Origin of the sequence: Pararobbsia silviterrae, assembly GCF_003628125.1 — a bacterium.
GTDB classification, from domain to species: Bacteria; Pseudomonadota; Gammaproteobacteria; order Burkholderiales; family Burkholderiaceae; genus Pararobbsia; species Pararobbsia silviterrae.
This window is the reverse complement of sequence record NZ_RBZU01000001.1, coordinates 458366-573708: the sequence shown is the minus strand read 5'-3', so window position 1 is coordinate 573708 and position 115343 is coordinate 458366. Positions and strand designations below refer to the sequence as shown.

General features: G+C 65.5%; 111 protein-coding genes, 1 tRNA gene and 2 pseudogenes (2 of these 114 running past the window's edge). 60 read left to right on the top strand and 54 right to left on the bottom strand.

Annotated elements, in window-relative coordinates:
• The 10 genes from D7S86_RS02635 to D7S86_RS02590 form a co-directional block, all read left to right on the top strand.
• A protein-coding gene (locus D7S86_RS02635; protein WP_121083087.1) for a KdsC family phosphatase crosses the window boundary here: on the top strand, positions 1-480 show its 3' portion. It extends 102 nt beyond the left edge of the window; the window shows 480 of its 582 coding nt (coding positions 103-582); its start codon lies beyond the left edge, outside the window; the stop codon is at positions 478-480.
• On the top strand, positions 480-1082 hold the full coding sequence (gene lptC, locus D7S86_RS02630; RefSeq protein WP_121083085.1) for an LPS export ABC transporter periplasmic protein LptC: 603 nt from the start codon (positions 480-482) through the stop codon (positions 1080-1082). Before D7S86_RS02635 ends, lptC begins: the two co-directional genes overlap by 1 nt.
• Positions 1083-1145: 63 nt before the next feature.
• Positions 1146-1814: a lipopolysaccharide transport periplasmic protein LptA gene (gene lptA, locus D7S86_RS02625; RefSeq protein WP_121083082.1), complete on the top strand. Its 669-nt coding sequence runs from the start codon at positions 1146-1148 to the stop codon at positions 1812-1814.
• Between the two features lie 2 nt (positions 1815-1816).
• Entirely contained in the window at positions 1817-2593 is a 777-nt protein-coding gene (gene lptB / locus D7S86_RS02620) for an LPS export ABC transporter ATP-binding protein (RefSeq protein ID WP_121084230.1), read from the top strand.
• Between the two features lie 334 nt (positions 2594-2927).
• Positions 2928-4436, top strand: a complete 1509-nt coding sequence (locus tag D7S86_RS02615; RefSeq protein ID WP_121083079.1) for an RNA polymerase factor sigma-54 — start codon at positions 2928-2930, stop codon at positions 4434-4436.
• Between the two features lie 222 nt (positions 4437-4658).
• Positions 4659-5027: a ribosome hibernation-promoting factor, HPF/YfiA family gene (hpf, locus tag D7S86_RS02610; RefSeq protein WP_121083077.1), complete on the top strand. Its 369-nt coding sequence runs from the start codon at positions 4659-4661 to the stop codon at positions 5025-5027.
• Positions 5028-5476: 449 nt separating this feature from the next.
• Positions 5477-5932, top strand: a complete 456-nt coding sequence (gene ptsN / locus D7S86_RS02605; protein WP_121083074.1) for a PTS IIA-like nitrogen regulatory protein PtsN — start codon at positions 5477-5479, stop codon at positions 5930-5932.
• 107 nt (positions 5933-6039) lie between these two features.
• The gene (hprK, locus tag D7S86_RS02600; RefSeq protein ID WP_121083071.1) at positions 6040-7008 is read left to right on the top strand and encodes an HPr(Ser) kinase/phosphatase; all 969 of its coding nucleotides are present in this window, start codon (positions 6040-6042) and stop codon (positions 7006-7008) included.
• A gap of 90 nt (positions 7009-7098) precedes the next feature.
• Positions 7099-7974 (top strand): RNase adapter RapZ, encoded by an 876-nt coding sequence (gene rapZ / locus D7S86_RS02595; protein WP_121083068.1) that lies wholly within the window; start codon positions 7099-7101, stop codon positions 7972-7974.
• 27 nt (positions 7975-8001) lie between these two features.
• Positions 8002-8628, top strand: coding sequence for an LON peptidase substrate-binding domain-containing protein (locus D7S86_RS02590; protein ID WP_121083065.1), 627 nt, complete (start codon positions 8002-8004; stop codon positions 8626-8628).
• Positions 8629-8755: 127 nt separating this feature from the next.
• Here D7S86_RS02590 and mutY read toward each other — a convergent pair whose 3' ends face one another.
• The gene (mutY, locus tag D7S86_RS02585; protein ID WP_166444087.1) at positions 8756-9862 is read right to left on the bottom strand and encodes an A/G-specific adenine glycosylase; all 1107 of its coding nucleotides are present in this window, start codon (positions 9860-9862) and stop codon (positions 8756-8758) included.
• Between the two features lie 124 nt (positions 9863-9986).
• Positions 9987-10817 carry a bifunctional DNA-formamidopyrimidine glycosylase/DNA-(apurinic or apyrimidinic site) lyase gene (gene mutM / locus D7S86_RS02580; protein ID WP_158601840.1) on the bottom strand — a complete coding sequence of 277 codons (831 nt, stop codon included), beginning with the start codon at positions 10815-10817 and terminating at the stop codon, positions 9987-9989.
• Between the two features lie 94 nt (positions 10818-10911).
• On the opposite strand from mutM, the gene D7S86_RS02575 reads away from it, so the two are divergent.
• The 8 genes from D7S86_RS02575 to hisC all read left to right on the top strand — a co-directional run bounded on the left by D7S86_RS02575 (position 10912) and on the right by hisC (position 18140).
• Complete coding sequence (locus D7S86_RS02575; protein ID WP_121083056.1) at positions 10912-12741, top strand: tetratricopeptide repeat protein; 1830 nt, start codon at positions 10912-10914, stop codon at positions 12739-12741.
• A complete protein-coding gene (gene lolB, locus D7S86_RS02570; RefSeq protein ID WP_121083053.1) occupies positions 12741-13331 on the top strand; it encodes a lipoprotein insertase outer membrane protein LolB in 591 nt (196 codons plus the stop codon). The genes D7S86_RS02575 and lolB overlap by 1 nt, the downstream gene beginning before the upstream one ends.
• A gap of 48 nt (positions 13332-13379) precedes the next feature.
• Positions 13380-14252, top strand: a complete 873-nt coding sequence (gene ispE / locus D7S86_RS02565) for a 4-(cytidine 5'-diphospho)-2-C-methyl-D-erythritol kinase (protein ID WP_121083050.1) — start codon at positions 13380-13382, stop codon at positions 14250-14252.
• A gap of 50 nt (positions 14253-14302) precedes the next feature.
• Positions 14303-14379: transfer RNA gene (locus tag D7S86_RS02560), tRNA-Gln, on the top strand.
• Positions 14380-14448: 69 nt separating this feature from the next.
• On the top strand, positions 14449-15408 hold the full coding sequence (locus D7S86_RS02555) for a ribose-phosphate pyrophosphokinase (RefSeq protein ID WP_121083047.1): 960 nt from the start codon (positions 14449-14451) through the stop codon (positions 15406-15408).
• Positions 15409-15579: 171 nt separating this feature from the next.
• Entirely contained in the window at positions 15580-16191 is a 612-nt protein-coding gene (locus D7S86_RS02550) for a 50S ribosomal protein L25/general stress protein Ctc (RefSeq protein WP_121083044.1), read from the top strand.
• A gap of 149 nt (positions 16192-16340) precedes the next feature.
• A complete protein-coding gene (gene pth, locus D7S86_RS02545; RefSeq protein ID WP_121083041.1) occupies positions 16341-16931 on the top strand; it encodes an aminoacyl-tRNA hydrolase in 591 nt (196 codons plus the stop codon).
• A gap of 132 nt (positions 16932-17063) precedes the next feature.
• The gene (gene hisC / locus D7S86_RS02540; protein WP_121083038.1) at positions 17064-18140 is read left to right on the top strand and encodes a histidinol-phosphate transaminase; all 1077 of its coding nucleotides are present in this window, start codon (positions 17064-17066) and stop codon (positions 18138-18140) included.
• A 214-nt stretch (positions 18141-18354) separates the two neighbouring features.
• On the opposite strand, the gene D7S86_RS02535 is transcribed toward hisC, so the two are convergent.
• From D7S86_RS02535 to rsmD, 3 genes are read right to left on the bottom strand one after another with little or no spacing between them, the layout of a single operon-like run.
• Positions 18355-18615 carry a YfhL family 4Fe-4S dicluster ferredoxin gene (locus tag D7S86_RS02535; protein ID WP_121083035.1) on the bottom strand — a complete coding sequence of 87 codons (261 nt, stop codon included), beginning with the start codon at positions 18613-18615 and terminating at the stop codon, positions 18355-18357.
• A 22-nt stretch (positions 18616-18637) separates the two neighbouring features.
• Entirely contained in the window at positions 18638-19129 is a 492-nt protein-coding gene (coaD, locus tag D7S86_RS02530) for a pantetheine-phosphate adenylyltransferase (RefSeq protein ID WP_121083032.1), read from the bottom strand.
• 57 nt (positions 19130-19186) lie between these two features.
• The gene (gene rsmD, locus D7S86_RS02525; RefSeq protein ID WP_121083029.1) at positions 19187-19804 is read right to left on the bottom strand and encodes a 16S rRNA (guanine(966)-N(2))-methyltransferase RsmD; all 618 of its coding nucleotides are present in this window, start codon (positions 19802-19804) and stop codon (positions 19187-19189) included.
• A 168-nt stretch (positions 19805-19972) separates the two neighbouring features.
• On the opposite strand from rsmD, the gene ftsY reads away from it, so the two are divergent.
• Positions 19973-21394, top strand: coding sequence for a signal recognition particle-docking protein FtsY (gene ftsY / locus D7S86_RS02520; protein WP_121083026.1), 1422 nt, complete (start codon positions 19973-19975; stop codon positions 21392-21394).
• A gap of 379 nt (positions 21395-21773) precedes the next feature.
• On the opposite strand, the gene D7S86_RS02510 is transcribed toward ftsY, so the two are convergent.
• Positions 21774-22472, bottom strand: a complete 699-nt coding sequence (locus D7S86_RS02510; RefSeq protein WP_121083023.1) for a fumarylacetoacetate hydrolase family protein — start codon at positions 22470-22472, stop codon at positions 21774-21776.
• A 152-nt stretch (positions 22473-22624) separates the two neighbouring features.
• On the opposite strand from D7S86_RS02510, the gene D7S86_RS02505 reads away from it, so the two are divergent.
• From D7S86_RS02505 to leuA, 4 genes are all read left to right on the top strand, one after another.
• The gene (locus D7S86_RS02505) at positions 22625-23278 is read left to right on the top strand and encodes an ANTAR domain-containing response regulator (protein WP_121084228.1); all 654 of its coding nucleotides are present in this window, start codon (positions 22625-22627) and stop codon (positions 23276-23278) included.
• A 176-nt stretch (positions 23279-23454) separates the two neighbouring features.
• Positions 23455-24585, top strand: coding sequence for a CmpA/NrtA family ABC transporter substrate-binding protein (locus tag D7S86_RS02500; RefSeq protein WP_121083020.1), 1131 nt, complete (start codon positions 23455-23457; stop codon positions 24583-24585).
• Between the two features lie 273 nt (positions 24586-24858).
• Positions 24859-25809 (top strand): DNA-binding protein YbiB, encoded by a 951-nt coding sequence (gene ybiB / locus D7S86_RS02495; protein WP_205962729.1) that lies wholly within the window; start codon positions 24859-24861, stop codon positions 25807-25809.
• Positions 25810-26426: 617 nt separating this feature from the next.
• Complete coding sequence (gene leuA, locus D7S86_RS02490) at positions 26427-28112, top strand: 2-isopropylmalate synthase (RefSeq protein WP_121083014.1); 1686 nt, start codon at positions 26427-26429, stop codon at positions 28110-28112.
• A gap of 88 nt (positions 28113-28200) precedes the next feature.
• Here leuA and D7S86_RS02485 read toward each other — a convergent pair whose 3' ends face one another.
• The gene (locus tag D7S86_RS02485; protein ID WP_121083011.1) at positions 28201-28599 is read right to left on the bottom strand and encodes a nuclear transport factor 2 family protein; all 399 of its coding nucleotides are present in this window, start codon (positions 28597-28599) and stop codon (positions 28201-28203) included.
• Between the two features lie 262 nt (positions 28600-28861).
• Here D7S86_RS02485 and rpoH point away from each other — a divergent pair, with 262 nt between their 5' ends.
• The 5 genes from rpoH to cydX all read left to right on the top strand — a co-directional run bounded on the left by rpoH (position 28862) and on the right by cydX (position 33679).
• Positions 28862-29785 (top strand): RNA polymerase sigma factor RpoH, encoded by a 924-nt coding sequence (rpoH, locus tag D7S86_RS02480; protein ID WP_121083009.1) that lies wholly within the window; start codon positions 28862-28864, stop codon positions 29783-29785.
• Positions 29786-30368: 583 nt separating this feature from the next.
• Positions 30369-30590 carry a cytochrome oxidase putative small subunit CydP gene (cydP, locus tag D7S86_RS02475; protein WP_121083007.1) on the top strand — a complete coding sequence of 74 codons (222 nt, stop codon included), beginning with the start codon at positions 30369-30371 and terminating at the stop codon, positions 30588-30590.
• Positions 30580-32190 (top strand): cytochrome ubiquinol oxidase subunit I, encoded by a 1611-nt coding sequence (locus D7S86_RS02470; protein ID WP_121083004.1) that lies wholly within the window; start codon positions 30580-30582, stop codon positions 32188-32190. Before cydP ends, D7S86_RS02470 begins: the two co-directional genes overlap by 11 nt.
• A gap of 181 nt (positions 32191-32371) precedes the next feature.
• Positions 32372-33511, top strand: coding sequence for a cytochrome d ubiquinol oxidase subunit II (gene cydB / locus D7S86_RS02465; RefSeq protein ID WP_121083001.1), 1140 nt, complete (start codon positions 32372-32374; stop codon positions 33509-33511).
• A 12-nt stretch (positions 33512-33523) separates the two neighbouring features.
• Positions 33524-33679: a cytochrome bd-I oxidase subunit CydX gene (gene cydX / locus D7S86_RS30595; protein WP_121082998.1), complete on the top strand. Its 156-nt coding sequence runs from the start codon at positions 33524-33526 to the stop codon at positions 33677-33679.
• A 234-nt stretch (positions 33680-33913) separates the two neighbouring features.
• Here cydX and nagE read toward each other — a convergent pair whose 3' ends face one another.
• From nagE to D7S86_RS02405, 10 genes are all read right to left on the bottom strand, one after another.
• Entirely contained in the window at positions 33914-35653 is a 1740-nt protein-coding gene (gene nagE, locus D7S86_RS02455; protein WP_121082995.1) for an N-acetylglucosamine-specific PTS transporter subunit IIBC, read from the bottom strand.
• A gap of 225 nt (positions 35654-35878) precedes the next feature.
• Positions 35879-38521, bottom strand: a complete 2643-nt coding sequence (gene ptsP / locus D7S86_RS02450; RefSeq protein ID WP_121082992.1) for a phosphoenolpyruvate--protein phosphotransferase — start codon at positions 38519-38521, stop codon at positions 35879-35881.
• A gap of 42 nt (positions 38522-38563) precedes the next feature.
• Positions 38564-39571, bottom strand: coding sequence for an SIS domain-containing protein (locus D7S86_RS02445; RefSeq protein ID WP_121082989.1), 1008 nt, complete (start codon positions 39569-39571; stop codon positions 38564-38566).
• Positions 39564-40670, bottom strand: a complete 1107-nt coding sequence (gene nagA / locus D7S86_RS02440; RefSeq protein WP_121082986.1) for an N-acetylglucosamine-6-phosphate deacetylase — start codon at positions 40668-40670, stop codon at positions 39564-39566. Before nagA ends, D7S86_RS02445 begins: the two co-directional genes overlap by 8 nt.
• 160 nt (positions 40671-40830) lie before the next feature.
• Entirely contained in the window at positions 40831-41565 is a 735-nt protein-coding gene (locus D7S86_RS02435; protein ID WP_121084226.1) for a GntR family transcriptional regulator, read from the bottom strand.
• 587 nt (positions 41566-42152) lie between these two features.
• Positions 42153-42779: an SCO family protein gene (locus D7S86_RS02425; protein ID WP_121084224.1), complete on the bottom strand. Its 627-nt coding sequence runs from the start codon at positions 42777-42779 to the stop codon at positions 42153-42155.
• A gap of 12 nt (positions 42780-42791) precedes the next feature.
• A complete protein-coding gene (cyoE, locus tag D7S86_RS02420) occupies positions 42792-43697 on the bottom strand; it encodes a heme o synthase (protein WP_121084222.1) in 906 nt (301 codons plus the stop codon).
• Positions 43698-43704: 7 nt separating this feature from the next.
• Positions 43705-44838 carry a COX15/CtaA family protein gene (locus D7S86_RS02415; RefSeq protein WP_121082979.1) on the bottom strand — a complete coding sequence of 378 codons (1134 nt, stop codon included), beginning with the start codon at positions 44836-44838 and terminating at the stop codon, positions 43705-43707.
• 69 nt (positions 44839-44907) lie between these two features.
• Entirely contained in the window at positions 44908-45600 is a 693-nt protein-coding gene (locus D7S86_RS02410) for an SCO family protein (protein ID WP_121082976.1), read from the bottom strand.
• Between the two features lie 8 nt (positions 45601-45608).
• Positions 45609-46382, bottom strand: coding sequence for an SURF1 family protein (locus D7S86_RS02405; protein WP_240647996.1), 774 nt, complete (start codon positions 46380-46382; stop codon positions 45609-45611).
• 171 nt (positions 46383-46553) lie between these two features.
• Here D7S86_RS02405 and D7S86_RS02400 point away from each other — a divergent pair, with 171 nt between their 5' ends.
• Positions 46554-46763, top strand: a complete 210-nt coding sequence (locus tag D7S86_RS02400) for a twin transmembrane helix small protein (RefSeq protein WP_121082972.1) — start codon at positions 46554-46556, stop codon at positions 46761-46763.
• A gap of 268 nt (positions 46764-47031) precedes the next feature.
• On the opposite strand, the gene D7S86_RS02395 is transcribed toward D7S86_RS02400, so the two are convergent.
• The 7 genes and pseudogenes from D7S86_RS02395 to D7S86_RS02365 form a co-directional block, all read right to left on the bottom strand.
• Positions 47032-47889 carry a cytochrome c oxidase subunit 3 gene (locus tag D7S86_RS02395; protein ID WP_121082969.1) on the bottom strand — a complete coding sequence of 286 codons (858 nt, stop codon included), beginning with the start codon at positions 47887-47889 and terminating at the stop codon, positions 47032-47034.
• 88 nt (positions 47890-47977) lie between these two features.
• Complete coding sequence (locus D7S86_RS02390) at positions 47978-48241, bottom strand: DUF2970 domain-containing protein (RefSeq protein WP_121082966.1); 264 nt, start codon at positions 48239-48241, stop codon at positions 47978-47980.
• A 14-nt stretch (positions 48242-48255) separates the two neighbouring features.
• Positions 48256-48408 (bottom strand): cytochrome oxidase small assembly protein, encoded by a 153-nt coding sequence (locus tag D7S86_RS29755; protein WP_166444086.1) that lies wholly within the window; start codon positions 48406-48408, stop codon positions 48256-48258.
• A 138-nt stretch (positions 48409-48546) separates the two neighbouring features.
• Positions 48547-50178, bottom strand: coding sequence for a cytochrome c oxidase subunit I (gene ctaD / locus D7S86_RS02380; protein ID WP_121082961.1), 1632 nt, complete (start codon positions 50176-50178; stop codon positions 48547-48549).
• A gap of 22 nt (positions 50179-50200) precedes the next feature.
• Positions 50201-51367 (bottom strand): annotated as a pseudogene (gene coxB, locus D7S86_RS02375) (cytochrome c oxidase subunit II); the annotation flags it as partial.
• A gap of 44 nt (positions 51368-51411) precedes the next feature.
• The gene (locus tag D7S86_RS02370) at positions 51412-51888 is read right to left on the bottom strand and encodes a DUF2244 domain-containing protein (RefSeq protein ID WP_121082954.1); all 477 of its coding nucleotides are present in this window, start codon (positions 51886-51888) and stop codon (positions 51412-51414) included.
• A 223-nt stretch (positions 51889-52111) separates the two neighbouring features.
• Complete coding sequence (locus D7S86_RS02365; protein ID WP_121082950.1) at positions 52112-53092, bottom strand: methyltransferase domain-containing protein; 981 nt, start codon at positions 53090-53092, stop codon at positions 52112-52114.
• 73 nt (positions 53093-53165) lie between these two features.
• On the opposite strand from D7S86_RS02365, the gene D7S86_RS02360 reads away from it, so the two are divergent.
• Complete coding sequence (locus D7S86_RS02360; protein WP_121082947.1) at positions 53166-54005, top strand: ComF family protein; 840 nt, start codon at positions 53166-53168, stop codon at positions 54003-54005.
• 2 nt (positions 54006-54007) lie between these two features.
• Entirely contained in the window at positions 54008-54478 is a 471-nt protein-coding gene (gene trmL, locus D7S86_RS02355) for a tRNA (uridine(34)/cytosine(34)/5-carboxymethylaminomethyluridine(34)-2'-O)-methyltransferase TrmL (protein WP_121082944.1), read from the top strand.
• A gap of 151 nt (positions 54479-54629) precedes the next feature.
• On the opposite strand, the gene D7S86_RS02350 is transcribed toward trmL, so the two are convergent.
• The 4 genes from D7S86_RS02350 to D7S86_RS02335 all read right to left on the bottom strand — a co-directional run bounded on the left by D7S86_RS02350 (position 54630) and on the right by D7S86_RS02335 (position 57025).
• On the bottom strand, positions 54630-55643 hold the full coding sequence (locus D7S86_RS02350; RefSeq protein WP_121082941.1) for an NAD(P)H-dependent glycerol-3-phosphate dehydrogenase: 1014 nt from the start codon (positions 55641-55643) through the stop codon (positions 54630-54632).
• An 11-nt stretch (positions 55644-55654) separates the two neighbouring features.
• Positions 55655-56158 (bottom strand): protein-export chaperone SecB, encoded by a 504-nt coding sequence (gene secB / locus D7S86_RS02345; protein WP_121082939.1) that lies wholly within the window; start codon positions 56156-56158, stop codon positions 55655-55657.
• Positions 56159-56314: 156 nt separating this feature from the next.
• The gene (gene grxC, locus D7S86_RS02340) at positions 56315-56605 is read right to left on the bottom strand and encodes a glutaredoxin 3 (RefSeq protein WP_121082936.1); all 291 of its coding nucleotides are present in this window, start codon (positions 56603-56605) and stop codon (positions 56315-56317) included.
• 12 nt (positions 56606-56617) lie between these two features.
• Positions 56618-57025 carry a rhodanese-like domain-containing protein gene (locus D7S86_RS02335; RefSeq protein ID WP_121082933.1) on the bottom strand — a complete coding sequence of 136 codons (408 nt, stop codon included), beginning with the start codon at positions 57023-57025 and terminating at the stop codon, positions 56618-56620.
• A 239-nt stretch (positions 57026-57264) separates the two neighbouring features.
• Between D7S86_RS02335 and gpmA the strand changes: the two genes are divergently transcribed.
• From gpmA to D7S86_RS02320, 3 genes are all read left to right on the top strand, one after another.
• The gene (gene gpmA, locus D7S86_RS02330; protein WP_121082930.1) at positions 57265-58011 is read left to right on the top strand and encodes a 2,3-diphosphoglycerate-dependent phosphoglycerate mutase; all 747 of its coding nucleotides are present in this window, start codon (positions 57265-57267) and stop codon (positions 58009-58011) included.
• Between the two features lie 533 nt (positions 58012-58544).
• The gene (locus tag D7S86_RS02325; protein WP_121082927.1) at positions 58545-60137 is read left to right on the top strand and encodes a S41 family peptidase; all 1593 of its coding nucleotides are present in this window, start codon (positions 58545-58547) and stop codon (positions 60135-60137) included.
• Between the two features lie 198 nt (positions 60138-60335).
• Positions 60336-61085 carry a HesA/MoeB/ThiF family protein gene (locus D7S86_RS02320; protein ID WP_121084220.1) on the top strand — a complete coding sequence of 250 codons (750 nt, stop codon included), beginning with the start codon at positions 60336-60338 and terminating at the stop codon, positions 61083-61085.
• Between the two features lie 63 nt (positions 61086-61148).
• Here D7S86_RS02320 and ptsP (D7S86_RS02315) read toward each other — a convergent pair whose 3' ends face one another.
• The 7 genes from ptsP (D7S86_RS02315) to D7S86_RS02285 all read right to left on the bottom strand — a co-directional run bounded on the left by ptsP (D7S86_RS02315) (position 61149) and on the right by D7S86_RS02285 (position 68700).
• On the bottom strand, positions 61149-62903 hold the full coding sequence (gene ptsP / locus D7S86_RS02315) for a phosphoenolpyruvate--protein phosphotransferase (RefSeq protein WP_121084218.1): 1755 nt from the start codon (positions 62901-62903) through the stop codon (positions 61149-61151).
• A 385-nt stretch (positions 62904-63288) separates the two neighbouring features.
• Complete coding sequence (locus tag D7S86_RS02310) at positions 63289-63558, bottom strand: HPr family phosphocarrier protein (RefSeq protein ID WP_121082924.1); 270 nt, start codon at positions 63556-63558, stop codon at positions 63289-63291.
• Complete coding sequence (locus D7S86_RS02305; protein WP_121082921.1) at positions 63530-64009, bottom strand: PTS sugar transporter subunit IIA; 480 nt, start codon at positions 64007-64009, stop codon at positions 63530-63532. Before D7S86_RS02305 ends, D7S86_RS02310 begins: the two co-directional genes overlap by 29 nt.
• Positions 64010-64086: 77 nt before the next feature.
• Positions 64087-65064: a glutathione synthase gene (gene gshB, locus D7S86_RS02300; protein ID WP_121082918.1), complete on the bottom strand. Its 978-nt coding sequence runs from the start codon at positions 65062-65064 to the stop codon at positions 64087-64089.
• A 50-nt stretch (positions 65065-65114) separates the two neighbouring features.
• A complete protein-coding gene (gene gshA, locus D7S86_RS02295) occupies positions 65115-66413 on the bottom strand; it encodes a glutamate--cysteine ligase (protein ID WP_121082915.1) in 1299 nt (432 codons plus the stop codon).
• Between the two features lie 444 nt (positions 66414-66857).
• Positions 66858-68342, bottom strand: coding sequence for an ammonium transporter (locus D7S86_RS02290; RefSeq protein ID WP_121082912.1), 1485 nt, complete (start codon positions 68340-68342; stop codon positions 66858-66860).
• A 19-nt stretch (positions 68343-68361) separates the two neighbouring features.
• Positions 68362-68700 (bottom strand): P-II family nitrogen regulator, encoded by a 339-nt coding sequence (locus D7S86_RS02285; RefSeq protein ID WP_121082910.1) that lies wholly within the window; start codon positions 68698-68700, stop codon positions 68362-68364.
• A 521-nt stretch (positions 68701-69221) separates the two neighbouring features.
• Between D7S86_RS02285 and D7S86_RS02280 the strand changes: the two genes are divergently transcribed.
• Together D7S86_RS02280 and D7S86_RS02275 are read left to right on the top strand one after the other, a co-directional pair.
• On the top strand, positions 69222-69473 hold the full coding sequence (locus tag D7S86_RS02280; protein ID WP_121082907.1) for an accessory factor UbiK family protein: 252 nt from the start codon (positions 69222-69224) through the stop codon (positions 69471-69473).
• Positions 69474-69732: 259 nt separating this feature from the next.
• A complete protein-coding gene (locus D7S86_RS02275) occupies positions 69733-71310 on the top strand; it encodes a YifB family Mg chelatase-like AAA ATPase (protein WP_121082904.1) in 1578 nt (525 codons plus the stop codon).
• A gap of 368 nt (positions 71311-71678) precedes the next feature.
• On the opposite strand, the gene D7S86_RS02270 is transcribed toward D7S86_RS02275, so the two are convergent.
• Complete coding sequence (locus D7S86_RS02270) at positions 71679-72245, bottom strand: hypothetical protein (RefSeq protein ID WP_121082901.1); 567 nt, start codon at positions 72243-72245, stop codon at positions 71679-71681.
• A gap of 308 nt (positions 72246-72553) precedes the next feature.
• On the opposite strand from D7S86_RS02270, the gene D7S86_RS02265 reads away from it, so the two are divergent.
• Positions 72554-73075, top strand: coding sequence for a TlpA disulfide reductase family protein (locus D7S86_RS02265; protein WP_121082899.1), 522 nt, complete (start codon positions 72554-72556; stop codon positions 73073-73075).
• A 261-nt stretch (positions 73076-73336) separates the two neighbouring features.
• Here the strand turns inward: D7S86_RS02265 and lipA are convergent, their stop codons facing one another.
• The 3 genes from lipA to D7S86_RS02250 all read right to left on the bottom strand — a co-directional run bounded on the left by lipA (position 73337) and on the right by D7S86_RS02250 (position 75776).
• Positions 73337-74335, bottom strand: a complete 999-nt coding sequence (lipA, locus tag D7S86_RS02260) for a lipoyl synthase (protein WP_121082897.1) — start codon at positions 74333-74335, stop codon at positions 73337-73339.
• An 83-nt stretch (positions 74336-74418) separates the two neighbouring features.
• Positions 74419-75102, bottom strand: coding sequence for a lipoyl(octanoyl) transferase LipB (gene lipB / locus D7S86_RS02255; RefSeq protein ID WP_166444085.1), 684 nt, complete (start codon positions 75100-75102; stop codon positions 74419-74421).
• 338 nt (positions 75103-75440) lie between these two features.
• Positions 75441-75776 (bottom strand): DUF2917 domain-containing protein, encoded by a 336-nt coding sequence (locus D7S86_RS02250; RefSeq protein ID WP_158601839.1) that lies wholly within the window; start codon positions 75774-75776, stop codon positions 75441-75443.
• Between the two features lie 367 nt (positions 75777-76143).
• On the opposite strand from D7S86_RS02250, the pseudogene gcvA reads away from it, so the two are divergent.
• Positions 76144-77070 (top strand): annotated as a pseudogene (gcvA, locus tag D7S86_RS02240) (transcriptional regulator GcvA); the annotation flags it as partial.
• Positions 77071-77644: 574 nt separating this feature from the next.
• Here gcvA and D7S86_RS02235 read toward each other — a convergent pair.
• The 8 genes from D7S86_RS02235 to D7S86_RS02200 all read right to left on the bottom strand — a co-directional run bounded on the left by D7S86_RS02235 (position 77645) and on the right by D7S86_RS02200 (position 84698).
• Positions 77645-77920, bottom strand: a complete 276-nt coding sequence (locus D7S86_RS02235) for a DUF493 family protein (RefSeq protein WP_121082876.1) — start codon at positions 77918-77920, stop codon at positions 77645-77647.
• A 630-nt stretch (positions 77921-78550) separates the two neighbouring features.
• Positions 78551-79765, bottom strand: coding sequence for a D-alanyl-D-alanine carboxypeptidase family protein (locus tag D7S86_RS02230; RefSeq protein ID WP_121082873.1), 1215 nt, complete (start codon positions 79763-79765; stop codon positions 78551-78553).
• Positions 79766-80055: 290 nt separating this feature from the next.
• Positions 80056-80703, bottom strand: a complete 648-nt coding sequence (locus tag D7S86_RS02225; protein WP_121082871.1) for an alpha/beta hydrolase — start codon at positions 80701-80703, stop codon at positions 80056-80058.
• 7 nt (positions 80704-80710) lie between these two features.
• Positions 80711-81052 (bottom strand): (2Fe-2S) ferredoxin domain-containing protein, encoded by a 342-nt coding sequence (locus D7S86_RS02220; protein ID WP_121082866.1) that lies wholly within the window; start codon positions 81050-81052, stop codon positions 80711-80713.
• A 17-nt stretch (positions 81053-81069) separates the two neighbouring features.
• Positions 81070-81702 (bottom strand): ABC-type transport auxiliary lipoprotein family protein, encoded by a 633-nt coding sequence (locus tag D7S86_RS02215; protein ID WP_121082863.1) that lies wholly within the window; start codon positions 81700-81702, stop codon positions 81070-81072.
• A 21-nt stretch (positions 81703-81723) separates the two neighbouring features.
• The gene (locus D7S86_RS02210) at positions 81724-82695 is read right to left on the bottom strand and encodes an MlaD family protein (protein ID WP_121082861.1); all 972 of its coding nucleotides are present in this window, start codon (positions 82693-82695) and stop codon (positions 81724-81726) included.
• Positions 82696-82710: 15 nt separating this feature from the next.
• A complete protein-coding gene (locus D7S86_RS02205) occupies positions 82711-83571 on the bottom strand; it encodes an ABC transporter ATP-binding protein (protein WP_121082858.1) in 861 nt (286 codons plus the stop codon).
• The gene (locus tag D7S86_RS02200; RefSeq protein ID WP_121082855.1) at positions 83568-84698 is read right to left on the bottom strand and encodes an MlaE family ABC transporter permease; all 1131 of its coding nucleotides are present in this window, start codon (positions 84696-84698) and stop codon (positions 83568-83570) included. The genes D7S86_RS02205 and D7S86_RS02200 overlap by 4 nt, the downstream gene beginning before the upstream one ends.
• Positions 84699-84759: 61 nt before the next feature.
• Here D7S86_RS02200 and D7S86_RS02195 point away from each other — a divergent pair, with 61 nt between their 5' ends.
• From D7S86_RS02195 to D7S86_RS29885, 4 genes are all read left to right on the top strand, one after another.
• Entirely contained in the window at positions 84760-85161 is a 402-nt protein-coding gene (locus D7S86_RS02195) for a hypothetical protein (RefSeq protein ID WP_147432200.1), read from the top strand.
• Positions 85162-86289, top strand: a complete 1128-nt coding sequence (locus D7S86_RS02190) for a biotin--[acetyl-CoA-carboxylase] ligase (protein WP_121082849.1) — start codon at positions 85162-85164, stop codon at positions 86287-86289. It abuts the gene before it with no gap.
• Complete coding sequence (locus tag D7S86_RS02185; RefSeq protein WP_121082846.1) at positions 86286-87152, top strand: type III pantothenate kinase; 867 nt, start codon at positions 86286-86288, stop codon at positions 87150-87152. The genes D7S86_RS02190 and D7S86_RS02185 overlap by 4 nt, the downstream gene beginning before the upstream one ends.
• Before the next feature lie 176 nt (positions 87153-87328).
• Positions 87329-87736, top strand: coding sequence for a hypothetical protein (locus D7S86_RS29885; RefSeq protein ID WP_121082843.1), 408 nt, complete (start codon positions 87329-87331; stop codon positions 87734-87736).
• 78 nt (positions 87737-87814) lie between these two features.
• Here the strand turns inward: D7S86_RS29885 and rfaE2 are convergent, their stop codons facing one another.
• The 4 genes from rfaE2 to D7S86_RS02160 form a co-directional block, all read right to left on the bottom strand.
• Entirely contained in the window at positions 87815-88297 is a 483-nt protein-coding gene (rfaE2, locus tag D7S86_RS02175) for a D-glycero-beta-D-manno-heptose 1-phosphate adenylyltransferase (protein WP_121082841.1), read from the bottom strand.
• A 79-nt stretch (positions 88298-88376) separates the two neighbouring features.
• The gene (locus D7S86_RS02170) at positions 88377-89258 is read right to left on the bottom strand and encodes a ferritin family protein (protein ID WP_121082838.1); all 882 of its coding nucleotides are present in this window, start codon (positions 89256-89258) and stop codon (positions 88377-88379) included.
• A 726-nt stretch (positions 89259-89984) separates the two neighbouring features.
• Positions 89985-90878 (bottom strand): PhaM family polyhydroxyalkanoate granule multifunctional regulatory protein, encoded by an 894-nt coding sequence (locus D7S86_RS02165; RefSeq protein WP_121082836.1) that lies wholly within the window; start codon positions 90876-90878, stop codon positions 89985-89987.
• A 55-nt stretch (positions 90879-90933) separates the two neighbouring features.
• Positions 90934-91926 (bottom strand): fumarylacetoacetate hydrolase family protein, encoded by a 993-nt coding sequence (locus D7S86_RS02160; protein ID WP_121082834.1) that lies wholly within the window; start codon positions 91924-91926, stop codon positions 90934-90936.
• 110 nt (positions 91927-92036) lie between these two features.
• Between D7S86_RS02160 and D7S86_RS02155 the strand changes: the two genes are divergently transcribed.
• From D7S86_RS02155 to metH, 4 genes are all read left to right on the top strand, one after another.
• Positions 92037-93578: a DUF3108 domain-containing protein gene (locus D7S86_RS02155; RefSeq protein WP_240647959.1), complete on the top strand. Its 1542-nt coding sequence runs from the start codon at positions 92037-92039 to the stop codon at positions 93576-93578.
• A 757-nt stretch (positions 93579-94335) separates the two neighbouring features.
• The gene (locus tag D7S86_RS02150; protein WP_121082832.1) at positions 94336-94593 is read left to right on the top strand and encodes a BTH_I0359 family protein; all 258 of its coding nucleotides are present in this window, start codon (positions 94336-94338) and stop codon (positions 94591-94593) included.
• Positions 94594-95071: 478 nt separating this feature from the next.
• Positions 95072-96139 carry a homocysteine S-methyltransferase family protein gene (locus D7S86_RS02145; protein WP_121082829.1) on the top strand — a complete coding sequence of 356 codons (1068 nt, stop codon included), beginning with the start codon at positions 95072-95074 and terminating at the stop codon, positions 96137-96139.
• Entirely contained in the window at positions 96136-98868 is a 2733-nt protein-coding gene (gene metH / locus D7S86_RS02140; RefSeq protein ID WP_121082826.1) for a methionine synthase, read from the top strand. Before D7S86_RS02145 ends, metH begins: the two co-directional genes overlap by 4 nt.
• A gap of 67 nt (positions 98869-98935) precedes the next feature.
• Here metH and D7S86_RS02135 read toward each other — a convergent pair whose 3' ends face one another.
• Both D7S86_RS02135 and D7S86_RS02130 read right to left on the bottom strand, forming a co-directional pair.
• Entirely contained in the window at positions 98936-99226 is a 291-nt protein-coding gene (locus tag D7S86_RS02135; protein ID WP_121082823.1) for a PsiF family protein, read from the bottom strand.
• Between the two features lie 81 nt (positions 99227-99307).
• Positions 99308-99628 (bottom strand): DUF1840 domain-containing protein, encoded by a 321-nt coding sequence (locus D7S86_RS02130; protein WP_121084214.1) that lies wholly within the window; start codon positions 99626-99628, stop codon positions 99308-99310.
• A gap of 224 nt (positions 99629-99852) precedes the next feature.
• Here D7S86_RS02130 and argS point away from each other — a divergent pair, with 224 nt between their 5' ends.
• From argS to D7S86_RS02105, 5 genes are all read left to right on the top strand, one after another.
• Entirely contained in the window at positions 99853-101658 is a 1806-nt protein-coding gene (gene argS, locus D7S86_RS02125; protein ID WP_121082821.1) for an arginine--tRNA ligase, read from the top strand.
• Between the two features lie 34 nt (positions 101659-101692).
• Positions 101693-102481 (top strand): SPOR domain-containing protein, encoded by a 789-nt coding sequence (locus D7S86_RS02120; RefSeq protein WP_205962745.1) that lies wholly within the window; start codon positions 101693-101695, stop codon positions 102479-102481.
• Positions 102482-102571: 90 nt separating this feature from the next.
• Entirely contained in the window at positions 102572-103219 is a 648-nt protein-coding gene (locus tag D7S86_RS02115; RefSeq protein ID WP_121082816.1) for a thiol:disulfide interchange protein DsbA/DsbL, read from the top strand.
• A gap of 222 nt (positions 103220-103441) precedes the next feature.
• Positions 103442-104218, top strand: a complete 777-nt coding sequence (locus tag D7S86_RS02110) for an SDR family oxidoreductase (RefSeq protein ID WP_121082812.1) — start codon at positions 103442-103444, stop codon at positions 104216-104218.
• 59 nt (positions 104219-104277) lie between these two features.
• Positions 104278-105924 carry an ABC transporter substrate-binding protein gene (locus D7S86_RS02105; protein WP_121084212.1) on the top strand — a complete coding sequence of 549 codons (1647 nt, stop codon included), beginning with the start codon at positions 104278-104280 and terminating at the stop codon, positions 105922-105924.
• Positions 105925-105937: 13 nt separating this feature from the next.
• Here the strand turns inward: D7S86_RS02105 and D7S86_RS02100 are convergent, their stop codons facing one another.
• Positions 105938-107014, bottom strand: coding sequence for an MBL fold metallo-hydrolase (locus tag D7S86_RS02100; RefSeq protein ID WP_121082810.1), 1077 nt, complete (start codon positions 107012-107014; stop codon positions 105938-105940).
• A gap of 233 nt (positions 107015-107247) precedes the next feature.
• On the opposite strand from D7S86_RS02100, the gene D7S86_RS02095 reads away from it, so the two are divergent.
• From D7S86_RS02095 to bioD, 9 genes are all read left to right on the top strand, one after another.
• On the top strand, positions 107248-107658 hold the full coding sequence (locus D7S86_RS02095) for a MerR family transcriptional regulator (RefSeq protein ID WP_121082807.1): 411 nt from the start codon (positions 107248-107250) through the stop codon (positions 107656-107658).
• 132 nt (positions 107659-107790) lie between these two features.
• The gene (gene can / locus D7S86_RS02090) at positions 107791-108522 is read left to right on the top strand and encodes a carbonate dehydratase (protein ID WP_121082804.1); all 732 of its coding nucleotides are present in this window, start codon (positions 107791-107793) and stop codon (positions 108520-108522) included.
• Between the two features lie 132 nt (positions 108523-108654).
• Positions 108655-109836 carry an acetyl-CoA C-acetyltransferase gene (locus D7S86_RS02085; protein ID WP_121082801.1) on the top strand — a complete coding sequence of 394 codons (1182 nt, stop codon included), beginning with the start codon at positions 108655-108657 and terminating at the stop codon, positions 109834-109836.
• Positions 109833-110291, top strand: coding sequence for a YchJ family metal-binding protein (locus D7S86_RS02080; protein WP_121082798.1), 459 nt, complete (start codon positions 109833-109835; stop codon positions 110289-110291). The genes D7S86_RS02085 and D7S86_RS02080 overlap by 4 nt, the downstream gene beginning before the upstream one ends.
• Positions 110288-111490 carry a dienelactone hydrolase family protein gene (locus tag D7S86_RS02075; protein WP_121082796.1) on the top strand — a complete coding sequence of 401 codons (1203 nt, stop codon included), beginning with the start codon at positions 110288-110290 and terminating at the stop codon, positions 111488-111490. The genes D7S86_RS02080 and D7S86_RS02075 overlap by 4 nt, the downstream gene beginning before the upstream one ends.
• A gap of 111 nt (positions 111491-111601) precedes the next feature.
• A complete protein-coding gene (locus D7S86_RS02070; RefSeq protein ID WP_121084210.1) occupies positions 111602-112405 on the top strand; it encodes an enoyl-CoA hydratase/isomerase family protein in 804 nt (267 codons plus the stop codon).
• Positions 112406-112460: 55 nt separating this feature from the next.
• On the top strand, positions 112461-113759 hold the full coding sequence (bioA, locus tag D7S86_RS02065) for an adenosylmethionine--8-amino-7-oxononanoate transaminase (RefSeq protein ID WP_420813186.1): 1299 nt from the start codon (positions 112461-112463) through the stop codon (positions 113757-113759).
• 6 nt (positions 113760-113765) lie between these two features.
• Positions 113766-115013, top strand: a complete 1248-nt coding sequence (gene bioF / locus D7S86_RS02060) for an 8-amino-7-oxononanoate synthase (protein ID WP_121082790.1) — start codon at positions 113766-113768, stop codon at positions 115011-115013.
• Positions 115014-115045: 32 nt separating this feature from the next.
• Positions 115046-115343 carry the beginning of a dethiobiotin synthase gene (bioD, locus tag D7S86_RS02055; protein ID WP_121082788.1) on the top strand. Its footprint extends 500 nt past the window's final position, so only the first 298 of its 798 coding nucleotides appear in the window; it begins with the start codon at positions 115046-115048; its stop codon lies beyond the right edge, outside the window.

Genomic DNA, 115343 nt, shown 5'->3' with positions numbered 1-115343 from the left:
GTCGACGGCGTGCTGACCGACGGCCGGCTCCATTACGGACCCGACGGCGAAGAGATCAAGACCTTCGACACGCTCGACGGCCATGGCGTCAAGCTGCTGCGCAGCGCCGGCGTGCAGACCGCGATCATCACGGGACGCAGTTCGAAGATCGTCGCATCGCGCGCGAAGGAACTCGGGTTCGACCACGTTTTCCAGGGCGTGCACGACAAGACCGTCGTGTTTGCCGAGCTGCTGTCGAAGACCGGCATCGCGGCGGCCGACACGGGCTATATGGGCGACGACTGGCCCGATCTCGCCGTCATGCTCAAGGCCGGCTTCGCGGCCGCGCCGGCCAACGCGCATATCGAACTCGCGCGACGCGCCCACTATGTGGCGCAGGCACGCGGCGGACGCGGCGCGGTCCGCGAGGTCTGCGACCTGATCCTGCGCGCGCGCGGCTACTACGACGCGCTGCTCGAACACGCCTGCGGAGTGTCGTGATGCTGCGGCGCATGGGTTTGCTGCAATGGTTGCCCGTACTCGCGATGGCCGCGATCGCGGGCGGCACCTACTGGCTGTTGCAGTTGAATCTGCCGTCGCTCGTCCATCAGGCCGTGCGCCCCAAAACGCACCGGCCCGATTATTTCGCCGACCATTTCTCGATCACGACGCTCGACGAAACCGGCCAGACGCAATACCGGATCAATGCGACGAAGATGGTCCACTACGAGGACGACGACAATATCGACGCGACGCTGCCGTCGATCCGGAGCTTCACGCCGGGCAAGCCCGACGTGACGTCGTACGGCGACTGGGGCGTGATCAAGGGCGACGGCTCGATCATCGATCTCTACCAGAATGCGAAGGTGCTGCGCGACCCGGGCGCCGGCGATCCCGCGATGGCGGCGTATTCCGAGCATTTTCACGTGCTCGTCAATGACGACATCGTCCAAACCGAAAAGCCGGTTAAACTTGTGCGCGGTCAATCCGTCGTCACCGCGAACGGCATGGTTTACAACAATGTCACGCGAACGATGCACCTGCTCGGCAATGTCCGCGGCCAGATTGCCGCGTCCGAGACCATGCCGGGCAGTTCGAAATGACCCGCGCGCGCCGCGCGTTCGTCGCCTCCGACTCTCACCGAACAGAATAATTTGACGCGTTCCATGACCCTTCCGCCCGACCGCCGCCCGGCTTTGCCGGCACGCCTGCTTGCCGCGATCGCGCTGTTGATTGCCTCGTTGCTGCCGGCGACGGCCGCGCACGCCGAGCGCGCTGACCGCGACAAGCCCGTGTTCATCGACGCCGACAACATGACGTACGACGACCTCAAGCAGGTCAACGTCTATATCGGCCATGTCGTGCTGACCAAGGGCACGATCCTGATCAAGGCCGATCGCGCGGTCGTCACGCAGGATCCGCAGGGCTACCAGTACGCGGTCGCAACGATGGATTCGGGCGGCCTCGCCTATTTCCGCGAAAAGCGCGACGGACTCGACGAATACATCGAAGGCAATGCCGACAAGCTCGAATACGACGGCAAACGCGACTTCACGACGCTCACGGGCCGCGCAATCGTGCGCCGCCTGCAGGGCCTGTCGAAAGTCATCGACACGGTCAGCGGCGACGTGATCACGTACGACGGCCAGAAGGACTTCTATACGGCCAGTTCGACGAGCGGATCGAGCACGGGCAACCCGCGCGTGCATGCGATGCTCTCGCCCGCGTACAACAACGGCGCGTCGGCGCCCGTCGCCGCGAGCGCGTCGCGGCCGGCGGACGGCGGCAATGCGGCCTCGCCCGCCGCCAAGACGCCCGGGACGGACAAGCAGTGAGCATCCCCGAGATCAGCCAACCGCGCCTCGCCGGCAAGACGAGCACGCTTAACGTCCGCAATCTTCAGAAGCGGTATGGCGCGCGGACCGTCGTCAAGGACGTCTCGATCGACGTGAAGAGCGGCGAAGTCGTCGGTTTGCTCGGCCCGAACGGCGCGGGCAAGACGACGTCGTTCTACATGATCGTCGGGCTCGTGCCGCTCGATCGCGGCGATATCGAACTCGACGGCCATTCGATCAGCCGTATGCCGATCCATCAGCGCGCACGCCTCGGATTGTCGTATCTGCCGCAGGAAGCCTCGGTCTTCCGCAAGCTGACGGCCGAGCAGAACATCCGCGCGGTGCTTGAATTGCAGGTCGACGCGAACGACAAGCCGCTCACGCCGAACGTCGTGTCCGCGCGCGCCGAGGCGCTGATGGACGAGCTCCAGATCACGCATCTGCGCGACAACCCTGCTCTTTCGCTGTCGGGCGGCGAACGCCGGCGCGTCGAAATCGCGCGCGCGCTCGCGACGAACCCGAGTTTCATTCTGCTGGACGAGCCGTTTGCGGGCGTCGATCCGATCGCCGTGCTCGAGATCCAGAAAATCGTGCGCTTTCTCAAGGAGCGCAATATCGGCGTGCTGATCACGGACCACAACGTGCGCGAGACGCTCGGCATCTGCGATCACGCCTACATCATCAGCGACGGCAGCGTGCTCGCGTCGGGCGCGCCGAAGGACATCATCGAAAACGAACGCGTGCGCCGCGTCTATCTCGGCGAGCACTTCCGCATGTAAGCGCGGGGGCGCGGCCCAGCCGATCCGGGTTCGCCGCGGGCGGGCCGTCGCGGGCCGTCCGAATCGCGCATGCCGACCGATCCGACGCGCGCGTTCGCCTGTCGCACGAGGGGTACGCGGAGGCGTCTTGCGCGACGCGCGCCCGCGCCGAACGTGCGCGGCGCGAACGGTGAAACCGGCCTTAGTGCCTCCGAATTCATGCGTCAAGCGCTGAAACCCCGCCGCGCTGCCGTGGTTCCCGCTGCGCGGCAAACTCTCTACAATGAATACGACCGTCATCGTCGGTGCCTGCCTGACCGAATGCCGACCAGCACACTGACGGACCACACCCGACATGAAAGCGAGCCTCCAACTTCGTCTCTCGCAGCATCTGGCGTTGACCCCGCAATTGCAACAGTCGATCCGGCTGCTGCAATTGTCGACGCTCGAACTGCAGCAGGAGGTCGCCACCGCCGTCCAGCAGAACCCGCTGCTCGAAAACGACGAGGACTGGCTCAGCAGCCCCTTGCGCGTCGCGGCTGACGGTTCGCTGCTCGCATCGCAGCAAAGCGCGCCGCCGACGGCCCCCGAGGCGCCCGTGACGACGTCCTCCTCCTCGTCGAGCAACGGCGACGGCGAAGACACGCGCGAGCGCAACGGACTCGACGATTTCAGCAACGGCAACAACGACGGCGATTCGCCGTGGAGCCTCGACGATTATTCGCGTCCGGGCACCGCGACCGACGACGACGATCTGCCGCCGATGCAGCTCCAGGAGTCGAGCACAAGCCTGCGCGATCATCTGAGCGCCCAGTTGCGGCTGACGAATGCGAGCCCGCGCGATCGCGCGCTCGTGACGTTCCTGATCGAATCGCTCGACGACGACGGCTACCTGTCGATCTCGCTCGACGAAGTCGTCGCCGATTTGCCCGAAGAACTCGAGATCGACACCGACGAGGCCGCCGCGGCGCTCGCCTTGCTGCAGAGCTTCGATCCGCCGGGCGTCGGCGCGCGTTCGGCGTCGGAGTGCCTGAAGCTTCAGTTGCTGCGCATGGACGACTCGCCGAATCGCGCCCTCGCGATCGAGATCGCGTCGCAGCATCTCGAACTGCTCGCGGCGCGGGATTTCACGCGGCTTCGCAAGCAACTCAAGGTCGGCGACGACGAACTTCGCGATGCGCACACGCTGATCCGTTCGCTCGAACCGTTCCCGGGCGCGGCCTACGGCAAGGCCGAGGCCGACTATGTCGTGCCCGACGTCATCGTTCGCAAGACGAAGGACGGCTGGTTCGCCGACCTCAATTCGGACATCGTGCCGCGCCTTCGGATCAATCATCTCTATGCGAACATCCTGCGCAACAATCGCGGCGATCCGGGCAGCGGGTCGCTGCGTCAGCAGCTTCAGGAAGCGCGCTGGCTGATAAAAAATATCCAGCAACGCTTCGAAACGATATTGAGAGTTGCGCAGGCGATCGTCGATCGGCAGAAGAATTTTTTTGTTCACGGCGAAATCGCCATGCGGCCCTTGGTCTTGCGTGAGATTGCTGATACGCTGGGGCTTCACGAGTCGACGGTTTCCCGTGTGACGACCGGCAAATACATGCTGACGCCGTTCGGGACGCTCGAATTCAAGTACTTCTTTGGTTCACACGTTTCGACCGACACCGGCGGGGCAGCATCCTCGACGGCGATTCGGGCGCTCATCAAGCAACTGATAGGAGCCGAAGAACCGAAGACACCTCTTTCAGACAGCCGCATCGCTGAACTGCTGGCTGAACAGGGTTTCGTGGTGGCCCGCCGCACGGTGGCCAAGTACCGCGAAGCCTTGAAGATTCCAGCCGTCAACCTGCGCAAGTCCTTATAAGCCCGCGACATACCGTTGCAGGCATTTTCCGGCCGCGAACGCATCGCGCGATCCAGGCCGGCCGACGAAGAGCGCGCCTCGACGGGGTTCCACTGCATGTTTGCACGGCATCTCGGCCCGGACGTGTCGCGCGCATCCTTACCGATGCGCGGCAGGCTCAAGCCGACCGACACTGTGGTCGTACGAAAGTACGCGTGAGCGGCTTTCTGTACGGAGAGCACTATGAACTTGAAGATCAGTGGACACCATCTCGACGTTACGCCCGCACTGCGCGATTACGTGACATCCAAGCTGGACCGCGTGCTACGCCACTTCGACCAAGTGATCGAGACCGCGGTACTACTGACCGTCGACAATCATAGAGAAAAGGAAAAGCGCCAAAAGGCGGAAATCAACCTCCACCTCAAGGGCAAGGACATCTTCGTCGAAACATGTGACGAGGATATGTACGCAGCGATCGACCTGCTGATCGACAAACTCGATCGTCAGGTCCTGCGCTACAAGGACAAGCTGCAAGGCTATGCGCATCACGCGATCAAGCATCAGGGCGACGCGATGTCGCCGACGCTGAACGAGCAACCTGCGGTCTGAACGCACGCGCCCACGCGTGCCCCCGAATCCGCGCGCTGGCGAAGCGCTGGTACGCGGACAACGGTGCGCGGTTCGCGAATGGCCGGTGACGAATGGCCGATCAGGAATGGCCGGTCTCGGACGGCCGGCGCTCTGCGAACCCGTTGAGGGACCGATAGCGAATCTGATCTCGAACGTAATCTCAATCGAATGCCCCGCTTGCGCGGGGCATCCTCGTTTACGGGGGCATGAGCGGGAAGCGTTCACGCGGTAGCGCGCCCCCCCCGGCGCGGCAAGGGTGCCGCGTCGCACCATCGCCCGATTGGCTGATCTATAATGTTCCGACTCTTAACGGGGACCCACAGAGCCGGAAAACGCGACACGACCCGACACACTGTTGAACCCTTGCCGGGCTCGCAGTTCGAAATGTCGTGCCGGACGCGCCACGAGGGCGCGATCCGCCTGACAATATGAATCGTCTAGCCAAACTTTTACCGCTCGAAAACGTCGTTCTCGGGCTCGCCGTCACCAGCAAAAAGCGCGTGTTCGAACAAGCCGGTCTCATTTTCGAGAACCAGCACGGCATCGCGCGCAGCATCGTCACCGACAACCTGTTCGCGCGCGAGCGGCTCGGTTCGACGGGACTCGGTGAAGGCGTCGCCATTCCGCACGGCCGGATCAAGGGGCTCAAGCAGCCGCTCGCGGCATTTGTGCGCCTGTCGGAGCCGATCGCGTTCGAGTCGCCCGACGGTCAGCCCGTGGGCCTGCTCATTTTTCTGCTCGTCCCCGAGCAAGCGACGCAGCAACATCTGGAAATCCTGTCGGAGATCGCGCAATTGCTGTCGGACCGTGACGTCCGTGTGCGCTTGACGACCGAGCCGGACCGAAACGTCGTTCATCAACTGATTACCGAGTGGCAACCCTGATGCACGGGCGGGCCCATTTGTCCGAACATCCGATGTCCGGATGCCCGACGTCCGACGACGAGCGCTGCCGATAGCCGGGCGCCCTTTCCACGATTGCGTACACCCCCATGGATACGTCCAGCATCAACGCTCAAAGCATCTTCGACGACAACGCCGCGTCGTTGAAACTCAGCTGGCTCACGGGGCATGAGGGTTGGGAACGCGGTTTTCTCCCGGAAACCGTCGCGACCGCGACATCGAGCGCCGATCTCGTCGGCCACTTGAACCTGATCCACCCGAACCGGATCCAGGTGCTCGGCGAAGCCGAAATCCAGTACTACCAGCGTCAGACCGACGAAGATCGCCGCCGCAACATGGCCGAGCTCATCGCGCTCGAACCGCCGTTTCTCGTCGTCGCCGGCGGCATCGAAGCGCCGCCCGATCTCGTGCTGCGCGCGACGCGCTCGTCGACGCCGCTGTTCACGACGCCGATGTCGGCCGCGGCCGTCATCGACAGCCTGCGGCTGTACATGTCCCGGATCCTCGCGCCGCGCGCGACGATGCATGGCGTGTTCCTCGATATCCTCGGTGTCGGCGTGCTGCTGACCGGCGACTCCGGCCTCGGCAAGAGCGAGCTCGGCCTCGAACTCATCAGCCGCGGGCACGGCCTCGTGGCCGACGATGCGGTCGACTTCGTGCGTCTCGGGCCCGAATTCGTCGAGGGGCGCTGCCCGCCGCTGCTGCAGAACCTGCTCGAAGTGCGCGGCCTCGGCCTGCTCGACATCAAGACGATCTTCGGCGAAACCGCCGTACGCCGGAAGATGAAGCTCAAGCTCATCGTCCAGCTCGTGCGCCGCCCCGACGGCGAGTTCCAGCGGCTGCCGCTCGAATCGCAAACGATCGACGTGCTCGGGCTGCCGATCAGCAAGGTCACGATTCAGGTCGCCGCGGGCCGCAACCTCGCGGTGCTCGTCGAAGCCGCGGTCCGCAACACGATTCTCCAGCTGCGCGGGATCGACACGCTGCGCGACTTCATGGATCGCCAGCGTCTCGCGATGCAGGATCCCGACAGCCAATTCCCGGGCAAGCTGATCTGACCGCCCGCGCGTAGCCGGGCGGCGCGGGTGCCGTCCGGGCCTGTCCGCGACCCGAATCTGACGGTATCATGGCTGAAACTCTTCAGACCCATGCGCATCGTCCTTATCACCGGCATATCCGGCTCCGGCAAATCTGTTGCGCTCAACGCGCTCGAGGACGCGGGGTACTACTGCGTCGACAATCTGCCGGCGGGCTTTCTGCCCGAGCTTGCGCGGTATCTCGCGAACGAGGGGCAATCGCGCCTGGCTGTCGCGATCGACGCGCGCTCGGGCACATCGATCGCGGGCCTGCCCGACATCATTCGCGAATTGCGCACCGCGCATCAGGTCAGCATTCTGTTTCTCAACGCGAGCACGACCGCGCTGATCCAGCGCTTTTCGGAAACGCGCCGCCGGCATCCGCTGTCGGGCGGCAATCCCGACGTCGGCATCGACTCGCTCGGCGATGCGATCGAGCGCGAACGCGAACTCGTCGCGGGACTCGCCGAACTCGGGCACCAGATCGATACCAGCAACCTGCGCGCGAACGCCCTGCGCGCGTGGGTCAAGAAATTCGTCGAACACGAGCATACGGGCCTGCTGTTGATGTTCGAGTCGTTCGGATTCAAGCGCGGCATTCCGCTCGATGCCGATCTCGTCTTCGATGTACGGACCTTGCCGAACCCGTATTACGACCATCGGCTCCGCCCGCTGACCGGGCTCGATCGTCCCGTGATCGAATTCCTCGAAGCCGAACCCGACGTGCTTGAGATGATCGGCGATATATCGTCGTATCTTCACAAATGGCTGCCGCGTTTTCGCGACGACAACCGGAGTTACCTGACCGTCGGCATCGGCTGCACGGGTGGGCAGCACCGGTCGGTGTTCATCTCGGAGACGCTCGGGAAGCGCTTTGCGGGCGAAGCGCAAGTGCTCGTCAGGCACCGCGAGATTGCGCCACCCGACGAACTCAGGAAGATCGCCTGACCCCTTTGCATCACGTTGCGGAGCGCCATGTCATCCATCCTCGCCGACCTGCCGCTGTTCCCCTTGCATACGGTGCTTTTTCCGGACGGCCTGCTGCCGTTGAAGATCTTCGAGGCGCGCTATCTCGACATGATGCGCGACTGTCTGCGCGACCAGAGCCCGTTCGGCGTCTGCATGATCCGCAGCGGCAATGAAGTCGCGCGGCCCGACGAGCCGACGGTGCCCGAGTCCGTCGGCTGCCTCGCGCATCTGCTCGATTGCGATGTGCAGGAATACGGGCTCATGCAGATCAAGGTCAAGGGCGGCCATCGATTCCGACTGCTCTCGACGCGCGTCGAACCGAGCGGTCTGCTGCGCGGCATGGCCGAACCGATCGGCGAGGACCCGCCCCCCGACGGCCGCGCCTATCTCGCGCCGCACGCGGCGTGTGCCGAAGTCCTCGAACGCATCATCAAGGGCGTGGCCGACCGCGATCCGAACAATGTGCCGTTCCTCAAGCCTTATCGATTCGAAGACCCGATCTGGCTGTCCAACCGGCTGGCGGAAATCCTGCCCATCCCGCTGCGCGCGCGACAAAAGCTCATGGAAATCGAGGATGCGGAAGCGCGGCTCGAGATCGTCCATCACTTCATGCAACAACATCAGATGCTCTGAACGAGCCATGGCGTGCGACGCCGATCGCATCGGCGCCGCAACGCGATCGGCGTCGAAGCGTCGCGACGTCGCGCACGGTTCCCAAGCTTCGCCGCCGCACGATCGGCGGATCGCGTGGCCCCTGAGATCAGATCAGCGTTCCCGTCAAACCGGCGAGCAGTTTCTTGACCGGCGCGGGCAGGCCGAATTCATCGAGCTCCGACAGCGCGACCCAGCGGCCCGCGGCATCGTCGCGCGCCGATGGCGTTTTCGCGGCGACCATGTCGAGCAGCATCGGCTCGATGTCGAGCTTGAAATGCGTGAACGTATGCGAAAGCGGCGCAAGCGGCTCGAACGCACTCGCGCTGTCGTGATACCCGTGCAGCTCGGCGACGCGCGCGAGCGCGGTCGTGTCGCTGCCCTCGGGCAAGCTCCAGAGGCCGCCCCAGATCCCGGTCGGCGGCCGGCGTTCGAGCCAGATCGATTTGCCGCGACGCATGACGAGCATCAGCGTGTGGCGGACCGGCACCGCCTTGCGCGGACGCGCAACGGGAAGTTCGCGTTGACGTCCCGTCGCGTACGCGACGCAATGCGGCGTGAACGCGCAGCGCGCGCAATCCGGACGGCCCCGCGTGCACAGCGTCGCGCCGAGGTCCATGAGGCCCTGCGTGTATGCGTCGATATCCGCGTCGCCGTGCGCGGGCAGCAAGGTCTGCGCGAGCGTCCACATCGCGTTTTCAACGCGTTTCTCGCCGGGAAAGCCGTCGATGCCGAATACGCGCGCGAGCACGCGTTTGACATTGCCGTCGAGAATCGCCTCGCGCGCGCCGAATGAAAACGCGGCGATCGCGGCGGCCGTCGAACGCCCGATGCCCGGCAGACTCGACAACGCCTCGACCGTCCGCGGAAAGTGCCCGCCGTACGCTTCGACGACGACCTGCGCACAGCGATGCAGATTGCGCGCGCGCGAGTAGTAGCCGAGCCCGGCCCACAGACTCATGACCTCGTCGGACGGCGCGCCCGCAAGCGCCTCGATCGTCGGAAACCGCTCGAGAAACCGCGTGTAGTACGGAATCACGGTCGAGACCTGGGTCTGCTGCAGCATGATCTCGGACAGCCAGACGCGATAAGCATCACGGCTCTGCTGCCAAGGCAAATCGTGACGTCCGTGCTCGCGTTGCCACGCGATCAGCGTCGGCGCGAACGACTCGATGAGCGCGCGGCGTCCGGATGCCGGCCCGAGTGTGTCGATCATCGAGGTACTCGCATCGGTCTTCGACGAACGATGGGAAGCACGCGGAGTAAGCAAGGTATCGTTCTGCGAGGTCATGGTCGGCGCGGCGGGCGCGCGAGAAAGGCGATGCGTGAGTGCGGCACGATCAATGCTGACAGTGCGGACAGTAAAACGTCGAACGTTGGCCCTGCACGATCTGGCGGATCGCGTTGCCGCAGACTTTGCAGGGTTCGCCGGCGCGGTCGTAGACGAAGTAATCGAGCTGAAAGTAGCCGCGCGATCCGTCACTGGAGACGAAATCGCGCAACGTGCTGCCGCCCTTGGCGATCGCTTCGGCCAAGGTATCGCGAATCGCCTCGGCGAGCGCCACATACCGGGATAGCGCGATGCGCCCCGCCGCGCGCGCCGGATGGATCCGCGCGCGGAACAGACTCTCGGATGCGTAGATATTCCCGACGCCGACGACGATATCGCCCGCGAGCAGGGCCTGCTTGATCGCCACCGAGCGTCCGCGCGTGCGGTCGAACATGAGTTGCGCCGTGAAATCGGGCGAAAACGGCTCGACGCCGAGCGCGCGCAACAGCGGATGATCGGCGACGTCGCCCGCGTCCCGCGCGTGCCAGAGAATCGCGCCGAAACGGCGCGGATCGCGAAACCGCAAGACGGTCTGCCCGAACACGATGTCGACGTGCTCGTGCTTGTCGGGAAGACGTTCGAGCGCGGCGCGCGGCAACACGCGCAACGTGCCCGTCATGCCGAGGTGGACGATGAGCCAGCCCGCGCCGACTTCGATCAGCAGATATTTGCCGCGCCGTTCGACGCGCGTCACGCGTTGGCCGCCGACCAGCGCGCTCAAGCCCGACGGGATCGGCCAGCGCAGCATCGGCGTGCGCACGTCGACGCGCTCGATGACCTGTTCTGTAATGTGCGGTGATATGCCGCGGCGCGTAACTTCAACTTCCGGCAACTCTGGCATGGGGAATCGGTCTGCTGTCTTGAACAGGGTGGGCACGTTGCGCGTTATTTTATCCACCCGCGTTACAATCATCGGAAACCTGGCCCGGATTTTTATGGAATTCCTTTTCGCGGACCTTCTCTCGAAGCGGTCGATGCCTCTTACTTCCCCCAAGCGTACGCTCGCGCGATTGAGCGCCGCGGCACTCGCAGTCTTTGCACTCACGGTTTCGGGTGCGCACGCGCAGCCCTCGGATGACGATGCCGACGATCCCGGCGCGAGCGTCGCAAGCGCGCCGATCCCGGACGACGCGAAGGATCTGCCCAACGTCGAACTGTCGAGCGAAATCCTCTATACGGTGCTGGCCGCTGAAATCGCGCTTCAACGCGGCGAACCCGGGCCTGCCTTCAATGCCTACGTCGAGCTTGCGCGCGACACGAAGGATCCGCGCATGGCCAAGCGCGCGGCCGAAATCGCGCTGCGCGCGCAGAGTCCCGCCGATGCGTTGACCGCCGTGCGGCTCTGGCACGAGTACGCGCCCGACGATCAATCGGCGGCCCAGCTCGATGCATCGCTGCTGATCCTCAACGGCAAACTCGACGAAGCCCAGCCGCTGCTCGCGACGCAGCTCGCCGCGGTACCCGAAGATCAGCGCATTCCGACGATCGTGCAGTTGCAGGTGCTGATCGCGCGCGGCCCCGATCGCAGCGGCGGTCTCAAGTTGCTGCAGAACCTGCTCAAGAACGACATGCAGCGGCCGGTGTCGTCGCTCGTGATCGCGCGCCAGCAACTGATCGTCGGCGATCAGCAAGGCGCGCGCGCGTCGCTCGAACAAGCGCTCAAGCTCAAACCCGACTTCGAGCCGGCGGCATTGCTGCTCGCGCAGATCGGACCGGACGAGCGCAAGGAAGCGATCGCGGCCATGGAAAAGGCCGTGCAGGCCAGTCCGACGCGCGACCTGCGCACGACGCTCGCGCAGCTCTATCTGAGCGACGATCAGATCGACAATGCGCGCAAGCAGTTCGAGGCCATGCACGGGAACGATCCGAAGGATCTCGCACCGTTGCTCGCGCTCGCCTTGATCGACCTTCAGCAAAAGCAATTCGACGAAGCGAGCGCGTATCTGCAGCAGTACGCCGAAGGCGCGGAGAAGCAATCGAATTCGCTGCGCGTCGATGCCGGGCAGGCGTATATCTATCTCGCCGAGATCGAGGTCAATCGCAAGGACTATCCGGCGGCGCTCAAGTGGCTCGACAAGATCACGTCGGGCAGTCCGCAATACATCGGCTCGCGGATCACGCGCGCGCAGATTCAAGCGCAGCAAGGCGACGTCGAAGGCGCGCGCCGTACGCTCGCGGCGCTTCAATCGGCCGACCCGCACGATCAGGCCGAGATCATGCGCGCCGACGCGGGCATTCTGTTCGATGCGAAGCGCTATGCGGATGCGCGCGCGCGGCTCAACGAAGCGATCGCGAAGTTCCCCGACGATCCCGATCTGCTGTACGACCGCGCCATGGCGTCGGAAAAGCTCGCCGACTACGGTCCGATGGAGACCGATCTGCGCAAGCTCATGACGCTTCAGCCGAACAATCCGAACGCCTTCAACGCGCTCGGCTACTCGCTCGCCGATCGTAACGAGCGTCTGCCTGAAGCGCAGAAGCTCGTCGAACGCGCGACCGCGCTCTCGCCGCGCGACGCGTTCATCATGGATAGCCTCGGCTGGGTCAAGTATCGCCAGGGCGACAAGGACCAGGCGATCACGCTGCTTCGTCATGCTTACCAAATCCAGCCCAATGCCGAAATCGGCGCGCACCTCGGCGAAGTCCTCTGGGTCTCGGGTCATCAGGACGAAGCGAAGCAGGCTTGGCACGATGCGTTGAAGCTCGAACCCGACAACGAGACCGTGCTCAACACGCTCAAGCATTTCGACGTGACCAACCCCTGATGCGAGTTTTCCGGCTTGATTCGGCCGCCTGCCTGGCGGCCCTGACCCTGCTGCTCGGTGCGTGCGCGCAAGCGCCCGTGAAGCCGGCGTCGCCCGCGCAAGCGGCGGCGACCGCGCGCACGCAGATCGATTACGAAGGCCGTTTTGCGATCAAGTACAACGATCAGAACGGCGCCGAACGCAACGCGTACGGCAATTTCACATGGCATCAGGAAGGCGAGACGGTCAGCGTCGAACTCAAGAGTCCGCTCGGCCAGACGCTTGCGGTCATCGAGTCCGCACCCGCGAGCGCGACGCTTGAAATGCCGAACCGCGCGCCGCAAACCGCGCCGAAGGTCGACGACCTCATGCACGACGCGCTGGGTTTCGCGTTGCCCGTGTCGAATCTTCGCTATTGGCTCGAACCCGCGCCCGCGCCCGGTTCGAAAGCCACGACGGACACCGATCCGAGCAACGGCCGCATCAAGGAACTCAAGCAGGACGGCTGGACCGTCGACTACTACGAGTACGCCGCGGACAACTCGGTCAAGCGTATGAATCTCGTGCGCACCGAGCCGCCGATCGCGATCCGCATCGTGCTCGATCACTGAAGGCCGTTCGAACGCGGACGCCCTCTTTACGTTGCCTGTTTGACCCGAATGACGACTTCCCTTCGAGATTGCGCCGCGCCGGCGAAACTCAATCTGTTCCTGCACATCACGGGTCGGCGCCCCGACGGATATCACGCGCTGCAGACGGTGTTCCAGTTGATCGACTGGGGCGACGTGCTGCACTTCGCGCGCCGCGACGACGGCGCGATCCGGCGCGTCAACGAGATCGCGAATGTCCCCGAAGACACGGACCTGACCGTGCGCGCCGCGCGGCTGCTGCAAGCGCATACGGGGACCGCGTTCGGCGCCGACATCGAGATCGACAAACGTCTGCCGATGGGCGGCGGCATCGGCGGCGGAAGCTCCGATGCGGCCACGACCCTGCTCGCGCTCAATCGCTTGTGGGACACGCGCGTGTCGCGCAAGGATTTGCAGCGCATCGCCCTCAAGTTGGGCGCCGATGTGCCGTTCTTCATCTTTGGAGAAAATGCATTCGCGGGGGGTGTCGGCGAAGAGCTCGACACTGTAGAATTGCCGGCTCGGCATTTCCTCGTGATTGTGCCGAACGCGCATGTTCCGACTGTCGAAATTTTTTCAGATCCGGAATTGACACGCGACAGTGAAGCCGTCACAATAACGGACTTTCTTGCACAGCACGGCAGCACGATCGGTTGGCCAGACAGCTTCGGCCGAAACGATATGCAGGCGGTGGTGGCAAAAAAGTACGCGGAAGTTGCGAAAGTGCTCGATTGGTTGGATATAATCGCGGCCTCGCGTATGACGGGTTCCGGAGCGTGCGTGTTTGCCGCGTTCCCCAGCAAGGAAGCCGCACTTGAAGCGCAAGCGAAAGTGCCTCCGAGTTGGAGAAGCGTCGTAACAGCAAGCTTGCAGCGTCATCCGTTGTATAGCTTCGCGTCATAAGTTTTTGCTTTGCCGGGTATCCTACGACCCGACAAGCTATCGGTTAGTGTAGGGGAGTCGCCAAGTTGGTTAAGGCACCGGATTTTGATTCCGGCATTCGAGGGTTCGAGTCCTTCCTCCCCTGCCAAATATCTCGCTTTTGCCAAAGTTTGCGTCCAGTCGCTCCTTCGCGTAGGGCGTCATTTGCAGGTACACGATGAGCAGCGACGGCCTGATGGTTTTCACTGGCAACGCCAACCCTGGCCTTGCTCTGGAAGTGACCCAAACTCTCGGCATCCCGCTTGGCAAAGCGATGGTCAGCCGTTTTTCGGACGGCGAGATCCAAGTCGAAATCCAGGAAAATGTTCGCGGCAAGGACGTCTTCGTCCTGCAGTCGACCTGCGCGCCGACGAATGACACGCTGATGGAATTGATGATCATGGTCGATGCGCTCAAGCGCGCGTCGGCGGGTCGGATCACCGCGGCGATTCCGTACTTCGGCTATGCGCGTCAGGACCGTCGTCCGCGCTCGGCGCGCGTCGCGATTTCGGCGAAGGTCGTCGCGAACATGCTCCAGATCGCCGGCGTCGATCGCGTGATCACGATGGACCTGCACGCGGACCAGATTCAAGGTTTCTTCGACATTCCGGTCGACAACATCTACGCGACCCCGATTCTGCTGCAGGATCTGCGCAAGCAGAATCACGACAATCTGCTCGTCGTGTCGCCCGATATCGGCGGCGTCGTCCGTGCTCGAGCGCTCGCGAAGCAGCTGAACACGGATCTCGCGATCATCGACAAGCGCCGGCCGAAGGCGAATGTCGCCGAAGTCATGAACATCATCGGCGATGTCGCCGGTCGTCAATGCGTGATCATGGACGACATGGTCGATACCGCAGGCACGCTCTGCAAGGCGGCTCAGGTCCTCAAGGATCGCGGCGCGCTGAGCGTGTTCGCCTACGCGACGCACCCGGTGCTCTCGGGCGGCGCCGCAGCGCGTCTCGCGTCGTCGGTGCTCGACGAACTCGTTGTGACCGATACGATTCCGCTCAGCGAGGAATCGCGCCAGTGCTCGAAGATTCGACTGCTGTCGAGCGCCCCGCTGCTCGCCGAGACGTTCAAGCGGATCCGCAGCGGCGAGTCCGTGATGTCGTTGTTCGCCGAACACGCCGCCTGAGCGAAGTGCATGAATTGGGATCGCCGTTCTCGCGGCGGTCCGCCGAATTTTCCGGTACGCGTCCGTATCGGGAATCGAAGCGACGCATACGGCGTCGCTTTCGTTATTTAGAAACCGGACTCGTCGAGTCCTAATCCACTGTCTGGTCGCGGACAGTTTTTGGAGAACACCATGAAAGTCGTCGCTTTCGAGCGCAGTCTGCAGGGAACGGGTGCGAGCCGCCGCCTGCGTAACGCCGGCAAGACCCCGGCCATCGTCTACGGTGCAACGGCCGAGCCGCAACTGATCGAACTCGATCACAACGCGCTCTTCCACGCACTGAAGAAGGAAGCCTTCCACTCGTCGATCCTCGACCTCGAAATCGCGGGCAAGTCGCAACAAGTGCTGCTGCGCGACGTTCAGTACCACCCGTGGAAGCAGATCATCCTGCACGTGGACTTCCAACGTGTCGATCCGTCGAAGAAGATCCACACGAAGGTGCCGCTTCACTTCCTGAACCAGGAAACGTCGAAGGCCGTCAAGCAAGGCGGCGCGGTCCTCACGCACGTGATGAACGAAGTTGACCTCGTGTGCCTGCCGGCGAACCTGCCGGAATTCATCGAAGTCGATCTGACGAACGTCGAAGTGGGCAAGTCGCTGCACGTCAAGGATCTGAACCTGCCGAAGGGCGTCGAGCTCGCACCGCACGTCGAGCAAGAAAACCCCGTGTTCCTGTCGGTCACCGTGCCGGCAGCCGTGGTTTCGGAGGAAGGCGCAGCTGCAGAAGGCGGCGACGCGGCCTAAGTTCGGCTCGAAGGACGCTTTCGGGCGTCCTCATACGCATTACGCGATCCTCTCGAACCGTCTCGCGACGGTCGAACTATCCGCCGCGGCACACGCCCCGGCGGATTTTTTTTGTACGCGCACAGGCAGGTCCACACGAGCACGCATTCATGATCAAGCTGATCGTCGGTCTCGGTAATCCGGGCGCGGAATACGCGGCCACCCGCCATAACGCGGGCTTCTGGTTCGTCGACACGCTCGCGCGCGAAGCGGGCGCCGTGTTGCGCAACGAGTCGCGCTTCCACGGCTTCGCGGCAAAGGCGCGCCTGCATGGCGAAGATGTGTTTCTACTGCAGCCACAGACTTTTATGAACCGGTCCGGGCTGTCGGTCGTCTCGCTCGCGCGTTTTCACAAGATCCTCCCCGACGAGATCGTCGTCGTGCACGATGAAATGGACCTCGCGCCGGGTGTCGCGAAGCTCAAGCTCGGCGGCGGCAGCGGCGGCCATAACGGGCTCAAGGACATCAGCGCGCATCTGACGACGCCGCAGTACTACCGGCTGCGCGTGGGGATCGGGCATCCGCGCGATCTGATCCCGGGCGGCGGCAAGGCCGACGTCGTCAACTTCGTGCTCAAGCCGCCGCGCCGCGAAGAACAGGAAGCGATCGACGTGGCGCTCGAACGTGCGAGCGCCGTCATGCCGATGGTCATCCAGGGCGAGATCGAGCGCGCCATGATGCAATTGCATCGTCAGCCCTAGCGCCCCCATGTCCTCGAACGTCGTCGGGCGACCGACGAAATGGACCCGCCTATTGCGCGCGACGCGTCGAACACGCGACACTGGACGCCTCGCGCATCTCTCGCATGCAAGTGACTGACAGAAGCTGAAAACATGAGCCGATTCTGGAGCGACATCGTCCACCGTCTGAGCCCGTACACGCCCGGCGAACAGCCGGCGGTCGCGCACCCCGTCAAGCTGAACACGAACGAAAACCCGTACGGGCCGTCGCCGCGCGTGCTGGCCGCGCTCAGCGCCGAACTCGGCGGTCAGGCCGACACGCTGCGCCGCTATCCGGATCCGACGTCGCGCGCGCTGCATGAGGCGATCGCGCAACGCATGGGCGTGCACACGGAACAGGTGTTCGTCGGCAACGGATCGGACGAGGTACTCGCACACATATTCCAGGGTCTACTGCGCCACGCGGAGCCGATTCTGTTCCCCGACGTGACCTACAGCTTCTATCCGACGTATGCGCGTCTGTTCGAGGTCCAATTCACGACGATCGCGCTCGAGTCCGATTTCTCGATCGACGTCGACGCGTATCGCCGCCCGAACGGCGGCATCCTGATTGCGAACCCGAATGCGCCGACGGGCCGCGCGCTGACGCTTGCGCAGATCGAGCGTTTGCTCGTCGCGAATCCGGATTCGGTCGTCGTGATCGATGAGGCGTATGTCGATTTCGGCGCGGAGTCGGCGATCGCGCTCATCGATCGCTTCCCTCAACTGCTCGTCGTCCAGACGCTGTCGAAATCGCGCTCGCTGGCCGGCTTGCGCGTCGGCTTCGCGATCGGCCATCGCGATCTCATCGAGGCGCTCACGCGCGTGAAGGACAGCTTCAATTCCTACCCGATCGATCGGCTCGCGCAGGTCGGCGCCGTTGCGGCGCTCGACGACGTCGAATGGTTCGACAAGACGCGCCACGCCGTCATCGCCACACGTGAAACGCTGACCGCCGACTTGCAGGCGCTCGGATTCGAGGTGCTCCCGTCCGCGGCGAATTTCGTCTTCGCGCGCCATCCCGACGAAGACGCCGCGGCGCTCGCTCAGGCCCTGCGCGAACGCGAGATTTTCGTGCGGCACTTCCGTTTGCCGCGCATCGAGCAGTTTCTGCGGATCTCGGTCGGCACCGATGCCGAGTGCAAGGCACTGATCGACGCGCTCAAGACGCTGGTCAAGGTCGCGAGTTAAGCGAATGTCGGGCGGGGTCGCGCCGATGCCGTCTCAAGCCAAGCGGTGGAAGACGAGCGGGATCGGCGCGCAGCGTGAGGAAACGAATCGAAAGTCGGGACTCGGGACTCGGGACTCGGGACTCGGGACTCGGGACTCGGGACTCGGGACTTGAAATAGCATCCGCGCGCGGCCGGGATGCGTGTGAATCCGAGGCGGCGCGATCGCGCTATAGCTATTTGCCGGCCTTTTCAGCGGTGAGCCGAAGATATTTGGCCATCAGTTGCTCTTTCGACTCGACCCATTCCGGATTCAACGGAATGCATTCGACCGGACAGACTTGCCGGCACTGCGGTTCATCAAAATGCCCGACGCATTCGGTGCATTTATGCGGGTCGATCACGTAGTAATCGACCCCCATCGCAATCGCATCGTTCGGGCACTCGGGCTCGCAGACGTCACAGTTGATGCATTCGTCGGTAATCAACAGAGCCATAATTTGCGGCGATTCCGCGCGATCAAGCGCGTTTAAGCACCGTCACCTTCTCGATCAGGCGTTCCTCGACGGACGGGAACACGAATTTGCTGACATCACCGCCCAATTGGGCGATCTCCCGGACGATGGTACCCGAAATGAACTGGTACTGATCGGACGGCGTCATGAACATCGTTTCGACGTCCGGCAGCAGATAGCGGTTCATCCCGGCCATCTGGAATTCATATTCGAAGTCGGATACGGCGCGCAGTCCGCGCACGATCACGCGCGCATCGTTCTTGCGGACAAAATCCTTCAATAGCCCCGTAAAACTCTCGACTTCGACGTTGGGATAATGGCCCAGTACCTCGCGTGCGATGTCGAGACGCTCTTCGAGGCTGAAAAACGGCCGCTTGTTTCGGCTGTCCGCGACGCCGACGACCAGTTTGTCGAAAATGCTCGAGGCACGGCGCACGAGATCCTCGTGTCCGCGAGTCAGCGGGTCGAACGTGCCCGGATACACCGCAACCACCATAGCCATCCTCCTAAGAGCCACCCTGTCGGGCCGTCGCGACCTCGACGGGCGCCTGATTCATTGAACGTCGTGACGCAATAAATGGTAGTGCACGAGGCCGGCGCGGCCTCGACGCACGACCGCCCAATCGGGCGGCAGTTCGCCGAGGTCCTCGACCGGCGCCTTCGATTCGACGTACAGCGCGCCGCCCGGCGCGACGAGCTTGAGCGCGTGCGGCCAGACGTCGGCCAGCAGCGACGAATCAAACGGCGGATCGAGAAATACCACGTCGGCGCTTTTCGGGGTACTGCCGCGTGCGAATCGGAGCGCGTCGGCCTCGACGATCTCGACGGCCTCGGCCGACAATTTGAGCTTGACCGCGCGAAGCTGCGCGGCCGCCCGCGGATGCTGTTCGACGAGCACGACGCGCTGCGCCCCGCGCGACGCTGCTTCGAAACCCAACGCACCCGTTCCGGCGAACAAGTCGACGCAGACAAGGCCGTCGAGCGTCTGTCCGAGCCAGTTGAAGACCGTCTCGCGCACGCGGTCGGGCGTCGGCCGTAATCCGTCGATCAAGGCGACGGCCAGCGGCGTGCGTTTCCAGAGACCGCCGATGATGCGGACCTGCTGGGGCGCGTGCCGCAGCTTGACGGCCGGTCGCGATGGCGGAGCGTCGTGAGTGGGGTGGCGCGGCATGATGAATTCCTTCGAGACGCCGAATTATGCCCGATGACGCCGCGAATGCACGGCGAATGACCGACGGCGCGGGCCTGCGCGGACGTCGGCGCGGATGCCGGTACGCTCGCTCTGTTAAGATTCGGCCTTCAACCGACCCGACGTCCCGACGGGTTCTGACCTTCCGCCATGTTCAGTTTTTTCAAACGTTTCAAATCCGGCTCGAAGACGTCGAGCGACACGGCCACGCCTGAAGTCGACACCGCGCAAGACGCGCGCGACGAGCACCGCGCCGAGCCCGCGTCCGCCGAGCCTGTGCGCACGCCTGCGCCCGAGCTTGCGCGCCCCCCCGAGCCTGTTCGCACAACACCCGAGCCTGCGCGGATCGAACCGGCGCCCGTCGTCGCGCCCACGCCGGCCGATTCGCCCGCGTCCGCCGCGCCGCGCGCCCTGGATTTCGGCGATGCGAAGGCGCCCGCATCGAGCCCCGTCCGCTCGCCTGACAGCACACAAGCCGTCGCGCCCGCGCCCTCGAGTCGCAACTCGGCTCCGGCTCCGGCTCCGGCTCCGGCTCCGGCTCCGGCTCCGGCTCCGGCTCCGGCTTCAGCTTCAGCTTCGGCTTCGCCATCGTCGCTCGCCGCCTCGGCCGCCCCGATCGACGACACGCCTGAAGAAACCATCGTCATTCCGCCGCCTCCCGTCGCGCCGGAAAAGAAAACCTCGTGGCTTCAGCGGTTGCGTCAGGGGCTGTCCAAGACCAGTTCGAACCTCAGCACGCTGTTCGTCGGCGTCAAGATCGACGAAGCGCTGTACGAGGAACTCGAAGCGGCGCTGCTGATGGCCGACGCCGGCGTCGACGCCACGCAATATCTGCTCGATGCGCTCCACGAAAAGGTGCGCGCCGAACGACTGACCGAAGGCGCTCAGGTCAAGGCGGCGCTGCGTTCGCTGCTCATCGACCTGCTGCGTCCGCTCGAACGTTCGATGGTGCTGGGCCGCGCCGAACCGCTCGTCATGATGATCGCGGGCGTCAACGGCGCGGGCAAGACGACGAGTATCGGCAAGCTCGCGAAGCACCTCCAGAGCTTCGATCAATCCGTCCTGCTGGCCGCGGGCGACACGTTCCGGGCGGCCGCGCGCGAACAGCTCGCGATCTGGGGCGAACGCAACCAGGTGACCGTCGTGTCGCAGGAAAGCGGCGATCCGGCGGCGGTGATCTTCGACGCCATCGGCGCGGCGCGTGCGCGCGGCATCGACGTCGTCATGGCCGACACCGCGGGCCGCCTGCCGACGCAGTTGCACCTGATGGAAGAACTCAAGAAGGTGAAGCGCGTGGTCGGCAAGGCCATGGCGGGCGCGCCGCACGAAGTGCTGCTCGTGCTCGACGCGAACACGGGGCAAAACGGCCTCGCGCAGGTCAAGGCATTCGATGACGCGCTGGGCCTCACGGGTCTTATCGTCACGAAGCTCGACGGCACGGCCAAGGGCGGCATTCTGGCGGCCATCGCGCGCCAGCGGCCCGTGCCGGTCTACTTCATCGGCATTGGTGAGAAAGTCGAGGATCTGCAGCCGTTCTCGGCCGAAGAGTTCGCCGACGCGCTACTCGGATGATGTCGCCGTACCCGAGCGAACACGCGCCCACGCGCTAAAACCGACGAGAACGACGGCTCGGTAACGGGTAACGTGCCGCGGGCGCTGGGCGCTGGGCGCTGGGCGCTGGGCGCTGGGCGCTGGGCGCTGGGCGCTGGGCGCTGGGCGCTGGGCGCTGGGCGCTGGGCGCTGGGCGCTGGGGCTGGGCACCCTGAGGGCACGCCCCTGTGCATGTCCGGTCCGATCACATGGCGGCCATGGACGCCGCGCTTTCGACTACATCGCCGCCCCGTCGGACACGACGGCCAAGGCGTCCCGCCGGTACGTCACACGGCGTTGATCGAATCCGGGGCCGCGCGGCAACACCCCGCGGCCCCGCACCACAGCCGAGCCGCGCCGATCAGCGCACGTACAGCTTGATCTGTCCGACACCCTCGACGCCGCCCTCAAGCAACTGATCGTGCTTGACGGGGCCGACGCCCGACGGCGTGCCGCTGAAAATCAGATCGCCCGCCTTGAGTTCGAAGAACCGCGACAGATACGCGATCGTCTCGGCGACGGACCAGATCAATTCGTGCAAATCGCCGCGCTGGGCCTGCTTGCCGTCGATATCGAGCCAGACCGCGCCCTGCGTCGGATGACCGATCTCTTCCACGCGATGAATCGGTCCGATCGGCGCGCTGCCGTCGAAGCCCTTGCCCGTATCCCACGGACGCCCGAGCTTTTTCGCCTCGGCCTGCAGATCGCGGCGCGTCATATCGAGACCGACCGCGTAACCGAACACATGATCGAGCGCGCGCTCCGCGTCGATATTGACGCCGCCGCCGTTCAGCGCGACCACGAGTTCGATCTCGTGGTGCACGTCCTCGCTTTGCGCGGGATAGCGGAATTCACCGATTTCGCCCTCGGGAACGACGACGATCGCATCGGCCGGCTTCGCAAAGAAAAACGGCGGCTCGCGGTTCGGATCGTGCCCCATTTCGCGCGCGTGCGCCTCGTAGTTTCGTCCGACGCAATAGATCCGGCGGACCGGGAATTGGGCGTCGACGCCGGCGACCGGCACCGAAATCACGGGTGCCGGCGGGAATGCGTAAGTCATGCAACCTCCACGAAAATGTCCGAATCCGATCCGGACTATGGGCTCTGATATTGACATGGTACAGTCCGCGCCGCCGACGCCGCATCGGACCCCCACGCGTTTTGCGCGATGAGGACCGGGCCGGCGCGCCGCGCGGCTTGCCACTGAGCACGATGGATCCGAACTCGCCCCCGCCCTCCCGCCCCATGCCTGCAGGCGAAGCGCCCAAAGGCGCGGCGCTGCGCATCCTGCTCGTGCGCGATCCGTTCAATTCGCACGACGAGGATGTCGAGGCCATCCGTACCGGATTGGCCGAAGCGGGTTACGAACTCGTGAGCGTGGCGGACGCGGATGTCGATCTGCCCGAACGCATCGAGCGGTCGCAACCCGACATGGTGATCATCGAATCGGAGGCGGCCGCGCGCGACGTGCTCGAGCACGTCTGCTTCTCGACGCGCAATGCGCCGCGGCCCATCGTGCTGTTCACGGACAACAATGATACCGAGCGCATGCGGACCGCGTTTGCCGCGGGGATTACGGCATATATCGTCGACGGCTTGACGCCCGAGCGCGTCAAGCCCGTGCTCGACGTCGCGCTCGCGCGCTTCGGCTTCGAACAACAATTGCGCGGCGAGCTCGCATCCGCGCGCAATCAGCTCGCCGAACGCAAGCTCGTCGAGCGGGCGAAAGGGTTGTTGATCAAGCAGTTCGGCATCAGTGAAGACGAGGCTTATCACCGGCTTCGCCGCCTCGCGATGGAGAAAAAGCTGCGCCTCGCGCAGGCCGCCCAGTGGATCATCGATATCGCCGCGGCGGTGGGCGATTGAAGCCGTGAACATCGGCGGCAATTGCGGGAGTGGGAGTGGGAGTGGGAGTGGGAGTGGGAGTGGCGGGTGGAGGCCGGTGAGCGGGGACGCGCACGTGCCGGGCGGACGCGCCCACGCGAGGTCGACTAGACGAACGAGCCGGCGGCGGCGTGCCATTTAACGAGTCGGATATCCGCATGAGTATCGAGAAAACCGAAGTTCGCGTGGGGTTTCTTCCGTTGACCGACTGCGCGCCGATCGCCGTCGCGATCGCGCTCGAACTCGGCGCGAAGCACGGCATCCGCATCGTCGCGCAGCGCGAAGCGTCGTGGGCCGCCCTACGCGACAAGCTGATCGCGGGCGAGCTCGATGCGGGTCACGCGCTGTACGGGATGGTCTACGGCACCGAACTCGGGATCGGCAGCCGGCAAACCGGCATGGCCGTACTCATGACGCTCAATCAGAACGGTCAGGCGATCACGGTCTCGTCGTCACTGCGCCGCGACGGCGTCACGGACGGCGAGACGCTCGCGCGCTATCTGCGCGCCGCAGACGGGCGCGCGATCTTCGCGCAGACGTTTCCGACGGGCACGCACGCGCTCTGGCTCAACTACTGGCTCGCGGCGCACGGCATCGATCCGCTGCGCGACGTGCGCACACTGAGCGTCCCGCCGCAACAGATGGTCGCGAATATGGCCGACGGACGCGTCGTCGGCTTCTGCGCGGGCGAGCCCTGGCACGCCGATGCGATCGAGCGCGGCACGGGATTCACGATCGCGACGTCGCAGCGGATCTGGCCCGACCACCCCGAAAAAGTCCTCGCCTGCACGGCCGATTTCGCGGCGCGTCATCCCGATACCGCGCGTGCGCTGATCGCGACGTTGCTCGACGCCGCGCGCTTCATCGATGCGTCGGACGAAAATCGCGCGTGCACGGCAGGCGTCGTCTCGGCGCGCGAATACGTCGACGTCAATCCGCTCGCGATCGCGCCACGCTTGCTGGGCCGGTACGCGGACGGCGCCGGACACGCATGGGACGACCCGCATCGCGTGCGGTTTCATGCCGAAGGCGCCGTCAACTATCCGTATCTCTCCGACGCGATCTGGTTCATGACCCAGCACAAGCGCTGGGGCATGGTCAATGACCATCCGGACTATGAGGCCGTCGCCGAGCGCGTGAACCGGATCGATCTCTACGCCGACGCGGCGCGCGCGACGGGCGTCGCGTTACCGGCGAGCCCGTTGCGGCGCTCGACGCTGGTCGACGGCACCGTCTGGGACGCCGCCGATCCGCGCGCGTACGCGGACGGGTTCGCGATCCGCGCCTGACGCAGGCGCCACCGCTCCTGCCGGCACGGATGTCTTTGCGACCGGCCCCGGACGGGCGACCTGTCGGTCCCGGGCCGGACGGGTGCCCTGTCGGCCCTGCGCCGGACCCGTGACCTGCCAGCTCCGCGCCTGAAGGGCGACCTGTCAGCACCGCGCCGTACCGGCGACCGGTTAGCCCCGCGTCGGCACCGCCGCCTGTACGATCCGCGCCGGACGCGCGCGCCGCACGCTCGCGCGATAATGCGCATTGCTCTCCCCACGAGATTTCAAACAATGACAGTGTCGACGTTTTCCTGCGCACGCCTGATCAAGGAAATCGGCCGCGGCCCGAACGGCGCGCGTCCGCTCTCGCGCGACGATGCGTACGATCTCTATGCCGCGATGCTCGACGGGCGCGTCAGCGACGTCGAGCTCGGCGCCGTACTCCTCGCCTACCGGCTCAAGGGCGAGACGCCCGAGGAACTATCGGGCATGCTCGCGGCCGCGCACGCGACGATCGAACCGCTCGACACCCCCGACGGCGCCTATCGCGCCGTGTCGATTCCGACCTATAACGGCGCGCGCAAACAGGCCAACCTGACGCCGCTGCTCGCGATGCTGCTCGCGCGCGAACGCGTTCCCGTGCTCGTGCACGGCGTGACCGACGACCCCGGACGCGTCACGAGCGCCGAGATATTTGCCGAACTCGGCATATCCGCCGCCTCGGAAACCGCGGACGTCAACGAGGGACTCGCACGCGCGCATGTCGCTTTTGCGCCGATTGCGACGCTCTCGCCGAAGATGGCCCGCTTGCTCGCGCTGCGTCGCGTGCTCGGCGTGCGCAACTCGACGCATACGCTCGTCAAATTGCTCCAGCCATTCGCCGAGCCGGCGTTGCGGCTCGTCAACTACACGCATCCGCCGTATCGCGACAATCTCTCGCAGTTGTTCCGCGATCACCCGGACGCGGCGGCGGGCGGCGCACTGCTCGCGCGCGGCACGGAAGGCGAAGCGGTCGCCGACACGCGTCGTCAGGTGCAAATCGATTGGATCCACGACGGCGAAGCCGAGACGCTCGTCGAATCGGAACGGCGTGCCGACGATGCGCCCCCCGCCGAGCTGCCCGAACGCGACGCGGCATCCACGGCGCGCTGGATCGAGCGTGTCCTCGCCGGCGAACAGGCGGCGCCGCCCGAAATCGTGCGGCAGGTCGAGGTCATCAAACGGATTGCCGCACGGGCTTGAACGGTGTCTGAGGGGCGCGATCCGCCTCGTGCGCGCCCGAACATCGATGCGGGGCGTGATTCGCCCGGCATACGGTCGAATATTGCCTATGGGGCGTCATGCTTCGCGCCGCGTGCGGCCGAACGATGCGCCCCGGAACGGGCCGGCCAAGCGTGCGCCGCGCCGGGGCGTCGCGCGGGATTCGATTCGTCGCCCCCGGAAGCGGGTTGACAGTCCGCGACGCGCGCCTCTATAGTCGCATTTATGCAATCCATCGCACTTTTCTCCCTCCGCGTTATTCGCCTGCTATCGCAGCGGCTATCGCTACGCCGACTACCGGCGCTAGCGTAAGGCCCCTGCGCGTCAGCGCATCCGCAGTTCCCGCAGCATCCCCAGTTACAGTTGAAGTGGTTTGACGGTACGAGGCCATCCGCCCGCCGAACGCACCATTTCAGAACCTTTGGCCACCCAACCGGCGGCCAGATCTGGAAAACGTCATGTTCCGCATCGCGATTCTCGATTCGACCCTAACGCTAGCGCTACCGATCGGCTGACGGAACCCGTGCCTGTGGCAATTCCGTTCGCCTTGAGCCACACCCCGTAGACAAGCGATTTCCGAATTCGAATCCGAGGCGAACATGATCACCAACCCGTCCACCAAATACCGTCCGTTCCCCGCCGTGGCGCTCACCGGCCGCCGATGGCCGTCGCGCACGGTCACCCAGGCGCCGATCTGGATGAGCACCGATCTTCGCGACGGCAACCAGTCGTTGATCGATCCGATGAGCATCGAGACGAAGCTCGAATTCTTCGACGCGCTCGTGAAGATCGGCTTCAAGGAGATCGAAGTCGGCTTTCCTTCGGCCTCGCAGACCGAGTTCGATTTCATCCGCCGCCTCATCGTCGAGAAGCGCATTCCCGACGACGTGACGATCGAAGTCCTCACGCAATCGCGGACCGATCTCATCGAGCGCACGTTCGAGTCGCTCGAAGGCGTGCCGCGCGCGATCGTCCATCTTTACAACGCGACGGCGCCGTCGTTCCGCAAGATCGTGTTCGGCATGAGCCGCGACGAAGTCAAGGCGCTTGCGGTCGAAGGCACGCGCACGATCAAGCGATGCGCGGCCGAACGGCCTCAGACGCACTGGACCTTCCAGTACTCGCCCGAGACTTTCAGCATGACGGAGCTCAGCTTCGCGCGCGAGGTCTGCGACGCCGTATCGGGCGTCTGGCGTCCGACGCCCGCGCACAAGATGATCGTGAACTTGCCGGCGACCGTCGAAGCCGCCATGCCGAACGTGTTTGCGGACCAGGTCGAATGGATGGACCGCAACCTCGCGTTCCGCGACAGCATCGTCTTGTCGGTGCATCCGCACAACGATCGGGGTACGGCGGTCGCCGCCGCCGAGTTGGCCTTGCTCGCGGGCGCGGATCGCATCGAAGGATGCTTGTTCGGCAACGGCGAGCGAACGGGGAATGTCGACATCGTGACGCTCGCGATGAATCTCTATACGCAGGGCATCTCGCCCGGGCTCGACTTCTCGGACATCGACGCCGTGCGGCGCACGGTCGAACACTGCAACAAACTTCCCGTCCATCCGCGCCATCCGTATGCGGGCGATCTCGTCTACACGGCGTTCTCGGGTTCGCATCAGGATGCGATCCGCAAGGGCTTCGCCCAGCAGGATGTCGACGCGATCTGGGAAGTCCCCTATTTGCCGATCGATCCGGCCGATGTCGGCCGCAGCTACGACGCGGTGATTCGCGTCAACAGCCAGTCGGGCAAGGGCGGTACGACTTACTTGCTCGAACGCGGCATCGGCGCGACGCCGCCGCGCCGGATGCAGATCGAATTCAGCCGCATCGTGCAGGAACGTGCGGACGAAACCGGCATCGAGGTCACGCCGCAGGGGATTTGCGATTTGTTCGCTCAGGTCTATCTCGAGGCGACAGGCCCGGTCGAGCGCGTCGCGCCGCAGACGTTGCGCTTCGTCGACACCGACTTCGGGATGCCGGCCGGTCCGGTCGATGCGGGCAAGGTCGCGGCGGCGATCGCCCAGGTCATTGGCCAAGCGGTCGGGGTCGTCGATATCGAGGAACAGCGCACGGCTGACGGGAAGACGGCGGTGTTCGTCGGCGTCCGGATCGGCGGCGCGTCGCGGCACGGCGCGCGGGCCGATGTCGGGCAGGACGACGGAAGCGTGCATCGGTACGGCGCGTCGATCCGGGATTCGCGGGACATGGCGGTCATCGATGCCGTCGTCTGTGCAGTGAACCGTGGCGCACGCGCGATTGCGGTCAGCGAATCGGCGCTCGCGGCCTAAGTGATACCCGTGACCTTGCGGCTCGAATGCGCGGCCAAGGTCGGCGCTTGAGGTCGGCGGCGCGCCGCTCGGGTGGTGCGCCCGCGGATCAGCTTTCCGTCGCGCAGCGCGTGGCCTGCCACGCCGCGAGTCGCCAGCCGTCGTCTTCGAGGACTTGCACGGCCGTGTACGCGATATGGAACAGCAGCGCGCCGTTGTTCGCCTCGAGCTCGACGATCGCCTTACCCGTCACGACGCACGTGGTGTCGCTGGCAAGCAGAATGTCTTGCGTTTCGACCTCGATCTGACGATAGCGGCGCTTGCCGTTCGTGATCGCCGCCAGAAACTGGGGTTTCGTCTCGCGCTTTCCATTCGTATGAATATAGCTGACGGCGTCGGACAGCAACGCATCGAGCTGATCACCGTCACCCTCGACCATCGCGCGGAACCGCTCGCGTTCGAGTTCTCTGACCGTATTCACGACTGTCTCGCTGAACTTTGCCGCCATCGTCGGAACCTCTTCGCCTGGAAAGCATCGGACCACCGATGTGCTGAAATTTACACCACGAACGCCGGGCTTCCTACGTCTGTCGAAAATCGGTTGCCGAGACGCCATGCTCTGTCTCATTTGAATCAATCTTGACAGATGACTATCATCATCTAGAATTCAATAGCAATGGGAAACCCTTGGACGGTTGACGTGTCCAAGCAGTTAGCACTCAGTTTTGGAGAGTGCTAAGATGGACCCCGATTCTTGAGGAGCTTGCCGAGTGAGCACTGCCACACTGCCGAACATGAACCGTTCTTCCGCCGCGTCCATGGGTGCGCTTGCGCTTGTGGAGAACGCGATGTTGCCGGGCCAGCTCGGCAACATCGACGCATATATCCAGGCCGTCAATAAGATTCCGCTGCTGACGCCGGGCGAGGAAAAGCAACTCGCGACGGATTACCGCGAGCGCGGCGATCTCCATGCGGCGCGCCGCCTTGTGATGTCGCATCTGCGGCTCGTCGTGTCGATCGCGCGTAACTACCTAGGTTATGGGCTGCCGCACGCCGACCTGATCCAGGAAGGCAATATCGGCCTCATGAAGGCGGTCAAGCGCTTCGACCCGACGCAAAACGTCCGCCTCGTGTCGTACGCGATGCACTGGATCAAGGCTGAGATCCACGAGTACGTGCTGCGCAACTGGCGCATGGTCAAGGTCGCCACGACCAAGGCCCAGCGCAAGCTGTTCTTCAATCTGCGCAGCCACAAGCAGGGCATCCAGGCGATGTCGCCCGACGAGATCGACGGGCTCGCGCAGGAACTCAGCGTCAAGCGCGAGGACGTCGTCGAGATGGAAACGCGTCTTTCGGGCGGCGACGTGGCGCTCGAAGGTCAAGTCGAGGACGGCGAGGAGAGCTATGCCCCGATCGCGTACCTGTCGGATACGCGTCAGGAACCGACTGAAGTGATTGCGGCGCGTCAATACGATCACTTGCAATCGGACGGCCTGCAATCCGCGCTCGGTTCGCTCGATGCGCGTAGCCGCCGGATTATCGAGGCGCGCTGGCTCAACGTGTCCGACGACGGCAGCGGCGGCGCAACGCTCCACGATCTCGCGGCCGAATTCAACGTGTCGGCTGAACGGATCCGCCAGATCGAAGCCAGCGCGATGAAGAAAATGCGCGTCGCGCTCGCCGAAACGGCATAAAGCCGGCGGCGCCGAAGCGACGGCGCCTATCCGACGATCCGAACCAGCGTGGCCTCACGGCTTCGCTGGTTTTTTGTTTCGGCGCACCGAATTCGCTGACCATCCCGTCTTATTTGTCGTGTCTGGCCGCCACGGCACCGCCTCGCTCGCCTCTTCTGCCTCTTCTGCCTCACCCTCCTCACCTGCCTTGCCCGCCTCACCCGCCTCACCCGGCTTGCCCAACTTGCCAGCCTCGCCAGCCTCGCCAGCCTTGCTGCCGCCTCGTCCGCCGTGCTCGCGTCGTCCCGCTGCGGCAGCTCACCGAACCCGCCGAGTTTCCTGTTCCAATCACCTACTGACAGTAGGTGAATTAAACCTGATTCTCGGGCTCCGTCTTGACGCTTGCTGCGACATATTGTCGCAGCGCAGCAGTCAATCCTCCCGGCTGGCCGGCCCTCCAGCCGACGGGCGCTGCACTGCGACAATTTGGCGCATGTTCTGGATTTAAGCGGATTCCTACAATCGCGCCAGGCTAAGTCGTTCACCGACTCATGCGCAATCCGAACGCGCACCGTCGGCTCCCGACGAGCGGCAGCCCGACATCATGAATCTGCTCCATTCCGCTTTCGATCGGGCGCGCCGCCGCGGCACGCTCAAATTCGAACTCGCCGCCGTGCTGCTCATCAAGGCAGCACTGTTGTTCGTGCTCAAGACGCTGTGCTTCAGCCATCCCGCCGCCGAACACATGCAGTTACCCCCGGCCACCGTCGCGCAGGCCCTGCTCGGGCCTGCCGTCTCCGCTGAAGGACCCCACCATGCTAAGTAGTGACGTTGTCGAACTCTCGCGGCTTCAGTTCGCCGTAACCGCGCTCTACCACTTCCTGTTCGTCCCGCTGACGCTCGGCCTCGCGTGGCTGCTCGTGATCATGGAGTCGTGCTACGTGATCACCGGCAAGACGATCTACAAAGACATGACCCGCTTCTGGGGCAAGTTGTTCGCGATCAACTTCGCCATGGGCGTCACCACGGGCATCACGCTCGAATTCCAGTTCGGCACGAACTGGTCGTACTACTCGCACTACGTCGGCGACATCTTCGGCGTGCCGCTCGCCGTCGAAGGCATGATGGCCTTCTTCCTCGAGTCGACGATGGTCGGCCTCATGTTCTTCGGCTGGGACAAGCTCTCGCGCGCGAAGCACCTGATGGTCACGTTCCTCGTCGCGTTCGGCTCGAATCTCTCGGCACTCTGGATCCTCGTCGCGAACGGCTGGATGAACAATCCGGTCGGCGCCGTCTTCAACGCCGAAACGATGCGCATGGAACTCGCGAGCATGAGCGACGTGCTGTTCAATCCGGTCGCCCAGGTCAAATTCGTGCACACCGTGTCGGCCGGCTATGTGACGGCCGCGATGTTCGTGCTCGGCGTCTCGTGCTGGTATCTGCTCAAGCGCCGCGATACGGCGTTCGCGCTGCGCTCGTGCGCGATCGCCGCCGCGTTCGGTCTCGCCTCGACGCTCTGCGTGATCGTGCTCGGCGACGAATCGGGCTATACGACCGGCGAAGTCCAGCAAGCCAAGCTCGCCGCGATCGAATCGGAATGGGACACGACGCCGGCGCCTGCCTCGTTCACCTTGTTCGGGATTCCGAACCAGGAGGCGCAACGGACCGACTATGCGATCCGGATTCCGTACGTCCTCGGTCTGATCGCGACGCGTTCGCTCGACGGCCAGGTCACCGGTCTCAAAGACATCATTCACGCGAACGAAGCGCGCGTGCGCAGCGGCATCGTCGCGTATTCGGCGCTCCAGGAAATCAAGGCGGGCAATCCGACCGATGCGGCTCGGGCCGCGTTCGCCGAGCATCAGAAGAACCTCGGCTACGCGCTGCTGCTCAAGCCGATCGCGCCGAACGTCGTCGACGCCACCGATGCCCAGATCGCGGAGGCCGCGCGCCATTCGATTCCGCCCGTCGCGCCCGTGTTCTTCTCGTTCCGTCTGATGGTCGGCCTCGGCTTGCTGTTTCTCGCAACCTTCGTGATCGCGTGCTATCTGTCCGTGCGCGGAAAGTTCGATAAGCCCGGCTCGCGCTGGTTCCTGCGATGGGCCGTTTGCGCGATTCCCTTGCCGTGGCTCGCCGCGGAATTCGGCTGGATCACGGCGGAAATGGGCCGCCAGCCCTGGACGATCGCGGGCGTCCTGCCGACAAGCGCTTCGGCCTCGACACTGACCGTGGGCGACCTCTATTTCAGTCTCGGCGGCTTCGTCCTGTTCTACACCGTCCTGTTCTTCGTCGAGATGTATCTGATGTTCAAGTACGCGCGTCGCGGACCCTCGTCGCTCCACACGGGCCGGTATCACTTCGAAGCGCCGTCCGACCCCACCGACACGCAACGCCTCGCCGGCGGTCCGCTGCCGACTTCGCCCTGATCGCGCATCGCACGGAGGCCGTCGCAGCGGCCTCCGGCACCGCGCTGAGCCCCCACCCAAACCCGAGCCCGAACCCAAGCCCGACAAGACGCCGCTTCATCACGCCTCAAACCCGGACGCCACCTGTCGATACCGCGGCGACACCTCACTCAACGGAACCTGAACCGCACAAGGATCCTCAATGTTCGACTACGAAACCCTCAAACTGATCTGGTGGGGCTTGATCGGCCTGCTCATGATCGGCTTCGCGCTGACCGACGGCTTCGATCTCGGCGTCGGCATCCTGCTGCCGTTCATCGGCCGAAAAGATATCGAGCGCCGGATCGTCATCAACGCGATCGGGCCGACGTGGGAAGGCAATCAGACCTGGCTCATCACGTTCGGCGGCGCCACGTTCGCAGCCTGGCCGATGGTCTATGCGACCTCGTTCTCGGGCTTCTACGTCGCGCTGCTGCTGGTCTTGTTCGCGCTGTTCATGCGGCCCGTCGGATTCGACTATCGCGGCAAGATCGACGACGTGCGCTGGCGTTCCGCGTGGGACTGGGCGCTGTTCGCGGGGAGCTTCGTGCCCGCGCTCGTGTTTGGCGTCGCGGTCGGCAATCTGCTCGAAGGCGTGCCGTTCGTCTTCGACAGCGACCTGCGCTCGACCTACACGGGCAACTTCTTCGCGCTGCTCAATCCGTTCGCGCTGCTCGCCGGCGTGTTGAGCGTCACGATGCTCGTCGCGCATGGTGCGGCGTTTCTCAGACTCAAGACCGACGGCATCGTCGCGCGTCGCGCCGTCCCCGTGGCGCGATACGCGTCCCTGCTCACGCTCGTGCTGTTCGTCACCGCCGGCTACTTCGTGCTGACGACGATCCCGGGCTACGCGATCGTCGGCGACATCGCGACCCAGGGCCCGGCGAATCCGCTCGCCAAGGAAGTCGTCGCGGGACCGGGACTTTGGCTCTATAGCTACGGACGCCATCCGCTTACGCTGCTCGCGCCGCTCGTCGCGATCGTCGCAAGCCTCGTGGTCTGCCTCTGCGCCGGTCGCGGCAAGGGCCTCGTCGCGTTTCTCGCGACGGGCGTCCAAATCCTCGGCGTGATCCTGACGGCCGGGTGCGCGATGTTCCCGTTCATCATGCCGTCGTCGCTCGATCCGCGCAGCAGCCTCACGCTCTGGGACGCCGCTTCGAGCCGCCTCACGCTCGAAATCATGCTGTTCGTGACGATCGTTTTGGTGCCCGTGATCTTCTTCTACACGGGATGGGTGTACCGCGTGCTACGCGGCAAAGTCAGCGCCGAGTCGATCGAGCGCGATTCGCATGTCATGTACTAAAGGAGTCATCGTATGTGGTACTTCAGTTGGATTCTCGGCATCGGCGTTGCGCTCGCCGCAGGGGTCATCAGCGCGCTTTGGTTCGAATCGCATGACGCGCGCGATATCAGCCACCGCCCGCGTGCGAAGCCCACGGGGCACACTCACCGCGCGGCGAGCGCGCCCTGACGCCGACACGCGTCGATGCGCGTCGATGCGCGGCACGCACGCATCGCATCGAAGCATGATGGCCGGCGCGATCGATGCGCCCGACGCGTGAACCCGCGTGGCACATAAAAAAAAGGGGTGGCCTGATGGGCCACCCCTTTTGCATTGCCGCGAGGACGCTTACTCCACGCCAGACTTCAGATTGCCGCGCGCGCGATCTCCTGGACCGGCGCGCCCATCACGCGCGGATGCGCGTTATGCCGGTTGAGGCGCCGCGCCGCCCGACGCCAGGCGTGCACCCAGCACTTGCGCGTAGCGTTGCGCCGCGTTGCCGCAGACGATGTGGAACGTGTCGGGCGAGACCCATGCGACGTCGAGCGCGTCGAGACGCGAACGATCGACCGCCGACGGATCGCGCACGACGACACGCAGACGCGTCGTCGCCACGGCGTCGAGCGCCGAGACATTGCCCGCGCCGCCGAACACGGCGATCCAGCGCACCGGATCCGGGTCGAGCGGACCCGCGTCGGCGGCCTTCACGGGCGCGGCGCTCGGAGCGGCGGCGCGACCGACGCCCGCATCGACTTCCTGACGGATTTCGTCGGCGATCAGATCGGCTTCCGGTCCGATGATGACCTGGACCGTCGTCTTGCCCTGACGCAGCAGCGCGCGGGCGCCCGCAGCCTTGAGCGCAGGTTCGGAAACGACCTCGCTATCGACGACGTTGAGGCGAAGACGCGTCGTGCAGGCGTCGATGACCGTCAGGTTCCCGGCACCGCCGAGCGCCGCGATGTACTTCGAGGCACGCGTATTCGACGCCGTGGCCGGCGCGCTCTGGTTGCCGCCGTACACGGGCGACGGACCGTCGGCCGCGACTTCCGCGTCGGTTTCGCGACCCGGCGTCGCGAGATCGAACTTCGCGATGAAGAAGCGGAACAGCCCGTAGTAGACGATGAAATAGACGATACCGACCGGAATCGCTTCCCAACCCTTCGTCGACAGGCCGTAGTTCAGCACGTAGTCGATCGCGCCTGCCGAGAACGTGAAGCCGAGCTTGATGCCGAGCGCGCTGCAGATCGCGAGCGAGAGGCCCGTGAGGACCGCGTGGATCGCGTAGAGCACCGGTGCGAGGAACATGAACGCGTACTCGATCGGCTCGGTCACGCCGGTCAGGAACGACGTCAGCGCCATCGAGAACAGCAGACCGCCGACGACGGCGCGACGGCCCTTCGGCGCGGCGTGATACATCGCGAGACAGGCGGCCGGCAGACCGAACATCATGACCGGGAAGAAGCCCGCCATGAAGCCGCCCGCGGTCGGATCGCCCGCGAAGAAGCGGTGCAGATCGCCCGTGACGACCTTGCCGTCGGCGCCCGTGAAGCTACCGAACACGAACCAGCAGAGGCTGTTGATGATGTGGTGCAGACCCGTGACGAGCAGCAGGCGGTTCAACACGCCGTAGACGAACGCGCCGACCGCGCCGGCCGTGACGATCCAGTTGCCGACGTTCGAGATCAGCGTCTGGATCGGCGGCCACACGAAGCCGAACACGACGCCGAGAATCAGACAGCTGAAGCCCGTGACGATCGGCACGAAGCGCCGGCCGCCGAAGAACGCCAGATACGAGGGCAGCTTGATGTCCTTGTACCGGTTATAGAGCATGCCCGCGACGATCCCGTCGATGATGCCGCCCAGCACGCCCATGTCGAGCTTCGCATCGATCGACTTGAGCACGGCGACCTGCACGAGATAGCCGATCGCGCCGGCGAGGCCCGATGTCCCGTTGTTGTCCTTCGCGAAGCCGACCGCGACGCCGATCGCGAACAACAGGGCGAGGTTCGAGAAAATCGCATCGCCCGCATTCGCGATCAGCGCGACGTTGAACACGTCGGGCTGACCGAGCCGCAACAATATCCCGGCCACGGGCAGCACCGCGACCGGCAGCATCAGGGCGCGCCCCAATCGCTGGACCTTTGCAAATGGATTCGAATCCATATAGTTCTCCAGAAGTTCTCGTCGTTGATTTACTGGCTGGTGCGATCCGCGCGGCCTTGCGACCGGCGCGCACACCACGCGCTTCCCCATTTGCGAGCGACCCGCTTGTCTCCTCCAGGCGTCTCTTGTTGCGCCGGCTCGCCTCGCACCGCCCGCCGGCCGCCCGTGATCGACGCACGGGCCGCGGCGGGCGGCGCATCGGCCAAGCCGGTGCGCCAAGTCCTCCTAGTCGAGCGGCCAGACCTCGCGACTTGCTGCTCTTACTGCCTGTGCCGATTCGAGCGCCAGCGCATCCTGGGCGCGCTGACGGCACAGTTGATAATCCAGGGTTCGGACACGGGCCTTGATCGAAGGCACCGACACCGGATCCACGGACAATTCGGTCACGCCGAGGCCGACGAGCAGCGGCACCGCCACCGGGTCGCCCGCGAGCGCGCCGCAGACGCCGACCCAGCGGCCGTATTTCGCGGCCCCTTGCGTCGTCGCGGCAATCAGCCGCAGCACGGCCGGATGCAGTCCGTCGGCCTGATCGGCGAGCTGCGCCTGCATGCGGTCCATCGCCAGCGTGTACTGCGTGAGATCGTTCGTGCCGATCGACAGGAAGTCGGCATAGCGTGCGAGCTGATCGGCCAGCAGCGCCGCCGACGGCACTTCGATCATGACGCCGACCTCGATCGGATCGGTGCGGCCCGCCTCGCGCTGGAACTGGTCGATGCGCGCGCGCAAGCGGATCAGCTCGCCGACGTCCGTGACCATCGGCAACAGGATCCGGACCGCGCCGTGCGGCTGGACAGCGACGAGCCCGCGCAGTTGGTCGTCAAGCAGATCGGGGCGCACCTGGGCGAGGCGGATCCCGCGCAGACCGAGCGCCGGGTTCGGTTCGGGCGGCAGCGTCAGATAGTCGACTTCCTTGTCGGCGCCCACATCGAGCGTGCGGATGATCGCCGTGCGGCCCTCGAGCGCCGTCACGATCGCCTGATAGCTGTCGCGGTGCGCGTCGACGCTCGGCGCGGTCGGCCGATGGATGAACATGAGTTCGGTGCGCAACAGACCCACGGCGTCGGCGCCGTTCTCGACGGCGACGCGCGCATCGGCGGCCGTCGCGATGTTCGCGGCGACCTCGACGGCGTGGCCGTCGGTCGTCTTCGCGGCAAGCTGCGAGGTTTTGCGGTTCTGATCGCGCACGGAGGCAATTCGCGCACGCTCGGCGCGCGCGCGGTCGATGTCGAGCGTCGTCGGCGCATATTCGAGGCGGCCCGCATTGGCGTCGACGACCACCTGCGTGCCGTCGGGAACCGCATGCAGCGCATCGCCGATCGCGACGAGCGCGGGAATGCCGAGCTGACGCGCGATGATCGCCGCGTGCGTCGTCGCGCCGCCGCGCGCCGTGACGAGCCCGGTCACACGCGTCGTATCGAGTCCCGCCAGATCGGACGGCGTGAACTCGTCCGCGCAGAGCACGGCCTCGGGCGGCAATTCGCGCGTGCGGCTCGGACTCGACAGACCGAGCGCGCGCAGCACGCGCTTCTCGATGTCGCGCAAATCGGCCGCGCGCTCGGCGAGCAGCTTGTCTTCGAGATTGCCGAGCATCGCGGACTGCGCGCGGACCGCTTCGCGCCACGCAAAGCCCGCGCTTTTGCCGAGGCTGATCAGATCGCGCGCGGCATCGACGAGCGCCGGATCGTCGAGCAGCACGCGATGGACCGCGAAAATCCCGGCCTCGCCGACCGCGCCGCGCTGCGAGGCGCGCGCAACCGTCGCTTCGAGTTCGGCATCGACGGCCGCGAGCGCCTTGTCGAGCGCGCGGCTTTCGGCGGCCGGCGTGCCGGTCGCGCGTTCGACAGGCGTGACGTCGCCGTCGTCCCACCGCACGAGCGTGCCGACGCCGACGCCGGGCGACGCCGCGACGCCGGCCAGCGTGTTCGGATCGAGCGCTCGCGCGGCGACCGGTGCGGCCGCGCGCGGCGCGGGCGACACCGCATGCGCGGGGCTCGGCTGTTCGTTCTCGTCGGGGGCGTCGTGTCCGAGTTCGGCGATGACGGCTTCGAGCGCTTCACGCGCGTCATGACCGATCGCGACGACGGTCACGCTCGCGCCCTCGCCCGCGCCCAAACCGAGCAGCCCGACGATGCTGTTCAGCGAGGCCGACTTGCCGCCGTAGTGGAGCTCGACCTTCGATGCGAACTTGCGCGCGGCGTCACGCGCGCGCGCAGCCGGGCGGGCGTGCAAACCACCCTTGGTGGCCAGTTGGACCTCGCCGCGCGCCTCGACGGACGGCGAGGCGTCGGCGACGATAGCAGCAGCAGCCCCCGCCGCCGCAGCCGTTGCGCCGACGGCCTGCGCCGCGGCCTCCGCGCGCTCGGCATCCGACGCACTCGGACTCATGACGGGCTGCCCCGTCGGAACCAGCGTCAGCAGCCGCGTGCGGCCCGCCTGCATGGAACCGCTCGCGCGGCTCGCGATCTGGAACGCATCGCCGTTCGCGATCGCGACGACGGTCACGAGGCTATGCGCGCGACGCGCGACATAGTCGGGATCGAACTCGATCAGCGACTGGCCCGCGACGACGCGATCGCCTTGCTGAACCTTCGGCGTGAAACCCTCGCCCTTGAGTTCGACCGTATCGATGCCGACGTGGAGCAGCACTTCGGCGCCCTCTTCCGTCGTGAGCGTCACGGCATGGCCCGTGCGGGCCAGATGCGAGATCGTGCCGTCGCACGGTGCGACGAGCAGCGTGTCGAGCGGATCGAGACCGATCCCGTCGCCGAACATCTTGCCCGCGAACACCGGATCGGGCACGTCTTCGATCGGGACCACGGGGCCCGTGAGCGGCGCGAGCAGCTCGATTTCCTTAACCTGGCGATTCATTACGACGCCTCCTCGGCGTGTCGTCCGTCCGACGGACTCAATTCAATGGGTTTCAGTCACTTTCTTCAGATGGCGCGGCGTGTCGGGATTGCGCCCGCGCGCCTGCGCGAGCGATGCCGCCATCACATAGAAGCTCACGATCGCCGCGATCGGATCGAGGCGCGGGTCGGCGGTCGTCACGAGCGGCAGGTCGCGTTCGGCGACGTCGTCGGGCGCCGCGAGCAGCACGCGCGCGCCGCGCTTGCGCATGTCGGCCGCGAGCGTGATGAGCCCGGGCTGAGTCGGACCGCGCGGGGCGAACACGAGCAGCGGATACGCCTGGTCGATGAGTTCCATCGGGCCGTGCTGGACTTCGGCACTCGAAAACGCCTCGGCCTGAATGCCCGACGTTTCCTTGAGCTTGAGCGCCGACTCCTGTGCGATCGCGAGCGACAGACCGCGTCCGATGACCATCATCTGATCGACGCCCGCGAGCGCGTCGACCGCACTCGACCAGTCGAGCGCGCCGGCCGCGCGCAGCGATTCCGGCAAGGTTTCGATGGCCTTGAGCAGCGCCGCGTCGCCGTTCCAATGCGCGACGAGCTGGGCCGACATCGCGAGCATCGCGACATAGCTCTTCGTCGCGGCCACCGACAGTTCGGGGCCCGCGAGCAGCGGCAGCGTGAATTCGCAGGCAGCGCTGAGCGGCGAGTCGGCGACATTGACCGCCGCCGCGGTCAGCGCGCCCGCGGTGCGCAACGCCTTCATCGTATCGACGAGATCGGGGCTCTTGCCCGACTGCGAGAATGCGAGCGCGAACTGGTGCTCGACCTTCAGCGGCGCTTGCTGGAGCGTCGCGATCGACATCGGCAGCGACGCGACGGGCACGCCGGCGACGCTCATCGCGAGGCCCGCGAAATAGCTGGCCGCGTGATCCGAGCTGCCGCGCGCGACGGTCAGCGCGACCTGGCGGTCGCGCGCGCGCAGCGCGGCGGCGACGCGTTCAACCGGGCCCTGGGCCGCGAGTTGTGCGGCGACTGCATCCGCGGATGCGAGCGCCTCTTTAAGCATATTCGACGACAATTTCCTCTCCTTCGACGTAGGTCGCCTGCAGGGCAAGCGCGCGATCGAGCACGACCAGATCGGCCCATGCCCCCACTTCGATCCGACCGCGATCGGACAACCCCAAATAATCGGCCGCGTGGCGCGACACGTAGTTCGACACGTCGGCGAGCGGCAGGCCGAGCGAGACGAGATTGCGCAGCGCCTTGTCCATCGTCAGCGTGCTGCCCGCGAGCGTGCCGTCCTTGAGCCGCACCGCGCCGAGGCACTTGACGACGCCCTGGCTGCCGAGCCGGTACTCGCCGTCGGGCATGCCCGCCGCGGCCGTGCTGTCGGTCACGCAGTACAACTGCGGAATCGCGCGCAAGGCGACGCGAATCGCACCCGGGTGCACGTGAAGCAGATCGGGGATCAGCTCCGCGTACTGCGCGTGCGCGAGCGCCGCGCCGACCATGCCGGGCTCGCGGTGATGCAGGCCCGACATCGCGTTATACAAATGCGTGAAACCCGTCGCGCCATGCTTGAGCGCATTGACGCCTTCGTCGTACGTGCCGAGCGTGTGACCGACCTGGACACGCACGCCGCGCGCGGCGAGTTCGCCGACGATCCGCGGATGACCGCTGATTTCGGGCGCGAGCGTCACGACGCGGATCGGCGCGACGCTCAGATAGTCGAGCACCTCGTCGAGCACCGCGACCACGGCTTCGGGCGGCTGCGCGCCGAGCTTCGACGGGCTGATATAGGGCCCTTCGAGATGCACGCCGAGGATGCGCGCGGCACCGGCCGGACGCGTCTGCGCGCATTCGCCGAGCTCGACGAGCACCTTGCGCAGCGCCGGGCGCGGCGCGGTCATCGTCGTCGCGAGCAGGCTCGTCGTGCCGTGGCACGCATGCAGGCGCGCCATCGTGACGGCCGCCGCCGCGCCTTCCATCGTGTCCGCGCCGCCGCCGCCATGGACGTGCAGATCGATAAAGCCCGGCACGATGTACGGGGCGTCGTTGCCCGCGGGGTCGACCGGCACCGCATCGATCGCGGCGATCCGGCCGGCGTCGATGTCGATGCGTCCGTGGCGCCAGCCCGCGGAAGTCAAAATATTGCCCGTCAGCACAGGGACTCCTTGTGTTCGTGCCCGCGAGGCCCGGCGCGACGCGCCGGGCTAGCAGGATGGCGGGAATCGGCGCGGCGTGCGGCATGCGCATCGCCCGCATCGATCCCTCGCGCTTCGCTGCATCGCCCGGCGCGACGCCGGAGCGTGGGGTGGCGTTCGCCTATCGCCTCAGTTCCGCAACGAAGTCGTAGTAATCGTTGCGGCAATACGTATCCGTCAGTTCGATCGCGCGCTGGTCGGCCGTGAAGCCGATCCGCGTGATCAGCAACAGCGCTTCGCCCGTCGCGATCCCCATGCGCGCCGCGATTTCCTCGGTCGCGTTGACGGCGCGAAAGTGCTGAAGCGCGCGCACGATCGACAGACCGCGCTTGTCGAGGTACGCGTACAACGAATCGCCGATCGCCGTCGGCTCCGGAATCAGCGCGGCGGGAAACGTCGAATGCTCGACGGCCATCACGACGTCGTCGGCGAGCCGCAAGCGCCGCAGCCGCACGACGGCCGCCGCCGGCGACAGACCCAGCTGAATGACCTCCGCGCGATTCGCCGGCACGATCTCGCGCGACAACCACTGCGAACTCGGCGTGAAGCCGCGCCGCCGCAGCATCTCGGAGAAGCCCGTCAGTTGCGACAGCGGATCTTCGAGGCGCGGCGTGATGAAGCTTCCGGCGCCTTGCGTGCGCTTGATCATCCCCTGCTCGACGAGCAGCGCGATGGCTTTGCGCGACGTGATCCGCGAGACGCCGAGCGCTTCGGACAGCGCGCGCTCGGACGGTAGCGCTTCTCCCGCCGACCACACGCCGGCCTGGATCGCGTCGGCGAGCTTGCGCGCGAGCTGCAGATACAGCGGCGTCACGCTATCGGGATCGGGTTTCAACTCTTGCCAGCGTGTTTCCATCGGCCTTCCGTCGGCATCGTCATACGGCTGTTGTTTGCGGGCCATTATAGGACCAAAGTAATACCAGTCAATCTGGACAAAAATATCTGGGGATTTTGCTTAATGCCCCGTCGATAAAGGGATTTGCGCCGGAATTTGATGTGATGAGGGAACTCGCATCAGGGTATATCCCGACATTGATGCATACCAGTTCATTGAATTTGACATGCACCGGTATCATGCGGCGGCGCACGAAAACATCACGCGACGCGAGCGCGCGAGGTGCGCGTGCACGATCGGCGCGCATCGGATTCCGCGTACAGGCGGTGTGCGCTGTGCGTACGCAGCAGACGGAAGAGGCCCGCGTGGCGGGCCGATGCGATGAAACGCGATGCATCGCATCGACGCCGGATACGCCGCGGCAAACACGCGGGTCGCATGAAGCGTCAGCACGATAAGGGTGCTGCCCTGCGGGATCGGTGATGCCGACGAGGATTTCGGGGCCGCAACGATGACCGCTCAGGTCACGATGCAAGCGTCGACATTTGGGGAAGCAGGCGGGAACGGAACGCCGATGCGAGTGACCGGCCGCTCAGCCGATGAAGCGTTCAGCTGCCCAGCAAGAGTTGAAGGTCATGGACCCACGGGTCCGGTCCCTGCCCGTCGCGCGCGAACAAGCGCAATTGTCCCGACGGGTCGAACACATAGCTGCCCGCCGTATGGTCGAGTGTATAGCCGTCGCCCGACTTGTCGGGGACCTTCGCATAGACGACGCGAAAGGCCTTCGCGAAGGCCGCGAGATCCGCATCGCTCGCGGGGCGCAAGCCCTCGAAGGCGGGATTGAAGGCGTGCACATAGGCATCGAGCACGGCCGGCGTATCGCGCGCGGGATCGAGCGTGACGAACAGCACCTGGACTTTCGACGCATCGGGACCGAGTCGCTGCATCGCCTGCGCGAGCTCGGCCATCGTCGCGGGACACACATCGGGACAGTGCGTGTAGCCGACGAACAGCACGACCGCCTTGCCTTTGTAGTCCGCGAGCGTACGGACCTTGCCATGCGTGTCGGGCAGCGAAAAATCCGTCGCGAAGCTCTTGCTGCCCGTGATGTCGACGTTCGTGAAATCCTGCGGTTTGCTGCATGCGCCGAGCAGCGCCGCGCAGGCGACGACGGCCGTCGCCGCGATCCGTGTCCAGCGCGAGATCGGCGCGCGGGCCGCGCGATCTGCATGCATCGGCGCGCGCACTCAGAGTCCGATGCCGAGCGGCACGTAGTGATCGACAAGCAGAGCCGCGAAAAGCAGCGACAGATAGACGATCGAATAACGGAACGCGCGGCGCGCGAGCGCATCGCTGTAGTGACGCCAGATCCGCCACGCGTAGACGAGATAGATCGCGCCGAGCACGACGGCCGACACGAGGTAGACGAGCCCGCTCATGCGCGTCGCATACGGCAGCAGCGTCACGCCGAGCAGCACGATCGTGTAGAGGAACACGTGCAGGCCCGTGAACTTCTCGCCGTGCGTGACCGGCAGCATCGGCAGGCCCGATTTCTCGTAGTCGGCGCGGCGGTAAAGCGCGAGCGACCAGAAATGCGGCGGCGTCCAGACGAAGATGATCAGCACGAGAATCCAGGCGTCGGCGGGCACGGCGCCCGTGACCGCGGCCCAGCCCAAGGCGGGCGGCATCGCACCCGAGGCGCCTCCGATCACGATGTTTTGCGGCGTCGCCGGCTTCAGGATGATCGTGTAGACGATCGCGTAACCGACGAAGGTCGCGAACGTGAGCCACATCGTGAGCGCATTCGTGAACGTGTCGAGCGTCCACATGCCGAGCGCGCCGAGCACCGACGAGAACGCAATGATCTGAAACGACGAGATCTCGCCGCGCGCCGACGGCCGCCATGCGGTGCGGCGCATCAGTGCATCGACTTTCTGCTCGACGAGGCAGTTGATCGCGAACGCGGCCCCCGCGAGCAGCCAGATGCCGATAGTGCCGCCGATCAGGGGCCGCAGCGGCACCATGCCGCGCGTCGACAGGAACATGCCGATCACGGCGCAGAAGACGGCGAGCTGCGTGACGCGCGGCTTCGTCAGCGCCCAATACTGGGCCAGACGGTTGCCGGTCGACGGCTGGACGATGGATGCGGGCATGGTGAGATCAGGCGCTGACGCCGGCCTGCGCAGGCGCGGCGGCGGCACGGGCGCGACGAGAATTGAGATGGAAGTTTACCATGACGAGTGTCAGCAGCAGGATCGCGGCCCCGCCGTTATGGGCGACCGCGACCGGCAACGGCCAATCGAGCAGGATGTTCGACAGGCCGCTCGCGATCTGGATCACGAGCACCGCGAGCAAGGTCGTCGCGAGCCGGCGCAGCGCGGGATCGCCGCGCAGCTTCAGCGCGAGCCAGCCGACGTAGAAGAACACGACGAACGCAAAGGTCCGGTGCGTCCAGTGGATCGCGACGAGCGCGTCCTGCGTGATGAAGCCGCCGTCGCCGGTGCGGCCGAGCGCGCGCCATAGATGAAAGCCGTTCGCGAAGTCCATCGGCGGCACCCACTGACCGTTGCACGTCGGGAAGTCCGTGCACGCGAGCACGGCGTAGTTCGTGCTGACCCAGCCGCCGAGCGCGATCTGCACGACGAGCAGCACGAGCGCGATGCACGCGGCCGTGCGCAATCCCGCGCTACGCGCCGATATCGCGCCGCCGAACGGTGTGCCGCGCGGCCCGACGCCCGTGTCGGCCGAGCGCGTCGCGGCGAGCCAGCCGAGGCCCGCGAGCAGCGACAGACCGAGCAGCAGATGCGTCGTCACGATGACCGGCTGAAGTTTGAGCGTGACCGTCCACGCGCCGAAGGCGCCCTGCACGAGCACCAGCGCGAGCAACGCCGTCGGTCCCCACGGATTGATCCTGAGGCGCGCGCGACGCGCCCATGCGATGACGACGAGCGCGATGATCAGCACGCCGACCGCCATCGCGATATAGCGATGGACCATTTCGATCCAGGCCTTGCTCATCGTGACGGGTCCCGTCGGCATCGCGGCTTCGGCCGCGTGGATCGCCGCGTGCGCGACGAACGGCGACGAACTTGCGTAGCAGCCGGGCCAGTCGGGACAGCCGAGTCCCGAATCGGTCAGCCGCGTGAAACTGCCGAACATCACGAGATCGAGCGTGAGAAATGTCGTGATCCAGACGAGCTTGCGAAATTTATCGGGGTCTCCGCTGCCCCAGACGTAAGACAACGGCACAAGCGCGACGCACAGGCCGATCAGGCCGAGTTGGAGAATGAACATGGAACGGTGTCGTCGTGGTATCCGGTCAAAAGCTCGATGAGTCGCGCGCGGCGCGGCGCACGCGCGACTTTAGTCCGCCGTGCCGAGGCCCGTGTTGATCTTGAGCAATTTGCTCAAATCGGCCTTGATTTTCGACGGATTCGGATCCTTCGGAAAACGCATCATGAGGTTCCCGTTCGGATCGACGAGATAGATCGGGTCGGTCATCGGCGTGTCGGCATCGGCGGGCAACCACGCTGCGAGCGCGGCCGGATCGGCGACGAGCGTACGCGTGTCCGCGTAGGGCGCGCTGACCTTGTCGGGCACGGGCGCGGAATCGGTACGCAGCCAGACCGTGCGCACGCGATCGCGATCGGCGCCCTGCGTCAGACGGATCTGCCGCATGAAATAGAGCTTCTTCGCGCAGGCATCGCCGCACGCGCTCGCGTCGACGCTGACCATCAGCCACTTGCCCTCGAGCGCGCTGAGCGGCATGTCGTGGCCCTGCTCGTCGGTCACGTGGAGCGAGGCCGGAATCGGCCGTTGCGGCGTGATCAGCGCGCCGTAGTTCGTCTGTCCGCCGCGCGGCTTGACGACGTAATAGGTGAAATACGACGCGATGACGGGCGCCGCGCAGATCGCGATGATCAGCAACAGCACCCAGCGGCCGGTATTCCAGCTCCCGCGGGGCGCGGCGTCGCCCTCGGCGCGCGAGGCGACGTTGCGCTCGCGCGAGGGCCGATGGGTGCGTTGGCGCGACGATGCGTGATTCGATTCAGTCAAGCTCGACCTCAATGTTTGTCTGGCGTGTTCGGTATTTCCGGCGTATCGGGCGTCTCCGGCGCCTCGGCGACCGGCGCGCGCCGTTCGTGCAAGGCGGCGCGACGCGCCGCATAGAGTCCGAACGCGAGCGCGGCAACCGCCATCGCCCACCATTGGACCATATAGCCGTAGTTCTGCTGGGCGTTGGCGACCTGCGTCGGCCAATCGCGCACGAGTCCGTCCCGCGCGCCGTCGTCTTGCTGGATCACGAACGGTTGCAGACGGAGTCCGGTTTCCCGCGCGTACGCGTCGACGGCGAGGTTCTGGCGGATCGACTGATGCGCTTCGGCGCCGCTCTGTCCGAGCGCGAACGCCTGGCTTGCATTGGCCCGCGCAAGACCGACGACTTCGACGTCGCCGGCCGGCGTCGCATACGGCGCGATCTTCGTCCGATCCTCCTCGCTGCGCGGCAGCCATCCTCGATTCACGAGCACGGCGCTGCCGTCGGCGAACTTCAGCGGCATCACGACGTAGAAACCGGGCGCGTCCTTATAGGGCCGGTTGTCGAGATAGACGACGCGCTCGGGCATCCACGTCCCATGCGTCACGACGCGATGATATTCGATCGCGGCAAGCGGCACGGATTGCGGGCCCACGGCGATCGGCGTCGCATGCTGGAACTCGGTCAGATGCGCATTGAGCGCTTCGCGCTGATGCGCGCGCGAGAGCTGCCAGAAGCCGAGGCGCGTCGTCACGAGGATGACCGCGACGACGATCAACGCCGGCCAGAAACGAATCTTCAGCATGGGCGCCCCCGTGTGCCGCCTTGTGTGCCGCCTCGTGTGCAGTCACGCGCGTCGCCAGGCGCGCCGCCGGCACGCGCGATGCTGCGCATGTCAGGCAGGGCGCCGGCGACCGTGCCGCGCGGCCCGTGCGGTGCGATAATGCGCGCCATCACACCCGTGGTTCGATTCATGCACATCCTGGTTCCCATCGCCTTCGCGCTGATCATTGCAAGCATGGCGTCCGCCCTGTATTTCATGATGCACGACAAGGGCAAGTCGCAACGTATGGTCTGGTCGCTCGCGACGCGTGTCGGCCTGTCGATCAGCCTGTTCCTGATCATCCTTTTCGCACACTGGATGGGCTGGATTCAGACCTCCCAGGTTCCGCTCGGACGCTAGCGCACCGCGCAGACACGCCATCCTCGTACGGCTTGCCCTCCGCGCGCGGCCGCATCGTCCTCACGCAGACCACACCGTTCTCGCGCGGATCGGCACGCGTCGTTCCCATCGTCCGTTGTCCGCTCGACCCGTAAACGACGACGCCGCCCCATGGGGCGGCGTCGTTCCGAAACAGCGATTCACAACTGCAATCCGGTATCCGGCGTCGGGCGGCGATCGCCGCCCTGGCCCCGTCGATCACTCGACGTCTCGGGTCTGGATGCGCGTCTTACAGCCAGTAGACGACGACGTAGAGACCCAGCCAGACCACGTCGACGAAGTGCCAGTACCATGCGGCGCCTTCGAACGCGAAGTGATGATCGGGCTTGAAATGGCCGCGAATCACGCGCACCAGCACGACCGTCAGCATCAATGCGCCGAGCGTCACGTGGAAACCGTGGAAGCCCGTCAGCAGGAAGAACGTCGAACCGTATGCGCCCGACGTGAGCTTGAGGTTCAGCTCGTTGTACGCGTGGAAGTATTCGAAGCCCTGCATGAACAGGAATATCACGCCGAGCAGGATCGTCGCGGCGAGCCAGACGATCGTCTTCTTGCGCTCGTCATGCTGGAGCGCATGGTGAGCGACGGTCAGCGTCGCGCCCGACGACAGCAGCAGCGCCGTATTGATCGTCGGCACCGGCCACGGTTGCATCGGCTTGAAGTGCGACACGAGATTCGCGGGACCGACGTTCGGCCACACGGCCGCGAAATCGGGCCACACGAGCTTGCTGTCGAGGCTGCCGAGCAGCGTCAGCGCGAATTCGCGCGTGTAGAACAGCGCGCCGAAGAACGCACAGAAGAACATGACTTCGGAGAAGATGAACCAGCTCATGCTCCAGCGGTACGACTTGTCGACGCGCTTGCCGTACTGTCCGCCTTCCGACTCCGCGATCGCGTCGCCGAACCAGTGCCAGAGCACGAAGAGCAGCCACGCGAGACCGACGAAGACGCCGAGCGGCGCGAGCTTCTCGCCGTTGATCCACGACGCGAGCGACGCCATCATGCACAGCAGGCCGATCGATGCCGTGATCGGATGCCGCGAAGGATGCGGAATAAAGTAATAAGGGCTCTGGTTCTGAGCGTTCATCAGGGATTCTCCACTTCGATCCGTTTCTTGTATTCCGCCACTGCGCCCGTGCACGTCGAACGGGCTTCGCGATGCTCGGTTCCCGCGATCATTTCGCCGACACGACGAAATGCACGACCGTGACCAATATTGCAATAAACAACGCCATCATCACGAACGCCGTGATGACGACGTGAACAGGATTCAGCCGCGCGGCGTCGCGTTCGAGATCGCGCCGCTTGCGCACACCGAAGAACGACCAGAACACGGCACGGAACGACTCGCTGAAACGAATCGGCCGATCCGTCGCCGAGCGTTCGGCATCCGCCTCGACATCGCGAGCGCGGCCCCCTTCGTCATTCTCCGCACCCATCGGCGAAGCCCTGTTCAATGTGACCGCCACTGCTGAATGATCGCACCGGCAAAAAACACCGCCGCGATCACGAACAGCACCAGGCCGAGCCACCGGTTGTTGCGCTTGATCCTGGCGTCTCGCCCCGCGTTATCGTGCGGCAGTGGCTTGTGTCGTTGCCCCGTCATCGTGCTTTCCCGCGCCGCGCGCGGCGCTGTCCTTCCGAATGCGTTCAAAACGCCGTACCGACATCGACCATCGACCATCGACCGCGTCACCGAATCGTACAACGCCCCGACGACAGCGCCGGGGCGAACCGATTCCGCTTATTCGACGGTCGGCGGCTCTTCGAACGTATGGAACGGTGCCGGGCTCGGGATCGTCCATTCGAGGCCCGTTGCGCCGTCCCACGGCTTGTCGCCCGCCTTCTCGTGCTCACCGCCGCCGCGATACGTCGGCAACGCGACGAAGAACAGGAAGTAGACCTGCGACAGACCAAACCAGAACGCGCCGATCGTCGCGATCTGATTGAAATCCGTGAACTGCGCCGGGTAGTCGGCATAGCGACGCGGCATGCCGGCCAGACCCAGGAAGTGCATCGGGAAGAACGTCAGGTTGAAGCTCAGCAGCGAGCTCCAGAAGTGGATCTTGCCGCGCGTCTCGTTGTACATCCAGCCCGTCCACTTCGGCGACCAGTAGTACCAGCCCGAGAACAACGCGAACAACGATCCCGCCACGAGCACATAGTGGAAGTGCGCGACGACGTAATACGTGCCGTGCATCGCGATGTCGAGCGGCGCGACCGACAGAATCAGGCCCGTAAAGCCGCCCATCGTGAACACGAACAGGAAGCCGATCGCGAACAGCATCGGCGTTTCGAACGTCAGCGAACCGCGCCACATCGTGGCCGTCCAGTTGAACACCTTGACGCCCGTCGGCACCGCGATGAGCATCGTCGCGTACATGAAGAACAGCTGGCCCGTGACCGGCATGCCCGTCACGAACATGTGGTGCGCCCAGACCATGAACGACAGCACGGCGATCGACGACGTCGCGTAGACCATCGAGCTATAGCCGAACAGCGGCTTGCGCGAGAACGCCGGCACGACCTGGGAGATGATCCCGAAGGCCGGCAAGATCATGATGTAGACCTCGGGGTGACCGAAGAACCAGAAGATGTGCTGGTACAGCACCGGATCGCCGCCGCCCGCCGCATTGAAGAACGACGTGCCGAAGTGGCGATCGAACAGCAGCATCGTGATGGCGCCCGCGAGCACCGGCATCACGGCGATCAGCAGGAACGCCGTGATCAGCCAGGTCCATGCGAACATCGGCATCTTCATGAGCGTCATGCCCGGTGCGCGCATGTTCAGGATCGTCACGATGATGTTGATCCCGCCCATGATCGACGACGCGCCCATCAAGTGGACCGCGAAGATCCCGAGGTCCATGCCGGGGCCCATCTGCGTGGACAGCGGCGCGTAGAGCGTCCAGCCCGCGGCCGTCGCGCCGCCCGGCACGAGGAACGAACCCGACAGCAGCGCGCCCGCGACCGGCAGCAGCCAGAAGCTGAAGTTGTTCATGCGCGCGAACGCCATGTCCGACGCGCCGATCTGCAGCGGCACCATCCAGTTCGCGAAGCCGACGAAGGCCGGCATGATCGCGCCGAACACCATCAGCAGCCCGTGCATCGTGGTCAGCTGGTTGAAGAACTCGGGACGCATGATCTGCAACCCCGGCTCGAACAGTTCCGAGCGGATCAGCAGCGCCATCACGCCGCCCGTCAGGAACATGACGAACGAGAAGATCAGATAGAGCGTGCCGATGTCCTTGTGGTTCGTCGCATAGAGCCAGCGACGCCATCCGTGCGGATGATCGTGTGCGTGGTCGTCGTGCGCGTGGTCGTCGTGCTCGTGACCTGCGTGGCCGGCGTGTTCGTGGTCCGTGATCGTCGACATCGTGCTTCTCCTAGGTCTTGCTGCCGTCGCGCGCGGCGGCCACTTGCTTCGGCTGGACAGTTTCGCCCGTGTGGTTCGACCACGAATTACGCTCGTACGTAATCACAGCGGCGATCTCGACATCGTTGAGCGTCTTGTCCCAATTCGGCATCGCGGGCTTGCCGGCGTCCTGCTTGCCGTGCAGCACCACGTTGATATGGTCGGCGAGCGGACCCTGGACGACGGCGTCGCCGTCGAGCGCCGGGAAGGCGCCTGCGCCCTTGCCGCTGGCCTGGTGGCAGACCGCGCAGTTCGCGGTGTAGACCTGCTGGCCGCGCGCGATCAGTTCAGCTTGCGTGTACGTCTTGTTCGGATCGTCGTTGGCCGCGGCCATCTTCTTCTTTTGATCGTCGACCCACTTCGCGTAGTCGGCATCCGACAGCACTTCGACGACGACCGGCATGAACGCGTGTTCCTTGCCGCAGAGTTCGGTACAGAAGCCGCGATAGGTGCCGGGCTTGTCGGCCTTGAACCACGTTTCGCGCGTGAAGCCCGGGATCGCATCCTGCTTGACGCCGAACGCGGGCACGTACCACGAGTGCACGACGTCCATCGCGGTCGTCACGATCTTGATCTTCTTGTTGACCGGCACGACGAGCGGGTTGTCGACTTCCTGGAGATAGGTGTCGGTCTTCGGCATGTCGCCGTCGACTTCAGCGCGCGGCGTGGTCAACGTCGAGATGAACGAGATGCCCTGACCCGGGCCGTTGACGTAGTCGTAGCCCCATTTCCATTGGTAGCCCGTGACCTTGATCGTCAAGTCGGAGTTCGTCGTGTCCTTCATCGCGACGACGGCGCGCGTCGCGGGCAGCGCCATCAGGATCACGATAAGGAACGGCACGACGGTCCAGATGATTTCGACGGTCGTGCTTTCGTGGAAGTGCGCAGGTTGAACGCCACGCGACTTCCGGTGCATGACGATCGAATAGAACATGACACCGAACACGCCGATGAAGATCACCAGGCAGATGATCAGCATCATCGTATGCAGGTTGTACAGCAGATCGGCAATGTGGGTTGCCGGTGGTTGGAAGTTCAGCTCGTAGAGCGCAGGACCGCCGGGACTGTCGTTGACCGCCTGTGCCAGGCCGGCAGTCAGCAAACCGCCGCCCGCGAGCAGAACCGCGAGGGCTCGCTTCATTATTTTCATGGCTTCCTTACCCAAAATTACTTCAAACCCTCGCCCGTGCCGCATCAGGCGCATCGTCTCAACCAGCTGCGCAACTCATTCGCGAACTGCGATCTGAGGTGCCAGGCGAGGTGCTGCCCGATTGTCACGGATTGTCCGGCGGAGTGCAGCGTAATGCGGTCTCGAGGCGTGGCTCCCGGCTCGACCCGCACCCAGCGCGGATTGAATTCGTATTGCGACACTCGGTCTGCCGACACCCGCTCGATGACCAATCGATGTTCGCACAGCCGGATATATTCGTAATCGACCGCGTGCCGTGCGTAAATCACGAAGGCAACCCCGACGACGAGCAGATCAAGCCCCGTAAACGGCAGTACTAGCCACGCACCCCAGTACACGACCGTCAACGCGATCGACAACGACACCAGACACAGCCCTACATAGAAAACGAAAAACTGCTTCGGTGATACCGAGCAGTTCCGCTTGAGCATCCAGTCCTTCAGGACAGGCTCGTTTTCGACCCCTTCGCTGTCGGCGTACATCGTCGGCCTCGCAAGACCCCACCCGCAAACGGACGCATTATAGGCGGGTTCCCCATCAGCGACAAGCAAACGGAATTCGCGCGGGAGGCACGCCGGACGGCGGTTTGCGGGCGATCGCCCAAAGCGGCCCGCAAGATCGCGCGCGTGGCGGCGTCTCGCGAGACGGTGTTCGCCGCGCGCGGATTGTGTCTGCGCCGGATCGATATCGAACGACATCGGCGCGTCACATTTTGCGTCGACGCCCGCCGATTTCGTCGGCGCGCACGATCGCGTGCCCTTCGGCTGTCGCCTTCACCTGCGCCTTCCATGCGTGCCCGTACACAAGCTCGAAACTCAACGCGATCGTCCCGTCGGGTCCGCGCTGACGCTCGAGCGCGGCGCCCAGCGCGGCGCGCCAACGCTTCGAGCCGAGCCCCATCAAGCGTTCCGAAGCCCGATCGCCGAACGGATAGGCGCCCCAGCGCCGCACGTCGGCGAGCAGCTTGTCGGCGCTCGGGTAGGTGACCGTCAGCCGCTCGACATCCATGACCGGGACTTCGAAACCGCTGTTGACAAGCATGTCCCCGAAGTCGTGCATATCGGTGAAATCGATGACGCGCCGGCCTCGATGCGGGACCGTCGCGCCGGCCTCCGATTCGACGGCCGACATCGCCGCGCGCAGCTCCTTGAACGTGTCCGGTCCGAACGTGCTGAACATGAGCAGGCCGCCCGTCTTGAGCACGCGATTCCATTCGGGGAACACATCGTGCGGACGCGGATGCCAGTGCAACGCAAGATTGGACCAGACGAGATCGAATACGCCCGGCGCAAACGGCAGCGCGCCGAAATCGGCCTGCGCGAGCGGCGGCCGGCGCGATGCGAAACGCTCGCGCAGCGCACCGGGCAACAGCCGCTGCAGCCCGCTTGCGGGCGCGCTCGCGCTGGGGACATGCGAGAGCATGCGCGGCGACGCGTCGATGCCGTACACCGTCGATTGCGTAAAGCGCGTCGCGAGCGACGCGAGATCGTCGCCCTGCCCGCACCCCGCGTCGAGCACGGCGCGCGCGTCGATCTTTATGTAATCGAGACGCTCACGCATCCGCTGCGCGACCTCGCGGTTCAGGAAGGCGACCTCCGCGAAGGACGCCGCCCGGCGATCGAAGATGCGTGTGATTCGACGAATATCGGCATCGGGCCGAACCGAATCGGTATAGGAAGAAGACATCGTGGGTCGTTTTTCGCGGTGGACCGCGCGCAAGACCGGCAGTATACCCGGTCCGGAATTGTGACCTGCCCCGATGAAACGCGCTCTCCACGCGGCCCGCCGAGCCGGATCGTCATTTCTCGGCGCGGCGTGCGCGTCGACCTTGCACACGCTGCTGCCGAGCGCGTGCGCCTTATGCGGGGCCACCTCGCGCGCGTTGCTCTGCGCGGGATGCGCGGCCTGCCTCGCGGATACGCAGACCCGCTGCACGCGCTGCGCGTTGCCGATCGCACGCCGCGCCGACGCGCCGTGTGCGTCATTGGCCGCCGAACCCAATGTGTCCGTCGCGTCCGTCGAATCCGTCGAACGGTACGCGACGACACTCTGCGGTCACTGCATCGCGCGACTGCCGGCCTTTGACGCGACCGTCTGCGTCGCCGACTACGCGGAGCCGGCCGACACGCTCGCGATCGGATTGAAATTCCGCGCGCAGCTCTCGCTCGCGGGCTGTTTCGCGTCGTGCCTCGCCGCACGTATCCGGTCCGCGTGCGCCGCGCCGCCCGATCTGATCGTCGCCGTCCCGCTGTCGGACGCGCGGCTCGCGGCGCGCGGGTACAACCAGGCCTGGGAGATCGCGCGACGGCTCGCGCGCGCGATCGATCGCCCCGCCATCGCGCGCGGACTCGCCCGAACGCGCGACACACCCGCACAATCCGGGTTGCGAGGCGTCGATCGGTGGCGCAATATGCGGCGCGCGTTCGTCGCGCACCGTCCCGAGCGCATGCGCGGCGCGCATATCGGTCTCGTCGACGACGTGATGACCTCGGGCGCGACGCTCGACGCCGCAGCCCGCGCCCTTAAACGCGCAGGCGCGGCGCGCGTGACCGCACTCGTCGTGCTGCGCACGCCAACCCCTGATTCCGATGGGCCCTGACCATGTTCAACGTCGTACTCGTACACCCTGAAATTCCGCCGAACACGGGCAATGTGATCCGGCTATGCGCGAATACCGGCGCGCGACTGCATCTGATCGAGCCGCTCGGCTTCCCGCTCGACGATGCGAAGATGCGCCGCGCGGGACTCGATTATCACGAGTACGCGGAAATGACCGTCCATGCGGATTGGGATGCGTTCATCGCGCGCGAGCAGCCGGATCCGGCGCGCATGTTCGCCTTCACGACGCGCGGGTCGAGCCCGTTTCACGGCCATGCGTTCGGGCCCGGCGACTGGTTCGTCTTCGGTTCGGAGACGCGCGGACTGCCCGCGGATGTGCTTGAACGGTTCGAGACGGCGCAGCGCGTACGGCTCGCGATGCGCCCTGGCAACCGGAGTCTGAACTTGTCGAACACGGTCGCGGTCGTCGTCTACGAAGCGTGGAGACAACAGGGATTCGAAGGCGGCGCGTGAACAAGAAGCGGCGCGTGCATCACGCGCCGCGCGCCAACCACGCAGACCACGCAAACAGAAGGCGGCACACGAACGCGCCGCCGACTTGATGCCCCGTCCGACGCCCCCGTCGCGCGCCGCGACCACCCAGCGCTTCGCGGCGCAACGGCGATCAGCTCGCCGCGGCCCCTTCGGCGCGCGCATCGCGACGCAGCAGCGCATCGACGGCTTCCGCGGGCGGGAGTCCATCGAACAGGACGGCGCAGACCGTTTCGGTGATCGGCATCTCGACATGATGCGCACGCGCCACCGCCGCGACACCCTGCGCGCAGCGCACGCCTTCGGCGACATGGCCAAGGCTGCCGAGGATATCGGCCAGCGTACGGCCCTTCGCGAGTTCGAGGCCGACCGTCCGATTGCGCGACAGGTCGCCCGTCGCGGTCAGGATCAGATCGCCGATGCCCGTGAGACCCATGAAAGTCTCGGCATGGCCGCCGATCGCGACGCCCAGGCGCGTCATTTCGGCGAGTCCGCGCGTCACGAGCGCGGCGCGCGCGTTGAGCCCGAGCTGCAGCCCGTCGGAGATCCCCGTCGCGATCGCGAGCACGTTCTTGACCGCACCGCCGACTTCGACGCCGACGACGTCGTCGCCCGTGTAGATGCGCATCGCGCCCGCGTGAAACGCCTCGACCGTGCGCGCGCGACAGACTTCGGACGCGCTCGCGATCGTCAACGCGACGGGCAGATGCGCGGCCACCTCGCGCGCGAAACTCGGTCCCGACAACGCGCCGCAGCTCGGATGCGCGCCGAGCACCGCATGCACGACCTGATGCGGCATCAACGAGGTCGCCTGCTCGAAGCCCTTGCACAGCCAGATCAGATTGGACGGCACGCCGACCTCGTCGCGCATCGTCTCGCACGTCGTGCGCAGCCCCGCAACGGGCGTCGCGACGACGACGAGCGCATCGTCGCCGCTCGCGTGACGAATCGCGGTCGCGAGATCGGGCTCATAGCGCAGCTCATCGGGAAGCGCGGCGCTCGGCAGGTACGCGGTATTGCGGCGATCGCGCGCGAGCGCCTCGACGAGCGCCGCATCGCGCGCCCAGAGCACCGTATCGTGGCGTTCGCCGAGATGCGCGGCGAGCGCCGTCCCCCAGGCGCCCGCGCCGAGTACTGCGACTTTCATGCGCGAGCCGCTCAGTGCTTGCTTTGCGATGCGTCGGCGATGACGCTCGATGCGTCGCCGCCGTTCGCCGCGCCTTGCTGCGCCTGGAACTGTGCGAGACGCTGCTCGTAGAGCGCCTGGAAGTTGATTTCGGCCAGATGGATCGGCGGGAAGCCCGCGCGCGTCACGGTATCGGCGATGTTCGCGCGGAGGTACGGGAACAGGATCGTCGGGCACGCGATGCCGAGCAGCGGATCGAGCTGTTCGTTCGGAATGTTGCGGATGTCGAAGATGCCGCCTTGCTTCGCTTCGACGAGGAACGCGACCTTGTCCTTGACCTTCGCCGTGATCGTGCCCGTCACGATGCTCTCGAACACGCCGTCGGCGAGCTTTTCAGCCTTGACGTCGACTTCGACTTCGACCGACGGCATCTCCGTCTCGAGGAAAATCGCCGGCGAATTCGGTTGTTCGAGCGACAGGTCCTTCAGGTAGATGCGCTGGATATTGAAGAACGGCTGGTTATTCTGGTCTGCCATGAAAATTCCTTGGTGGAAAAACGATAAGACAATGCCGCGCAACCATGACAAAGCGCCTGGCGGTGTCGCAAAACCCCGCTAGGCGCCCTCGGATTGTTCAACTTGAGCGCCTGACGCCGGTCGCCGCATGCGCGGCGGACGGCATCCGCGCCGCAATCAGGCAGATTCGAGCAGCGGCACGAGCCCTCCGCGGCGATCGAGCGCCGAGAGGTCGTCGAAGCCGCCGACATGCTGCTGACCGATGAAGACTTGCGGGACGGTGCGTCGACCGGTCCGCGTCATCATTTCTTCGCGCCTGCCCGGCTCCCGGTCGATCAGGATCTTCTCGATATGCTCGACGCCGCGCGCGCGAAGCAAACGCTCGGCCATCTGGCAATACGGGCAGACGGTCGTGCTGTACATCACGACCTTGTTCTCGACTTGCGCTTCATTCGCGCTGCTGCTCATGGTGCGGGCTCCTTATTTGACCACCGGCATGCCGGCAGTTTGCCACGCCTCGATTCCCCCCTGCAGCGTGTAGACTTCCGCGTAGCCGGCCTCGGTCAGCACCTGCTCGGCCTTGCGCGCGCGCTGGCCCGTCTGACACACGAGCAGCACGGGTGCGCTCTTGTTCTTCGAGACTTGCGCGGCCTTTTCCGACAGCGTTTCGAAAGGCACGCTGCGCGCCTGCGGCAGATGGCCCTTGCTGAATTCGTCGGTCGAGCGCAGATCGACGACGACGGCGTTGCGACGGTTGATCATCTGCGTCGCGTCGGCGGCCGACACGCCGTGGCCGCGCCGCATGATCGTCGGCCACGCGAGCATCACACCCGAGACGACCGCGATCGCGATCAGCGCAATATTCAGGTAATTCGAAAAGAAGCTCACAAAAGTCCGTTCGGTAAGGTGGCGAGCCGGCATTATAAAATATCTGCTTGACGCCACGGCTCACAGACTTCGATCATTTAGGGTCAGCCCGTGATCATCGCCGATCGACGCACGCCGAGCCTTCGCGTCCCATCATGCGAGCCCCCGTCGAAGCGCGCGACCGCGTCGGTACCCGGTCCCGCGTGGGCTCGCCGCAGGATCCCGTTCAACCCCCGCATCACCATCGGAAAGCACATCCCATGTACAAACTGGTCCTGATCCGCCACGGCGAATCGACGTGGAACAAGGAAAACCGCTTTACTGGCTGGGTCGACGTCGACCTGACCGAGAAGGGCGCCGACGAAGCGCGCCAGGCTGGGCGCCTGCTCAAGGACGCGGGCTATCGCTTCGACATCGCGTACACGTCGGTGCTCAAGCGCGCGATCCGCACGCTCTGGCACGTGCAGGACGAAATGGACCAGATGTACATCCCGGTCGTCCATTCGTGGCGTCTCAACGAGCGCAGCTACGGTGCGCTCGCGGGTCTGAACAAGGCCGAGACGGCCGCGAAGTACGGTGACGAGCAAGTGCTGGTCTGGCGCCGCAGCTACGACACGCCGCCGCCCGCGCTGACGGCCGACGACGAGCGCGCGCCGTACAACGATCCGCGCTACGCGAAGGTGCCGCGCGCCGAGCTGCCGCTGACCGAGTGCCTGAAGGACACGGTCGCGCGCGTGCTGCCGATCTGGAACGAATCGATCGGACCGGCCATCAAGAGCGGGAAGAGCATCGTGATCGCCGCGCACGGCAATTCGCTTCGCGCGCTGATCAAGTACCTCGACAATATCTCCGACGATGACATCGTCGCGCTCAACATCCCGAACGGCGTGCCGCTCGTCTACGAACTCGACGCCGAGCTCAAGCCGATCAAGCACTACTACCTCGGTGACGCCGACGCGATCGCGAAGGCACAAGCCGCCGTCGCCAATCAGGGCAAGGCGGCCTGATCGCGGTCACGGACCGCGGACGCCGGGCGCGAGGTGTCGTCCGGCGTTTTAAAGCACCCGCGTGATTCGCCTGCGGCTGCGATGCGCGCGGGACGCGCCTACATGGCCGACGGGCCCCGAATGCCTGCGCCGCACCGACCTCGCGGCCAACCCCTCGCTACACGCCGTCTCGCTTCCGACATCACCATTCGTTGCATGCCCCCGTCGGTCTCGACCGTTTCAAACCGGTCGCAGCCGTGCACGGGCACGGAACAACACGACACGTGTAAACCCGGAGTCGCATCGCGCAAACCCGCGCCAGTCTTGCATCTGCCCGCCGTGCGGCGCGCCCGCCGTCTCGAATCGAGAACCTTGTCGCATGGGCCGCGTCGAAGACAACGATCGACAAGGGGTGGCACGACATGTGCGATTCGCCACGGAAATCCTTGTCGCGTCGGGTCATTGCAAGGCTTGCCGTCGGCAACGCTGTGTTGATCTTAGTTATACTGCCCCATCGGCGACACCGCCGGCCGCCTTACCTTTCGATCTCTACGATGCGCAAATACGTGAAACACCTGGCCTTGATCACGGCCGGCCTCATGACCGGTGTGCTGGCCACCCACCAATTCTCCGCAGTCGCCGCCACCCAACCCGACAACGCCCCGTCCCCGCTGCCGCTCGAACAGTTGCGACTGCTCGCGGAAGTCTTCGGACAGATCAAGCACGATTATGTCGAGCCGGTCGACGACAAGAAGCTGCTGACCGCGGCGATCAAGGGCATGGTGTCGAGCCTCGATCCGCACTCGTCGTATCTCGACAAGAAAGACTACGAAGACCTGCAGGAGCAGACCCGCGGCCGATTCGCGGGTCTCGGGATCGAAATCGGCCAGGAAGACGGCCTGATCAAGGTGATTTCGCCGATCGAAGACACGCCGGCGTTCCGCGCCGGGATTCGTCCGGGCGACCTGATCACGCGGATCAACGACAAGCCCGTGCGCGGCATGACGCTCGACCAGTCCGTCAAGCAGATGCGCGGCGAGCCCGGCACGAAGGTCACGCTGACGATTTATCGCAAGAGCGAAGAGCGCACGTTCCCGGTCACGGTCACGCGCGCGGAGATCCGCATCCAGAGCGTCAAGGCCAAGATCGTCGAGCCCGGTTACGCATGGGTGCGCATCACGAGCTTCCAGGAACGCACGGTGCCCGACCTCGAGGCCAAGCTCGAGGACCTCGTGCGTCAGGACCCGCATCTCAAGGGTCTCGTGCTCGATCTGCGCAATAACGGCGGCGGTCTGCTCCAAAGCGGCGTCGGCGTCGCCGGCGTGTTCCTGCCGAACGATTCGGTCGTCGTGTCGACCAACGGCCAGATTCCGGACTCGAAGCAGGTCTACCGCGATACGTATTCGGACTACCGTCTGCCTTCGTTCGACACCGATCCGCTCGCGAACGAGCCCTCGATCTTCAAGACGATCCCGATGGTCGTGCTGACGAGCCCGTACACGGCATCGGCATCGGAAATCGTCGCCGGCGCGCTGAAGGACGATCACCGTGCGATCACGATGGGCAAGACGACATTCGGCAAGGGTTCGGTCCAGACCGTGCGCCCGTTGACGGCCGATACGGCGCTGCGCCTGACGACCGCGTACTACTACACGCCGTCGGGCCGCTCGATTCAGAACAAGGGCATCCGCCCCGACGTACCGGTCGATCAGTACTCGGACGGCGATCCCGACGACGCGCTCGTCACGCGCGAAGTCGATTACTCGAACCACCTCGCGAATACGCAAGACCAGAACGAGAAGGCCGAGCAGGAGAAGCGCGAGCAGGAACGCATGGACGCGCTGCGCGAACTCGAAGAGAAGAACGACAAGCTGACGCCTGCCGAACGCGAGAAGCAGCGCAACCGGACACCGGTCGAATTCGGCACCAAGGACGATTTCATGCTCCAGCAGGCGCTGAACCAGTTGCAAGGCAAGCCGGTCGTGCGTTCGAAGTCGCCGTTCGAGCGCGTGTTCGCCGAAGACGACAGCAGCACGAAACCCAGCGCGACGCCTGCGGGCGCCTCGTCGGCTCCGCCGGCCGCCCCCGCGTCGTCGGCTTCGGCGCCGCTGCCGGTGTCGGCACCGACGGGCCAACTGACCCACTAAGCCGTCGAAGACAGCGACACGGACGTAGAATGCGAGCGGCCGGTGCATGATGCACCGGCCGCTTTTTTATCGGGCGCCGTTATCGGGTGCCGATATCGGGCGCAAAAAACCAAGCCCGTGAGCATAAGCACCGACGTATCAAGCGCCGATGTATCGAGCACCTAAGTGGCGGGCACCCAAGCGGGCCGCCTGTACGAGATGAACGACGATCAACTGCTTCGCTATTCCCGCCATATCCTGCTCGATGAAGTCGGCATCGAAGCGCAGCAGCGCTTTCTCGACGCGCATGCGCTGATTGTCGGCGCGGGCGGATTGGGTTCGCCCGTCGCGATGTATCTCGCGGCCGCGGGCGTCGGACGTCTGACGCTCGTCGACGAAGACACGGTCGATCTGACGAATCTCCAGCGGCAGATCGCGCACACGACGCAGACGATCGGAGAGCGCAAGGTCGACTCGGCGCGCGCGACGCTTGCGCGCCTGAATCCGCAGACCCAGGTCGCGACCGTCGCACAACGGGCGGATGCCGCGTTGCTGGATACGCTGGTGCCGACCGCGACGGTCGTGCTCGATTGCACCGATAACTTCGTCACGCGGCACGCCATCAATCGCGCGTGCGTCGCGCATCGCGTGCCGCTCGTATCGGGTTCGGCATTGCGTTTCGACGGGCAGCTCGCGACGTTCGATGCGCGCGACGCCGGCTCGCCCTGCTACGCCTGCATCTTCCCGCCCGACGACGCGTTCGAAGAGGTCGCGTGCTCGACGATGGGCGTGCTCGCGCCCGTCGTCGGCATCATCGGATCGATGCAGGCCACCGAGGCGTTGAAAGTCATCGGCGCATTCGGCACGCCGCTCGTCGGCCGTCTGCTGATGTTCGACGCGCTCTCGATGCGCTGGGACAGCTTCGCCGCTCCGCGCCAGACGACATGCCCCGTATGCGGCAAACCGTGAGCCGCGCGTTCATCGCACCGCGATCTGTCACATCGACAGATACGATTCGATACTGAGCGCCCGTCAGCAGCGCTCAAGCCGTCGCAACGCGGCCTGCAGCTCGTTCGGCTCGTAGGCGGCGAGCACGTCCTGGACATGCCGCTCGACAGTCGGGATATGCGCGCGCAGCACCTCTTGCTTGACCTCGAGCAACTGACTCGGGTGCATCGAGAACTCGGTGAGGCCCATGCCGAGCAAGAGACGCGTCAATGCCGGATCGCCGGCCATTTCGCCGCAGACGGACACGGGCACGCCCGCGCGCTTCGCTTCGCGCAAGGTATGCGAGATCAGGTGGAGCACGGCCGGATGCAGCGGATCGTATAGATGCGCGACGGCGTTATCCGCGCGATCGATCGCGAGCGTGTACTGAATCAGGTCGTTCGTGCCGATCGACAGGAAGTCGAGCCGGTTCAGGAACATCGGCAGCGCGATCGCGGCGGCGGGAATCTCGATCATCGCGCCGACCTTGATATTGCGGTCATACGCGTGCCCGGCCTCGTCGCATTGACGCTTGGCTTCGGCGATCAAGTCGAGCGTCTGATCGATCTCGCGCGCATGCGCGAGCATCGGAATCAGAATCTTGATCGGCCCAAGCGACGACGCGCGCAGAATCGCGCGTAACTGCGTCAGAAACATTTGCGGCTCGGACAAGCTGTAGCGGATCGCGCGCAGGCCGAGCGCCGGGTTCGGCGCGACCTCATAGCCGTCGCGCGATTCATCGCGATAGTCGAGCGGCTTGTCGGCACCGACGTCGATCGTGCGGATCGTGACCGGATGTCCGCCCATGCCGTCGACCGCGCGACGATACGCATCGAACTGCTCATCCTCGCCGGGCATATGGTTGCCGAGATTCATGAACAGGAATTCCGTGCGGAACAGCCCCACGCCGACCGCGCCCGCCGCGACGGCCGCGGCGGCGTCCTCGGGCAGTTCGATATTGGCGCACAGCGCGATGGCCGTGCCGTCCACCGTTTGCGCGGGCGCGAACTTGAGCCGCTGGAGCTTGCGCTGCTCGAGTGCCTTTTCGCTTTGGCGGTACGAATATTCTTCGAGCACGATCGGCGCCGGATCGACGATCACGATGCCGCGATCGCCGTCGACGATGATCAGATCGTTCTGCCGGATCAGCGCACTCGCCTGCTGCACGCCGACCGCGGCCGGAATGCCGAGACTGCGCGCGACGATCGCCGTATGCGACGTGCGGCCGCCGAGGTCGGTCACGAACGCGCGAAACGTCTGCGATTTGAACTGGAGCATGTCGGCAGGCGCGATGTCATGCGCGACGACGATCATCTCTTCGTCCGCACAGGCAGCCCCGAGTTCGCCCGCGACGACCGGCGCGCCCGCGAGTGCCTTGAGCACGCGCTCGACGACCTGCTCGATGTCGGCCTTGCGCTCGCGCAGGTATTCGTCTTCGACGTCGTCGAACACGCGACCGAGCAGTTGAAGCTGTTCGGTCAGCGCCCATTCGGCGTTATAGCGGCGCGTACGGATCAGTTCGACGCTCGCCTCGGCGAGCATCGCGTCGCGCAGGATCAGCGTGTGGACGTTGAGGAACGCGCCCATTTCGCTGGGCGCATCGGGCGGCAGATCGGCGCGCAGCGTGTCGAGTTCGTGCTGGACGACGTCTTGCGCCGCGCAGAAGCGGCGGACTTCGGCCTCGACCTGATTCGGCTCGACGAGATAATGATCGACGTCGAGCGCAGCCGGCGCGATGAGGTAGGCCCGTCCGATCGCAATGCCGCGGGAAACCGGAATACCGTGCAGCGTAAACGACACGCGCGCCTCCGTGATGGGTTGTTGTATGGCGCCCGCGGTGTGCGATGGCGCAGACATGCGGATCGTCCGCTGTCGCAGCGCGTCATTCATCGCTCTCCGCGTTCAGATGCAGAGGTAGACCGCTCGATGCATTATAAGGTTCGGTCCGCGTCGGACGCAGCCTATGCCGGTGCGTTGCAAGGCCTTACGTCGGCCTTATTCGGACTGATGTCGGCCATATATCGGACTTCCGTCGGTCTTATGCCGCTCGCGCGATCGGACTTGTGACCCGCCTCGCGATCGTCACATATGCGCTCGACGCGATCACGCGCGCACAAGGCGAGCACATGACGGCATCGATACCGACCGCATCGTCCGGCACATCACGCGCCGTTCCCGCATTCGATCATTGCCCTTCGCCGAACTTGTCCGCGATCAGGGCAAGCAACGCTTCCATCGCCTCGGCCTCGTCGGCGCCGTCGGTCTCGATCTCGACCTTCGAGCCGATCCCCGCCGCGAGCATCATGACGCCCATGATGCTCTTCGCGTTGATGCGGCGACCGTTTCGCGTCATCCAGACTTCCGACTGGAAACGCCCGGCCAGTTGTGTGAGCTTGGCCGAAGCCCGTGCGTGCAAACCCAGTTTATTAACAATCGTCGTTTCTTGTTGCAGCATGGTGCTCGGTTTCGGTTGCGGGTTCGCAGGGAGACAGAATCGAAGTCAGCGGCGAGGCCACCGATGGTGGAATCACGCCCTGAATGCCTTTCGCGCCGCCTGAAAGCGCTTTGTCAACAAGCGTGTCGAGCGGAGTGGAACGGTAACAGACCGCGCGCACGAGCATCGGCAGATTGACGCCGGCCAGCACGCGCACCTCGGGTAGCGCCGCGAGCCGCGCCGCGATATTCGCGGGCGTCGCGCCGTAGAGGTCGGTCAGCACGAGCACCCCGTTTTCTTCCCTGAGCCGCTCGACTTCAGCACTCGCGTGGCTCAGTTGCTCGACGGGATCACAGCTCGGGGTGACATCGATACATCCGATGCGTGCGGGCAAACCGCCGTAGATATGCGCGATGCAGTCGCGAAGCGCACTCGCAAACGGCGTGTGCGCGATGATCAGTATGCCTGCCATGATTGCTCGGAATTCCGGACTCCGTCCATTGGCCCCGATTGTACCCGCGTACCCGCGCTCGCGCGTCGAGGCGCGAATCAGACCGTCTCGCGCACCGACCGGCCGACGGCGGCCTCGAGCGCGTCGATCAGCATTCCGGCAACGTCGAATCCGGTCTGATCCATGATCTCGCGGAAGCACGTCGGACTCGTGACATTGACCTCGGTCAGCCAGTCGCCGATCGAATCGAGGCCGACGAGCAGCAGACCGCGCGCCGCGAGCACGGGCGCGAGCGTTTCGGCGATCTCGAGATCGCGCGCGGACAGCGGCTGCGCGACGCCGATCCCGCCGGCCGCAAGATTGCCGCGCACCTCGGTGCCCTGCGGAATGCGCGCGAGCGCAAACGGCACCGGCTTGCCGCCGATCAGCAGGATGCGCTTGTCGCCCGCCTTGATCTCCGGAATGAAGCGTTGCGCCATGATCGTGCGCGCGCCGTTGTCCGACAGCGTTTCGATGATCGACCCCAGATTCAGCGCATCGTCCTTGACGCGAAAAATCCCCATGCCGCCCATGCCGTCGAGCGGCTTCAGGATCACGTCGCGGTGCTCGGCATGAAACGCGCGGATCCGGTCCGCGTCGCGCGTGACGAGTGTCGGCGCGACGAACTGCGCGAATTCGCCGATCGCGAGCTTCTCGGAGTGATCGCGAATCGCCTGAGGCCGATTGAAGATCCGCGCGCCCGCGCGCTCCGCGAGTTCGAGCAGCCAGGTCGACGTCACGTATTCCATGTCGAACGGCGGATCCTTGCGCATGAGCACGGCGTCGAACCGTGTCAGCGGTTCGACGACGGCCGGCTCGGCGCGATACCAGACATGCGGCTCGTGATTGCGGTGATCGCCGATGAGCTCGATCGCTTGCGTGCGCGCCTCGACGATACCCCGCGAATAAGCGAGATCGGACGGCTCGCACGCATGGATGCGGTACCCGCGCCGGGCCGCCTCGGCCATCATCGCGTACGTGCTGTCCTTGTAGATCTTGAAGTGATCGAGCGGGTCCGCGATAAAGAGAATATTCATGTCGGCCTGTGAGTCGCCAGAGCTGGGTTCGTTGGGAACGCGTACGCGCGTCAGACCTGGATCGCTTCGGGATCGGTCTTTTCGAGTTCGATCGAGGCCGCCAGCAACGCGAGCCGCGCGACCACGCCGTACAGATAGAACCGGTTCGGCGGCGCCGCACCCGGTTTCGCGTGCACGTCGGGCAGCGCCGCGTGTTCGAACGGCAACGGCACGAACTTCATGCCGGGCGCGTTCAGATTGTCTTCGTTCGTGCGCGCGCCATGGACGCGATAGAAGCCGCCGACGACATACCGGTCGATCATGTAGACGACGGGCTCGGCCACGGCGTCCTCGACATGTTCGAACGTCTGCACGCCTTCCTGGACGATCACGTTGCGAATCTCGACACCGTCCTTGCCGACCGCCATGCGGCTGCGTTCGCGCCGGTTGAGTCCGGCCACCTCGGACGCGTCGCGCACGATCGTGACGCCCATGCCGTACGTCCCCGAATCGGACTTGATCACGACGTAAGGCGCATCCTCGATACCGTATTCACGATACTTGCGCGCGATCTTCCGCAGGACCGCGTCGACCGATTCGGCGAGTTGCGCCTCGCCTTCGCGCGTCTCGAAATAGACGCCGCTCACGCTCGCGTGATACGGATTGATCATCCACGGATCGATGTCGAGCATCTTCGAGAAACGCTTGGCGACGTCGTCGTAACAATTGAAGTGGTTCGACTTGCGCCGCGTGCTCCAGCCCGCGTGCAGAGGCGGCAGCAGGTACTGCTCGTGAAGGTCTTCGAGCACCTGCGGCGTGCCGAGCGACAGATCGTTGTTGAGCAGGATCGAACACGGATCGAAGTTCTTGAGTCCGAGCCGGCGCTGCGAGCGCTCGAGCGGTTCGATGACGATCTTCTGGCCGTCGGCCGCGGTCAGCGACAGCGGTTCGCGGAGTTCGTCGTCGAGCGCGCCGAACCGGACGTTGAGGCCCGCCTGACGCATGATCGCCGCAAGCCGCACCATGTTTTCGAGGTAAAACGACTGCCGTCCCGCGCCCGCATGGCGCTCGGGGATCACGAGCAGATTCTTCGCGTCGGGGCAGATCTTCTCGATCGCGGCCATCGCGGCTTGCACGGCGAGCGGCATGACGTCGGGCGCCAGATGATTGAAGCCCGACGGAAACAGATTCGTATCGACCGGCGCGAGCTTGAACCCCGCGTTGCGCAGATCGACCCCGCAGTAGAACGGCGGCGTGTGCTCCATCCACTCGAGGCGCAGCCAGCGCTCGATGGCCGGCGTCGCCTCCAGAACGCGCTGTTCAAGGTCGAGCAGCGGACCATCGAGCGCGGTGACGAGGTGCGGAACCATGGAATTCTCTGTACGGGGGAACGACGATTGTAGGGTATCTGCCTCCCGCATCTGGGGATGACCGGTCGGAATACAAGTCCTTTGCACGGAAATGGGGATTTGAGGCCAGTTTTCCGTGAACGCATCAATCGATGCGCGAGGGTCGCGCCGGACGCGCCCTTGCTTGTCGTGCGGGCGTCACGCCGGCCATCACGAAAGCGCAATCGCCGGTACGGCGGGACGCAGAGAGCGGTTCGCGAAACAGGCCGGAGCGCGCGCGGCTGATTTCGCGGTTTCGCGGGACGGGCGCCCGCAGCCGACGGCCGCATGCGCCAGGCGAGTCCGGCACGCAAAAAAACAGGCAAAAAAAGACCCGCCGGGAGGCGGGTCCGAATACCGCGTTGCTACCTCGATAAAACCCTGTTGCGTGCAACGGGCGCGCGCCGCGCGCCCGAGCCTTGCGTCTTACTCGACATGCTCGCCGTGGAGCACGACGTCCAGGCCTTCGCGTTCTTCTTCTTCCGTCACGCGCAGACCGATGACGACGTCGATGATCTTGAGCAGGATGTAGCTCACGACGCCGCTGTAGACCAGCGTGGTCAGCACGCCCTTGGCTTGCAGGATGACGCTGCCGTCCGCGCCGCCGATGTCCTTGACCGCGAAGACACCCGTGAGCAACGCGCCGAGAATCCCGCCGACGCAGTGCACGCCGAACGCGTCGAGCGAGTCGTCGTAGCCGAGCTTCGACTTGAGCCACGTCGCCGACCAGAAGCAGACCACGCCTGCAGCGATGCCGATCACGAGCGCGCCGATCGTGCCGACGAAGCCCGAAGCCGGCGTCACGGCGACCAGACCCGCGACTGCGCCCGAAGCGATACCGAGCACCGACGGCTTACCCTTGAAGATCCACTCGGCGAACATCCAGGCGAGCGCAGCGGCTGCCGTCGCGACTTGCGTCGTGAGCATCGCGAAACCGGCACGGCCATCTGCCGCCACTGCCGAACCCGCGTTGAAGCCGAACCAGCCCACCCACAGCATCGCGGCACCGACCAGCGTCAGCACGAGGTTGTGCGGCGCCATGACTTCACGGCCATAACCGACACGCTTGCCGAGCACGAGGCAGGTCACCAGACCCGCGATACCGGCGTTGATGTGAACGACCGTGCCGCCTGCGAAGTCGAGGATGCCAGCGGCTGCGAGCCAGCCGGTCGGTTCCCAGACCATGTGTGCGATCGGCGAGTACACAATGATCGACCAGAGCGTCATGAACACGAGCATGGCCGAGAACTTCATACGATCGGCGAAAGCACCCGTGATCAGGGCCGGCGTGATGATCGCGAACGTCATTTGATAGGTCATGTAGACCGACTCGGGGATCGTCGTCGCGAGGTGGCTCACGGTCAGCGTCGTCGCCTTGTCACCCTTGACGTACGCGAGGCCCGAGAGGAACACGCGCGAGAAGCCGCCGATGAACGCGCCGCCCGGCGTGAACGCGAGGCTGTAGCCGACGACGACCCAGACGATCGTCACGACACAGGTGATCGCGAAGCTTTGCATGAGCGTCGCGAGCACGTTCTTCTTGCGGACCATGCCGCCGTAGAACAGCGCGAGACCGGGGATCGTCATGAACAGCACGAGCGCCGTCGAGGTCAGCATCCAGGCCGTGTCGCCGGAATTGATCTTCGACGAGTCGACCGAGACCGGCGCCGTCGGCGCGGCAGCGGCCGCATCGGATGCGGCAGCGGCTGCGCTGGCGTCGGAGCCTGCTGCGGCGGCCGGAGCCGGCGCGCTGGCATCGGCCGCCGGTGCGCTGGCTGCAGGAGCGCTTGCTGCGGGTGCGGCATCAGCCGACGCCGCCGCCGGTGCGGAGGCATCGTCCGCGAGTGCCGAGCTGACGCCGGCGCCGAGCAGCGAGCCCGCCATGAAAAGGGCCAACAAAAGTTTGCGCATGGTCGAATTCCCCTGTTTCTTAGAGAGCGTCCGCGCCGGTTTCGCCGGTGCGGATGCGAATGACTTGTTCGATCGGCGTGACGAAGATCTTCCCGTCACCGATCTTGCCCGTACGTGCCGCGCGCTCGAGCGCTTCGATCGCCTGCTCGACGATGTCGTCCGAGACGGCGGCTTCGATCTTCACCTTGGGCAGAAAATCGACCACGTATTCCGCGCCGCGATACAGCTCGGTATGGCCCTTCTGACGGCCGAAGCCCTTCACCTCGGTCACCGTGATGCCCGAGACCCCGATGCTCGACAAGGCCTCGCGCGCCTCATCGAGCTTGAAGGGCTTGATGATTGCTGTAATCAATTTCATAGAAAACTCCGTCAAAGAGTGTGCGATACGGATGAATGAGTCTTTACCTCGACGGCTGCCCAACACCCCGCGCCCAGCCGACGCCTTGGCGTCCGGCTCAGGCCCGCTGCGCGACGGTGTTGCACGCTTGCAGGCGTTTATGTCCTCACATGCGGCGCGTTCGGGATCGACCCATCCGTCATGAACCGACTCGCCGCCATGCCGCGGCAGGTAAGAGCAACCTCTATGCCAATTGCGCGAAAAAAAACGGCAAGTTTTGAAAGGGACGCATCAAGCGCCTCATTCGCAAGGGAAAATTCGCCCCTCTGCCAAACGGCTAACGAATGGGTTGAGGGGCCGGAGTGCGTGCCGCTTCGTGCTACAGTTGTTTGCACGAGCCTCGGAGATACGCTCCGATGCTTCGAACACGGGCATCGATGCACCAGCGTAGCGCTCGCGCGGGCGCACCGCGAACGAATCGGGGGCGTGCGCACGACACCTGTGCGAAACGCCTCGAAGCGATGCATGCAAGGAGAATTCAAATGAAACCGAATGAAGCATTTCAAGACATCCAGAACAAGATTGGCGAACTGTTCCGGAACTCGCCGGCGAAAGATGTCGAACGCAACGTGAAGGCGATGCTCACCCAAGGCTTTGCTCGGCTGGACCTCGTGACGCGCGAGGAATTCGACGTCCAGGCACAAGTGCTCGCGCGCACGCGCGCACGGCTCGAAGAACTCGAACGTCGCGTCGCGACGCTCGAACAACGGATCTCGGCGCCCGAAACGCCCTGATATCGCGACGGATGCGTGCGCCGCTGCGCGGCGCGCGTGCGCGTCCGAAGCGCGGCCGATCCCGATCCCGATCTCGTGGCCTTGGCCTTGGCCTTGGCCGTGACTGCAGCAATCTGATTCCCCTTCTACGCGCGCCGCGTCGACGCTGCGCGCGTCTCTTGCAACGGCCGCGCGCCGCTGCCTAAACCGCAATCGAACCCATTGCGCGAGGCGCGTCGCGATCCTCGGCGCGTTCACGCACTTCGTATCGGAATACCTCATGTCTCCATCCGTCGCGGTCGTCCGTAGCCGCGCGCTGACGGCTGCGCGCGCGATCGAGGTCACAGTCGAAGTGCATCTCGCGAACGGCTTGCCGTGCTTCGCGATCGTCGGACTCGCCGCGACGGAGGTCCGCGAAAGCCGTGACCGCGTGCGCGCGGCGATCCAGAATTCGCGATTCGAATTCCCGACGCGCCGGATCACCGTGAACCTCGCGCCGGCCGATCTTCCGAAGTCCGCCGGACACTTCGATCTACCGATCGCGCTCGGCATCCTGATCGCGAGCGGACAGTTGCCGCCGGACTGCGCGCGCGACGCCGAGTTCGCGGCCGAGCTTTCGCTGACGGGCGAATTGCGTTCGATGCACGGTGCGTTTGCGATCGCATGCGGAATCGCACAAGACAAGACGCGCCCTACGCCCAAGCTTTTCGTCCCCGCCGCGAATGCGCGCGAGGCGGCGTTGGTCGAAGGCGTCGGCGTATACGGCGCGCCCGACCTCGCGGCGCTCTGCGCGCACCTTGCGCAACACCCCGAGCAGAGCCTCATGCAGGCGACCCCGCTGAAGCCGATGCCGATCGGCGCCGATCCTTCGCTCGATCGATCGAACGAACACCTCGCACAGACTGAGGTCATCGCCGATATGTCCGATGTGATCGGGCAGATGAGCGCGCGGCGCGCGCTCGAGGTCGCGGCGGCGGGTGCGCACCATATGCTGATGGTCGGTCCGCCGGGTTCCGGCAAATCGATGCTGGCGGCCCGCTTGCCCGGGATACTTCCGCCGATGACCGACGACGAGGCGCTCGCTTCGGCGGCATTGCTCAGCGCGAGCCGGCACGGATTCCATCCGTCGAACTGGCGATGCCGGCCGTTTCGCGCGCCGCATCATTCGGCCACTGCGGCATCGCTGGTCGGCGGCGGCAACCCGCCGCAGCCGGGGGAGATTTCGCTCGCGCACCACGGCGTCCTGTTTCTCGACGAATGGCCCGAATTCGAGCGGCGCGCGCTCGAGATGCTCCGGGAACCGCTTGAAACCGGCCATGTGACGATCAGCCGCGCGGCGCGTCACGCGGACTATCCGGCGTCCTGTCAGCTCATCGCGGCGATGAATCCGTGCCCGTGCGGATGGCTCGGCGACGCAAGCGGGCGCTGCCGCTGCGGGAGCGAAGCGATCGATCGCTATCAGCGCCGGCTGTCCGGGCCATTGCTCGATCGGATCGATGTCGTGGTCCACGTGCCCGCGCTGGTGCCCGCGGAGCTCACGGGGCGGCATGCGGCGACGCCCGAGTCGAGCCGCGCGATCCGCGAGCGCGTGACAGCCGCGCATCGCAGGCAGATCGAACGCCAGGGGGTCCCGAATCGCATGCTGAGCGCGCGGCAAATTCGCGATGTCTGCCGGCTCGATACGGCATCCGAACATCTGCTCGAGCGCGCGGCGTCACGCCGCGCATGGTCGGCGCGCGCGCATTTCCGGACCTTGCGCGTCGCGCGCACGATCGCCGACCTGTCGGGCGAGGTGCAACCGACGGTCGATCATCTGGCCGAAGCGATTCAGTACCGACGATCGATCCGGAGCGAGTAAATCCTTACCGCGCTTCTCAAGGGCTTGACTTATGCACAATCTATGGGCCCATGCACCGAGTCTCGGGCCGAATCGGTGCCCATTTGACACGTATCGCTCAAGTCACTGATTTTTAACAAAAGCCCTTCGCTGCGCAGTTTCGAGGCAATGTGACTGAAAGGCTGATGCGGCGCGGGTTCCGGGTCGATTGGAGCGCTTACCCACACACTTATCCACAGGATCTGTGGATACCGAATTTTTGGCTGGAGAATCGAGGGCTTAGCGCGCTAAGCTCAAGTTATGCGTGCAAATTGCGACGCGCCGGACGAATCGATTCAGGGCAGCGAGGCGTCCAGATACTGGGTTGCGCCTCGATCTGGACCCCACGCTCACTCGTAAACGCGCAGCGAATCGAGGAACTGTGCGACCTGATCGGCCGGAACCGGTTTGTCGGAGATCACGATGGCCTGAATGACGCGCCGGTCGTGTGCGACGAACCGCGCTTCGACGGTCCGGTGCTCCGAGCGCCCCGCGACCTTGCCGCGCCCCGATAGGGCCTCCCCGTCCGCATAGCGGCCATTCTCGGTCAGCGGCACCTGGATCCGGCTCGGTGCATCGTCGATGCCGACATTGCGCGCGATGCCGGACTCCAGCGCGTCGAGCACCGCGCGCTGAAGCGCGGGGTCGTTGCTCGGCAGCTCGACCGACCCGACGGCGAACATCGCATCGCCCGCGCGCGCGGCTTGCATCCGCATCTTGAGCGTATGGCCCGCAATCGGCAGCACGCGCTCGTCGAGCGCCGGCTTGGCCGGATACATGACCGAAAACCGGCCGTCGTCATTCGTCAGGGTCCGCCATTCGTACTTCGGCGAACACGCGGCGAGGACGGGCACCAGCGCGGCGAGCGCGAGACGGCGGCGAACAGCGGAGGAAAACAGGGCGCGAAGGGACAGCACGGGTCGTTTGAGTCGGATTGAGTCGAAGACTGAAAAGAAGGACGCGAGAAAAGCGGCCCGGCGCATCGAGCGCTCGGGTCGCCTATTATCCGTCATCGCCGACAAGGCGGCCCGCTAGGAGCACGCTAGGAGCACGCTAGGAGCCCGCTAGGCAGCCGACGCGCTCCGCGGCTCCGACACCCGCCTCGCACGCATCGCCGACGCAAGCTCGACACCCGGCGTTCTCCTCGACGCGCGCCCTGCACGAACGCCGATCGCGGATAGCGCTACAATAGCGGCCAAATTCCGTTTCTGATCAGGGTTCCGCCATGACCCGTACCGCTTCTTCCAAAACGCCGATCGCGGGTATCGCGATTGCCGTCGTCGCGATCGTCGTCGCCGTCGCCGGCTGGTTCGCGTTCAATTCGTCCAAACACGTGCCTCAGGCCTCGTTCACGCTGCTGTCGGGCGAGCGCGTGACGACCGATCAACTCAAGGGCAAGGTCTATCTGATCAACTTCTGGGCGACCGACTGCACGACGTGCATCCAGGAAATGCCGAAGATGGTCCAGACCTACAACCAGTTCAAAGGCGAAGGTCTCGAGTACATTGCGGTCGCGATGAACTACGATCCGCCGAGCTACGTGGTGAACTACGCGAAAACGCGCAGCCTGCCGTTCATGGTCGCGATGGATGACGGCTCGGCCGCCAAGCAGTTCGGGAACGTTCAACTGACGCCGACGACCTTCGTCATCGGCAAGGACGGCAAAATCCTCAAGCGCTATGTCGGCGAACCCGAATACGGCGAACTCGACAAGCTGCTCGCCGACGCGCTCTCGAAGCAAGCCTGACACCCTGACGCCGGTAGGATCCCCGCCTCGACACACGGATCCGATGCGCCCACGTTGATCCCGCGCGCGCGCCCAAAAGAAAACGCCCGACCGGCTCAGCCGTCGGGCGTTTTGCATGGCGGTTCGCGTTCGATGCGGCGTCCACGCAGCGTGCCGCGTCGCAGTCGGCGCGAGCCGTGTTCGTCATGCAGGCACGCTCACCGAGACGCGTCACGCGTTCATTCGAAGCCGGTCACGCATCGCAATACGCGTCGATACGCGTCACACCACGCCGGCCTCGTGCGCCTGCACATCGGCGTGGTAGCTCGAACGCACCATCGCGCCGACGGCCGCATGCTCGAAGCCCATCTCGTAGGCCGCCGTTTCGTAACGCTTGAACGTGTCCGGATGCACGTACTCGCGAACGGGCAAATGATGCTCGGACGGCTGCAGATATTGGCCGATCGTCAGCATGTCGACGTCGTGCGCACGCAGATCGCGCATGACCTGCAGGATTTCCTCCTCGGTCTCGCCGAGACCGACCATCAGGCCGGACTTCGTCGCGACATGCGGATGCGCGGCCTTGAAGTTCTTGAGCAGCATCAACGAGTGGTGATAATCCGAACCCGGGCGCGCTTCCTTGTACAGGCGCGGCACCGTTTCGAGGTTGTGGTTCATCACGTCGGGCGGTGCGGCATTGAGGATCTCGAGCGCGCGGTCCATGCGGCCGCGGAAGTCCGGCGTCAGGATCTCGATGCGCGTCTGCGGCGACAACGCGCGCGTACGCTCGATGCAGGCGACAAAGTGCGCCGCGCCGCCGTCGCGCAGGTCGTCGCGGTCCACGCTCGTGATCACGACGTACTTGAGCCTGAGCGCGGCGATCGTGCGCGCGAGGTTCTCGGGCTCGTTCGGATCGAGCGGATCGGGACGGCCGTGACCCACGTCGCAGAACGGGCAGCGCCGCGTGCACTTGTCGCCCATGATCATGAACGTCGCCGTGCCCTTGCCGAAGCATTCGCCGATATTCGGGCAGCTCGCTTCTTCGCAGACGGTATGCAGGTTGTGCTCGCGCAGGATCGTCTTGATCTCGCTGAAACGCGAGTTGCCCGTGGCCGCCTTGACGCGAATCCAGTCGGGCTTCTTGAGCTTCTCGGCGGGGATGATCTTGATCGGAATCCGGGCGGTCTTGGCCTGGGACTTCTGTTTGGCCGTGGCGTCGTAGGGCGCCGGTACGGCATCCGTCGGTTCGGGGGCGGCGTTGCCGGGGGCTGCGGTTGTCATGTCGATTCCAGTTAAAGGCTCGCGCGGAATGCCTTATTCCGCTTGAGAATGGCCCGGTCGAGCGCTTCGCCGTTCCGGACTCCTCAGGCCGCGATCGCGGTCTGCCGACCGCCGATCTGCGCGATCAGGTGTTGCGCCAGTGTCTGCGCGACATCGGCCCACGTCGCCGTACTGCCGAGCGAGGCCATGTCGACCGTGCGTAGACCGGCGTACCCGCACGGATTGATATCGTCGAACGGCTGCAGATTCATCGCGACGTTCAGACTCACGCCGTGGTAGCTGCAACCGTTGCGGATCTTGAGCCCGAGGGCCGCGATCTTCGCGCCTTCGAACGGCCCGCCGTCGACGTAGATCCCCGGCGCGCCCGCCTTGCGGACACCCGCGAGATTATACGCCGCGAGCGTATCGATCACGGCCTGCTCGATCCGCGTGACGAGCTCGCGGACCATGAGCTTGCGACGCCGCAAATCGAACATCAGATAGCCGACGACCTGGCCGGGACCGTGATACGTGATCTGCCCGCCGCGATCGACGCGTACGAGCGGTATCCCCGACGCCTCGGCCAGCAAATGCGCGGGGTCGCCGGCCTGGCCGAGCGTATAAACGGGCGGATGTTCGACGAGCCAGATTTCGTCGCGCGTCTCGGCGCTCCGCGCCTCGGTAAACGCACGCATCGCGTCGAAGCTCACCGCGTAGGTTTCGATGCCGCGCCAGACGACGTCGACGGGCGGCGCATCGAGGCGCTCGGCGGACGACGGGAGCGGCACTGCGGGCGCGTCGGCGGCGCCGTGCGGATGCGTCGAGGGAGGCGAAGCCGGAACGTCCGTGGCGCCGGTGCGGCCGGCAACGTCCACAGACGAAACCCGGGCGTCGGCCGGATCGATCCGGCGGTCTGCGCCCGAGGCGAGAGTATTGAGAGACAGGTCGTCCATGATTGGACGTAGTGTAATCAATTCCGCCGAGCCTCACCGGCTCGCGCCGCGCGGCGCACGCGGCGAGGCGAGGCGACGCGGCCCGATGATTCGACGGTGCGCGAGCAGCCTCGCGATACTCGGGTCTCGCGGAAGGCGCGGCGAGTCGCATCGCCTCGGGCCGCCGCTCGAATTTAGCCGATCCGAAGTCCCAGCACGCCGCGCGGCGTCCAGGCGCGCAGCCGCTGCCAGACGCCGACGCCCCAATCGGCGACACGGCTGCCGGTGCCCGCCGCCAGCGTGAACACAAGCTGCGTCGCACGCTCGCCGTCGACGCTGATCCAGAGCGTTTCGTGCGGCCGCAAGCTCAACGACTCGCCGTCATGAACGAAATAGTCGACCGCCTCGTTGCTTCGCGTAAGCCAGACACGCTCGCCCGTCACCGCGAGCGCCAGCCCGCGCCGGACACGCACACCGACGCGCTCGCCGGGCTGCAGATCAAATGCCACTGTTGAGAAAATTTCCTTCATGATGAGCTCCCGAATCATTGCGAGAAGACATGAAGCTCATGATAGAAGCGATACTGGATTATTCTTAACGAGATATTTTGGCGTGAATTGTGAGAAAAATTCACATGACGATGTTTTCTAACCGAATCCGTGAGCCGCGCTAACCGATCCCGCTTGCGGGCGAACCGCGGGCCGAGCCGAGCCGAGCCGAGCCGAGCCGAGCCGAGCCGAGCCGGGCCGGGCCGGGCCGGGCCGGGCCGGGCCGGGCCGGGCCGGGCCGAGCTGAGCTGAGCCGACTGGACCGGAGACGCAACGCAACGCGATCTGATCCGATCCACCGTAACGCGGCACGACCCAAGACTGCGATTCACACGACGTTCCGATTGCCATGGCCACTTCACCTCGCCGACTTCCGAATCTCAATGCACTGCGCGCATTCGAGGCCGCGGCGCGGCACGAAAGCTTCTCGGCCGCGGCCGAGGAGTTGTTCGTCACGCATAGCGCGATCAGCCACCAGATCCGCGCGCTGGAAACCGAACTCGGCGCGACGCTGTTCCAGCGCTCGGGGCGCCGCGTCGCGCTGACCGAAATCGGGCAGGCGTATGCACGTCAGGTTTCCGCGGCGTTCGCGAACATCGCCGCCGCGACCGCGAGCATCGTGCGCGACCACAAGACACCGCGTCTCGTCCTGTCGACCATCCCGTCGTTCGCCGCACGCTGGCTTGCACCGCGTCTCGGCCGTTTCATCCTCGCGAACCCCGAGATCGATCTCGAACTCCGCTCGACGACCGATATCGTGGATCTCGAACATGCGGACGTCGACGTCGCGATTCGATTCGGTACGGGCCCGTATCCGGATCTCCATGTCGAACCGCTGATGTCCGAGACGTTCCTCGTCGCCTGCAGCCCGACGTTCAACGGCGGCGTGTTTCCGCGTACGCCCGCCGAGCTGCCGAGCTTCACGTTGCTGCGTTCCGACTACGAACACTGGCGGCTTTGGTTCGACGCAGCCGGCCTCGACGGCATCCAGACGCCCGTGCGCGGCGCGATTTACGAGGATTCGTCGCTGCTTATCGAAGGCGCCGTCGAGGGACTCGGCATCGCGATGGTCCGTTCGTCGCTGGCGGCCGATGCGCTTGCGACCGGACGGCTCGTCCCGTTGTTTCCCGAGATCGTCGCGCCGTCGCCGTGGCGCTACTGGGTCGTCTCGTCGAAAGCGAATGCCGAGCGCACACCGGTTGCGCGATTTCGCGAATGGGTCGTCGCCGAGGCCCGGACATTCATGGCCGCGCAGCCCGGACAACCCGCCGCCTCGCTGCCGTTCGCGCCCGAGACGGCGTCGCTTCATGCGGTCTTGGGGCAATCGGAGGTTCAGGAGCGATCAACGGCGGCGCCACCCGCGCCCCATAGCGGATCATCGGAACACGTTTCTCCGCGCGGACACGGCCGCCTCAGAACGACAGGTCTCAAGTCATTCCCGCCCTTGGGTCAAGGCGAGAAGACACCGACCGATCGCACGACGACGCGCAATCAGCCGCGCAAAAAGAAACAGGCGCTCGAATAAACGGAGCGCCTGTTGGCTATGACTCGTCGGCCATCGCTGATCACTACGGATCCGTTGTCGTTGGGTCATTGGGTCGTTGGGTCGTTGGGTCGGTTGGCCGTTTGGCCGCTTGGCCGCTTGGCCGCTTGGCCGCTTGGCTGCACGATCATCAGGCTTTTGAGCTTTTGAGCCGGTGGGGCGTCGGATCGTTGGGCCAGCCGCGTTGCCGGTCACCTCGGGCCGACCGGCCCTCCCGTATCGGATGCGACCCGAGCCGCCGGCCGGGCCTCCTACGACACCCGCGATCGAGATCGCGCATTCGACGCGCAATCTCCACCGCGGCCGCTTACATCACCACCGACACCATCGGGTGCGACGACAACGCGCGATAGATGTCGTCGAGCTGCGCGCGGTTCAGCGCACGCACGGTGCATGTCAGCCCCGTGTAGTTGCCGCCGCTCGACGGGCGAGTTTCGACGCAGCCGCTGTGGAATGCATCGTCGTACCGCTGAATCACGAGAACGATCGTCTCGGCGAATTCGGGGTGTGACTTGCCCATGACCTTGATCGGAAAGTCACACGGAAACTCGAACAGCGAGTCGTCAGTGGGAATAGCAGTCATCTCGAATCCTCTCGTGCAGACAGTCGCGCGGTTTCACGCGCGGTTAAGCGATAGATGCGCCGTTCAATACGCGCCGATAACGACGTGCCGACAAATACGTGCCAATCAACGCACGCACACACGTATCGATATATACGCCGCATTGACGGGCCTGGCATCGCGCACCGGCTACGATCCGTCGGACCGGACACCATGACGTCCCGGAACGCGACACCTCGCATGGACCATGCCGGCATGGCGCATCGTGCCGCCGCGCGTGACGTCCCGTACGGCGCTCCGTGCCAGGTCAGTCCCGGCATCGGCCGGGCTTTCATCGGACAGATATGGGTGTCGATCCCCAATTCTTCAAGGGGCAGAAACGCAGGTCGGCGTTGTGGCGCACTGATCGCGTGGCGCCGCAATCGACATGCCATCGGCCGTATCCGAACCGCACCCGGCCGCCGTTCAGCCAGCATGCCCGTCTTGAGGATCACCGATAGCGGTCGCCTGCGCCGCGACACACGCGCCGAAGCCGCTCACCCGCTCCACGACGCGCACGTCGAAGCCGGTCGCCCGCGCCGCGACACACGCATCGACGCTGGTCGCCCGTGCCGCACACGCGCGCCGAAACCCGGCGCGCGCAGTCCGCGCTTATTTCTTGTGGAACGTCAGCATGACCGAGTCCCAGAGGCGGCCGAGAATGCCGGCCTGCGGGACCGCTTCGAGCGCGACGAGCGGATAGGACGTGACGTCCTTGCCGTCGGCCTGGACCTTGACCGTGCCGACCGCCTGTCCGACCGCGAGCGGCGCGAGCAGCGGCGTGGTGTACGACACGACCGGCTTGAGCTTGTCGGCCGAGCCCTTCGGCACCGTGATCAATTGATCGAGGTTCACGCCGAGCTTGACCGTCGATTGCGTGCCCTTATAGATGCGCGCGGTATCGATGACCTGACCCGGCTTGTAGTAGCGCACCGCGTCATACGCCGAATACCCATAGTTGAGCATCTTGAGGCTGTCCTGCACGCGATCCGATTCCTTGGGCTCCCCCATCATCACGACGACGAGCCGGCGCGCGATATCGGGCGACGACGGCAACGGACGCTTCGACGTCGCGATCAGGCAGTAGCCCGCCGCCTGCGTATGACCCGTCTTGAGGCCGTCGACCGTCGAATCGATCCAGAGCAGACGATTGCGGTTCGGCTGCTTGATGTTGTTGTACTTGAATTCCTTGATCGAGAAGATCGCGTAGTAGTCGGGGAAATCGCGAATCAGACGCGTCGACAGGATCCCGAGATCGCCGGCGCTCGTGTAGTGATTCGGATCGGGCATCCCGTTGACGTCCGCATAGTGCGTATGCGTCATGCCGAGCTTTTGCGCCTCGGCATTCATCATCGTCACGAAATTGCTCTCGCTGCCGCCGACGAGTTCGGCGAGCGCGATCGCCGCGTCGTTGCCCGACTGGATGATCATGCCGTAGACGAGGTCGTGCACGGTCACGGGCTTGTTCGCCTCGATGAACATCCGCGATTCGTCGTTGCCGACGCGTCGCACCGCTTCGCTCGGCACGACCGTCTGATCCATCGAGATCTTCTTCGTCTTCAACGCATCGAAGACGAGATACGCGGTCATGAGCTTGGTCAGCGACGCGGGCTCGACGCGCTCGTCCGAATTGCCCGAAGCGAGCATCTGGTTGCTCGTCGCATCGATGAGGACCCACGAGCGCGCGGTCACCTCGGGCGGCGGCACTTGCGCATGCGCGACTTCGGCGCACACCGGCGACAGCAGGGTCAGAGCAAGCGCGGCGGCGCGAACGGCACGCGAAGACGCCTCGAAAGGCGTCGTGATACGAAGGGCAGTCAAGCGCATAGGTCGGTAAGCTGAATTACGGAAAGTCGGGAATCTCAAGAACGCGGGCCAACATCGCCCGCGGTCGCTTGATTCCGGCGAGCGGTCCGGAACCCCGCAGACGAGACGACATGCAGCGTGAACACGTCGGCTGACTCGCTTGGCACCGCGAAGTTCACCGTCGAGGACGGCGTTGCGCGCTGCTTCATCCCATCAACCCGCCTTCACGGCGCACGGCATCGACACAGGTCGTGCAGCATTTCGGGATGACGCATCGGCACGGCCGCCGCGTCATCGCGAAGTCTGCAGGATTATACGCGCCACGCCTCGGTGATTACGCGACGCAGGATGTGAAGTTTGCGGTGAAAAAAGTGCTCGGCGCCCGGAATCACGATGACCGGCAATTCCTGCGGCGCGGCCCAGTCGTAGACCGACTGGATCGGCACCGTGTCGTCCTCGTTGCCGTGAATGACGATCGTGTCCTGCGGCACGTTCGCGACCTGCCAGTTGCTCGCGGCCGTGCCGACGAACACGAGCCGCTGCGCGGGCGTCCCTGCCTGCGCGAGCCGCTCGGCGACATGCGAGAGCACGAACGTGCCGAATGAAAATCCCGCAAGCACGAACGGCCGGCCCTCCGCGCCATGGATCTCGCGCAAATGGGTCCAGACCGCGAGGAGATCGTCCTGCTCGCCGCGGCCCTCGTCGTGCACGCCCTCGGTCTGCCCGACGCCGCGGAAATTCGAGCGCATGACGACGTAGTCGAGCCCGACGAGCGTGCGCGCAAGCGTCTGCGCGACCTTGTTGTCCATCGTCCCGCCGAACAGCGGATGCGGGTGCGCGACGAGCGCGAGGCCGCGCGGCGCGGCGCCGTGCTCGCGCATCGCATCGGGCAGATCGAGCGCGACCTCGATCTTGCCGACCGGGCCGTCGATCAAATACTTCTGCGTGTACGCGTTCATGCCGGCCTTACCCCGCCGGCTTCGTATCGGGCTTGTCGATCAGCAGGCGCTCGACGATCTTGCCGCCGGCGAGATGCGATTCGACGATCTCGTCGATGTCGGTCTCGTCGACATACGTGTACCAGGTGCCCTGCGGGTAGATCACGATGACCGGCCCTTCCTCGCATCGGTCGAGGCAGCCGGCCTTGTTGATCCGAACCTTGCCGGGGCCCGCGAGGCCGGCTTGCTTGACGCGCTTCTTCGCGTACTCCTGCATCTTCTCGGACCCGCAGTTCGCGCAGCTCGGACGATCGCCGGGGTCGCGCCGGTTCAGGCAGAAGAAGACGTGATGCTCAAAATACGGGGTCATGATCGATCGCAATGAAATTACGGATTCTGGGTCGAGAGCCAGCGGATAACCTGGCCGATGACAGCGTCGCTCGCGCTCGCGAGCGCTTGCGCGCCGCCCTCGGCGTCGGGCGACGGCGCGGGCGATGTCGAGATGAAGGTCTGCTGCGCGATCAACGCGCTGCCGTGCAGGATCGTCGCGCGCACGCGCACGCGGCCTTCGCTCGATCCGGGTTTGTCGAACACCTGCGCGAATTCGTCGAGTTCGAGTTTGAGCACGGGCACGGACGGACCGCCGTCGCTCGTGTCGAGCACATGGCCCTGGCGCGCGATCCGGTCGCGCAGCCGCTCGGTCAACAATTGCGGCGGCGGCATCGTCCAGCGGCTCGTCGCATAGACGTGAGGCTGACGATCGTCCGCGTAGCTGAGCCGGTATTGGAACGCATCCGTACTCAACGCCGACGGCGCCGACACGGCCGCGACGCGAATCGGCGTCGACAGCGACACGGCGTTCGCCGCCGCCTCGGGCGGCGAACCGAAGTCGAAGCGCGCGAGCGGCGCGCTCGCGGCATGGCCGCCGACGGAGCAGCCCGCGACGAGCGTGAGCGCGGCGCAAGCCAGCAAGGCCGCGGCGAAGGCGGGGCGCGAGAGCGCGAGAATCGGGCGTCGCATGGTCGATGTTCCTGTGATCGTTTAGTGAGTGCCCGCGGGCGCCGCCGCGGCCGGCCAATTGAAGCCCGCCTCGCCGGGGCCGGGCTCGGGCTCGGGCTGACCGAACAACAGGCCGCGCGGATTGCTCGAGATCGAATCCGCCGCGCGATTGAACGATTGGGTCGCCGCGCGGATGTCGTCGGACAGCGACGCGACGCGCGGCAGCGTTTCATAGTTGAGCGTCGCGCTCATCGATTGCATCGAGTCGCTGAGTTGCGTGACCGCCGCACCGGTTCGGCTCGCGGCATCGCCGATCTTGTTGAGGTTCGTCATCAACGGACCGCTCGGGCTGTTCATCGTGCCGATGAGCTGATGCACCGAATCGAGCGTGCCGTTGAGCTTCGCGACCGTCTCGGGCAGCTTCGCCACGGCCGGGTTCGCATTCTTCGCGATCGTCGCGACCCCGTCGGCTGCGTGCTGAACGCTTTGCAGCGTATGGATGAGTTGCTCGCGCGTCTGGTCGTTGAGCATGTGGTTGAGCGACACCGTGACCTGCTCCATCTGCTTGATCATCTCCGCGCCGCGCTTCTGGATATCGTCGAGCAAGCCCGGACGCAGCGTCAGTTGCGCGATGTGGTCCTCGGACGACTGCAACGGCGTCGGATCGTCGCCCGAGTCGTCGAGCTGGATGAAGCCGAGCCCGGTCACCCCTTGGTAGCCGAGCGTCGCAAACGTCCCATGCGTCATCGGCGTATCGGGATTGACGGCGATATGGACCACGATGACGCCCGGCGACTTCGGATCGAATTCGATCGTGCGGACCCGGCCGACCGCGATGCCGCGATACCGGACGATCGAATCGGGATTGAGGCCCGTGACGTTCGTCTTGGCGATAAGGTCGTACGGCACGCGGACCGCGCGATCGTGGTTGAACCACGCGATCACGAGGATGGCCACGGCGAGCAACCCCAATGTGAATGCGCCAGCCCAGAATGCGTGTGACTTGTTTTCCATGATGTCCTGTCTCCCCTAGCGCGCGATATCGGCCGGCACCGGCTCCATCGCGGCCTCGGGCAATTGCGCGCGCCGGTGCGCGGGCAGCGCCTGCAACGCGCGCCGTCCGCGCGCGCCGAGAAAATACTCTTGAATGAACGGATGATCGACACACGCGACCTGTTCGAGCGGCGCGTTCACGATGACCTTGCGGTCGGCGAGCACCGCGACGCGCGTCGACAGCGACGTCATCGTGTCGAGATCGTGCGTGACCATGACGACGGTCAGATCGAGCGCGCGACGCAAACCCGCGATGAGCTCGACGAATTCCTCCGATGCCTGCGGGTCGAGACCGGCCGTCGGCTCATCGAGAAACAGCAGTTCGGGTTCGAGCGCGATCGCGCGCGCGATGCCGACGCGCTTGATCATGCCGCCCGATAACGCGGCGGGCATCTTCTGGGCATGGCGCGTCGAGAGCCCGACCATCTCGATCTTGAGCATCACGAGATCATGGAGCAGGTCCGGCGGCACGTGTCCGAGTTCGCGAATCGGCTGCGCGATGTTGTCGAAGACGGACATCGCCGAAAACAGCGCGCCGCGCTGGAACAACATGCCCGAGCGCGCGCGGATCAGGCGCGCGTCGCGTTCCGAGAGTTTCGACAGATCCTGGCCCAGCACGCGGATCGTGCCCGCGGTCGGACTCTCGAGACCGAGGATCTGGCGCACGAGCGTCGTCTTGCCGGCACCCGACCCGCCGACGAGCGAAATCACTTCGCCGTGCCGGACCTCGAAATCGAGGTCTTCGTGGACGATCGCCGGGCCGTAGCGTTTGAGCAGGCCCCGGACTTCGATCGCGGGGGGCGCGGCGTTCGCGCCGTATGTCGGCAGGCTGTTCATCGGAGCCCCACGCGCTGGAACATGATGGCGAACACGGCATCGGCCAGAATCACGACCGTAATCGACGCGACGACAGATGACGTCGTGCCCTCGCCGAGGCTTTGCGAATTGGGCTTGATCCTGAAACCGAAGTGGCATCCGGTCAGCGCGATGAGCATGCCGAACACGACGCCCTTGAGCAGACCGATCCAGACGTTGCGGATCGGTACGACGTTCGGCAACTGATGCACGAACAGCGTCATGTCGATGTCGAGCGCGAAGTGCGCGGCCATCGCGCCGCCGAGCAAGGCGATGATGTCGGTCCAGAGCACCAGCAGCGGCATCGCGATCGCCAGCGCGATGACACGCGGGAACACGAGCCGCAGGCTGTGCGGGATGCCCATGACCTGCATCGCGTCGAGTTCCTCGGTCACGCGCATGACGCCGATCTGCGCGGTGATCGCCGAGCCCGAGCGGCCCGCGACGAGAATCGCCGCGAGCACGGGACCGAGTTCGCGGATGATCGTGAGGCCGAGCACGTTGACGATATACGTGCTCGCGCCGAACATGCGCAGTTGCTGCGACGACAGATAGCTGAGCACGATGCCGATCAGGAACCCGACGAGCGCCGTGATCGGCAGCGCGCGCGCGCCCGCGCTGAAGACATTCGCCGAGACGTCGCTCAAGGGAAAACGGCGCGCGCCGCGCAGCACGTGGAAAGCATCGACGATCACGCTGCCGAACAGGATGATGCCTTCGGTCATGTGATGCAGGAACCGGAAGATCGCAAAGCCGAGCGCGGTCGCGATATCGATGCGCTCGGGTTTGTCGGGCTTCTCGTACTGGGCGTCGAGCGCGGCGATGCGGTCGAAGATCTGGCGCTGCATGTCCGTGAGCCGCACGGCCGCGGGCCATTGCCTGCCCCAGACGCGCCACAGCGCCTGTCCGCCCGAATGGTCGAGCCGCTCGATGCCCGAGAGGTCCCATTCGTGAGCATGTACATGAGTCAATTGCCGGATCTTGCGGCCCACGCCGCCCTTTTGCTCGTCGAGCGCGAGCGCGAGCGCCGTCCACTGGCCGGACAGGCGCACGATCGGGCCGTGGTCGCCCGTATCGATCTGCAGTTGTGGAGGCGTATCGAAATCCAAGACAGTCGCAAGGGAAGCGTTTAATAGGACGATGCTCGCGGCATTGTATCGGACCGCTTTCATGACGCAATTGACGAACACATGGATCGAGCACCCGACCCGGTACGCCATGCACAGGCGTGTTGCGCAGCGGTCGCTACAATATGCGCACGAATCGTACCGGTCGGCGCTTGCAGGGATCAAGAATCACAAAAAAGACGGGACGCGAGGCGACGAAGGCGACGAAGGCGGCGATGACCGGGCGACGCATCCGGGCAGCACCGTCTCGCGGCGCGCGAGGGGCGGCGACGTGCCGGCGGTGAAACCGGACTTACGTGGTTCCGTGACCCGGAGCACCGCTGCTTCGGTTCTTCGGTTCTTCGGTTCTTCGGTTCTTCGGTTCTTCGGTTCTTCGGCGCATCCGACATACACGGCGCCACGACGTGCGACGCGCCACGCTGACTTTTTGATGGATTACCGCTAGATGACTGCTGTTGTTCAGGACACGACGCCCACTCCCGATTCTCATCGCGCGATCGACCGCGCGCGGCTCGACGCCCAGCTATCTCCGCGCGCGCGCGCCTGGTCGATCGAGGTCGTGGAGCGCACGACCTCGACCAATGCGGACTTGCTCGACGCGTTCCGCCACGCACGGTCCGCGCCGGCAACGCATGACGATCAGACGGGACTCGCCGGCGCACGCGTGAAAGTCGCCTATGAGCAGACTGCCGGCCGCGGGCGGCGCGGGCGCGCGTGGATCGCGGAACCCGGGGACGCGCTGTTGTTCTCGGTCGGCGGCTGGCTTCCGCGCGGCATCGACGGTCTCGGCGGACTCAGTCTCGCGGTCGGACTCGCGGTCCATGACGCGATCCGCGCACTGCCCGTCGACGCCTCGCGCGTCGCGCTCAAATGGCCGAACGACGTGCTCGTCGACGGCGCGAAGGTGTCCGGCATCCTGATCGAGACCGCCGGTGGGACGCGCGGGGCGACCGCGCTCGTCGTCGGAATCGGCATCAATCTGCGCGGGGCCGCGACGATTGCGCGCGATATTCAGCGCGCGGCGGCGGCACGTTCGGAAAGCGATGCGGCGAATCGGGGCGCCGATGCGACCGCCGCTGTGAACTCGGGCGTCGCTGATACCGCGGTGGCCAATGTCGGTGTGCATGCGGGCTCAGGCTCAGGCTCGGGTGCGGGTGCGGGTGCGGGGGCGGGGGCGGGGGCGGATGTCGGTTCGAGTTCAAGCTCAGGCGCGAGCGCGGGGGCGAATGCGCGCGCAGACGCGTCACAACCCGTGGCCATGCCGCCGCCGACACCCCCGACCGCGCTCGATGCCATCTGGTCCGATCCGTCGATGACGGATCTGCTTGCACGGCTTCTCGATGCGCTCGCGCGGACGTTCGAGACCTTCGGCGCTCACGGCTTCGCGCCGATGCGCGATGCATGGTGCGCGGCCGACAGTTATCGCGATCGCCCCGTCGCGCTATACGAAGGCGGTGATGCGCCGACCTCCGGCATCGGGCGCGGCGTCGACGACGTCGGCCACCTGCTGCTCGAAACCGCGGACGGCATCCGCACAATTGCGAGCGGCGACGTTTCGCTGCGTCCGGCATGAGCCGCGCCCTGCTGATCGATGCGGGCAATAGCCGCGTCAAGTGGGCCTTCGCCGAGACCGCCGCGCCGCACGCAAGGACCGCGCATGCGGAGCCGAACGCCACGCGAACGATCGCGTCGGGCGTGTTCGATCACGGTGACGAAGCCGCGCAGCGCGCAAGACTGGCAAGCCTCGGCAGACCGGCTCGGGCCGTCATTTCCAATGTCGCGGGACCCGACGCGGCAGCACGGATTCGCACACTGATCGAGCAGACATGGCCCGGCCTCGACTGCGTCTGGGTACGTCCGCGCGACCGCCAGGCCGGCGTGACGAACGGATATCTCGACCCGACCGAACTCGGCGCCGACCGCTGGTGCGGCATGATCGGCGCGCATGCCGCCTATCCGGGCGAACATCTGCTGATTGCGACGCTCGGCACGGCGACGACGTTCGAGGCCGTGCGTGCCGATGGCTTGTTTGCGGGCGGCCTTATCGCGCCCGGATGGACGCTCATGATGAACGCGCTCGGGCAACGCACCGCTCAGTTACCCACGCTCGACGCCGAGGATGCGACAAAGCTGATCCGCTCAATGGACGCCGCCGAACATCATCGCGGCGCATTCGCATGCGATACTCGCACATCGCTGAGCGAGGGCTGTCGCGCCGCCCAGACGGCATTGATCGAGTATGCGTGGCGCGAGGCCCGGATATTGTTTGACGGCGATGTGCGCTGCATTGTCGGCGGCGGCGCGGCCGACGCGGTCGGTGCCGCGCTGCGCGTCCCGTTCACGCGTCACGACGGCCTCGTGCTCGAGGGCCTGCTCTGGATCGCATGCGAGGCGGCGTCGGCGGACGCCGAGTCAGGGGATCGCGAGCCGCGTTGACAGGTCAGGCCGCGCACGTGGCGGGACTGCAAGGTCGCTCGGAGCGAGTCACGAGCCAGGACCACGCCGCGCGACGATGTTTCGCGAGCCCGTGCCGCATCGTGGACCGCGGAACAGACAGGGTCGTAGGCTCGCGGCAGCGAGCGAGGTCGAATACATAACGAAGGAGTTCAACGATGTTGCGCTGGGTGATCGCTTTCCTGCTTATCGCGAATCTCGCGGCATTCGCCGCGGTCAGCGGTGCGTTCGGTCCGCTGCCGTCCGCCGGCGAACTCGAGCCCGGCCATACGAGCAGTCAGGTCCATCCCGAACGCCTCGACGTGCAACTCGCCGGCGCGCCCGCGTCGAGCGCCGTCGTCGGTGCGCCTGTCGATGCATCGGCACCCGCCGCGAGCGCGTTGCCGGGTTCGGATGCCGCCGCGGCGTCGGCTGCATCGGCGCAGGCGAGCGAACCGGCCGCCGCCAATGCACCCGCGGCGGCAAGCGCCAACGCGACAGCCGGCGCAAGCGCCGCCACGACGGCCGCTGCGTCGAACAGCGCACCGGCGGCCGCCCCCGCTCGCGCGGCGTCGCAATCGCATTGATTCGTCCGGGCGCCGCGGCCCCTTTATCGCATGCGGAAGGTCGGGCGACATCGCCCGCGCATTTCCGTCGATACCGCCTTACTGCGCGGCCCGGACTTTCTTGAGCAGGGACGTCGTCGAGCGCTGATGCTCGAACGGAATCGCGAGCGCGCGTCCGCCCCAGCCGCGCACGAGCGCGGATTCGGGCAGCACGTCCATGTCGTAGTCGCCGCCTTTGACGAGGACGTCCGGGTGTAACGCGCCGATCAGCTCGACCGGCGTCGATTCACCGAACAACACGACCCAATCGACACTCTCGAGCGCCGCGAGCAGCGCCATCCGGTCGGCTTCGGCATTGATCGGCCGGTCGTCGCCCTTGCCGAGCGTACGGACCGACGCATCGCTGTTGACACCGACGATCAGTGTGCCGCCGAGCGCCCGCGCATCGGCGAGATACGTGACGTGCCCGCGATGCAGGATGTCGAACACGCCGTTCGTGAATACCACGGGGCCCGTGAGCGAGGCGCGAAGCGCCGCAAGCTGGTCGCGGCTGACGATCTTGCGTTCAAATGAGGCTGGCATCGGAATATTCGGAGAAGACCAACGAAAAAGCCCGTCGGCGACGGGCTTTCGACACAAGCATGACAAACCGGCCGCGGCCTCAGGCCGGTTGCTGGCTCGGCCCTTCTTCGCTACCCGCCGGCTGGAGCCGCGCGACGATTTCCTTGCGATAGCGATTGAGCTCCTGCGCCGTCGTGAACGTGCGCTCGAACAGGATCGACAGATTGTGCAGGATGCGCTCGACGACCTTCTTTTCCCAGCTGTCGTCGAACCGGATCTGCTCGTCGAGCCAATGCTCAAGCCATTCGGGATCGGGCAAACGCGATTGCACCGTGTCACGCGGGAACAGGTCGCGGTTCACGTGCAGATTCGTCGGATGCAGCGGCTTTTCCGTGCGTCGCGCCGACGCCATCAGCACGCCGATCTTCGCGAACGCCGCGCGCGCCGTGTCGCCGAAGTTCACGAGCGCCTTCTTCATGTAGCGCAGATACGCGCCGCCGTGACGCGCCTCGTCGCGCGAAATCGTCTCGTAGATATGCTTGATCACGGGCTCCGTATGCCACTCGGCTGCGCGGCGATACCAGTGATTGAGACGAATTTCGCCGCAGAAATGGAGCATCAGCGTTTCGAGCGGCGGCGCCGGATCGAACGTGAAACGCACCGCGTGCAGTTCTTCTTCGGTCGGCACGAGTTCGGGCTTGAAGCGGCGCAGGTATTCCATGAGCACGAGCGAATGCTTTTGCTCCTCGAAAAACCAGACGCTCATGAACGCCGAAAAATCGCTGTCGTGGTGGTTGTCGCGCAGGAACATCTCGGTGGCCGGCAGCGCCGCCCACTCGGTGATGGCGTTCATCTTGATCGTTTTGGCCTGCTCGTCCGACAGTTTGGATGCGTCGAAACTATCCCACGGGATGTCCTTGGCCATGTCCCATCGGACGGATTCGAGAGATTTGTACAGTTCCGGATAAAGCATCGTTTCCATGTTCCCACCCCTTTTCAGCGCCGTGCCTCGAGGCCCGCGCCAAGCGTCTGCCGCCCGGCGCGCCGCCCCAGTCAAGCGCCTGCCAACCCCCGTTCATGCAAGGCCGACCTTTGAATATTCTACGCAGCAAATGACATGACGGATGCCGCGCTCCGACGATTTCCGGCCTGCACGAGCACCGCCCCGCCCGGGTCAGATCACCCCGGTGACGAGAAATCCGCCGATTTTAGCATGCCGCGGATCCCCGACTTCCGGCGCGAACGCGGCGAGCGCCCATCGGACCCACCCCTAACGTCCGCCTACCGCGCTCAACCGCACGCCCGTGCTGTTGTCTCAGTGTAAGCGAAACGATTCGCGTTCGCGTGACGATTGACACGATTGAAGAGCATTCGGCGGGCCACGCAGTCTCGCTGCCGAGTTGTCCATCCGGCCCTCATTGCGCGATCCGATACGGGCCGGCGCGGCGACATCGCACCGCCCGGTCGTCGACGGCGCGGACACGAATAGGCAAGCATTCGCGATCCGGACCGGGCCGGCTGCATACGCGCGTGCCCGTCCGGTGGACGACTGCATGCGCCACGGCGGAACGCCTCTACGCTCAACAAAGGCGCGATGGCGCGCACGGCCAGGCGGCGCGCATCGGCATCGCCGACGCGCCCCTATCGTTCGACATCGGTATCAAGTGTGACCGTCACCGATACGTTTATCGGTGCGGTACGTCCAAACTCAGGATGACGAAGATTTCTTTGCCGCCGCCGCGGACGACGGGGTCTTCTTCGGCGCGCGCGCCGACCCGGCACGATCGGCATGCGCCGTGCGCGCGGGCTTGACGGCTGCCTTGGCGCTCGGCGCGCTCGCCGCCTTGCTCTCGGCGCGTCCGCCGTCGGATCGCGGCGCACGGCCCTCGGGGGACGCCGCCGACGACGATGCGGACTTCGAAGCCGACTTCGCCGATGCGCCCTTGGCCGCGCGTCCAGCCGGCGGCGCATCGCCATCCGCCGCGGGCTGGGCCGTCGCGACGGCCGCCGCGCCTGCCTGTGCGCTCGCCGCGGCGAGACTCGCGATCTGGTTGAACTGGGCCTGCAACAAGTTCCACCAGCCGTTCGGATCGAACGCCGCGCCCATGCCGGCCGCCGGATGGGCCTGCGCCGCTTCGTCGCCCTGGCCGGCCGCATCAGGCGAACTCGACGCGGCGCCCGCGGACGACGCGCCCTCGCCGGCAGCCGGATCACGTCGCGCGGCGTGTGCGGCCGACTCGGCGGCCTTCGTCGTTTCTCGCGTGACGGCCGCTCCGGCCTCCGCGGCGGCCGCGACCGACGACTGCGCGAATGCGCCGAACGCTCGCAACGTCGCGAGCGTCGCGCGCTGGACTTCGAGCGCCTGGATCGCCGATTGCAGCATGTTCAGATTCAGCTTGAGCCACTGCTCGACCGCCCGCATCTCCTCGATGCGCTTGTCGAGTTCCTCGACGCTCGTCAACGGCGCGACCATATCCGACATCGCCGACAGCGAAGCCCCTCCGGGCGCCATGCCGGGCATCGCGAAGGGATTGCTGCGAAACATGCCCCACATCTTCTCGAACATGTCATAACCAAACGGCGTACCCGCGGATTCAGTCATCGATACCCCCAGCGAAGATCCATGTGCGCGCGCAGGCACGAGCCCGCGCGCGGTGCTAAGCCGTGCGCTCGAGCGGAACGACCGCTTGCTCGATGGCGCCAAAAATCGACTTTCCGTTTGCATCGAACATCTCGATCCGAACGCGATCGCCGAACTGCATGTATGCGGTCTTCGGCTCGCCATGCTCGAGCGTTTCGAGCATGCGCTTTTCGGCGATGCATGCATAGCCCTTCGACCGGTCCGTATTGGAGATGGTCCCCGAGCCGAGAATCGTCCCCGCGCGCACATTGCGCGTGCGGACCACATGCGCGAGCAACTGACCGAAGTGGAACACCATGTCGGTCCCGCAGTCGGGCTGTCCGACGCGCTTGCCGTTCCAGTGAACGGTCAAGGGCCGATGCACGCGACCGTCGAGCCAGGCGTCGCCGAGTTCGTCGGGCGTCACCGCGACCGGCGAGAACGCCGTCGAGGGCTTGCTCTGGTAAAAACCGAAGCCCTTCGCCAGCTCGGCCGGAATCCGGTTGCGCAGCGACACGTCGTTGACGAGCGTCACGAGCCGCACCGCGCGCAAGGCGGCGTCCGGCGTCGTACCCATCGGCACGTCGGTCACGATCACGGCGACTTCGGCCTCGAAATCGACACCGTCGTCTTCGGACACGCAGACGATGTCGTCCTCGGGACCGCTGAGGTCGTCGCTGCCGCCCTGATAGATCAGCGGATCCGTCCAGAATTCGGGCGGCATCTCGGCACCGCGCGCCTTGCGCACTAGTTCGACGTGATTGACGTAAGCCGAGCCGTCCGCCCAGTGATATGCACGCGGCAACGGCGCCATGCAGGCATGGGCGTCGAAGTCGAACGCGTGGCGCGCGCGCCCCTGGTTCAGGCTGTCGTAGAGCGCCTCCAGTTGCGGCGCGTAGAAATTCCAGTCGTCGAGGACGCGCTGGAGTGTCGGCGCGATCGCGTCGGCGATGACCGCGTGGCGCAGATCGCGCGAGACGACGATCAATTGTCCGTCCCGGGTGTCATCCTTGAGGGTGGCCAGCTTCATCGAGTCACAGGGAACGAGTGGGAATCCCGGTATTCTACAAGTGGCGCTCACCGAAGCCGTCCGACATCGCCGGACGCGCCCGGCTCCGGCGCCGCTCCTTCGAACACCGCATGACTGCCGATATCGCCTCGCTCGCGCCCATTCATCCGCCTCGCCGACGCTGGATCCGTTGGTGCGTCGCGCTCGCCGTCGTGCTGGCCCTGCACTTCTACGCGGGCATCTGGGTGATCCGGGCCACGCGTATCGGCGAGGATCGCCCGGACCACGCGACACTCCCCGTGCAAGTCGCGCTGCTGACGCCCCAGGCCGTGACCGACAGCTCGACGCCGCACGCGCCCGCCGCATCGGAACACACGCCGTCGCCGGCCGCGCCGGGTGCGTCCGCATCCGCGCGCGGCACACCGGATGCGGGCGCGCTCGAAGGCCGGATCGGCGTGCCGGCGGCACCTGCGCATCGCGATGCGATGCCGGCGCACGCGTCCGCGACGCCCGAACCTTCACCGCCCCGATCCGCGCGTCACGCCGCTTCCGCGAGCGAGCGCGGCACGCGCGAGTCCGCCCCGATCGCTCGCGCGAAACCGCCGGCGCACACGACGCCGCCCCCATCCGACACCGAGGCGCAGACAGCGCCACCGGCCCCACCGACGCGCGCGAGCGACGCCGCCGCAACGACGCCGCCGAACATCGACACGGCCGACGCCGCCGATCGATCGACGACCGACGGATCCTCGGCCGCCCCCGCCGCCACAACGCCGCAACCGACAGCGGACGCGTCGTCGCCGGCATCCGCGACCGCGTCGCTCGGCGCGTCCGCGGCGAGCGATGCAGGCGCGGGCCCCGGTGTCGCCGCGCACGCGGCGAATGCACACGACGGCGAGAAGTTCTCGCTGCCGCCTTCGAGCGAACTCCGATATGACAGCTTCTACAACGGCGTGCAAAACCCGAGCGGCACGATTCACTGGACCACCGACGGCACGACGTACCAGATGATCGTCTCGATTCCGCTGCCGTTCGTCGGCACCTATTCGTACATCAGCGAAGGCCGTATCGACGCGTTCGGCCTGTCGCCGCTGCGCTATACGGAACAACACGGCCGTCGCGGCACGGATGTCACGACCTTCGATCGCGACGAAAACGACGGCAAGCCGCATGCGAGTTTCACGCGCGCCGCGTCGAGCGTCGATCTGCCGCCTGGCGCGCAAGACCGCTTCAGCATGTTCATGCAACTCTCAAGCCTTGTCCGAGGCAATCCGACTCGATATACGCCGGGCGTCACGCGACAGTTCTTCGTGCTCGACAACGACAGCGGCGAAACATGGCCGATCGAAACGGTCGGTGACGAAGTCGTCCGCACGTCGCAGGGCTTCGTACCGGCGCGTCATTTCACGCGTTTACCGAGACGCGAAGGCGATCGCCGCAAGATCGACGTATGGCTCGCGCAGTCGCTCGGCTGGCTGCCGATTCGATTCGTTCAGACCGAACCCGATGGGACGCAAATCGAACTGCGGTTCGCGGGTTCGATCGCGCATGACGATGCCGCTCCGACACGCGACGGGAACATGGGCGACGCGTCACGTGACGACACACACGGAACATCGGCCCCTTCGCCGTCCTCGCATGACAACGCAACACCGGAACCGGCGCATCGATAAGCCTGCGCGCGTGCGGTGATCGTTCGCATCGACGATCCGTATGGGCGCGTTGTCCGCGCATTCAAACGCGCGTCCACGCCAGTGCATGCCCTTCATGCATGAAGGGTTCATGCGATGTCACGGTATCCCGGTCTCGTCGCGCGGTATGCCGAGCACGAAGCACGGCGCCGTCGACCGGCGCGGTCGTGCTTGTGTCAAGCATCGGCGCGGCGCCCCGACGGAATCTCGCACCCACGCGTCGAACCACCGAACGAAACCGGCGCGCGACGGTCTTTTAGATCGCGAGGCATCGAATAACGACGGATGTCTTTACGTTTCGTTACAGCAGGGGCCGTGTTCAGGCGCGCGATGTGCTCTGTTGTCATCGGAATGATGCGTGCGTGCGTTAAGGCCTAAAGGGCAAGGTCCAGATGCACGCTCGACGAACCGGATGCACGGCACGCGCGAGCGCGCCGTGTTCGGCAAGTGGGCCGATGCGTGAAGCCCGTCACCCGCTGAACATCGCGGGTAGGGCGATTCGGTCCGTGGACGTTGCCATCGCGCAACTTGAGACACACAACATGACCGTGCGTGCGTTGTCTCACTGCAATGGCCTGGATTTGCGACTATGCTGAAAACGTTTCTCCACGGCACGGTCTAAATGTAGATTCGGAAGCAGCGCAAGCGGGCGCATCCGGGTCGACCTCTTGAATTCCGATCAACCCGCTCCATTTACGAGCTAACCCGTGAATCGAGCAGCAGGAAAAGGAGCGTCGCCATGCAAATGATCTATAACAGCCCGAACTATTGTGTCGTCGAATTCCCCGCGCAGGAAGACAACATCGCGTTGACGTCGGGTGGCTACGAGATCGTCGACAAGAACCTGCAGCGCGAGCTCTACATCGACGGCTTCATGGCCGCGCGTTTTCGCGAACACGTCCAGAAACTCATCGAATCGCAGCCCTCGCTCGATGAAGTCGACGAGTTCCTCGGCCAGTTCGACAGCCTCATGCAACAACCGGTCGTGCTCCACTGATTCGCGCAATCGTTCGGTGAAGCTCGACATGCGGGCCTGATCCGCGACGCCGACGCGCCACGCCGTGGCGCGTGTCCCTCATGCTTGACGAATGGCCCCGAGCCGCGATGCGGCCGGGGCCTTCGCTTTGGTCGCCAAGACGATAGCGCGACGAGACGTGCCGTCGATCACGGCTTCGATTCGGCTTTGATTTCGGCATCGGCCACGGCTTCAATTTCGGGCTCGATCACACGCACGATGCGATGTGCACGACGACACACGACCGCGCACGCGCTCGTACGTGCGTTCGATCGGCCGGTATCCCGCATACCGGCAAACGCCGGCCACATCACGCGCGCGCCTTACGACTCCATGTGAATCGTGAGGCGACCCGGTAAAATGCCGGTCTGCCCGTTTGCGCGGCGCGCGCCGATGCGCCCTAACCCCCCGCCGCACGGGGCTTTGCACTGTTCCATTCGATGGACCCGACACGACGATCATGAGCGAAACGATCTCCCCCGACACCGCAGGTACCGTACGCCGCTTTACACGCGGCGCGCGGATGGCGACCCTGCTCGAGCAACGGATCCTGATTCTCGATGGCGCCATGGGCACGATGATCCAGCAATACAAGCTCGATGAAGCCGCCTATCGCGGCGAGCGCTTTGCGGACCTCGATCGCGACATCAAGGGCAATAACGAACTCCTTTCGCTCACGCAACCGCAGATCATTCGCGAGATCCACGAGCAATATCTCGCGGCCGGCGCCGACATCATCGAAACGAATACGTTCGGCGCCACGCGCGTCGCGCAGGCCGACTATGCGATGGAAGACCTCGCGGCCGAGATGAACCTCGTGTCGGCGAAGCTCGCGCGCGAGGCGTGCGACGCCTACTCGACGCCCGACAAGCCGCGCTTCGTCGCCGGCGCGATCGGACCGACGCCGAAGACCGCGAGCATTTCGCCCGACGTCAACGATCCGGGCGCGCGCAACACGAGCTTCGACGAGCTCCGCGACGCCTATTACGAACAGGCCAAGGCACTGCTCGACGGCGGCGTCGACGTGTTCCTCGTCGAAACGATCTTCGATACGCTCAACGCGAAGGCGGCGCTCTTCGCCCTCGACGAATTGTTCGAGGACACAGGCGAAGTGCTGCCGATCATGATCTCGGGCACCGTGACCGATGCGTCGGGCCGCATCCTCTCGGGCCAGACCGTCGAAGCGTTCTGGAACTCGCTGCGTCACGCGAAGCCGCTGACGTTCGGGCTCAACTGCGCGCTCGGCGCGGCGCTCATGCGTCCGTATATCGCCGAGCTCGCGAAGCTCTGCGACTGCTATCTGTCGTGCTATCCGAACGCGGGCCTGCCCAATCCGATGAGCGACACGGGCTTCGACGAGACGCCCGAGATGACATCGGGCTTGCTCGGCGAATTCGCGAAATCGGGTCTCGTGAACGTCGCGGGCGGCTGCTGCGGCACCACGCCCGCCCACATCGCCGAAATCGCGAAGAAGCTCGCCGAGGTCGCCCCCCGCCAATGGCCACAACAATACCGGGACGTCGCATGACCGATTCCAATCGTCCGAAGCACCCGACGCGGCTGTCGGGTCTCGAACCGTTCAACTTCGACGCCGATTCGCTGTTCATCAATGTCGGCGAACGCACGAACGTCACGGGGTCGAAGGCGTTCGCGCGCATGATCCTCAACGGCCAGTTCGACGAGGCGCTCGCGGTCGCGCGTCAACAGGTCGAGAACGGCGCGCAGATCATCGACATCAATATGGACGAGGCGATGCTCGATTCGAAAGCCGCGATGGTGCGGTTTCTGAATCTGATCGCCTCGGAGCCCGATATCGCACGCGTGCCGATCATGATCGACTCGTCGAAATGGGAGGTCATCGAAGCGGGCCTCAAGTGCGTGCAGGGCAAGGCGATCGTGAACTCGATCTCGATGAAGGAAGGGGTCGAACCGTTCAAGCATCACGCGCGGCTCATCAAGCGTTACGGCGCGGCGGCCGTCGTCATGGCGTTCGATGAAAAAGGCCAGGCCGATACGTTCGCACGCAAGACCGAGATCTGCACGCGCAGCTACCGGATCCTCGTCGACGAAGTCGGATTCCCGCCCGAAGACATCGTGTTCGATCCGAACATCTTCGCGGTCGCGACCGGTATCGAAGAGCACAACAACTACGCGGTCGACTTCATCGAGGCGACGCGCTGGATCAAGCAGAACCTGCCGTACGCGAAGGTCAGCGGCGGCGTGTCGAACGTGTCGTTCTCGTTTCGCGGCAACGATGCGGTCCGCGAGGCCATCCATACGGTGTTCCTCTACCACGCGATCAACGCGGGCATGGACATGGGCATCGTCAACGCGGGCCAGCTCGGCGTCTATGCGGACCTCGACGCGGCACTGCGCGAGCGCGTCGAGGACGTCGTGCTCAATCGCGACGTGCCGGGCGAGCTCACGCCGACCGAACGCCTGCTCGAGATCGCCGACAAGTTCAAGGGCGGCGCGGCCAAGCGCGAGGACAACCTCGAATGGCGGCAGAAGAGCGTCAACGAACGGCTCGCGCACGCGCTCGTGAGCGGCATCACGACGTTCATCGTCGAAGACACCGAAGAGGCGCGCCAGCAGTTCGCGCGTCCGATTCAAGTCATCGAAGGTCCGTTGATGGACGGCATGAACATCGTCGGCGACCTGTTCGGCGCGGGCAAGATGTTCCTGCCCCAGGTCGTCAAATCGGCGCGCGTCATGAAGCAGGCCGTCGCGCATCTGATCCCGTTCATCGAGGAAGAAAAGAAGCGGCTCGAAGCCGCGGGCGCCGACGTGCGCTCGAAAGGCAAGATCGTCATCGCGACAGTCAAGGGCGACGTGCACGACATCGGCAAGAACATCGTGTCGGTCGTGCTCCAGTGCAACAACTTCGACGTCGTCAACATGGGCGTCATGGTGCCGTGCTCGGAGATTCTCGCGACGGCCAAGGCCGAGGGCGCGCATATCGTCGGGCTGTCGGGGCTCATCACGCCGAGTCTTGAGGAGATGGCCTACGTCGCCTCCGAGATGCAGCGCGACGATCATTTCCGCGAGCAAAACATCCCGTTGCTGATCGGCGGCGCGACCACGTCGCGCGTGCACACGGCCGTCAAGATCGCACCGAACTACGACGGCCCCGTCGTCTATGTGCCCGACGCGTCGCGCTCGGTCTCGGTCGCATCGAGCCTGCTGTCCGACGAGGGCGCCGCGCGCTATGTCGAGGAACTCAACGCCGATTACGCGCGCATTCGCGAGCAGCACGCGAACCGCAAGAGCGTGCCGATGGTGACGCTCGAACAAGCGCGCGAGAACAAGCACCGGATCGACTGGACGCAGTTCACGCCGGTCAAGCCGAAGTTCATCGGCCGCCGCGTCTTCGAGAACTTCGATCTCGCCGAGCTCGCGCGCTTCATCGATTGGGCGCCGTTCTTCCAGACCTGGGATCTCGCGGGTCCGTTCCCGGCGATCCTCGACGACGCGATTGTCGGCGAATCGGCACGCCAGGTGTTCGCGGACGGCAAGAAGATGCTCGAACGGCTGATCCAGGGTCATTGGCTCAAGGCCAACGGCGTCATTGCGCTGCTGCCGGCGAATACGATCAACGACGACGACATCGAAATCTATACGGACGACTCGCGCACCAACGTCGCGCTGACGTGGCGCAATCTCCGGCAGCAGACCGAGCGTCCGGTCGTCGATGGCGTGCGCCGTCCGAATCGCTCGCTCGCCGATTTCATCGCGCCGAAGGAATCGGGCGTGGCCGACTATATCGGCGTATTCGCGGTAACGGCGGGCCTCGGCATCGAGGCGAAGGAAGCGCAGTTCCTCGCCGATCACGACGACTACAGCGCGATCATGCTCAAGGCGCTCGCCGACCGCCTCGCGGAAGCGTTCGCCGAATGCCTGCACGCACGCGTTCGGACGGACCTCTGGGGTTATGCGTCGAACGAGCGGCTCTCGAACGACGAGCTGATTGCCGAAAAATATCTGGGGGTGCGGCCCGCGCCCGGTTATCCCGCGTGCCCCGACCATACGGTCAAGAAACCGATGTTCGACGCGCTCCAATGTCACGGCATCCACATGTCCGTGACGGAGTCGCTCGCGATGCTGCCCGCCGCGAGCGTGTCGGGCTTCTATCTCGCGCACCCTGACAGCACGTACTTTTCGGTCGGCAAGATCGGACAGGACCAGCTCGAAGACTATGCGCTGCGCGCGCAGGTCTCGCTCGACGACGCGCGTCGCGCGCTATCGCCGAACCTCTGAGCGCAAGCGCGATACGGATCGGACGCGCGTCACATGCCACGCATGCGACGCGCGCCGACGCGTGCGTTCAGCCCTTGTTGCTCAGGCAGCTCGACATGAACGCCTTGCGGTCGTCGCCCGTCTTGCCCGTCGCCTGCTTGTTGCAATCCTTCATCTTCTGCTGCTGCGTCATCGGCGCGGACGCCGCGACGGGCGCGCTCGACAGACACTGACTCATGAAGGCCTTGCGGTCGTCTCCGGTCTTTCCGGTTGCCTGCTTGTTGCAGGCCGTCATCTTGTCGGTTTGCGAGCTCGCATGCGACGAGACGGAAACGCTCAGCGCAAGCGCGGCGGCAATTACGGCAATGGCGTGGCGCATCGTACCCTCCAGGTGGTAAAAGTCGTTCGCTTGAACCAGCTTAGCCTGAAATAAACGAAAGGCGCCACCGCGCGCCGCAATTCAAACGCCCCAGATGATGTCGGCGTTCTCGCGCAGCGACGCGCGCAGCATGTCCAGGAACGGAAACGCGCGTTGCGCGAGCCCGACCGGCATTTCGTGGTGCTTGCGTTCGTCGTGATGATGGAGTGCTTCGTGATGCGCTTCGGCGTCCTTGTCGACGACGATCGCGGCTTCGAGCTTTTCGATCGCGCCCGGGAGTTCGTGATGGGTGATGACGCCGCGCTCGCCGAGATGCTTGCCGATAATGCCGAGCAGATACTGGGCCAGGTTATCGAGCATGATGACTTCGGGCGCCGCGGCCGATTTGAACGTGATCAGCATGAAAACTCCTTGAATGTTGTTGTGTTGTCGCAGGTCGCCGGGCCGGCATGCCGCACGCTCGCGCGCGCCTTGCTTATCAGATTCCATCATAGCACCTGATAAACTCGCGTTTTCCGACGCCCGGCGTGCCGATGCGCCGTTCGGAGCGCCGCCCCCGCGGCCTTGCCGATCGTGCCGCTGCCCAGCCCGCACGGGCGCTGTCCAAGCTGCTTTGCCGAGCCTTTATGCTGCCCCAACACCGTCAAACGATCGAATCCATCCTTGCCGACGCCGCCGCGAAGCTCATCGCGGACGCCGGCCTCGAGACCCCGCCGGCGCCGCCCTCGGTCTCGCTCGACCGTCCGAAAGTCGCCGCGCACGGCGACGCCGCGAGCAACCTCGCGATGCAGCTCGCGAAGCCGCTCAAGCTGAACCCGCGCGATCTCGCGCAGAAGATCGCCGATGCGGCGCACGCCGATCCGCGCTCGGCCGGCCTCATCGACGCGATCGAGATCGCGGGCCCGGGCTTCATCAATCTGCGCGTGGCCGTCGCCGCAAAGCAAGCCGTCGTCGGCGAAGTCCTCGCGCTCGGCGCGCGCTTCGGTTTCGCGCCGGATGACGCGCCCCATGCGGGCGAGCGCGTGATGGTCGAATTCGTCTCGGCGAATCCGACGGGCCCGCTCCATCTCGGCCATGCGCGTCAAGCCGCGCTCGGCGATGCGCTCGCGAAGCTGCTCGAAACGCAGCGCTGGAATGTGCATCGCGAGTTCTACTACAACGACGCGGGCGTGCAGATCGGCAATCTCGCGGCGTCGACGCTCGCGCGCGGCCAGGGCAAGAAGCCGGGCGACACCGACTGGCCCGAGGCCGCGTACAACGGCGAATACATCGCCGATATCGCCGACGACTATCTGCATCGCGCAACGGTCACGGCGAAGGACGGCGAACCCGTCACGGCCGCCGGCGATCTCGACGACATCGACGCGATCCGCCGCTTCGCGGTCGCGTATCTGCGCCACGAGCAGGATCTCGACCTGCAGGCGTTCGGCGTCATGTTCGATTGCTACTACCTCGAGTCGTCGCTCTACAAGGAAGGCCGCGTCGAGCAGGCCGTCGCGCGGCTCGTCGAGTCGGGCAAGACCTACGAACAGGACGGCGCGCTGTGGCTGCGCACGACCGACGACGGCGACGACAAGGACCGCGTGATGCGCAAGTCCGACGGCACCTATACGTACTTCGTGCCCGATGTGGCCTATCACCTGACGAAGTGGCAGCGCGGCTTCACGAAGGTCATCAACGTCCAGGGCACGGACCATCACGGCACGATCGCGCGCGTACGCGCGGGCCTGCAGGGCCTGAACCTCGGCATTCCGAAGGGCTATCCCGACTACGTGCTCCACAAGATGGTCACGGTCATGCGCGACGGCAAGGAGGTCAAGATCTCGAAGCGCGCTGGCAGCTACGTGACCTTGCGCGACCTCATCGTCTGGTCGGGCGGCGGCGCGGACGCCGATCACGCGCACGCGAGCGATACGACGTTCGCGACGCCCGAGGTCATCCTGCGCGGCCGCGACGCCGTGCGCTTCTTCCTGATCTCGCGCAAGGCCGACACCGAGTTCGTGTTCGACGTCGATCTCGCGCTCAAGCAGAACGACGAGAACCCGGTCTACTACGTCCAGTACGCGCACGCGCGGATCAGCTCGATTCTGAACACGTGGGTCGCCGAGCACGGCGGCGCGCTCGACGCGCTGCCCAAGCTGGGCGCGCCGGATCTCGCGCCGCTCACGAGCGAACGCGCGCAGTCGCTGCTCCAGCGTCTGGCCGAGTACCCGGAGATGCTCGCGCGCGCGGCCGACGAACTCGCGCCGCACGCGGTCGCGTTCTATCTGCGCGACCTCGCGAGCGAGTTCCATTCGTTCTACGGCACGGACCGCGTGCTCGTCGACGATCCGGCGTTGCGGACCGCGCGCATCGCGCTGCTCGCCGCGACACGCCAGGTGCTCGCGAACGGGCTGGCGACGATCGGCGTCAGCGCGCCCGAAAAAATGTAACACCGCGCGTCTATAATCGATCACCGTTCCGGGAATTTCACACGCGATGGCAACACAACGTCGGACCAGTTCAAAGCAACGCGGCGCACCGGCCAAGCAAGGCGGCGGCACCTTTGTCGGGATCGTGCTCGGCCTCATCGTGGGGCTCGCCATCGCGGTCATCGTCGCGCTCTATATCACGCGCTCGCCGACGCCGTTCGTCGCGAAGCTCACGGGCGGCAACGGCGCGAGCGATGCGAGCGCCGCATCGGATGTCGATCTGAATCGCTCGCTGCAAGGCAAGTCGCCGGGTCAGGCCGTGCAGGGTGCCGCGCCGGCGCAGCAGCCGCAAGCGGGGAACGCGGGCGCGAACATCGAACCGCAGATCATCGAGGTGCCCGCTTCGGGTCCCGTCATGCAGGCGCCCGTGCCGAAGGTCGTGCCGGGCACCGACGGGCAGACCGCCGAAGCGCCCGCGCCCGCCGCGAAGCCCGCTCAGAACGCGGCGAACGTCGCGCCCGCGCAGCCGGGCCAGCCGCAGGCCGCGCAATCGGGTACACAATCGGCCGCTCAAGCCGCCGGCGCGAACGACGCGAACTCGGGCTACCTGCTGCAAGTCGGTGCGTACAAGACCGAGGGCGATGCCGAGCAGCAACGCGCGCGTCTTGCGTTCCAGGGCTTCGAGTCGAAGGTCACGCGCCGCGACGCGGCCGGCGTGACCTACTTCCGTGTCCGCGTCGGCCCGTTCACGAAGTTCAACGACATGAACGCCGCGCGTCAGAAGCTCTCGGATGCGGGCATCGACACCGTCGTGATCCGCTTCCAGAAAGATACGCAGCAATAGGCCGGCTCGACGGTGCGCCGCGCGGCTGAACTTCGGCGCGCGCGGCGCGTCTGAAGGCGGCCGCCTCTTCCCCGGACCCCCAGGACTCTCATGACCTCTCTCTTTCGTACTCTGATCGCCTCGCTCGCGCTGAGCGCCGCGTTTGTCGCGCCCTCGTTCGCGAGCGTCGACGCGCCCGCCGACGGCAAGGACTACAAGACGCTGCCGACGCAACAAAGCGTCTCCGTGCCCGCCGGCAAGATCGAAGTGACCGAATTCTTCTGGTACGGCTGCCCCCACTGCAACGAGTTCGAACCGCACCTCGAGGCATGGCTCAAGAAACAGAATCCCGACGTCGTGTTCAAGCGCGTGCCCGTCGCGTTCCAGCCGCAGTTCGTGCCGCATCAGAAGCTTTATCACGCAGTCGTCGAACTCGGCGTCGAACCGCAATTGACGCCGAAGATCTTCAACGAAATCCATGTGCAGAAGGACTATCTGCTGACGCCCGAAGCCCAGGCCGATTTCCTCGCGAAGAACGGCGTCGACAAGCAGAAGTTCCTCGCCGCCTATAACTCGTTCGCGAACGACAGCATGGTCAAGCGCGACGAGCAGATGATCGCGGACTACCAGATCGACGGCGTGCCGACGCTCGCGGTCCAGGGCAAGTACGAAACGGGCCCCGGCATCACGAACAGCCTCGACGGCACGCTCAAGGTGCTCGACTTTCTGGTCGCGCAGGTACGCGCGAAGAAGATGTAAAACGTCGTCGGCGTCGGGCATGCTCGACGCGCGTCGATCCGATCCGCGGTCTTCATTCCGGTGAACCGCGGATTTTTTTCGAATGTCGCGGCAAATCGACGCCGCGCATGACGCGCCGCACGGCGCGAGATTCACAGCGAAAAACCGGACTCGCGGCGCATGACGATGGTCTTGCCGCACGAGTCCAACAGGTCGTTTTCACGGTCGCCAAGGGGCGCATATATGAAACCGGAGTCCGCACAGAAGGTCTGGATCACGGGTGCGTCGAGCGGGCTCGGCCTCGCGCTCGCCACACGCTACGCCGAGCAAGGCGCGACGCTCGGCCTGATCGCACGACGCGGCGAACTGCTCGAGGCATTCCGCGCGCGGCATCCGGCGCTCGACATCGCGGTCTACGCGCTCGACGTGCGCGATCATGCGGCGCTCGCCGACGCGGCGCGCGACTTCATGGTGCGCTTCGGATGCCCGGACATCGTGATCGCGAACGCGGGCATCAGCGCCGGTTCCGTCACGGGACGCGGCGATCTCGACGTGTTTCGCGAGATCATGGACATCAACTATCTGTCGACGATCGCGACATTCGAGCCGTTCATCGCACCGATGACCGAGCGCCGACACGGCATGCTCGTCGGCATCACGAGCGTAGCGGGCGTACGCGGCATGCCCGGCGCGGGCGCCTATAGCGCGTCGAAAGCCGCTGCGACGCGGTATCTCGAGAGCTTGCGCGTCGAGCTTCGCGCGGCGGGCGTGGACGTCGTCACGATCGCGCCGGGCTATGTCCGCACGCCGATGACCGCGCGCAACGACTATCCGCGGCCGTTCATCATCGAGCCCGACGTGTTCGCGCGCCGAGCCGTGCGCGCGATCGCGCGCAAGTCGAGGTTCAGCGTGATTCCCTGGCCGATGGCGATCGTGTCGGTCTTGCTGCACGTGCTGCCGCGTTGGCTTTACGATCTGGCATTCGAGCGTGCGCCGCGCAAGAAACGTGCGGCCGACTGATACAGAAGGATGACGTCATGAAGGCGTTCCGTTGGAAGATCGCGCTTGCCGCATGGACGATGGCCGTCGGCCTGACGGCGATGTTCGCGCCTTCGCGCGCGCATGCGGCGGCGCTCGTCGTGTGCACCGAGGCGAGTCCCGACGGATTCGATGTCGTCGAATTCAATTCGCTCGTGACGACGAATGCGTCGGCGGACGTGATCTTCAACGGGCTCGTCGCTTTCGATGCATCGAGCGGCAAGGTCGTGCCGGCGCTCGCCGAGCGATGGGACGTCAGCGCGGACGGACTTCGCTATACGTTCCATCTGCGCGGCGGCGTGCAGTTCCAGAAGACCGCGTGGTTCACGCCGACGCGCGCATTCGATGCGGACGATGTGGTCTTCACGTTCTCGCGCATGCTCGACCCGCAGGCGCCGTGGCACAAGGTCGCGGGTCCGAGCGGCTTTCCGCATGCGCAGTCGATGCAGTTGACCAAGCTCATTCGTTCGATCGACGCGATCGACGCGCAAACCGTGCGCTTTACGCTGAGCGAGCCGAACGCGACGTTCCTGCCGGTTCTGACGATGGGATTCGCGTCGATCTATTCAGCTGAATATGCGGATCAGTTGCTCAAGGCGAACCGGACTGCCGACATGAATACGAAGCCCGTCGGCACGGGCCCGTTCATGCTGCGCAACTACACGAAGGACGCCGTCATTCGCTATGACGTCAATTCCGCGTACTGGGGCGCGAAACCACGGTTCGACAAGCTCATCTATGCGATCACGCCCGACACGGCCGTGCGTCTGCAGAAGGTCAAGACCGGCGAGTGCGCGATCGCGCTGTCACCGAAGCCGCAGGATGTGCTCGCCGCGCGCAGCGACAAGAAGTTCAAACTCAGCGAGCGGCCCGCGTTCATGACGGCCTTCGTCGCGATCAATACGCAGCACGCGCCGCTCGACAATCCGAAGGTGCGTCAGGCGATCAACCTCGCGTTCGATCGCGATACGTATGTGAAGGCGGTGTTCGACGGCACCGCGACGCCCGCGGTCGGGCCGTATCCCGAGACGGCGGCATCTGTGGTGGCTTCCGCGGCGGCATCCACTGCAGCGGCATCGTACGCCCGTGCCTCGGCCGAGGCGGCTTCGCGCGACGCGCGCGGCGCGCGGCCCTATCCGCACGACATCGCCGCCGCGAAGAAGCTGCTTGCCGAGGCGGGTTACGCAAACGGCTTCACGACGACGATCTGGACGCGCCCGACGGGCAGCGTACTGAATCCCGATCCGAAACTGTCGGCCGAATTGCTGCAGGCCGATCTCGCGAAGATCGGCATCACGGCGCAGATCAAGGTGGTCGAGTGGGGCGAGTTGATCCGCTCGGCGAAGCAGGGACAGCACGATCTGCTGTTCATGGGCTGGGCCGGCGACAACGGCGATCCGGACAACTTCCTGACGCCGCAATTCAGTTGTGCCTCGGTCCAATCGGGCATCAATTTCGCGCGCTATTGCGACCCGAAGCTCGACGCGCTGATCGGCGACGCGCGCAGAACGAACGACCCGGCCAAGCGCGCGGCCGACTACGACAAGGCCCGGCAGATGATCCACGACGCGGCGCTGTGGGTGCCGCTCGCGTATCCGACAGCGGCGGCGGTCATGCGTCCGAATGTCGAGGGGTTTGCGGCGAGTCCGTTCGGGCGCGTCGATTTTACGCAGGTGACGGTGAATTAGGGCCGCGCCATCGTTACGCCGCAAACCTCAACACCCCATCCTCACCCCGCTCGCGCCGCACCTCGCCGCGATGCCAGAGCACGTGCAGATGCGCGAGCGCCTCGCCCATCGCGAACGTGATCTGATGCGTATCGAGCGCGCGCTTGAACATCATCGGCAGAATATCGGCCGCGCTGCACGGCCGCGACGCGCATGCGTCACGCACCTCCTGAAGCCGCGCCGCGTGGTGATCGCGCAATTGCGCGAGCCGCGTATGCAGGCCGACGAACGGCTTGCCGTGCGACGGCAACACGAGCGTCTGCTCGGGCAACGCGTCATAACGGTCGAGCGACGCGAGAAACCACGCAAGCGGGTCCGCCTCGGGCTCGACATCGAACACCGACACATTCGTCGAGATCCTCGGCAACACCATATCGCCCGAAATCAGCACATCGCCGTGCGCCGATGCGAGCGCGCAGTGTTCGGACGAGTGACCGAAACCCGTGATGACGCGCCAATCGCGTGCGCCGATCCGGATCGTGTCGCCCTCGCGCATGCGTCGATACGCGTCGGGCATGCGCGGCACGAGCTTGCTGTAGTAATCCTTGCGCGCGCGGATTCTCTCGATCGCATCGGCATCCTGCATGCCGTGCAGCACGAAATGCCGCGCGGCGGCTTCACCGCCCGCGCTCGATCCCGATACGTCGCCGATGCACAGCGTGCGCGCCGTCATGTACTCGCCAAGCGACATCCAGAGCCGCACGTCCCAGCGCTTGCGATCGCCGCCCGCGCAGATCCAGTGCGCGAGCCCGACATGATCGGGATGGAAGTGCGTGACGATCACGCGCAGCACGGGCAGACCGTCGAGTTCGGCGTCGAAGATGCGTTCCCAATGGGTCTTGATCGTCGGGTCCGTGATCCCGCAATCGACGACGGTCCAACCGGGCTGGCCGTCGATCTCGTCGCGCAGCAGCCAGAGATTGATATGGTCGAGCGCGAACGGCAACGGCATCCGGACCCAGCGGATGCCGGGCGCGACCTCGACGACATGCCCCGCATCGGGCAAACGCTCGCCAAGCGGGTAGGTCAGTTGCTGTTCGAGTACGTTCATAAGCGCTTCATCGGAAAAAAGAGGCCGGATCGATGAACCCGCGCGCCGTGTGTCGCGGCGGCCCGAGGTTGACGATTACGTCAACCTCGATTGTAATCGTCCGAATCCGATGCCGTCGGCGACGCGTGAGATCGGCAGGCCCCATGGACGCGGACAACCGCCTCCCGGCCGCGCGCCGCCGGGCTTCGCGACGATTCGACGCGGCATCGTTCCCGCCTTCCCCGTACCTCGCCATGAGCACCCGCTACACGATTGCTGAACTCGCGAAGGAATTCGACATCACGCCGCGCGCCATCCGGTTCTATGAAGACCAGGGTCTGCTCGCGCCGCAGCGCGAAGGCGCGAGCGGCCAGATCCGCGTCTATTCGGGCCACGATCGGACGCGTCTGCGGCTCACGCTGCGCGGCAAGCGGCTCGGCTTCACGCTGACCGAGATCAAGCGGCTGCTCGATCTCTACGAATCGCCGACCGACACCGTACCGCAACTCAAGGCCTTTCTCGCAACGATCGCCGACCACCGGCAAGTGCTTGAACGCCAGCTCGAAGACCTGACGGCGACGCTCGAGGATCTCGCGCAATATGAAGCGCAGTGCAAAGCGTTGCTCGACGGTGCGTCGCGCGACGACGCGGCGGACGCGGCGTGAAGCGGGGCGAAAGCGATGCACACCGCTCATCCCCCAACCTTCCGTAAAATAACGCCCATCCCGCATGCGCCACGCGCATCCCCCGCGTTCAGGCTCGCACTTGCGGCCCGACGCCCCGCTTCAAGGAGCCTCATGACAGACCACGGACCGCACAACCATTCGTTCTCGCTCGACGAGCTGTTCCGCAACAACGATGAATGGGTCTCGCGCATGCTCGGCGACGATCCCGACTTCTTCTCGCGACTCAAAGACCAGCAGTCGCCCGACTTCCTCTGGATCGGCTGCTCCGATTCACGCGTACCCGCGAACCAGATCATCGGCCTGCCTCCCGGCGAAGTCTTCGTTCACCGCAATATCGCGAACGTCGTCGGCCCCTCGGATCTCAACTGCCTGTCGGTCATCCAGTTCGCGGTCGATCTGCTCAAGATCAAGCACATCATGGTCGTCGGTCACTACGGATGCTCGGGCGTCGGCGCGGCCGTGTTCGACAAGCGCGTCGGCCTTGCCGACAACTGGCTCCAGCACGTCCACGACGTCCACGACAAACATCGCGATCTGCTCGCGAACTGGCCGCTCGGCGAAGCGCGTCATCGTCGGCTCGTCGAACTCAACGCGATCGAACAAGCCGCACACGTGTGCCGCACGACCGTCGTGCGCGACGCCTGGGCGCGCGGCCAGTCGCTGACCGTTCATGCATGGGTCTACGGCGTACACGACGGCCGCCTGCGCGATCTCGGCATGACCGTCGATGCCGGCGACGCGCTCGACCCCGTCTACGAGGCATGCGTCGCCTCGCTCGCGCCGGGCGCGCAACGCCTGCGTCACGTGCCGCCCGAACGCTCGCCCGAAGTCCCCGCGGCATGAAACGAAACGGCGACGGGCCGCGTCGGCGCCTAGCCTGACGGCCTCGACGCGGGATGCCACGACGCGCAAGCCGACGCGAACCCGAGGATCGCGCGACGGCACGCGCCGGAAACCATTCTGAGGGAGACACGCATGTCGGATTCCATCGTGATCGTGGGCGCGGCGCGCACGCCGCTCGGCGGATTTCAAGGCGAACTCGCATCGCTGAGCGCGCCGCAACTCGGCGCCCACGCGATCCGCGCGGCCGTCGAACGCGCGGGCCTCGCGGCCTCGGCGATCGACGAGGTCGTCATGGGCTGCGTGCTGCCGGCCGGCCAGGGCCAGGCGCCCGCGCGACAAGCCGCGCTCGGCGCGGGACTGCCGTTGTCGACGGGCTGCACGACCGTCAACAAGATGTGCGGCTCCGGCATGCGCGCCGCGATGTTCGCGCACGACATGCTCGTCGCGGGCTCGCTCGACGTCATCGTCGCGGGCGGCATGGAGAGCATGAGCAACGCGCCCTACCTGCTTCCGAAGGCGCGCGCGGGCATGCGCATGGGACACGGCCAGGTCCTCGACCACATGTTTCTCGACGGACTCGAGGACGCCTACGACAAGGGCCGTCTGATGGGCACGTTCGCCGAAACCTGCGCCGATGAATTCGGCTTCACACGCGAGGCGCAGGACGCCTTCGCGCTCGAATCGCTCCGACGCGCGCGACACGCCAACGACAGCGGCGCGTTCGACTGGGAAATCGCACCCGTCACGCTCGCCACGCGAACCGGCGAGCACCGCATCGACAAGGACGAACAACCGTACTCGGCACGCCCCGACAAGATTCCGACGCTCAAGCCCGCGTTCCGACACGACGGCACGGTGACCGCCGCGAATGCCTCGTCGATTTCGGACGGCGCAGCCGCGCTCGTCATGATGCGCGAGACCACGGCGTCGAAGTTCGGCGCCGTGCCGCTCGCGCGCGTCGTCGCGCACAGCACGTTCGCGCATGCGCCCGATCACTTCACGACCGCGCCGATCGGCGCGCTCGCCACCCTGTTCGACAAAACCGGCTGGCGCGCCGCCGACGTCGATCTCTATGAAATCAACGAGGCCTTCGCCGTCGTCACGATGGCGGCGATGCGCGAGCACGCGCTCCCGCACGATCGCGTCAACGTACACGGCGGCGCGTGCGCGCTCGGTCATCCGATCGGCGCCTCGGGCGCGCGCATCGTCGTGACGCTGCTCGGCGCACTGCGCAGCCGCGGCGCGCGACGCGGCGTCGCGAGCCTGTGCATCGGCGGCGGCGAAGCCACCGCATTGGCCATCGAGGTCCTGTGAACACGACGCGCCCTTCGAACCTCTCAGGCGGCGGCAAGCGCGCGCCGCTCGCGCCGTGTCCGTGCGGCGGCCGCGCGCTCGACGCCAAGTCGAAACCCGCGGCAAGCTACGACACATGCTGCGCACGCTTCATCGAAGAGGGCCAGTTGCCCGCGACAGCCGAGCAACTGATGCGCTCGCGCTATACGGCATACGTGCTCGAACGCTACGACTACCTGCGCGCGACGTGGGATCCGTCGACGTGTCCCGCGGACCTCGGCGCGGAACCCGGCCCTCAGTGGCTCGGTCTCGACGTCAAACTTCACGTGCAATCCGATGCGACGCACGCGATCGTCGAGTTCGTCGCGCGATACAAGACCGGCGGCCGCGGGCATCGGCTCCATGAGATCAGCCGCTTCACGCGCGCCGACGACGGGCGCTGGCGCTACGTCGACGGCAACGTCTCCGAATCATGACGAATCCGTGCGCACGCGCTTTACGGCGGATCTCGCTGTTGCGTCGTGCGCTCGCCGCGCTCTCGTTGAGTCTGATGACCATCGCGCTTGTATCGGCGAGTCCGCTCGATGCCGCGATGAATGAATCCGTCGTGCGCATTCCCGTGCAGGATGCGCCGGACCTCCGGCTCGAGACGACGATCTTCAAACCCGACGGCCCGGGTCCTTTTCCGCTCGTCGTCTTCAATCACGGGCGCGATGCGGGCGACCCGCGCATGCAGCCGCGCAGCAGACCGCTCGCGTTCGCGCGCGAGTTCGTGCGGCGCGGCTATGTCGTCGCCGTGCCGAATCGCCGAGGCTTCGCGGGCTCGGACGGCACGTATCCCGACACGGGCTGCGATCTCGAAGCCGACGGCGTCGCGCAGGCGCGCGATATCGCCGCCACCGTCGACGCGCTCGCGCGCACCGGCTATGTCGATGCGTCCCGGGTGCTCGTCGCGGGGGTCTCGCACGGCGGCTTTGCCAGCCTCGCCTATGGCGCGTCCGACTTCGCGAGCACGGCGAGCTCGACGGGCACGGCCGCGCCTTTGCGCGTGCGCGGCATCCTGAATTTCTCGGGCGGCCTGCGCAAGGACGCCTGCGCACGATGGCGCGACACGCTCACACGCGCCTTCGCCGACTTCGGCGCGCGCACGCGCGTGCCGACACTCTGGTTCTACGGCGACAACGACCGCGTCTTCGACGCGCCGCTCGTCGCGTCGCTCGATCGCGCCTATGTCTCGGCGGGCGGCATCGCGACGCGCATCGACTACGGGCGCTACAAGGACGACGCGCACGGTCTCGTCGGCGATCGCGACGGAGTCCGGATCTGGTGGCCCGCGACGCAACGATTTCTACAGGCGGTCGGCATGCCGACCGCGATCGCGTACCGCATCGACGACCCGCGCGACGCACGGCCGCGCCCCCACGCGAGCGGCTACGCCGCGCTCGATGCCGTCGACGCCGTGCCCTATCTCGACGACACGGGCCGCATCGCTTATTTGCGCTTTCTCGCGCAACCGAACCCCCGCGTCTTTGCGATTTCGCAATCCGGACGCTGGTCATGGGCCGCCGGAGGAGACGACCCGTTCGCCGAGGCTATCGACACTTGTTCTCAACGTGCGCGAACGCCGTGCAAAGCCTACGCAATCGACGACATCGTCGTCTGGCAAGGCCGATAAAGCAATGTCGCGCAAGTGTCCGGTTTGAGGAATAATCGGGCACCTGCCGGACCGGCGAACGCATCGACTGTCGAGCGTCGCCGGGTGCCTTTGCCAAGAGGAATGCGTGCGATGACACAATCTCCCGCGACACTCCAGCGTATCGCCGTCGAACAGCGCGGCGCGATTGCGACCGTGACGCTTGCGCGACCCGAGCTGCGCAATGCGTTCGACGATCTCACGATCGTCGAGCTGACGGGCGCGTTCCGCGCGCTCTCGGACGACGCCTCCGTGCGCGCGATCGTGCTCGCGGCGCAAGGCACGGCGTTCTGCGCGGGCGCCGATCTCGGATACATGCAGCGCATGGCCCACTTTTCGGAGGCGGAGAACCGCGCCGACGCCGTCGGGCTCGCGACGATGCTCAACACGCTCTATACGTGCGCGAAGCCGGTCATCGCGCGCGTCCAGGGCGACGCCTACGCGGGCGGTCTGGGTCTCGTGGCGGCGGCCGATATCGCGATCGCAGCCGACGGCGCGCAGTTCTGCCTGTCCGAAGCGCGGCTCGGACTGCTGCCCGCGACGATCGCCCCGTATGTGATTCGCGCGATCGGCGAGCGCGCGGCGCGACGCTATGTCGTGAGCGCCGAACGGTTCGATGCGCGCGAGGCGCTGCGCCTCGGACTCGTGCACGACGTCGTGCCGCGCGACGCGCTCGACGCGTCGATCGAGCGCGTCGCGCAGGCGATCGCGGGCAACGGCCCGCAGGCGGTCATCGAATGCAAGCGCCTCGTGCGCGACATCGCGGGGCGGCCGATCGACACCGCGCTCATGCTCGACACGGCCGACCGTATCGCGCGCGTGCGCGGCTCCGAAGAGGGCCGCGCGGGTATCGCCAGTTTTCTACAAAAAGACAGCCCGCCATGGGCGGCGCGCTAACACGGGGGTAAGGCAGTTGAATCAGCGATCGAATCCATCGCCCGGCGCGGACTGGGTGACACGAAGCAAACGTGCGGTCTGGCATCCGTGCACGCAGATGAAGCATCACGAGACGTCGCCGATGATCCCGATCGCGCGCGGCCAGGGCCCGTGGCTCTACGACGTCGACGGCAAACGCTATCTCGATGCGATCAGCTCGTGGTGGGTCAATCTGTTCGGTCATGCGAACCCGACGATCAACGCCGCGCTCAAGACCCAGCTCGACACGCTCGAACACGCGATGCTCGCCGGCTGCACGCACGAAAGCGCGATCGAACTCGCCGAGCGGCTGTCGGCGTTGACGGGACACACGCTCGGGCACGCGTTTTACGGCTCCGACGGCGCGTCGGCCGTCGAGGTCGCGCTCAAGATGAGCTTCCATTTCTGGCGCAACAGCGGCCGCGCGAGCAAGCGCGAGTTCGTCTGCCTCAAGGGCAGCTATCACGGTGAAACGATCGGCGCGCTCGGCGTGACCGATGTCGCGATCTTCCGCGACGCCTACGATCCGCTGATCCAGCGCGCGCATACGGTCGCGGCGCCCGATTCGCGCGACGAGGCGTCGGTGCGCGCGAGTGTGGCCGCCCTCGCCGAACTCTTCGCGGCGCGCGGCGATTCGATCGCGGCGTTCATCGTCGAGCCGCTCGTCCAGTGCGCGGCCGGCATGGTCATGCATCCGCCCGCGTTTCTCGCGGCCGTGCGCAAGCTCTGCGACATGTACAACGTGCATCTGATCGCCGACGAGATCGCGGTCGGCTGCGGTCGCACGGGCACCTTCTTCGCGTGCGAGCAGGCCGGCATCTGGCCCGATCTGCTGTGCCTGTCGAAGGGCATCACGGGCGGCTATCTGCCGTTGTCGGTCGTGCTCTCGCGCGATGCGATCTTCGACGCGTTCTACGACGACGACACCGCGCGCGCGTTCCTGCATTCGCACTCGTACACGGGCAACCCGCTCGCCTGCCGCGCGGCGATCGCGACGCTCGATCTGTTCGAGAGCGGCGACGTGCTCAACACGAACCGCGAGAAATCCGCGCGCCTCGCGCGCGTGCTCGAACCCTTGTCGAACCACCCGGCCGCGCGGAATCTGCGCCAATGCGGGACGATCTTCGCGTTCGACGCGGCGATCACGCGTCCCGAGTCGGCGAAGACGTTCTCGCGCCGCTTCTTCGAAACGGCGCTGCGTCACGAAATGCTGCTGCGCCCGATCGGCACGACGGTCTATGTCATGCCGCCGTACATCCTCGGCGACGAGGACATCGATCTGCTCGGCTGGCGCACGCGCGCGATCTTCGAACATGTGATGGCTCTGGACCTGTAGTTGGCTATGCATTTGCTGGACGATTTGAACCGGCGCCTCGCGGATCTCCGATCGCAAGGCGCGACCCGCTCGCGCAGGGTCATCGAAACGGGCTGCGCCGCGCATCTGCGCGTCGACGGCCGCACGCTCGTCGGCTTCGCGAGCAACGACTATCTGGGCCTCGCCTCGCACCCCGCATTGCGCGAGGCGCTGGCCGAAGGCGCCGCGAAATACGGCGCGGGCAGCGGCGGATCGCATCTGCTCGGCGGGCACGCCGAGTCGCATGCGATGCTCGAAGACGCGCTCGCGGCGTTCTGCGGCGGCTTTGTCGATCATGCGCGCGCGCTGTTCTTCTCGACGGGCTATATGGCGAATCTCGCGGTGATCTCGGCGCTCGCGGGCCCGGACGCGACGATCTACTCGGACGCGTTGAACCACGCTTCGCTGATCGACGGCATGCGGCTCTCGCGCGCGACCGTGCGCGTGTTTGCCCATGCGGATCTCGACGCGCTCGATGCGATGCTGCGCGCCGACGCGGATCGATATGCGAGTGCGCGTACCGAAGCAGGGGCCCACGCAGGGACCAATGCAAACGCGCCCGTGCGACTCATCGTGACGGACACCGTCTTCAGCATGGACGGCGACATCGCACCGCTCGCCGCGCTGCTGCGGCTCGCCGAGACGCATCGCGCATGGCTCGTCGTCGACGACGCGCACGGCTTCGGCGTGCTCGGCCGCGAAGGCCGCGGCGCGCTCGACGCCGCGGGCCTGCGCTCGGATCATCTGATCTACGTCGGCACGCTCGGTAAAGCAGCCGGTGTCGCGGGCGCATTCGTCGTCGCACATCCGAGCGTCATCGAGTGGCTCGTGCAGCGCGCGCGCACCTATATCTTCACGACGGCTTCGCCGCCGGCCGTCGCGCACGCGGTCCTCGCGAGCCTCGCGCTGATCCGCGGCGACGAAGGCGAGCGGCGTCGCCGCCACCTGCGGCACCTGATCGGCCGCACGCGGGCGCTGCTGGCGCGCACGCGCTGGCGCGCCGTCGCTTCGACGACGGCCGTCCAGCCGTTGATCATCGGCTCGAACGCGGCCACGCTCGCCGTCGCGTCGGCACTCGACGCGGACGGTCTCTGGGTCCCCGCGATCCGTCCGCCGACGGTCCCCGCCGGCACCTCGCGGCTGCGGATTTCATTGTCGGCCGATCATTCGGACGACGATCTCGATCGTCTCGAGCGCAGCCTCGTCGCCGCGAGCGCGGCCCCGCTCGCGGCATGACGCGCATGCCTGACTCGCCACCGGACACCGCCATGACCCTGCACACTCCTTCGACATCCGAACCGCGTGCGGCCCGTGCGCGCGGCGTGTTCGTGACCGGCACCGACACCGAGATCGGCAAGACGTTCGTTTCGTGCGCGATCCTGCATGCGCTGCGCGGCATCGGCGTGCGTCCCGCGGCGATGAAGCCGATCGCATCGGGCGCGGTCTGGCGCGACGACGCGTGGCACAACGACGATGTCGATGCGCTCGTCGACGCGGCCGCCGTCGAGCTGCCGCCCGAAATCATGACGCCGTATCTGTTTCCGACGCCCGCCGCGCCGCATATCG

Coding starts and splice junctions, on each gene's coding strand:
- mutM (WP_158601840.1), bottom strand. CDS start 10,817: ATGCCAGAGTTGCCGGAAGTTGAAGTTACGCGCCGCGGCATATCACCG.
- ptsN (WP_121083074.1), top strand. CDS start 5,477: ATGAATCGTCTAGCCAAACTTTTACCGCTCGAAAACGTCGTTCTCGGG.
- lptA (WP_121083082.1), top strand. CDS start 1,146: ATGACCCTTCCGCCCGACCGCCGCCCGGCTTTGCCGGCACGCCTGCTT.
- lptC (WP_121083085.1), top strand. CDS start 480: ATGCTGCGGCGCATGGGTTTGCTGCAATGGTTGCCCGTACTCGCGATG.
- D7S86_RS02310 (WP_121082924.1), bottom strand. CDS start 63,558: ATGCTGCAACAAGAAACGACGATTGTTAATAAACTGGGTTTGCACGCA.
- ispE (WP_121083050.1), top strand. CDS start 13,380: ATGACGACTTCCCTTCGAGATTGCGCCGCGCCGGCGAAACTCAATCTG.
- gshB (WP_121082918.1), bottom strand. CDS start 65,064: ATGAATATTCTCTTTATCGCGGACCCGCTCGATCACTTCAAGATCTAC.
- D7S86_RS02290 (WP_121082912.1), bottom strand. CDS start 68,342: ATGCGCAAACTTTTGTTGGCCCTTTTCATGGCGGGCTCGCTGCTCGGC.
- D7S86_RS02225 (WP_121082871.1), bottom strand. CDS start 80,703: ATGAACGCGTACACGCAGAAGTATTTGATCGACGGCCCGGTCGGCAAG.
- D7S86_RS02325 (WP_121082927.1), top strand. CDS start 58,545: ATGCGCAAATACGTGAAACACCTGGCCTTGATCACGGCCGGCCTCATG.
- D7S86_RS02165 (WP_121082836.1), bottom strand. CDS start 90,878: ATGACTGAATCCGCGGGTACGCCGTTTGGTTATGACATGTTCGAGAAG.
- D7S86_RS29885 (WP_121082843.1), top strand. CDS start 87,329: ATGTTGCGCTGGGTGATCGCTTTCCTGCTTATCGCGAATCTCGCGGCA.
- rsmD (WP_121083029.1), bottom strand. CDS start 19,804: ATGCCGCGCCACCCCACTCACGACGCTCCGCCATCGCGACCGGCCGTC.
- D7S86_RS02155 (WP_240647959.1), top strand. CDS start 92,037: ATGACTGCCGATATCGCCTCGCTCGCGCCCATTCATCCGCCTCGCCGA.
- D7S86_RS02085 (WP_121082801.1), top strand. CDS start 108,655: ATGTCGGATTCCATCGTGATCGTGGGCGCGGCGCGCACGCCGCTCGGC.
- nagE (WP_121082995.1), bottom strand. CDS start 35,653: ATGGATTCGAATCCATTTGCAAAGGTCCAGCGATTGGGGCGCGCCCTG.
- can (WP_121082804.1), top strand. CDS start 107,791: ATGACAGACCACGGACCGCACAACCATTCGTTCTCGCTCGACGAGCTG.
- coaD (WP_121083032.1), bottom strand. CDS start 19,129: ATGGTGGTTGCGGTGTATCCGGGCACGTTCGACCCGCTGACTCGCGGA.
- trmL (WP_121082944.1), top strand. CDS start 54,008: ATGTTCAACGTCGTACTCGTACACCCTGAAATTCCGCCGAACACGGGC.
- D7S86_RS02445 (WP_121082989.1), bottom strand. CDS start 39,571: ATGCTTAAAGAGGCGCTCGCATCCGCGGATGCAGTCGCCGCACAACTC.
- D7S86_RS02395 (WP_121082969.1), bottom strand. CDS start 47,889: ATGAACGCTCAGAACCAGAGCCCTTATTACTTTATTCCGCATCCTTCG.
- grxC (WP_121082936.1), bottom strand. CDS start 56,605: ATGAGCAGCAGCGCGAATGAAGCGCAAGTCGAGAACAAGGTCGTGATG.
- D7S86_RS02365 (WP_121082950.1), bottom strand. CDS start 53,092: ATGTCTTCTTCCTATACCGATTCGGTTCGGCCCGATGCCGATATTCGT.
- rapZ (WP_121083068.1), top strand. CDS start 7,099: ATGCGCATCGTCCTTATCACCGGCATATCCGGCTCCGGCAAATCTGTT.
- D7S86_RS02615 (WP_121083079.1), top strand. CDS start 2,928: ATGAAAGCGAGCCTCCAACTTCGTCTCTCGCAGCATCTGGCGTTGACC.
- D7S86_RS02190 (WP_121082849.1), top strand. CDS start 85,162: ATGACTGCTGTTGTTCAGGACACGACGCCCACTCCCGATTCTCATCGC.
- D7S86_RS02360 (WP_121082947.1), top strand. CDS start 53,166: ATGAAACGCGCTCTCCACGCGGCCCGCCGAGCCGGATCGTCATTTCTC.
- D7S86_RS02285 (WP_121082910.1), bottom strand. CDS start 68,700: ATGAAATTGATTACAGCAATCATCAAGCCCTTCAAGCTCGATGAGGCG.
- ftsY (WP_121083026.1), top strand. CDS start 19,973: ATGTTCAGTTTTTTCAAACGTTTCAAATCCGGCTCGAAGACGTCGAGC.
- D7S86_RS02220 (WP_121082866.1), bottom strand. CDS start 81,052: ATGACCCCGTATTTTGAGCATCACGTCTTCTTCTGCCTGAACCGGCGC.
- cydX (WP_121082998.1), top strand. CDS start 33,524: ATGTGGTACTTCAGTTGGATTCTCGGCATCGGCGTTGCGCTCGCCGCA.
- D7S86_RS02130 (WP_121084214.1), bottom strand. CDS start 99,628: ATGCTGATCACGTTCAAATCGGCCGCGGCGCCCGAAGTCATCATGCTC.
- D7S86_RS02235 (WP_121082876.1), bottom strand. CDS start 77,920: ATGACTGCTATTCCCACTGACGACTCGCTGTTCGAGTTTCCGTGTGAC.
- D7S86_RS02555 (WP_121083047.1), top strand. CDS start 14,449: ATGAGCAGCGACGGCCTGATGGTTTTCACTGGCAACGCCAACCCTGGC.
- hprK (WP_121083071.1), top strand. CDS start 6,040: ATGGATACGTCCAGCATCAACGCTCAAAGCATCTTCGACGACAACGCC.
- D7S86_RS02390 (WP_121082966.1), bottom strand. CDS start 48,241: ATGGGTGCGGAGAATGACGAAGGGGGCCGCGCTCGCGATGTCGAGGCG.
- cyoE (WP_121084222.1), bottom strand. CDS start 43,697: ATGCCCGCATCCATCGTCCAGCCGTCGACCGGCAACCGTCTGGCCCAG.
- D7S86_RS02105 (WP_121084212.1), top strand. CDS start 104,278: ATGGCCGTCGGCCTGACGGCGATGTTCGCGCCTTCGCGCGCGCATGCG.
- D7S86_RS02195 (WP_147432200.1), top strand. CDS start 84,760: ATGACGCAATTGACGAACACATGGATCGAGCACCCGACCCGGTACGCC.
- D7S86_RS02575 (WP_121083056.1), top strand. CDS start 10,912: ATGGAATTCCTTTTCGCGGACCTTCTCTCGAAGCGGTCGATGCCTCTT.
- cydP (WP_121083007.1), top strand. CDS start 30,369: ATGAATCTGCTCCATTCCGCTTTCGATCGGGCGCGCCGCCGCGGCACG.
- D7S86_RS02265 (WP_121082899.1), top strand. CDS start 72,554: ATGACCCGTACCGCTTCTTCCAAAACGCCGATCGCGGGTATCGCGATT.
- D7S86_RS02435 (WP_121084226.1), bottom strand. CDS start 41,565: ATGGAAACACGCTGGCAAGAGTTGAAACCCGATCCCGATAGCGTGACG.
- D7S86_RS02510 (WP_121083023.1), bottom strand. CDS start 22,472: ATGACTTACGCATTCCCGCCGGCACCCGTGATTTCGGTGCCGGTCGCC.
- D7S86_RS02275 (WP_121082904.1), top strand. CDS start 69,733: ATGTCTCCATCCGTCGCGGTCGTCCGTAGCCGCGCGCTGACGGCTGCG.
- D7S86_RS02485 (WP_121083011.1), bottom strand. CDS start 28,599: ATGGCGGCAAAGTTCAGCGAGACAGTCGTGAATACGGTCAGAGAACTC.
- D7S86_RS02505 (WP_121084228.1), top strand. CDS start 22,625: ATGGATCCGAACTCGCCCCCGCCCTCCCGCCCCATGCCTGCAGGCGAA.
- D7S86_RS02470 (WP_121083004.1), top strand. CDS start 30,580: ATGCTAAGTAGTGACGTTGTCGAACTCTCGCGGCTTCAGTTCGCCGTA.
- D7S86_RS02400 (WP_121082972.1), top strand. CDS start 46,554: ATGCACATCCTGGTTCCCATCGCCTTCGCGCTGATCATTGCAAGCATG.
- D7S86_RS02280 (WP_121082907.1), top strand. CDS start 69,222: ATGAAACCGAATGAAGCATTTCAAGACATCCAGAACAAGATTGGCGAA.
- gshA (WP_121082915.1), bottom strand. CDS start 66,413: ATGGTTCCGCACCTCGTCACCGCGCTCGATGGTCCGCTGCTCGACCTT.
- D7S86_RS02135 (WP_121082823.1), bottom strand. CDS start 99,226: ATGCGCCACGCCATTGCCGTAATTGCCGCCGCGCTTGCGCTGAGCGTT.
- secB (WP_121082939.1), bottom strand. CDS start 56,158: ATGGCAGACCAGAATAACCAGCCGTTCTTCAATATCCAGCGCATCTAC.
- D7S86_RS02320 (WP_121084220.1), top strand. CDS start 60,336: ATGAACGACGATCAACTGCTTCGCTATTCCCGCCATATCCTGCTCGAT.
- ptsP (WP_121082992.1), bottom strand. CDS start 38,521: ATGAATCGCCAGGTTAAGGAAATCGAGCTGCTCGCGCCGCTCACGGGC.
- D7S86_RS02205 (WP_121082858.1), bottom strand. CDS start 83,571: ATGAACAGCCTGCCGACATACGGCGCGAACGCCGCGCCCCCCGCGATC.
- ybiB (WP_205962729.1), top strand. CDS start 24,859: ATGACAGTGTCGACGTTTTCCTGCGCACGCCTGATCAAGGAAATCGGC.
- metH (WP_121082826.1), top strand. CDS start 96,136: ATGACCGATTCCAATCGTCCGAAGCACCCGACGCGGCTGTCGGGTCTC.
- D7S86_RS02550 (WP_121083044.1), top strand. CDS start 15,580: ATGAAAGTCGTCGCTTTCGAGCGCAGTCTGCAGGGAACGGGTGCGAGC.
- D7S86_RS02305 (WP_121082921.1), bottom strand. CDS start 64,009: ATGGCAGGCATACTGATCATCGCGCACACGCCGTTTGCGAGTGCGCTT.
- D7S86_RS02145 (WP_121082829.1), top strand. CDS start 95,072: ATGAGCGAAACGATCTCCCCCGACACCGCAGGTACCGTACGCCGCTTT.
- D7S86_RS29755 (WP_166444086.1), bottom strand. CDS start 48,408: ATGACGGGGCAACGACACAAGCCACTGCCGCACGATAACGCGGGGCGA.
- lolB (WP_121083053.1), top strand. CDS start 12,741: ATGCGAGTTTTCCGGCTTGATTCGGCCGCCTGCCTGGCGGCCCTGACC.
- mutY (WP_166444087.1), bottom strand. CDS start 9,862: ATGATCGACACACTCGGGCCGGCATCCGGACGCCGCGCGCTCATCGAG.
- D7S86_RS02150 (WP_121082832.1), top strand. CDS start 94,336: ATGCAAATGATCTATAACAGCCCGAACTATTGTGTCGTCGAATTCCCC.
- D7S86_RS02070 (WP_121084210.1), top strand. CDS start 111,602: ATGACACAATCTCCCGCGACACTCCAGCGTATCGCCGTCGAACAGCGC.
- D7S86_RS02250 (WP_158601839.1), bottom strand. CDS start 75,776: ATGAAGGAAATTTTCTCAACAGTGGCATTTGATCTGCAGCCCGGCGAG.
- D7S86_RS02100 (WP_121082810.1), bottom strand. CDS start 107,014: ATGAACGTACTCGAACAGCAACTGACCTACCCGCTTGGCGAGCGTTTG.
- D7S86_RS02425 (WP_121084224.1), bottom strand. CDS start 42,779: ATGCATGCAGATCGCGCGGCCCGCGCGCCGATCTCGCGCTGGACACGG.
- argS (WP_121082821.1), top strand. CDS start 99,853: ATGCTGCCCCAACACCGTCAAACGATCGAATCCATCCTTGCCGACGCC.
- D7S86_RS02535 (WP_121083035.1), bottom strand. CDS start 18,615: ATGGCTCTGTTGATTACCGACGAATGCATCAACTGTGACGTCTGCGAG.
- D7S86_RS02170 (WP_121082838.1), bottom strand. CDS start 89,258: ATGGAAACGATGCTTTATCCGGAACTGTACAAATCTCTCGAATCCGTC.
- D7S86_RS02215 (WP_121082863.1), bottom strand. CDS start 81,702: ATGCGACGCCCGATTCTCGCGCTCTCGCGCCCCGCCTTCGCCGCGGCC.
- D7S86_RS02185 (WP_121082846.1), top strand. CDS start 86,286: ATGAGCCGCGCCCTGCTGATCGATGCGGGCAATAGCCGCGTCAAGTGG.
- D7S86_RS02160 (WP_121082834.1), bottom strand. CDS start 91,926: ATGAAGCTGGCCACCCTCAAGGATGACACCCGGGACGGACAATTGATC.
- pth (WP_121083041.1), top strand. CDS start 16,341: ATGATCAAGCTGATCGTCGGTCTCGGTAATCCGGGCGCGGAATACGCG.
- bioF (WP_121082790.1), top strand. CDS start 113,766: ATGCATTTGCTGGACGATTTGAACCGGCGCCTCGCGGATCTCCGATCG.
- leuA (WP_121083014.1), top strand. CDS start 26,427: ATGATCACCAACCCGTCCACCAAATACCGTCCGTTCCCCGCCGTGGCG.
- D7S86_RS02075 (WP_121082796.1), top strand. CDS start 110,288: ATGACGAATCCGTGCGCACGCGCTTTACGGCGGATCTCGCTGTTGCGT.
- D7S86_RS02370 (WP_121082954.1), bottom strand. CDS start 51,888: ATGTACGCCGACAGCGAAGGGGTCGAAAACGAGCCTGTCCTGAAGGAC.
- D7S86_RS02350 (WP_121082941.1), bottom strand. CDS start 55,643: ATGAAAGTCGCAGTACTCGGCGCGGGCGCCTGGGGGACGGCGCTCGCC.
- D7S86_RS02110 (WP_121082812.1), top strand. CDS start 103,442: ATGAAACCGGAGTCCGCACAGAAGGTCTGGATCACGGGTGCGTCGAGC.
- hisC (WP_121083038.1), top strand. CDS start 17,064: ATGAGCCGATTCTGGAGCGACATCGTCCACCGTCTGAGCCCGTACACG.
- lipA (WP_121082897.1), bottom strand. CDS start 74,335: ATGACAACCGCAGCCCCCGGCAACGCCGCCCCCGAACCGACGGATGCC.
- D7S86_RS02590 (WP_121083065.1), top strand. CDS start 8,002: ATGTCATCCATCCTCGCCGACCTGCCGCTGTTCCCCTTGCATACGGTG.
- D7S86_RS02115 (WP_121082816.1), top strand. CDS start 102,572: ATGACCTCTCTCTTTCGTACTCTGATCGCCTCGCTCGCGCTGAGCGCC.
- gpmA (WP_121082930.1), top strand. CDS start 57,265: ATGTACAAACTGGTCCTGATCCGCCACGGCGAATCGACGTGGAACAAG.
- D7S86_RS02415 (WP_121082979.1), bottom strand. CDS start 44,838: ATGTTCATTCTCCAACTCGGCCTGATCGGCCTGTGCGTCGCGCTTGTG.
- rfaE2 (WP_121082841.1), bottom strand. CDS start 88,297: ATGCCAGCCTCATTTGAACGCAAGATCGTCAGCCGCGACCAGCTTGCG.
- ctaD (WP_121082961.1), bottom strand. CDS start 50,178: ATGTCGACGATCACGGACCACGAACACGCCGGCCACGCAGGTCACGAG.
- D7S86_RS02095 (WP_121082807.1), top strand. CDS start 107,248: ATGAGCACCCGCTACACGATTGCTGAACTCGCGAAGGAATTCGACATC.
- D7S86_RS02230 (WP_121082873.1), bottom strand. CDS start 79,765: ATGCGCTTGACTGCCCTTCGTATCACGACGCCTTTCGAGGCGTCTTCG.
- D7S86_RS02210 (WP_121082861.1), bottom strand. CDS start 82,695: ATGGAAAACAAGTCACACGCATTCTGGGCTGGCGCATTCACATTGGGG.
- D7S86_RS02500 (WP_121083020.1), top strand. CDS start 23,455: ATGAGTATCGAGAAAACCGAAGTTCGCGTGGGGTTTCTTCCGTTGACC.
- cydB (WP_121083001.1), top strand. CDS start 32,372: ATGTTCGACTACGAAACCCTCAAACTGATCTGGTGGGGCTTGATCGGC.
- hpf (WP_121083077.1), top strand. CDS start 4,659: ATGAACTTGAAGATCAGTGGACACCATCTCGACGTTACGCCCGCACTG.